This is a genomic window from Hasllibacter sp. MH4015, from assembly GCF_020177575.1.
Taxonomy (GTDB): Bacteria; Pseudomonadota; Alphaproteobacteria; order Rhodobacterales; family Rhodobacteraceae; genus Gymnodinialimonas.
Map to the genome: position 1 here is coordinate 1,947,970 of NZ_JAHTBK010000001.1, position 112,576 is coordinate 2,060,545.

107 protein-coding genes, 2 tRNA genes and 1 pseudogene (1 of these 110 cut by a window edge) are annotated in these 112,576 nt (G+C 64.3%); 48 read left to right on the top strand and 62 right to left on the bottom strand.

The window, feature by feature from the left end:
• The 5 genes from hisA to KUW62_RS10065 form a co-directional block, all read left to right on the top strand.
• Window positions 1–510, top strand: partial view of a 1-(5-phosphoribosyl)-5-[(5-phosphoribosylamino)methylideneamino]imidazole-4-carboxamide isomerase gene (hisA, locus tag KUW62_RS10045; RefSeq protein WP_224815347.1) — the 3' portion only. The gene continues 207 nt to the left of window position 1, outside the view; the window shows 510 of its 717 coding nt (coding positions 208–717); its start codon lies beyond the left edge, outside the window; it ends in the stop codon at window positions 508–510.
• Window positions 511–598: 88 nt separating this feature from the next.
• Window positions 599–1,024 carry a hypothetical protein gene (locus KUW62_RS10050; protein ID WP_224815348.1) on the top strand — a complete coding sequence of 142 codons (426 nt, stop codon included), beginning with the start codon at window positions 599–601 and terminating at the stop codon, window positions 1,022–1,024.
• Between the two features lie 9 nt (window positions 1,025–1,033).
• Window positions 1,034–1,795, top strand: a complete 762-nt coding sequence (gene hisF / locus KUW62_RS10055; protein WP_224815349.1) for an imidazole glycerol phosphate synthase subunit HisF — start codon at window positions 1,034–1,036, stop codon at window positions 1,793–1,795.
• Window positions 1,792–2,100 carry a phosphoribosyl-ATP diphosphatase gene (locus KUW62_RS10060; RefSeq protein WP_224815350.1) on the top strand — a complete coding sequence of 103 codons (309 nt, stop codon included), beginning with the start codon at window positions 1,792–1,794 and terminating at the stop codon, window positions 2,098–2,100. The genes hisF and KUW62_RS10060 overlap by 4 nt, the downstream gene beginning before the upstream one ends.
• Entirely contained in the window at window positions 2,093–2,536 is a 444-nt protein-coding gene (locus KUW62_RS10065; RefSeq protein ID WP_224815351.1) for an NADAR family protein, read from the top strand. The genes KUW62_RS10060 and KUW62_RS10065 overlap by 8 nt, the downstream gene beginning before the upstream one ends.
• 291 nt (window positions 2,537–2,827) lie before the next feature.
• Here the strand turns inward: KUW62_RS10065 and KUW62_RS10070 are convergent, their stop codons facing one another.
• From KUW62_RS10070 to rlmB, 4 genes are all read right to left on the bottom strand, one after another.
• Complete coding sequence (locus KUW62_RS10070; RefSeq protein ID WP_224815352.1) at window positions 2,828–3,301, bottom strand: CoA-binding protein; 474 nt, start codon at window positions 3,299–3,301, stop codon at window positions 2,828–2,830.
• Window positions 3,302–3,475: 174 nt separating this feature from the next.
• Window positions 3,476–3,940, bottom strand: coding sequence for a YHS domain-containing (seleno)protein (locus KUW62_RS10075; protein ID WP_224815353.1), 465 nt, complete (start codon window positions 3,938–3,940; stop codon window positions 3,476–3,478).
• A gap of 103 nt (window positions 3,941–4,043) precedes the next feature.
• The gene (locus KUW62_RS10080) at window positions 4,044–4,358 is read right to left on the bottom strand and encodes a hypothetical protein (RefSeq protein ID WP_224815354.1); all 315 of its coding nucleotides are present in this window, start codon (window positions 4,356–4,358) and stop codon (window positions 4,044–4,046) included.
• A gap of 3 nt (window positions 4,359–4,361) precedes the next feature.
• A complete protein-coding gene (gene rlmB / locus KUW62_RS10085) occupies window positions 4,362–5,144 on the bottom strand; it encodes a 23S rRNA (guanosine(2251)-2'-O)-methyltransferase RlmB (protein WP_224815355.1) in 783 nt (260 codons plus the stop codon).
• 80 nt (window positions 5,145–5,224) lie between these two features.
• Here rlmB and KUW62_RS10090 point away from each other — a divergent pair, with 80 nt between their 5' ends.
• A complete protein-coding gene (locus tag KUW62_RS10090; protein WP_224815356.1) occupies window positions 5,225–5,572 on the top strand; it encodes a VOC family protein in 348 nt (115 codons plus the stop codon).
• 75 nt (window positions 5,573–5,647) lie between these two features.
• Window positions 5,648–5,731, top strand: a tRNA-Tyr gene (locus KUW62_RS10095).
• Between the two features lie 33 nt (window positions 5,732–5,764).
• On the opposite strand, the gene KUW62_RS10100 is transcribed toward KUW62_RS10095, so the two are convergent.
• The 8 genes from KUW62_RS10100 to KUW62_RS10135 form a co-directional block, all read right to left on the bottom strand.
• Complete coding sequence (locus KUW62_RS10100) at window positions 5,765–6,430, bottom strand: FkbM family methyltransferase (protein WP_224815357.1); 666 nt, start codon at window positions 6,428–6,430, stop codon at window positions 5,765–5,767.
• 71 nt (window positions 6,431–6,501) lie between these two features.
• Complete coding sequence (locus tag KUW62_RS10105; RefSeq protein WP_224815358.1) at window positions 6,502–7,560, bottom strand: glycosyltransferase family 4 protein; 1,059 nt, start codon at window positions 7,558–7,560, stop codon at window positions 6,502–6,504.
• A complete protein-coding gene (locus KUW62_RS10110) occupies window positions 7,557–9,128 on the bottom strand; it encodes an ABC transporter permease (RefSeq protein ID WP_224815359.1) in 1,572 nt (523 codons plus the stop codon). Before KUW62_RS10110 ends, KUW62_RS10105 begins: the two co-directional genes overlap by 4 nt.
• The gene (locus tag KUW62_RS10115) at window positions 9,125–9,904 is read right to left on the bottom strand and encodes an ABC transporter ATP-binding protein (protein WP_224815360.1); all 780 of its coding nucleotides are present in this window, start codon (window positions 9,902–9,904) and stop codon (window positions 9,125–9,127) included. Before KUW62_RS10115 ends, KUW62_RS10110 begins: the two co-directional genes overlap by 4 nt.
• A 19-nt stretch (window positions 9,905–9,923) precedes the next feature.
• Window positions 9,924–10,925: an ABC transporter substrate-binding protein gene (locus tag KUW62_RS10120; protein ID WP_224815361.1), complete on the bottom strand. Its 1,002-nt coding sequence runs from the start codon at window positions 10,923–10,925 to the stop codon at window positions 9,924–9,926.
• A gap of 49 nt (window positions 10,926–10,974) precedes the next feature.
• Window positions 10,975–11,931 carry a lysylphosphatidylglycerol synthase transmembrane domain-containing protein gene (locus KUW62_RS10125; protein WP_224815362.1) on the bottom strand — a complete coding sequence of 319 codons (957 nt, stop codon included), beginning with the start codon at window positions 11,929–11,931 and terminating at the stop codon, window positions 10,975–10,977.
• Window positions 11,932–13,596 carry a sulfatase-like hydrolase/transferase gene (locus tag KUW62_RS10130; RefSeq protein WP_224815363.1) on the bottom strand — a complete coding sequence of 555 codons (1,665 nt, stop codon included), beginning with the start codon at window positions 13,594–13,596 and terminating at the stop codon, window positions 11,932–11,934. It abuts the gene before it with no gap.
• On the bottom strand, window positions 13,566–14,297 hold the full coding sequence (locus KUW62_RS10135; RefSeq protein WP_224815364.1) for a CDP-alcohol phosphatidyltransferase family protein: 732 nt from the start codon (window positions 14,295–14,297) through the stop codon (window positions 13,566–13,568). The genes KUW62_RS10130 and KUW62_RS10135 overlap by 31 nt, the downstream gene beginning before the upstream one ends.
• 277 nt (window positions 14,298–14,574) lie before the next feature.
• Here KUW62_RS10135 and KUW62_RS10140 point away from each other — a divergent pair, with 277 nt between their 5' ends.
• Together KUW62_RS10140 and KUW62_RS10145 are read left to right on the top strand one after the other, a co-directional pair.
• Complete coding sequence (locus KUW62_RS10140) at window positions 14,575–17,010, top strand: FAD-dependent oxidoreductase (protein WP_224815365.1); 2,436 nt, start codon at window positions 14,575–14,577, stop codon at window positions 17,008–17,010.
• A 72-nt stretch (window positions 17,011–17,082) separates the two neighbouring features.
• Window positions 17,083–18,084, top strand: a complete 1,002-nt coding sequence (locus tag KUW62_RS10145) for a hypothetical protein (protein ID WP_224815366.1) — start codon at window positions 17,083–17,085, stop codon at window positions 18,082–18,084.
• Here the strand turns inward: KUW62_RS10145 and KUW62_RS10150 are convergent.
• The 3 genes and pseudogenes from KUW62_RS10150 to KUW62_RS10160 all read right to left on the bottom strand — a co-directional run bounded on the left by KUW62_RS10150 (window position 18,081) and on the right by KUW62_RS10160 (window position 20,500).
• Window positions 18,081–18,458, bottom strand: a pseudogene (locus tag KUW62_RS10150) (Rid family hydrolase). The gene KUW62_RS10145 and the pseudogene KUW62_RS10150 sit on opposite strands and share 4 nt — an antisense overlap.
• Complete coding sequence (clpX, locus tag KUW62_RS10155; RefSeq protein WP_224815367.1) at window positions 18,455–19,720, bottom strand: ATP-dependent Clp protease ATP-binding subunit ClpX; 1,266 nt, start codon at window positions 19,718–19,720, stop codon at window positions 18,455–18,457. The pseudogene KUW62_RS10150 and the gene clpX overlap by 4 nt, the downstream one beginning before the upstream one ends.
• Before the next feature lie 156 nt (window positions 19,721–19,876).
• Window positions 19,877–20,500, bottom strand: a complete 624-nt coding sequence (locus tag KUW62_RS10160; RefSeq protein WP_224817088.1) for an ATP-dependent Clp protease proteolytic subunit — start codon at window positions 20,498–20,500, stop codon at window positions 19,877–19,879.
• Between the two features lie 126 nt (window positions 20,501–20,626).
• On the opposite strand from KUW62_RS10160, the gene KUW62_RS10165 reads away from it, so the two are divergent.
• Window positions 20,627–21,823, top strand: a complete 1,197-nt coding sequence (locus KUW62_RS10165) for an FAD-binding domain-containing protein (RefSeq protein WP_224815368.1) — start codon at window positions 20,627–20,629, stop codon at window positions 21,821–21,823.
• Window positions 21,824–21,922: 99 nt separating this feature from the next.
• Here the strand turns inward: KUW62_RS10165 and KUW62_RS10170 are convergent, their stop codons facing one another.
• The 4 genes from KUW62_RS10170 to KUW62_RS10185 are packed head-to-tail and all read right to left on the bottom strand — an operon-like array spanning window position 21,923 to window position 25,543.
• On the bottom strand, window positions 21,923–22,330 hold the full coding sequence (locus KUW62_RS10170; protein ID WP_224815369.1) for a PaaI family thioesterase: 408 nt from the start codon (window positions 22,328–22,330) through the stop codon (window positions 21,923–21,925).
• A complete protein-coding gene (locus tag KUW62_RS10175) occupies window positions 22,327–23,337 on the bottom strand; it encodes a phosphotransferase family protein (RefSeq protein WP_224815370.1) in 1,011 nt (336 codons plus the stop codon). The genes KUW62_RS10170 and KUW62_RS10175 overlap by 4 nt, the downstream gene beginning before the upstream one ends.
• A complete protein-coding gene (locus KUW62_RS10180; protein WP_224815371.1) occupies window positions 23,334–24,569 on the bottom strand; it encodes an acyl-CoA dehydrogenase family protein in 1,236 nt (411 codons plus the stop codon). Before KUW62_RS10180 ends, KUW62_RS10175 begins: the two co-directional genes overlap by 4 nt.
• Window positions 24,569–25,543, bottom strand: coding sequence for a nitronate monooxygenase family protein (locus KUW62_RS10185; protein ID WP_224815372.1), 975 nt, complete (start codon window positions 25,541–25,543; stop codon window positions 24,569–24,571). The genes KUW62_RS10180 and KUW62_RS10185 overlap by 1 nt, the downstream gene beginning before the upstream one ends.
• Before the next feature lie 130 nt (window positions 25,544–25,673).
• Here KUW62_RS10185 and KUW62_RS10190 point away from each other — a divergent pair, with 130 nt between their 5' ends.
• The 3 genes from KUW62_RS10190 (at window position 25,674) to xth (ending at window position 28,348) form a co-directional block, all read left to right on the top strand.
• A complete protein-coding gene (locus KUW62_RS10190) occupies window positions 25,674–26,888 on the top strand; it encodes an acyl-CoA dehydrogenase (RefSeq protein WP_224815373.1) in 1,215 nt (404 codons plus the stop codon).
• Window positions 26,889–26,968: 80 nt separating this feature from the next.
• Window positions 26,969–27,358 carry an STAS/SEC14 domain-containing protein gene (locus tag KUW62_RS10195; protein ID WP_224815374.1) on the top strand — a complete coding sequence of 130 codons (390 nt, stop codon included), beginning with the start codon at window positions 26,969–26,971 and terminating at the stop codon, window positions 27,356–27,358.
• Window positions 27,359–27,565: 207 nt separating this feature from the next.
• Window positions 27,566–28,348: an exodeoxyribonuclease III gene (gene xth / locus KUW62_RS10200; RefSeq protein ID WP_224815375.1), complete on the top strand. Its 783-nt coding sequence runs from the start codon at window positions 27,566–27,568 to the stop codon at window positions 28,346–28,348.
• 165 nt (window positions 28,349–28,513) lie between these two features.
• On the opposite strand, the gene KUW62_RS10205 is transcribed toward xth, so the two are convergent.
• The 4 genes from KUW62_RS10205 to KUW62_RS10220 form a co-directional block, all read right to left on the bottom strand.
• Window positions 28,514–28,855 (bottom strand): DUF3140 domain-containing protein, encoded by a 342-nt coding sequence (locus tag KUW62_RS10205; RefSeq protein WP_224815376.1) that lies wholly within the window; start codon window positions 28,853–28,855, stop codon window positions 28,514–28,516.
• A gap of 143 nt (window positions 28,856–28,998) precedes the next feature.
• Window positions 28,999–29,880: an MBL fold metallo-hydrolase gene (locus tag KUW62_RS10210; RefSeq protein WP_224815377.1), complete on the bottom strand. Its 882-nt coding sequence runs from the start codon at window positions 29,878–29,880 to the stop codon at window positions 28,999–29,001.
• A gap of 29 nt (window positions 29,881–29,909) precedes the next feature.
• Window positions 29,910–30,341, bottom strand: coding sequence for a DUF6691 family protein (locus KUW62_RS10215; RefSeq protein WP_224815378.1), 432 nt, complete (start codon window positions 30,339–30,341; stop codon window positions 29,910–29,912).
• A 4-nt stretch (window positions 30,342–30,345) separates the two neighbouring features.
• Window positions 30,346–30,777 (bottom strand): YeeE/YedE family protein, encoded by a 432-nt coding sequence (locus tag KUW62_RS10220; protein WP_224815379.1) that lies wholly within the window; start codon window positions 30,775–30,777, stop codon window positions 30,346–30,348.
• Between the two features lie 146 nt (window positions 30,778–30,923).
• Between KUW62_RS10220 and KUW62_RS10225 the strand changes: the two genes are divergently transcribed.
• From KUW62_RS10225 to KUW62_RS10240, 4 genes are all read left to right on the top strand, one after another.
• A complete protein-coding gene (locus KUW62_RS10225) occupies window positions 30,924–32,513 on the top strand; it encodes an ABC transporter substrate-binding protein (protein ID WP_224815380.1) in 1,590 nt (529 codons plus the stop codon).
• 311 nt (window positions 32,514–32,824) lie between these two features.
• Window positions 32,825–33,931 carry an LCCL domain-containing protein gene (locus KUW62_RS10230; protein WP_224815381.1) on the top strand — a complete coding sequence of 369 codons (1,107 nt, stop codon included), beginning with the start codon at window positions 32,825–32,827 and terminating at the stop codon, window positions 33,929–33,931.
• 147 nt (window positions 33,932–34,078) lie between these two features.
• Complete coding sequence (locus KUW62_RS10235; protein WP_224815382.1) at window positions 34,079–34,513, top strand: universal stress protein; 435 nt, start codon at window positions 34,079–34,081, stop codon at window positions 34,511–34,513.
• 251 nt (window positions 34,514–34,764) lie between these two features.
• Window positions 34,765–36,321: an ABC transporter substrate-binding protein gene (locus tag KUW62_RS10240; RefSeq protein ID WP_224815383.1), complete on the top strand. Its 1,557-nt coding sequence runs from the start codon at window positions 34,765–34,767 to the stop codon at window positions 36,319–36,321.
• Window positions 36,322–36,419: 98 nt separating this feature from the next.
• Here the strand turns inward: KUW62_RS10240 and KUW62_RS10245 are convergent, their stop codons facing one another.
• The gene (locus tag KUW62_RS10245) at window positions 36,420–37,190 is read right to left on the bottom strand and encodes a MipA/OmpV family protein (RefSeq protein ID WP_224815384.1); all 771 of its coding nucleotides are present in this window, start codon (window positions 37,188–37,190) and stop codon (window positions 36,420–36,422) included.
• 207 nt (window positions 37,191–37,397) lie between these two features.
• Between KUW62_RS10245 and KUW62_RS10250 the strand changes: the two genes are divergently transcribed.
• Genes KUW62_RS10250 through KUW62_RS10265 form a run of 4 tightly spaced genes read left to right on the top strand, consistent with a single transcriptional unit; the run spans window position 37,398 to window position 41,767 of the window.
• Window positions 37,398–38,414: an ABC transporter permease gene (locus KUW62_RS10250; RefSeq protein WP_224815385.1), complete on the top strand. Its 1,017-nt coding sequence runs from the start codon at window positions 37,398–37,400 to the stop codon at window positions 38,412–38,414.
• Window positions 38,411–39,394 (top strand): ABC transporter permease, encoded by a 984-nt coding sequence (locus tag KUW62_RS10255; RefSeq protein ID WP_224815386.1) that lies wholly within the window; start codon window positions 38,411–38,413, stop codon window positions 39,392–39,394. Before KUW62_RS10250 ends, KUW62_RS10255 begins: the two co-directional genes overlap by 4 nt.
• 1 nt (window position 39,395) lies before the next feature.
• The gene (locus KUW62_RS10260; protein ID WP_224815387.1) at window positions 39,396–40,064 is read left to right on the top strand and encodes a hypothetical protein; all 669 of its coding nucleotides are present in this window, start codon (window positions 39,396–39,398) and stop codon (window positions 40,062–40,064) included.
• A complete protein-coding gene (locus tag KUW62_RS10265) occupies window positions 40,064–41,767 on the top strand; it encodes an ABC transporter ATP-binding protein (protein ID WP_224815388.1) in 1,704 nt (567 codons plus the stop codon). Before KUW62_RS10260 ends, KUW62_RS10265 begins: the two co-directional genes overlap by 1 nt.
• 140 nt (window positions 41,768–41,907) lie before the next feature.
• On the opposite strand, the gene KUW62_RS10270 is transcribed toward KUW62_RS10265, so the two are convergent.
• The 8 genes from KUW62_RS10270 to KUW62_RS10305 form a co-directional block, all read right to left on the bottom strand.
• Window positions 41,908–45,015: a glycoside hydrolase family 38 C-terminal domain-containing protein gene (locus KUW62_RS10270; RefSeq protein WP_224815389.1), complete on the bottom strand. Its 3,108-nt coding sequence runs from the start codon at window positions 45,013–45,015 to the stop codon at window positions 41,908–41,910.
• A gap of 18 nt (window positions 45,016–45,033) precedes the next feature.
• On the bottom strand, window positions 45,034–46,758 hold the full coding sequence (locus KUW62_RS10275; RefSeq protein WP_224815390.1) for an ABC transporter ATP-binding protein: 1,725 nt from the start codon (window positions 46,756–46,758) through the stop codon (window positions 45,034–45,036).
• 193 nt (window positions 46,759–46,951) lie between these two features.
• On the bottom strand, window positions 46,952–47,983 hold the full coding sequence (locus KUW62_RS10280) for an ABC transporter permease (protein ID WP_224815391.1): 1,032 nt from the start codon (window positions 47,981–47,983) through the stop codon (window positions 46,952–46,954).
• A 4-nt stretch (window positions 47,984–47,987) separates the two neighbouring features.
• A complete protein-coding gene (locus tag KUW62_RS10285) occupies window positions 47,988–48,995 on the bottom strand; it encodes an ABC transporter permease (protein WP_224815392.1) in 1,008 nt (335 codons plus the stop codon).
• 65 nt (window positions 48,996–49,060) lie between these two features.
• Window positions 49,061–49,828, bottom strand: coding sequence for a phytanoyl-CoA dioxygenase family protein (locus KUW62_RS10290; RefSeq protein ID WP_224815393.1), 768 nt, complete (start codon window positions 49,826–49,828; stop codon window positions 49,061–49,063).
• 108 nt (window positions 49,829–49,936) lie between these two features.
• On the bottom strand, window positions 49,937–51,676 hold the full coding sequence (locus tag KUW62_RS10295) for an ABC transporter substrate-binding protein (protein ID WP_224815394.1): 1,740 nt from the start codon (window positions 51,674–51,676) through the stop codon (window positions 49,937–49,939).
• An 86-nt stretch (window positions 51,677–51,762) separates the two neighbouring features.
• Window positions 51,763–52,440 (bottom strand): MBL fold metallo-hydrolase, encoded by a 678-nt coding sequence (locus tag KUW62_RS10300; RefSeq protein WP_224815395.1) that lies wholly within the window; start codon window positions 52,438–52,440, stop codon window positions 51,763–51,765.
• Window positions 52,441–52,531: 91 nt separating this feature from the next.
• A complete protein-coding gene (locus KUW62_RS10305) occupies window positions 52,532–53,368 on the bottom strand; it encodes a phytanoyl-CoA dioxygenase family protein (RefSeq protein WP_224815396.1) in 837 nt (278 codons plus the stop codon).
• Window positions 53,369–53,518: 150 nt separating this feature from the next.
• Here KUW62_RS10305 and KUW62_RS10310 point away from each other — a divergent pair, with 150 nt between their 5' ends.
• Both KUW62_RS10310 and KUW62_RS10315 read left to right on the top strand, forming a co-directional pair.
• Window positions 53,519–54,364 carry an AraC family transcriptional regulator gene (locus KUW62_RS10310; RefSeq protein WP_224815397.1) on the top strand — a complete coding sequence of 282 codons (846 nt, stop codon included), beginning with the start codon at window positions 53,519–53,521 and terminating at the stop codon, window positions 54,362–54,364.
• A gap of 49 nt (window positions 54,365–54,413) precedes the next feature.
• The gene (locus tag KUW62_RS10315) at window positions 54,414–54,998 is read left to right on the top strand and encodes a peroxidase-related enzyme (RefSeq protein ID WP_224815398.1); all 585 of its coding nucleotides are present in this window, start codon (window positions 54,414–54,416) and stop codon (window positions 54,996–54,998) included.
• 33 nt (window positions 54,999–55,031) lie between these two features.
• On the opposite strand, the gene KUW62_RS10320 is transcribed toward KUW62_RS10315, so the two are convergent.
• The gene (locus KUW62_RS10320) at window positions 55,032–56,555 is read right to left on the bottom strand and encodes a tetratricopeptide repeat protein (RefSeq protein WP_224815399.1); all 1,524 of its coding nucleotides are present in this window, start codon (window positions 56,553–56,555) and stop codon (window positions 55,032–55,034) included.
• Window positions 56,556–56,629: 74 nt separating this feature from the next.
• On the opposite strand from KUW62_RS10320, the gene KUW62_RS10325 reads away from it, so the two are divergent.
• From KUW62_RS10325 to KUW62_RS10345, 5 genes are all read left to right on the top strand, one after another.
• Entirely contained in the window at window positions 56,630–58,171 is a 1,542-nt protein-coding gene (locus KUW62_RS10325; protein ID WP_224815400.1) for a UbiA family prenyltransferase, read from the top strand.
• A complete protein-coding gene (locus KUW62_RS10330) occupies window positions 58,168–58,578 on the top strand; it encodes a GtrA family protein (protein WP_224815401.1) in 411 nt (136 codons plus the stop codon). The genes KUW62_RS10325 and KUW62_RS10330 overlap by 4 nt, the downstream gene beginning before the upstream one ends.
• Window positions 58,575–59,873, top strand: coding sequence for an FAD-binding oxidoreductase (locus KUW62_RS10335; protein ID WP_224815402.1), 1,299 nt, complete (start codon window positions 58,575–58,577; stop codon window positions 59,871–59,873). The genes KUW62_RS10330 and KUW62_RS10335 overlap by 4 nt, the downstream gene beginning before the upstream one ends.
• Window positions 59,870–60,601, top strand: coding sequence for an SDR family oxidoreductase (locus tag KUW62_RS10340; RefSeq protein ID WP_224815403.1), 732 nt, complete (start codon window positions 59,870–59,872; stop codon window positions 60,599–60,601). Before KUW62_RS10335 ends, KUW62_RS10340 begins: the two co-directional genes overlap by 4 nt.
• A 274-nt stretch (window positions 60,602–60,875) precedes the next feature.
• Window positions 60,876–62,315 carry a hypothetical protein gene (locus KUW62_RS10345; RefSeq protein WP_224815404.1) on the top strand — a complete coding sequence of 480 codons (1,440 nt, stop codon included), beginning with the start codon at window positions 60,876–60,878 and terminating at the stop codon, window positions 62,313–62,315.
• A gap of 88 nt (window positions 62,316–62,403) precedes the next feature.
• Here KUW62_RS10345 and KUW62_RS10350 read toward each other — a convergent pair whose 3' ends face one another.
• Both KUW62_RS10350 and KUW62_RS10355 read right to left on the bottom strand, forming a co-directional pair.
• Window positions 62,404–63,432 (bottom strand): SUMF1/EgtB/PvdO family nonheme iron enzyme, encoded by a 1,029-nt coding sequence (locus KUW62_RS10350; RefSeq protein WP_224815405.1) that lies wholly within the window; start codon window positions 63,430–63,432, stop codon window positions 62,404–62,406.
• Window positions 63,432–65,153: a hypothetical protein gene (locus tag KUW62_RS10355; RefSeq protein WP_224815406.1), complete on the bottom strand. Its 1,722-nt coding sequence runs from the start codon at window positions 65,151–65,153 to the stop codon at window positions 63,432–63,434. Before KUW62_RS10355 ends, KUW62_RS10350 begins: the two co-directional genes overlap by 1 nt.
• A 428-nt stretch (window positions 65,154–65,581) precedes the next feature.
• On the opposite strand from KUW62_RS10355, the gene KUW62_RS10360 reads away from it, so the two are divergent.
• The 5 genes from KUW62_RS10360 (at window position 65,582) to KUW62_RS10380 (ending at window position 73,063) form a co-directional block, all read left to right on the top strand.
• Window positions 65,582–65,977: a hypothetical protein gene (locus KUW62_RS10360; RefSeq protein WP_224815407.1), complete on the top strand. Its 396-nt coding sequence runs from the start codon at window positions 65,582–65,584 to the stop codon at window positions 65,975–65,977.
• Between the two features lie 250 nt (window positions 65,978–66,227).
• A complete protein-coding gene (xsc, locus tag KUW62_RS10365) occupies window positions 66,228–68,009 on the top strand; it encodes a sulfoacetaldehyde acetyltransferase (RefSeq protein ID WP_224815408.1) in 1,782 nt (593 codons plus the stop codon).
• The gene (gene pta / locus KUW62_RS10370) at window positions 68,009–69,007 is read left to right on the top strand and encodes a phosphate acetyltransferase (RefSeq protein WP_224815409.1); all 999 of its coding nucleotides are present in this window, start codon (window positions 68,009–68,011) and stop codon (window positions 69,005–69,007) included. Before xsc ends, pta begins: the two co-directional genes overlap by 1 nt.
• A gap of 227 nt (window positions 69,008–69,234) precedes the next feature.
• Window positions 69,235–70,569, top strand: a complete 1,335-nt coding sequence (locus KUW62_RS10375; RefSeq protein ID WP_224815410.1) for an aminotransferase class III-fold pyridoxal phosphate-dependent enzyme — start codon at window positions 69,235–69,237, stop codon at window positions 70,567–70,569.
• Window positions 70,570–70,624: 55 nt separating this feature from the next.
• Entirely contained in the window at window positions 70,625–73,063 is a 2,439-nt protein-coding gene (locus tag KUW62_RS10380; RefSeq protein WP_224815411.1) for an FAD-dependent oxidoreductase, read from the top strand.
• A gap of 26 nt (window positions 73,064–73,089) precedes the next feature.
• On the opposite strand, the gene KUW62_RS10385 is transcribed toward KUW62_RS10380, so the two are convergent.
• Complete coding sequence (locus KUW62_RS10385) at window positions 73,090–74,568, bottom strand: PLP-dependent aminotransferase family protein (RefSeq protein WP_224815412.1); 1,479 nt, start codon at window positions 74,566–74,568, stop codon at window positions 73,090–73,092.
• A 144-nt stretch (window positions 74,569–74,712) separates the two neighbouring features.
• Here KUW62_RS10385 and ltaE point away from each other — a divergent pair, with 144 nt between their 5' ends.
• Window positions 74,713–75,762, top strand: a complete 1,050-nt coding sequence (gene ltaE, locus KUW62_RS10390; protein ID WP_224815413.1) for a low-specificity L-threonine aldolase — start codon at window positions 74,713–74,715, stop codon at window positions 75,760–75,762.
• Complete coding sequence (gene denD, locus KUW62_RS10395) at window positions 75,762–76,721, top strand: D-erythronate dehydrogenase (protein WP_224815414.1); 960 nt, start codon at window positions 75,762–75,764, stop codon at window positions 76,719–76,721. The genes ltaE and denD overlap by 1 nt, the downstream gene beginning before the upstream one ends.
• Window positions 76,722–76,765: 44 nt before the next feature.
• Here denD and KUW62_RS10400 read toward each other — a convergent pair whose 3' ends face one another.
• A complete protein-coding gene (locus KUW62_RS10400) occupies window positions 76,766–77,011 on the bottom strand; it encodes a hypothetical protein (RefSeq protein WP_224815415.1) in 246 nt (81 codons plus the stop codon).
• 198 nt (window positions 77,012–77,209) lie between these two features.
• On the opposite strand from KUW62_RS10400, the gene KUW62_RS10405 reads away from it, so the two are divergent.
• On the top strand, window positions 77,210–78,229 hold the full coding sequence (locus KUW62_RS10405) for an AbrB family transcriptional regulator (RefSeq protein ID WP_224815416.1): 1,020 nt from the start codon (window positions 77,210–77,212) through the stop codon (window positions 78,227–78,229).
• On the opposite strand, the gene KUW62_RS10410 is transcribed toward KUW62_RS10405, so the two are convergent.
• Window positions 78,226–79,329, bottom strand: a complete 1,104-nt coding sequence (locus tag KUW62_RS10410; RefSeq protein WP_224815417.1) for an isocitrate/isopropylmalate family dehydrogenase — start codon at window positions 79,327–79,329, stop codon at window positions 78,226–78,228. The genes KUW62_RS10405 and KUW62_RS10410 overlap by 4 nt on opposite strands.
• A gap of 30 nt (window positions 79,330–79,359) precedes the next feature.
• Complete coding sequence (pcaQ, locus tag KUW62_RS10415) at window positions 79,360–80,295, bottom strand: pca operon transcription factor PcaQ (RefSeq protein ID WP_224815418.1); 936 nt, start codon at window positions 80,293–80,295, stop codon at window positions 79,360–79,362.
• An 87-nt stretch (window positions 80,296–80,382) separates the two neighbouring features.
• Here pcaQ and pobA point away from each other — a divergent pair, with 87 nt between their 5' ends.
• The 5 genes from pobA to KUW62_RS10440 are packed head-to-tail and all read left to right on the top strand — an operon-like array spanning window position 80,383 to window position 84,119.
• Window positions 80,383–81,552 carry a 4-hydroxybenzoate 3-monooxygenase gene (gene pobA, locus KUW62_RS10420; protein WP_224815419.1) on the top strand — a complete coding sequence of 390 codons (1,170 nt, stop codon included), beginning with the start codon at window positions 80,383–80,385 and terminating at the stop codon, window positions 81,550–81,552.
• A gap of 12 nt (window positions 81,553–81,564) precedes the next feature.
• The gene (gene pcaC / locus KUW62_RS10425) at window positions 81,565–81,948 is read left to right on the top strand and encodes a 4-carboxymuconolactone decarboxylase (RefSeq protein WP_224815420.1); all 384 of its coding nucleotides are present in this window, start codon (window positions 81,565–81,567) and stop codon (window positions 81,946–81,948) included.
• Window positions 81,945–82,673 (top strand): protocatechuate 3,4-dioxygenase subunit beta, encoded by a 729-nt coding sequence (pcaH, locus tag KUW62_RS10430; protein ID WP_224815421.1) that lies wholly within the window; start codon window positions 81,945–81,947, stop codon window positions 82,671–82,673. Before pcaC ends, pcaH begins: the two co-directional genes overlap by 4 nt.
• Entirely contained in the window at window positions 82,673–83,281 is a 609-nt protein-coding gene (gene pcaG / locus KUW62_RS10435; RefSeq protein ID WP_255598828.1) for a protocatechuate 3,4-dioxygenase subunit alpha, read from the top strand. Before pcaH ends, pcaG begins: the two co-directional genes overlap by 1 nt.
• A 4-nt stretch (window positions 83,282–83,285) precedes the next feature.
• Window positions 83,286–84,119 carry a 3-keto-5-aminohexanoate cleavage protein gene (locus KUW62_RS10440; RefSeq protein ID WP_224815423.1) on the top strand — a complete coding sequence of 278 codons (834 nt, stop codon included), beginning with the start codon at window positions 83,286–83,288 and terminating at the stop codon, window positions 84,117–84,119.
• On the opposite strand, the gene KUW62_RS10445 is transcribed toward KUW62_RS10440, so the two are convergent.
• Window positions 84,116–84,808, bottom strand: coding sequence for a M50 family metallopeptidase (locus tag KUW62_RS10445; protein ID WP_224815424.1), 693 nt, complete (start codon window positions 84,806–84,808; stop codon window positions 84,116–84,118). The two genes, KUW62_RS10440 and KUW62_RS10445, sit on opposite strands and share 4 nt — an antisense overlap.
• A gap of 185 nt (window positions 84,809–84,993) precedes the next feature.
• On the opposite strand from KUW62_RS10445, the gene hisD reads away from it, so the two are divergent.
• From hisD to KUW62_RS10475, 6 genes are read left to right on the top strand one after another with little or no spacing between them, the layout of a single operon-like run.
• Window positions 84,994–86,301, top strand: coding sequence for a histidinol dehydrogenase (gene hisD, locus KUW62_RS10450; RefSeq protein WP_224815425.1), 1,308 nt, complete (start codon window positions 84,994–84,996; stop codon window positions 86,299–86,301).
• A complete protein-coding gene (locus tag KUW62_RS10455) occupies window positions 86,294–87,055 on the top strand; it encodes an SDR family NAD(P)-dependent oxidoreductase (RefSeq protein WP_224815426.1) in 762 nt (253 codons plus the stop codon). The genes hisD and KUW62_RS10455 overlap by 8 nt, the downstream gene beginning before the upstream one ends.
• Complete coding sequence (locus tag KUW62_RS10460) at window positions 87,052–88,032, top strand: alcohol dehydrogenase catalytic domain-containing protein (RefSeq protein ID WP_224815427.1); 981 nt, start codon at window positions 87,052–87,054, stop codon at window positions 88,030–88,032. Before KUW62_RS10455 ends, KUW62_RS10460 begins: the two co-directional genes overlap by 4 nt.
• 14 nt (window positions 88,033–88,046) lie before the next feature.
• Window positions 88,047–88,553: a sulfopyruvate decarboxylase subunit alpha gene (locus KUW62_RS10465; protein WP_224815428.1), complete on the top strand. Its 507-nt coding sequence runs from the start codon at window positions 88,047–88,049 to the stop codon at window positions 88,551–88,553.
• Window positions 88,550–89,104, top strand: coding sequence for a sulfopyruvate decarboxylase subunit beta (gene comE / locus KUW62_RS10470; protein ID WP_224815429.1), 555 nt, complete (start codon window positions 88,550–88,552; stop codon window positions 89,102–89,104). Before KUW62_RS10465 ends, comE begins: the two co-directional genes overlap by 4 nt.
• A 2-nt stretch (window positions 89,105–89,106) precedes the next feature.
• Window positions 89,107–90,216 carry an alpha-hydroxy acid oxidase gene (locus tag KUW62_RS10475; protein WP_224815430.1) on the top strand — a complete coding sequence of 370 codons (1,110 nt, stop codon included), beginning with the start codon at window positions 89,107–89,109 and terminating at the stop codon, window positions 90,214–90,216.
• A 6-nt stretch (window positions 90,217–90,222) separates the two neighbouring features.
• Here KUW62_RS10475 and KUW62_RS10480 read toward each other — a convergent pair whose 3' ends face one another.
• From KUW62_RS10480 to KUW62_RS10550, 15 genes are all read right to left on the bottom strand, one after another.
• A complete protein-coding gene (locus tag KUW62_RS10480; protein ID WP_224815431.1) occupies window positions 90,223–91,461 on the bottom strand; it encodes a DegT/DnrJ/EryC1/StrS aminotransferase family protein in 1,239 nt (412 codons plus the stop codon).
• 1 nt (window position 91,462) lies between these two features.
• Window positions 91,463–92,059 carry an acetyltransferase gene (locus tag KUW62_RS10485; RefSeq protein ID WP_224815432.1) on the bottom strand — a complete coding sequence of 199 codons (597 nt, stop codon included), beginning with the start codon at window positions 92,057–92,059 and terminating at the stop codon, window positions 91,463–91,465.
• Entirely contained in the window at window positions 92,056–92,655 is a 600-nt protein-coding gene (locus tag KUW62_RS10490; RefSeq protein ID WP_224815433.1) for a sugar transferase, read from the bottom strand. The genes KUW62_RS10485 and KUW62_RS10490 overlap by 4 nt, the downstream gene beginning before the upstream one ends.
• Before the next feature lie 156 nt (window positions 92,656–92,811).
• The gene (locus KUW62_RS10495) at window positions 92,812–95,571 is read right to left on the bottom strand and encodes a M10 family metallopeptidase (protein WP_224815434.1); all 2,760 of its coding nucleotides are present in this window, start codon (window positions 95,569–95,571) and stop codon (window positions 92,812–92,814) included.
• Between the two features lie 321 nt (window positions 95,572–95,892).
• Window positions 95,893–97,020: a glycosyltransferase family 4 protein gene (locus KUW62_RS10500; RefSeq protein ID WP_224815435.1), complete on the bottom strand. Its 1,128-nt coding sequence runs from the start codon at window positions 97,018–97,020 to the stop codon at window positions 95,893–95,895.
• Window positions 97,017–98,345: a hypothetical protein gene (locus KUW62_RS10505; protein ID WP_224815436.1), complete on the bottom strand. Its 1,329-nt coding sequence runs from the start codon at window positions 98,343–98,345 to the stop codon at window positions 97,017–97,019. Before KUW62_RS10505 ends, KUW62_RS10500 begins: the two co-directional genes overlap by 4 nt.
• Window positions 98,342–99,571 carry a glycosyltransferase gene (locus KUW62_RS10510; RefSeq protein WP_224815437.1) on the bottom strand — a complete coding sequence of 410 codons (1,230 nt, stop codon included), beginning with the start codon at window positions 99,569–99,571 and terminating at the stop codon, window positions 98,342–98,344. Before KUW62_RS10510 ends, KUW62_RS10505 begins: the two co-directional genes overlap by 4 nt.
• A 5-nt stretch (window positions 99,572–99,576) precedes the next feature.
• On the bottom strand, window positions 99,577–101,124 hold the full coding sequence (murJ, locus tag KUW62_RS10515; RefSeq protein WP_224815438.1) for a lipid II flippase MurJ: 1,548 nt from the start codon (window positions 101,122–101,124) through the stop codon (window positions 99,577–99,579).
• Window positions 101,121–102,251 carry a non-hydrolyzing UDP-N-acetylglucosamine 2-epimerase gene (gene wecB / locus KUW62_RS10520; protein WP_224815439.1) on the bottom strand — a complete coding sequence of 377 codons (1,131 nt, stop codon included), beginning with the start codon at window positions 102,249–102,251 and terminating at the stop codon, window positions 101,121–101,123. The genes murJ and wecB overlap by 4 nt, the downstream gene beginning before the upstream one ends.
• Window positions 102,244–103,254, bottom strand: a complete 1,011-nt coding sequence (locus tag KUW62_RS10525) for a polysaccharide biosynthesis protein (RefSeq protein WP_224815440.1) — start codon at window positions 103,252–103,254, stop codon at window positions 102,244–102,246. The genes wecB and KUW62_RS10525 overlap by 8 nt, the downstream gene beginning before the upstream one ends.
• Window positions 103,255–103,260: 6 nt before the next feature.
• Window positions 103,261–104,139: an SDR family oxidoreductase gene (locus tag KUW62_RS10530; RefSeq protein WP_224815441.1), complete on the bottom strand. Its 879-nt coding sequence runs from the start codon at window positions 104,137–104,139 to the stop codon at window positions 103,261–103,263.
• Between the two features lie 16 nt (window positions 104,140–104,155).
• Entirely contained in the window at window positions 104,156–105,427 is a 1,272-nt protein-coding gene (gene tviB / locus KUW62_RS10535) for a Vi polysaccharide biosynthesis UDP-N-acetylglucosamine C-6 dehydrogenase TviB (protein WP_224815442.1), read from the bottom strand.
• Window positions 105,428–105,431: 4 nt separating this feature from the next.
• Entirely contained in the window at window positions 105,432–105,596 is a 165-nt protein-coding gene (locus tag KUW62_RS10540) for a hypothetical protein (RefSeq protein WP_224815443.1), read from the bottom strand.
• A gap of 327 nt (window positions 105,597–105,923) precedes the next feature.
• A tRNA-Phe gene (locus KUW62_RS10545) sits at window positions 105,924–105,998 on the bottom strand.
• Window positions 105,999–106,102: 104 nt separating this feature from the next.
• Complete coding sequence (locus tag KUW62_RS10550) at window positions 106,103–106,285, bottom strand: DNA gyrase inhibitor YacG (protein WP_224815444.1); 183 nt, start codon at window positions 106,283–106,285, stop codon at window positions 106,103–106,105.
• Window positions 106,286–106,422: 137 nt separating this feature from the next.
• Here KUW62_RS10550 and KUW62_RS10555 point away from each other — a divergent pair, with 137 nt between their 5' ends.
• Window positions 106,423–107,685 (top strand): lytic murein transglycosylase, encoded by a 1,263-nt coding sequence (locus KUW62_RS10555; RefSeq protein ID WP_224815445.1) that lies wholly within the window; start codon window positions 106,423–106,425, stop codon window positions 107,683–107,685.
• A gap of 198 nt (window positions 107,686–107,883) precedes the next feature.
• On the opposite strand, the gene KUW62_RS10560 is transcribed toward KUW62_RS10555, so the two are convergent.
• From KUW62_RS10560 to KUW62_RS10590, 7 genes are all read right to left on the bottom strand, one after another.
• A complete protein-coding gene (locus KUW62_RS10560; RefSeq protein ID WP_224815446.1) occupies window positions 107,884–108,927 on the bottom strand; it encodes a ribonuclease E/G in 1,044 nt (347 codons plus the stop codon).
• Between the two features lie 262 nt (window positions 108,928–109,189).
• Window positions 109,190–109,762 (bottom strand): nucleoside triphosphate pyrophosphatase, encoded by a 573-nt coding sequence (locus tag KUW62_RS10565; protein WP_224815447.1) that lies wholly within the window; start codon window positions 109,760–109,762, stop codon window positions 109,190–109,192.
• 12 nt (window positions 109,763–109,774) lie between these two features.
• On the bottom strand, window positions 109,775–110,332 hold the full coding sequence (locus KUW62_RS10570; protein ID WP_224815448.1) for a hypothetical protein: 558 nt from the start codon (window positions 110,330–110,332) through the stop codon (window positions 109,775–109,777).
• Window positions 110,329–110,547, bottom strand: a complete 219-nt coding sequence (gene infA / locus KUW62_RS10575; protein WP_011455993.1) for a translation initiation factor IF-1 — start codon at window positions 110,545–110,547, stop codon at window positions 110,329–110,331. Before infA ends, KUW62_RS10570 begins: the two co-directional genes overlap by 4 nt.
• Before the next feature lie 70 nt (window positions 110,548–110,617).
• Complete coding sequence (locus KUW62_RS10580) at window positions 110,618–111,502, bottom strand: carbon-nitrogen hydrolase family protein (protein WP_224815449.1); 885 nt, start codon at window positions 111,500–111,502, stop codon at window positions 110,618–110,620.
• A complete protein-coding gene (locus tag KUW62_RS10585) occupies window positions 111,499–112,080 on the bottom strand; it encodes a GNAT family N-acetyltransferase (protein ID WP_224815450.1) in 582 nt (193 codons plus the stop codon). The genes KUW62_RS10580 and KUW62_RS10585 overlap by 4 nt, the downstream gene beginning before the upstream one ends.
• Window positions 112,077–112,481: a ketosteroid isomerase-related protein gene (locus KUW62_RS10590; RefSeq protein ID WP_224815451.1), complete on the bottom strand. Its 405-nt coding sequence runs from the start codon at window positions 112,479–112,481 to the stop codon at window positions 112,077–112,079. The genes KUW62_RS10585 and KUW62_RS10590 overlap by 4 nt, the downstream gene beginning before the upstream one ends.
• Between the last annotated feature and the right edge of the window lie 95 nt (window positions 112,482–112,576).

Sequence of the window (112,576 nt, forward strand, 5' to 3'; positions counted from 1 at the left end):
CTGTCCGCCACAAATGTGCCCACACAGCTTGGAGGCGGCATCCGCGACATCGCCACGATCGAGATGTGGCTGTCCCGCGGCATCGCCCGCGTGATCCTCGGCACGGTGGCCGTGGAAAACCCCGATCTCGTGCGACAGGCCGCGAAGGCGTTCCCCGGCCAAATCGCTGTCGGCATCGACGCCCGCAAGGGCCGCGTCGCCACGAAGGGATGGGCGGAGGAGACGGATGTTATGGTCACCGACCTCGCCCGCGCCTTCGAGGATGCCGGCGTGGCGGCCATCATCTACACCGATATCGACCGCGACGGCGCCATGGGCGGCCCTAATGTCACCGCCACCGCGGACCTTGCGCGCGCCACATCCATCCCCGTCATCGCGTCGGGCGGCGTGTCCTCCCTCGCCGATCTTCGGGCGCTCAAGGCCACTGATGTGATCGCGGGCGCGATATCGGGCCGCGCGCTTTACGACGGCGCTCTGGACCTGTCCGAGGCGTTGGCGGCGTTGCGCTGAATCAAAGACACGCCCGGCGGTAAGGAAATCCCCCAGTGGCGCACCCGTCGCGACGTCCCCAAGTGAAAAACAGGAGGTGGGCAAAGCGATGGGTTACGCATTGATGTATTTCGTCGGTCTTTTGGGTCCCGTCCTCCTCGTCGGCGCGGGCCTATTCAGCTGGTCATATCTCACCCACAGCGCAGCCCTTGCACGCATCCTGCACTGGTTTGCCCTCTGTGCGGGCGCGATCCTGACAATCGTGACCGCCGCACTGGTCTACGCATTGACGGATTGCTTCGGGAACATCCTCTACGGCATGACCCATTGCGCGCGGCTCTCGGTCGAGACGGGAAACGCAATTCTCGCCGCCAACTGGATCGCCTATCTTACCGCAATCGTGCTGACGCTGCTGATCGTGCTGACAGGGATCGTCATGGGTTTGTTGCACGACACCGCGCAAGCACGTGAGGGGCAGAAGGCGGACGAGCCCCCTCGCTCCCCCCACCTTCCCCCCGCGCGTCTGATCCCCTAAGACAAGCCCATGTTGAAGACCCGTATCATTCCCTGCCTAGACGTGGCCGAGGGGCGCACCGTGAAGGGCGTGAACTTCGTCGATCTGATCGACGCAGGCGATCCCGTCGAACAGGCCCGCGCCTATGACCTCGCAGGCGCGGATGAGCTGTGTTTCCTCGACATCAAGGCCACCCACGAAAACCGCGGCACGATGTACGACCTTGCCACCCGAACGGCGGAGCAATGTTTTATGCCGCTCACCATCGGCGGCGGCGTACGGACGGTCGAAGATGTACGCAACCTGCTGTTGGCGGGGGCCGACAAGGTCTCGTTCAATTCCGCCGCCGTGGCCGACCCCGATTGCATCGCGCGCGCCGCAGATAAATTCGGCAGCCAATGCATCGTCTGCGCCATCGACGCAAAGACCGTGGCGCCCGGGAAATGGGAAATCTTCACCCATGGTGGGCGCAAATCCACCGGCATCGACGCCGTGGAATTTGCGAAGACCGTAACCGCCAAGGGTGCCGGTGAAATCCTGCTGACCTCCATGGATCGTGACGGCACGAAGGCGGGCTTCAACCTGCCCCTGACCCGCGCCGTCAGTGATGCCGTGAATGTCCCCGTCATTGCATCGGGCGGCGTCGGCACGCTTGATCACCTCGTCGAAGGCGTGACCGAAGGCGGCGCGTCTGCTGTCCTCGCTGCGTCTATCTTTCACTTCGGCACCTATACGATCGGTCAGGCCAAGGCCCACATGGCCGCCGCCGGTATCCCCATGAGGTTGACATGAGCATCCATGACCTTGCCGCGACGCTTGAGGCCCGCAAATCCGCTGACCCCGACAGCTCCTGGACCGCCAAGCTGTTGGCCCAAGGACCCGAGAAATGCGCGGAGAAGTTCGGGGAAGAGGCCGTTGAGGCGATCATCGAGGCGGTGAAAGGCGACCGGGCGGCCCTGACGTCGGAGGCTGCGGATGCGCTCTACCACCTGCTTGTCATGTGTGCCGCTCGCGACGTGAGCCTTGCCGATATCGAAGCGGAACTGGAACGCCGCAGCGCACAGTCCGGCCTGGCAGAGAAAGCCTCCCGTGGCTGACACGATCTATTTCTACGCCCAGACCGATCCCTACGCGGAGTTTTCCAACTTCGCGCCCTTCGGGGTGGAGATGGACGGCGTCTATTGGCGGACCGTCGAGCACTACTTTCAGGCGATGAAATTCCACGATGCGGCGTACCGTGACCGCATCCGCTCCGCCTCAAAACCCAAGGACGCCAAAGCCCTTGGCATGACCCGCGCGATCCCGCTGCGATCTGATTGGGAGGAAGTGAAGGATGACATCATGTATTCCGCCGTCTCGTGCAAATTCCGCACCCATCCGGGCCCAAGGGACTTGCTGCTCGGCACCGGTGACGCCCGCATCGTCGAAAACGCGATCTCGGATTATTACTGGGGCGGCGGACAGGACGGCTCCGGCCTGAACAAACTGGGTGAAATCCTGATGCGCGTCCGTGACGAGTTGCGCGCCGCCTAGCCCCGCCGCGATTCGGGGGGCCGGGTCAAGGATCGCGCTCGCGACCGCGCCTTGGCGCGGCTTGTCCTTGACGCAGACGCCGACTCGCAGATCAGGCTCGATCTGGCCTGTTTCCGGCACACCTGTCCGGAAACGGCCTCTCAGCACTGCATCCCTGCGACGCCAAACTGTGCGCAGCCCGGCGATGGTCCCCCGCGCGCCGACGGGCCGCTTGCGGCCCCCGGCGCGCCACGCCCAAAGGGCGCCAACATCGCGCGCAAGCGCGTGGCGGCGATCGCGGGAGCGTGCGGCTCACAGCTTCGAGGAGATGATCCCGGTATTGAACCCACCCATCCGAAGCTCGCCGAACAGGCGTTGATATTCGATCTTCGGGCAGCGGTTCTGGATTACGGTCAGACCCTCCGCCTCGGCCTTCGCCGCCGCCTCTCCGTGAGATACACCGATCTGCATCCAAATAACCTTGGGACGGACCGGCAGGGCCAGGGCGGCATCCACGATGTCGGGGACGAATTCGGACCGGCGGAAAATGTCGATCACGTCCACCGGTCCCGGCATCGCCGCCAGATCCTCCACCACCTCCGCCCCGAACAGGATTTTGCCCGCATGGACCGGATTGACCGGCACCACGTCGAAGCCTTTGAGCTTCAGGTAGCGCGCGACGTAATGGGAGGGGCGGACGGGATTGGGGGAGACGCCGACACAGGCAAAGCTCTTCACCTCGCGCAGGACGCGCCGCAGCAGATCGTCTGAGGGATGCTCGCTCATGCCAAAACGCTAGCAGACAAAAAAGGCGCCCGCATCGGGTTTTACCGGCGGGCGCAGTTCTGGAACGAGGGACAGTGATGGGCGCGCGACGTTCCAAGATCGCGGCGCCTCCCAAAGATATGGGGTCGGCCCAGCCCCTCGGGTAGGGGGAACGACGAAAACGTGATGAGACAGCTATCCCAGGATGCCGGGCCAGTTCGCATCCCCGTCCCGGATCGCATCGGGCAATAGCCTGAGCCAGCGGCGGCGGATGCGCAGGGAATAGTTCAAGAACAACCGTCCATCGACCACGGACCAGGCTTCGGGCACCGTATCCGCCACGTAGCCACGGGCGGCGGCAAACGCGCAATACCCGCCATAGGCGGGCGCGTAGGCCCCGGGATTGTCTTCAAAGAGGGCGCGGTTTTCGGCGTTTGCGAAATGCCAGGTCGCGCCATTCCACTCTAGCGCAAAGTCCGCGTGACCCTGAACCGGATCGTCGCCGTCTGCCAGACCGAAATAGGCCACCGGATCGGCCCCGTTGATCGCCACGCCATCGGTCGCGAAAACCTGCGGTTCCATCGCCCGTGCGCGACCGGCCAGAAGCACGGATGGGGCTGTCGCGGCCAGGAGGCCAAGAACTGTGCGGCGTGTCGGCATAATCATAAAACCCTGTCAGAGACGCGTCTGCGCGAAATGTGCGACAGGACCGCCGCGATTGGAACCCGACCTGACCAAGCTGTTATCCCGCGTGAGGGTGCGCCTAGTCAAAAATATCCTCGATAAGGTCGAACGCATCTTCAAAGACGTCTCCGAACGCCTTCTTCCACTTGGACTTGCGCTTTTTCTTCTTCGCCTTACGCGGCCGCTCCGGCAGGCCGAGGCCGTGGGGCGCGGGCCGTTCGGGAGAGCGTTTGACAGTCTCACGCCGCTTTTCGGGCGGCTTGAGCCATTTCATCTCGTGCAGGGGCGCGCCGCAGGCCCCACAGGCCAGCTCGTGTCCGTCACGCGCGGTGAATTTCAGCGTCTGGCGTCGCCCGCAATAACAGCAGGTCGCGATCTTGGTGTTGATTGGCATGCCCTATCCTCTTGTCAGAGCATATAGGGCAACGGCGGCTGCGTTTGAGACGTTGAGCGATCCAAAATCACGTGCGAAGGGAATTTTCGCCAATTCGTCGCAGAGCGCCCGGGTCCGGTCCCGCAAACCCGGTCCCTCGGCCCCCATCACCAGCGCGACATGGCCCTCTGCATGGCGCTTGGCGATCACGTCGATCTCCTCCGCGCCCTCTTCGGCGAGGCCGACCATCCAGAACCCGTCGGATTTCAGCGCCTCCATCGCGTCGCCCAGATTGCCGACGCGCGCATAGGGCATCCGCTCCAGCGCGCCCGAGGCCGTCTTGGCAAGCGCCCCGGTTTCTGGCGCGGAATGCCGGGCGGGTGCGATGACGGCATTGGCCCCGAACACCTCGGCGGAGCGCAGGATGGCCCCGACATTATGGGGGTCGGACACGCGGTCCAGCAGCACGATCACCGACCTACCGGCACCGTCGCCCCGGGCCAATGCGCGCCAGTCGCCCCAATCCAGCGGCTTCACCTCCACCGCCGCGCCCTGGTGGACGGAGCCCGGATCGAGCGGCACGGGGAATTTACGCGGATCGACGATTTCGGGCGCGATCCCGCGCCCGGCGATGCTGTCGGACAGCTTGTCGGCGGCGTTGCGACTGACCACGAGGCGGCGGATCTCTCGCGCTGGGTTGGCCAGCGCATCACGCACCGCGTGCAGCCCAAAAAGCCATAAGGTTTCGGCCGCCGCGGCGCGCTTCCCGCGTTCCTTGTCGACCACCCATGTCGGTTTCTTGGCCATGTTCACCTCCGCAGGCATCCTTGCGGGAGCGCGCGGAGGAGCGCAAGCTGACCCAATCTGCAATCTTGGGGGAATGTGCCATGAAACTTGCAACACTCAAGATCCCGGTCGCCGACCTGGAGCGGGCGAATGCGTTCTACGCCGTGCTGTTCGAGAGGGAGCCGGTCTTCACGGCCGCCGAATTCGGCTGGACTCAATTCGACCTCGAAGGGCTGCCGCTCGCGCTTTACGACCCAAGCAAAAGCAACCATGGCGGCGAGCCGGGACACGACTTGGACTTTCACCTGGCCAGCGAGGCGATCAAGGCCGTGCGTGACCGGATCGTGCCCCATGCACCCGACGCCACAATCCACGCAAATGCCGATGGCAGTCGCTCGTTGGAGCTGTCAGACCCGGACGGAAACAAGCTTACAATCATGGCGGCGTGAGGCGCGGTTTTGAGGCTTGACCCCCCGCGCGCGCGCCGATATTCCGCCCCCACGCCGGAGCAATCCGGCCCCGGTGGGCGACAGGCCGCAAGGTGTGGCAGGGGACTGTAACTCCCTCGAGGCGACTCACGCCTGGTTCGATTCCAGGGTCGCCCACCATTCTCCAACATCACATCAGATGCGTCAGACCGGTCAAGTCAGCCGCGCGTAGATGTCGCCGGAATTTGCATCGTCGGGCAAATCCGAGATGTAGTGGCAGATCGCATCGGGCGACAGCCACGCATCGTGTTGCAGCATATGCTCCTCCCCCAGGCTGAAATTGAATTCGTAGCGGCCGAGGTCCAGCAACCGCGCCACGCAATCCAATGCGACCTCGCGCTGGATCGTGGTCAATTCGAACGAAAGGGCCGGCAACGGGCGGTCGAGGCCACGAAGGACGTCCAATTCGAAGCCCTCCACGTCGATCTTGGTGAAGTCCGGCATGCCGTGGCGCGCGATCAACGTCTCCAGCGTCGTGACCGGCACACGCAATGCGTCGTCCCAGCTTTGCTCCCGCCAGCCAATCGCACCCCGGGCTGCGTCGACCAGCGCGAGAGAGCCAGTGGAGATCGTGGGGTTGGCGGAATTGACGTAAAACGTCATCTCCCCCGCCGATGCGCCGAGCGCGCTTTGCAGCAACGAGGCCTCTTTGCATCCGCCGTAGAGGAGCTGCAGGGCGCGGAACATGTTCGGTTGCGGCTCCACCGTCACGACCCGCGCCCCGAGGCGCAGGAACGACCCGGTCCGATCCCCCAGATGCGCGCCGATATCAAAGGCAAGCCCGCCTTTCGAAACGAATTGCGCGTTCAGTCGGTCCATTCGCGCCGTCCGGGCGCTGTCGCGATAATAGACATCGAAGGACCGATGCAGGGCCCGCGCGCGACCGCGCATCATGGCGCGGCCTTGGTGACACGTGCCAGCACGCCGCTGGCGATACGCGCGGTCTCTACCCATGGGGGCCGCGCCTGCCCGGCCTTGAGCGCGGCGCTTGCCATCTTGTTGCGCATTGCATCGTCGCCCAACACCTTCCGCAGGGCACGCGACAGGTCCAAGGGCGCATCGGGGGCCACCAATAGCCCCGCGTCGCCCGGCACGGTGTCCGGCACCGCCCCCGTGGCACAGGAGATTATGGGAAGACCCCAGCCAAGCGCCTCATCAAACACCATGCCGTAGCCTTCGTACCGGGTGGCGAGGGCGAAGATGCTCGCTTTCGCAAACAGGTCGTCCAGAGCGTCTTGCGGGATGCGTCCGGCCAGATGGACACGGTCTTGCAAATTCAGCTCCCGCACCATCCGCGCCAAGTCAGCCGCGTGGTCGCGATCATGGGGGCCGCCCACGATCACCGCGCGCCAATTCATGTCCCGCAGCTCCGACAGGGCGCGCAGCAGCACGTCGTGGCCCTTTCGCGGGTGAAGGATACCGACCGACAGGATCAGCGGCGGCTGGCTCGGCGCATTTTGTAGCAAAGGTCGATCCGTGCCCGGCGGGGCGATGGTGATCTTTCGCTGTGGCACATCGTATTGCCCGGTCAGGATCGCGGCGGTGTGGGGGCTTGGGACAAGAACGTGGGCGGTGCGGGCAAGGTTCGCCCGCTCCACCCGGAACAGATGCGTGGCGCGTTCCTCGCTCAGTCCCGTCTCGAGCGCGAGGGGGTGGTGGACCATCGCCACGATGGGCGCGGTCACGCGGGCTAGCGCGTCGGTGTCGATGGAGCCGAACACCAGACCGTCGAGGATCAGGGCGCGCGATGGGTCGAGCGCGTGCAGCGCACGGGCCGCGTGTTTCATGTCCGCATCACTCGGGTCCGGGAAACTATCGCCGAACTGGATATGCGCGACGTCATGGCCCAGGTCGCGCAATCCTTCCAGCAAACGGCGTTCATAGATGTATCCGCCCGTGACCGTGTTGATATCGCCGGGAATCGCGAAGGCCGCCTTGGGTCCGCTCATGCCAATTGCTCCGGCGCGTAGCGGTGCAGAACCCGGGTCTCGATCAGACCGACAAGGCCGTACCCCAAGGCGGACAAACCCGTGACGAGCACCACCGCGCTCCACAACATGTCGTAATCCGACAGCGACGCGGAAAGCGCCATGAGGCTGCCGATGCCGTTTCCCGTCGCCAGCCATTCCACCACTGTGACGGCAAGTACGGAGGCGGGAACGCTGATCCGCGCAGCGGCGAAAAGCGCGGGGAGCATCGCCGGAATGCGCACGCGGAGCAACTGTTGCAACGGACTGGCGGCATAGCTGTCGAAGACGTCGATGACGCGCCCCGGTGCCTGCCGCAGACCGTGGAGGCAGGCGATCAGCGTCGGGAAGAATACCATGATGGCCACCAGCGTGATCGTCCCCACCGCGCCGCGCCCGAGGAGCAGGACGACAAGCGGCGCGGTCGTGATGATCGGAACAGAGCGGAGCGCGATGGCCAGGGGCATGGCGGTGCGGCCCAGATTGGGGCGCAGGACGATTGCCATGGCCAGCCCCGCCCCCGCAAGCAGGCCGGCAAGGTAGCCGGGAAGTAGGTAAATCGCCGTCTCCCCCAAGGCCACACCAAGGGCGGCCCGGTTCGCGGCGGCGTCGGCGGCAAACGTAAGGGCCGCCGCGACATCAAGGGGCGATTTTGCGAAGAACGGGCTGAGGTCCAGCAACCAAAGCCCCCCTTGCCAAAGGATCAATGTCACGCCGAGCACCGCCAGTGGCGCGGCCCAGTTCCACCGCTTTCCTGTTGCGGGCGCAGCGGCAAGGATCACCGGCGGATCGCCGTCCATCACCCGGGCTGCCGCCCATCCGATCGCCCCGTACGCGGCAACGGCGACAATCGTGGCGACACTCGCCAAGGCCCATGTCATCTCTATGTTCATGTCGCGCATGGCCCGGATGGTCAGGACCCCCATGCCGCGTTCTGCCCCCGTGAACTCTCCCACCATCGCGCCAAGGAAGGCGGCCGGTGCCGCAATCTGCAATCCCGCCACGAGGTACGGCAAAGATGCGCGGGCGCGAACGTGGAAAAGCGCGGCTCCCCTGCCCCGCCCGTAGCTGCGCACGAGGTCCAGCCAGCCTGACGGAACGGCGCGCAAGCCCACGAGAAGGGGGATCAGCGTGGTGTAGTAGACCGCAAGCGCCGCCAGTGTGATCTGTGGGCCGGGACCGGGTCCGAAGGTCACGCGCAAAATAGGGCCGGTCGCCACAAGCGGCAGGCAGAAGACGACCAGCGCAAGTCCGCGCACCAGCCCCTCCGACCGGGGCCAGAGAAGCGAAAGGGCCGCCAGCGCAATCGCGGCAAGATTGCCGAGCACGAAGCCCGCCGCCGCGTTCGACAGCGTCACGCCAAGCGCGCGCGCCATCAGGCCCGCATTGTCCGCCAGGTAGAAAAGGATCGCACTGGGCGCGGCAAGGACGAAGGCATCCGACAGAAGACGCGCCACGATTTCCGAGACCGCGATCAGGAGGAGCGGGACAAGGGCCTTGGTCCAGCCCCCGGCGGGCACGGTATGCGGGCCGGTATCGGCAGCGCTCATTGTGCGGCCTTCGGAAGCGTTTCGGCGACACCCTGCGACAGGGCGGCGAACACGTCCTCCACATGGTCCGCAAATGCCGGGTCACGCGCGGCATCGGGGTGCCTCGGGCGCGGCAGGTCGATCCTGATGTCAGCCACGACGCGGGCCGGGCGGGGCGACAGGACCAGCACACGGTCCGACAGCATCACCGCTTCGCTCACGGAATGGGTCACAAGAAGCGTCGTGGTGCCCCGCGCCTCCCATATACCGGGCAGGTCTTGCGCCAATTGCTGGCGCGTCAGCTCGTCCACCGCGCCGAAAGGTTCGTCCAGCAACAAGAGGTCCGGCTTGGTGGCGAGTGCCCGGGCGATGGCCGCCCGTTGCCGCATCCCGCCCGACAATTCCGCGGGCCGCGTGTCGGCGAAGCCCGACAGGCCGACAAGGTGAATCAATTGCTCGATCTCCGCCGATTTGCGCGGTTGGCGCGCAAGGTCGAGCGCCAGTTCGATGTTTCCGCGTACCGATCGCCACGGCAGGAGCGACGGGTCTTGAAACGCGATGGCCAGCCCCGCCTTGCGCAACATCGCTTCCGGTGGCGCGCCGCCGATGGTGACGTGGCCACCGGTTGGCGTTTCCAGCCCCGCGATCATCCGCAGCAACGTCGACTTCCCGCAGCCGGAGGGGCCGACGAATGCCGTGGTCTGCCCGGCCTCCAACTCGAGGTCGAGGGGGCGCACAGCCTCCACCCCGCCGCCGAAGGTCTTGGAAAGGTCTTTGCAGACAACCAACACGGACATGACGCTGGCCAGCCCTCCCCTAACCCGCGTGGACCTCTTCCAGGATGGAGCGGTCCCACAGATCGGCGGAGACGTCGCGGCCCAGAAGTGCAAGCGTTTCGATATTCGCCGCGACGGTGTCGTCGCTCCACCATCCAAACCCATTTGCATCGGTCAGTTCGGAGAACATCAGCGGCACCTGCCGCTCGGCCTGCAAGAGCTGCGTGTCCCGATCGAGGCCCGCATCGGGAAACATCGCAAGTGTCAGGTCGGTCGCGGCTTCCGTATCTTCGCGATACGCCTCCCACCCTGCGACTTCACCGGCCATCAGCGCCACGATCTCCGCCCGGCGGTTGGCAAGGCTGTCCTCGGTCGCGATGTAGGTCTGGGAATGGACCGCATAGCCGTGATCGGCCATCAGCATCGTCACGTTATCGACGCCCTGGATCGTCATAGCGACGGGCAGGTCAGTGGCCCAACACAGCAGGCAATCGACTTCTCCGGCTACAAGGGGCTGCGGCGAATATTGCGTCGGCACGATCTCAATCGCGTCGATATCGACCCCGTTCAGGGTACACAGCGCTTGCAGGACCGGCGTGTTGGCCAGCGCCATGCCGATGCGCTTGCCCTCCAGATCGGCGGGCGTATTCACGGGGTTGGCGGCCAACGAGGCGATGGCGAAGGGATTGTTCTGCATGGCCACGCCGATGATTTTGAACGGCGCGCCCTCGGCCACCGCGGCGGCGGTGTAATCGGCGGCGGAAATCCCGACCAGCGCTGTGCCGGACACCACAGGCGGCTCCACCGGCGCGTTCGGGCCGCCGGGCAGAAGCGCCACGTCCAGACCCGCATCGCGCCAGAATCCCCGATCCTGGGCGATATAGCTGCCCGCGAATTGCGTGGAATGGAGCCACGACAATTGCAGCGCAACGGAGGTTTGGGCGTGGCCCATGCGAGGCGTCAGGCCAAAGGCAGCGGCGCCAAGGCCCGCGGCAGAGCATTGCATCAGGTGGCGACGGGTCAATCCGGACAAAGGTTTCATGCATTTTCCTTCGGAGACGATCTTGAGGTGATTTGTGTTATGATGAGACCTAGCGCGCGGAACGCCGACCGAAAGCCGGGATGCGCGGTGCCGCCCATGACAAAATGACGCCGGGCAGGATGGTGAGCAGGAAGGCCACGCCGAATGCAACGCTTGCAGCCAGCCCGGCGCTGGCGCTGAAGCCGACCACCGGGAAAAGCAGCGCCGCCGCCCCTTCCCGCAGGCCCCACCCGCCGATGGACATCGGAAGGACCATGGCAAACAAGATCAACGGCACGATACTCGCCACGACCAAGGCGGGTAGGTCTACGCCGATGGCATAGGCGCAGAATCCGAAAGCGGCCACGTTCAGGACCGCTGTTGCAAGGCTCAGCCCGATTTGCTGCACGCGCACGCCGTGCCCGAACACCGCGTGTCCGAAGTCCGCAATGACCCGGTGCAGTCGCCCCTGGGGCGCGCAAAGGCGCTGGATCGCAATGGCCAGTACGGGCAGGGCCGCAGCGACCGCCAGGATCAGCGCGATTGGTCCCATCAACCATTCGGGCCACGTGATACCAACGGGCGCCAGAAGGGGCAGCGCGAGGCCCACCGCCAGGACGCAGATCAGCCCCAATTGCCCGGCCAGACGCTCGTAGATCACGGCCTGCGCAGAAATGGCCAGACCGGCCTGGGCGCGCGCGCGCACCGCACGCCCGGCATCGCCGGCCACGCCGCCGGGCAGCGATTGGTTCACGGCCTGGGCCAGATAGTATTCGCGCACCGCATCCGCACGGGGGATCGACAGACCAAGCTGGCCTGCTGTGACCCGCCAACGCTGCGTCGACAGCAGGGTCTGAAGCGTCAACGCGCCCACGGCAAGCGCAAGCCACGCGGGGTCGGCCTGCCGCAGAAGCGCCCATGCCTCGGCCCAATCCACCGACGCCCAAAGCAGCCACACAACAACGGCGAAACCGGCAAGCTTCAGGCAGCGCCAAAGCCAGATGGATGGGGGTCGAGCGTAAAACACTTACTCCGCAACGCCTTGTATTGGTTGAGTTGTATACACGTTCAACAGAATATCGCGCAGTCTGTCCATAGGGATCACCGGAACGTCATCGCCCGGCAGCAGACCGCCGGTCGGCGCGATTTCGGCCAGCGGGTCCACGAGCCTCGCAGGTCCGATGACATGGATCGGGACGTCGGGCCGATCGTCCAGCGCCACGAATTCCGCCGCCTGATGGTCCCCAATCACCAGCAGCAGCGGTGGGTCGTCGGCGTGAAGCAGCGCGTATTCCATGACAGATCGCAGGGAATAATCCACCGCCAGCCGATATTGCGCGCGTACCCGGTCGCGGTCGCGCCAGACGACCTCGGGCGGATCGCCCGACATCGCGACCTCGTTGTAAATCTGCCCGTCACCGATCGCATCCCAAGGCAGGACCTGAGGCACCGGGACCCACGGCGCATGGGAGGACGCGAGTGCGACCTGCACGAATAACGGGTCCTCCGCCCCGTCACGCACCAGCCGGTCAAGGGCCGCCAGCGTGAACTGATCGGGCATGGTCACCCAGTTGAAAGGCAGCCCTTCATAGCCCAGGTCCTCGGCCACCAGCACGGTCTGGAACCCCATCCGCTCCACCTCCGGCCAATCAAGCGTGATCTGGGGCATCACGACTGCGGTCTGAAAGCCGTTCTGCGCGGCGTGGTGGAACAGCCCTTCGCGGCCCGAAGACAGGGCCGCGCCATAGCGGATCTGGTCGTTGATCCAAAGCCCGTTGGCGAATGTCGCGTGTGACAGCCAGCTTTGCCCGCCGCGCGTGGGGGCAGACAAGATGCCCGAGCGCAGGGTGAGCCCCGCCTCCTCCAGCAGCGCCTGATACCGCGCCAACGTCCCGCGATGCAGGTCGGCATAGAGCGGCGTATCGAGGCTCGCGCGCCCGTAGCTTTCCACGAAGATCACGACCACATCGCGGTCGATCCGGTCCAGAAGGTCCGCCCTGCCCCGGTAGGGGTCGTCGGCCATCGCGCTGCGGAAGGCACGCAATTCGCGCAAGGTATCGCGTACCATGATGACCCGCTCGACCCCGACCCGCGCCGTGAAGGCAGCGCCCGGCGGCGTGACCGGAAGGGCCCATACTCGCATCGCCTGACCGATTTCCGCCGCTGCGATCACGGCCGCCACAACCGCCAACCCGCCCGAGACCCGTGTCACCGCGCGCGGTACCGATACCCGCGCCCAGACACCCGTGGCCCACCAGATCGCGATGGCCAGCAGAACGATGCCCACCAGCGCGGCCACACAGACCAAGACCGCAAGAAAGGGACCAATGGCCCCCACCAGAAGGCGGACGAATGCATCGACCAACGCCAGATCGGAGACAGGGTTGAAGCCCCGCGACAGCGCGGTGAAGCTGACGAAATCCGCGGCTTTCAGCACGACAATGACACTCAGCGCCACCGTGACGCCCCAACGAAAGACACGACCCGCACGCCCCGCGCCAAGCGCCAAAAGTGCAAAGATCAGAACGGGAAGCTCCAACGGAAACAGTAATAACGCGCCCCAGCTCAGCGCGTCGGGGTGGTTCGGCTGCACAAGCACCAGATGAAGGATCAATGTCGCCGCAATCAGCCGCGCGATCCCACGCCCGTTCATCTGCCCCATCATGCGCGCGCCCCGTTCTGCCGCAGCCATGCCACGTCCCGCGCGAAGGACCAGGCGAGGCCGAGCGCCGCGCCGCCCGCAAGCGTCTGGGCGAGAGCCGGTGGCGCAATGGGCAGAAGCACCGCCAGCAAGGCTGCGATCTGCACGACGCATACGACTTTGCGGCTGAACCGTTCCGGAAGGTCCGCGCCGAGCCAGGGCCAGACTGCCTGCGCCACGAAAAACACGTAACGGGGCAAGCCGAGCAAAATGACATAGGCGCCTACCGCGCCCGACTGGTAGCCATGGAGCGCGAGGCTCAGAGCCAGCGCGGAATCGACCTCCAGGTCAAACCGCGCCCCGAACCCGGACGAAAGGCCCTCCCGCCGCGCGAGCCAGCCGTCAAGGCCATCGGCCGCAAAAGCGAAGGCGGCCACGGCGAAGACAAGCCACGGGTTCGGTGGCGCGATCAGCCACCCGATCAATCCGCACACCAGCGCGAGCCGCAGCAACGTCACCGCGTTGCACCAGCCAAGGATCCCGTGGGGATAGCTGCGAAGAAGGCCCGCGCGGGCCACAACCAATGCCGCGGCATAGGCCGCAAGGCCCACCGCCAACGCTCCGCCCGACGAGATAAGGCCCATCCCCAAAACGCCCAACGCACCGACCGCACCAACACCCGCAAATGCGCGCACGGGCAGTCGCGCCCCCTGCGGCGCGTGGGCCGATAACGGCTTGTTCTCGATCACCATAGATTGCTTGGGGACACGGCCCTTGCTCGCTTTCGATTTCGGGATGGCATCGACGACTTCGCCGTTCTACCACCTAGCGGCGCGGCCCGAAAATGACAAACCCGACAGTGCAGGATTGCGCGCCGGACCCGGGCGGTGTTCGAAGGATATATTGCCGTCTACCGGTCGAGCAATCGGGCGCTCTTGGCCCAAATTCGACCCTTCCACGTCGCTCAATGACCAGAATCCGCGCCGCGTCCCCGCGACCCTGATCCCGGACCGACCGAGGAGCGCGCCGATGAAAACCCACGCCCAAGCCGTTGTCATCGGAGGTGGCGTCGTCGGCTGCTCGATCCTTTACCACCTCGCCAAAGCGGGCTGGACAGATGTGGTTCTGCTCGAACGCGATGAGCTGACCTCCGGCTCCACCTGGCACGCGGCGGCCAATATCCACGGGCTGCATGACAGCACGAACATCTCGCGCCTTCAGCACTACACGATGAATCTCTACAAGGAGTTGGAAGAGGAAACCGGCCAATCCTGTGGCGTGTTTCAGCCGGGTTCCCTCTACCTCGCACAGACCGAGGACCGCGAACACCAACTGCGCCTGCAAGAGGCCAAGGCCCGCCGTTACGGGATGAATTTCCACGAGGTCAGCCGCGACGAGGCGGAGCGTCTGCACCCACTGGTCAATTACGACGGCATCCGCTGCATCATGTTCGAGCCCGATGGCGGCAATGTCGATCCCTCGGGCGTCACCAGTGCCTACGCCCTCGGCGCGCGCCAACGGGGGGCCGAGATCATCCGCTTCTGCCCCGTGACGGGAACCGAACAGCAGCCCGACGGCACCTGGATCGTGCGCACCGAAAAGGGCGACATTCGCACGCCATGGGTGGTGAATGCAGTCGGGCTTTGGGCGCGGGAGGTGGCCGCGATGGCGGGTCTGGACCTGCCGCTTTTGCCTACGGAACACCAGTATTTCGTGACGGAAACCATCGCCGAGATTGCCGCGATGGAAAACCGCTTGCCCTCGGTCGCCGACCGGGACGGCGAATATTACCTCCGCCAGGAAGGTCAGGGCCTGCTGGTCGGCGCCTACGAAAAGGACGTGCGCTTCTGGGCCGAAGGCGGCACGCCGCAGGGCTTCGGGCATGAGCTGTTCGCCGATGATCTGGAACGGATCGAAGACAACATGATGCGCGCCATCGACCGGGTGCCCGTCGTGGGAGAGGCGGGTATCAAGCGCGTCATCAATGGCCCGATGATCTGGTCGCCCGATGCCAATGCGTTGTTCGGCCCGGTGCCGGAACTCACGGGCTATTTCACCTGTTGCGGCATCATCCCGGGCTTTTCCCAGAATGGCGGGCTCGGGCGGCTTGCCGCCGAGTGGATCATCGAGGGGGAGCCGTCACTAGACCTTTTTGCGTGGGACATGGCGCGGTTCGGCGTCTGGGCGGGCAAGGATTTCACAAAGGCTCGGGTGGGCGACCAATACGCCCACCGGTTCAAGATCCACTTTCCCGGAGAAGAGCGCGCTGCGGGTCGCCCGGTGCGCACCCGGCCCGCCTATGGGATGCAGGCGGAAATGGGTGCGAGATTCGGGTTGAACTACGGCTGGGAACATCCTGCTTTCTTTGATGAAAATGTCGATGACAGCGCGGGCTTCAAGCGACAGCCCTGGTGGGATGTCGTCGGCCGCGAAGCGCGGATGCTGCGCGAGTATGCGGGTATCATCGACATCTCCAACTTCGCAAAATACCGCGTGAAAGGGGCCGGGGCGGAGGCATGGCTGAACGCGCTGTTCCCCAACCGGATGCCGCGCGCCGTGGGCCGGTCCTGCCTCACGCCGCTAATCGGCAAGCGCGGCGGCGTGGCGGGCGATTTCACCGTGACGCGGCTGGCCGAAGATGAATTCTGGGTGCTCGGCGGTGGCGCGGCGGAGCGGTTTCACCAGCGCTTCTTCCGCGCGATCCCGCTGCCCGATGGCACGACCTTCGACAGCCTGACCGACGCGACCTGCGGCTTCAACGTCGCCGGGCCGCAATCGCGCAACCTCTTGATGCGTCTCACGAATGCCGATTTGTCCAACGAGGCCTTTCCGTTCTTCCGTTCGCAGCGCATCACCGTCGCGGGCGTCGATTGCGTGGCACTCCGTGTCTCTTTCACCGGCGATCTCGGGTGGGAATTGCATTGCGCCGAGGCCGATCAGGTCACGCTCTACACCGCCCTGCTGGACGCAGGCCGGGAGGTCGGCGCAGGCCCCGTCGGCAGCCGCGCCCTGATGTCGTTGCGGCTGGAAAAGGGCTACGGCTCCTGGGGGCGCGATTATTCCCCGGAATACTGGCCGCAGGAATGCGGACTGGACGGCCTCATCAAGCGCGACAAGGACTTCCTCAACAAGGCTGCATGGCTGAAGATCGCCGACCGTCCCAAGCGAGAGGGGCTTCACCTGCTGTCCATCGACGTGACGGACGCCGATGCGTCAGGGTCCGAGCCGATTTTCCTGCCCGACGGCACGCCGATTGGCCAGGTCTCCTCCGGCGGATACGGGTTTGGGGTGGAGGCGTCTTTGGCGCTGGCCTACCTCAAGGCCGGAACGGTCGTACCCGGTGACATTGTTTATGTCGCGATCCTCGGTCGCCCACATTCCGCGACAGTCCTGGCCGAGCCGCCGTTTGATCCCGGCGGCGTCCGCCTGCGCGGGGCGGAAATCCTGCACGAACCGGCTCAGTAACCCCGTGGCAGGATTGTTCCGTTAACGCTATACTCGGTCAAAACAACGGCCGAGCAGCGGGACATTCAGACAATGGCGAAAAAAGCCAAGGCGCGCCCTTTCAACGTGATGATCGTGGGCCAGAACGGTCGCCTGCAGTACGAAGCCGCGCTTTTCGCTGCCTCGTTTCGCGCGGCCAATCCCGATTTTCCGGGTCGCCTGTTTGTGTGTGAGCCGCAGCCCAACGGTCGCTGGTCCAAAGATCCACGCATGGGCGATCCGGGTGTCCGCGCGCTGCTCGACGACCTGGGCGCGGAGATACTCCCGTTCGAAAACAATTATTTCGGCGAATACTACCCCTACGGCAACAAGATCGAGGCTTTGGCCGCCCTGCCCAAGGGGGAGCCGTTCGTGTTCTTCGATACCGACACGTTGGTCCTGGACGATCTGACGAAGGTGCCTTTCGACTTCACCAAACCCTCGGCCAGCTTGCGGGTGGACGGCACGTGGCCAAAGCCGGAACTGTACGGACCCGGCTATACCGGCATGTGGAAATCGCTCTACGATCTATTCGGGCTGGATTTCGAAAGCTCGCTCGACACCAGCCAGCCGGACGAATACTGGCGCCGCTACCTCTATTTCAATGCGGGCTTTTTCTACTTCACCTGCCCCCACGAATTCGGCGCGCGTTTCACGGAATACGCCGTCACGATCCGCGACAATGCGCCCGAGGAAATCGTCTGTCAGGTCCTCGATCCGTGGCTCGACCAGGTCGCCCTGCCCCTCGTGATCCACTCCTTCGGCGGCGGGCGCGACGCGTTGGAACCGGGCTGGCTCGACGGCAAAACCACCTGCCATTACAGGGTGTTACCGCTGCTCTACGCCCGCGAAGATCAGCGTGTCGTCGACACGTTGGAAGAGGTCGCGGCCCCCAACAAGATCAAGAAAGTGCTGAAGAATTACGAACCGATGAAGCGGATGATCTTTCAAGCCAAGGGACAGAAGGCGCGTGCGCTCTTCGACCGCGCCGACCTGCCCCGCCGAGAACAGGCGATCCGCAACACGCTCAAGCGCAACAACCTCTGGCTGCGCTAGTCGCCGTCCGGCAAAACTGCCGTCACCTCGATCTCGATGCGGTCGGAGGGGTCGATCAGCTTCGCTTCGATCACGGTCCCCGCCGGGGGATGCGCCCCGAATGCGTCGCGCAAAAGCGGCCAACACAGCTCGAACTCAGTGATATCGACCATGTAATAGACGACGCGGACGACGTGGTTCAGATCGGTTCCCGCCTCGGACAGGGCCGTTTCGATCACGCGCAGTGCAGAGGCACATTGCCCGAAAATGTCGGTGGGCATGTCATCGGCATGGGCACACGTTCCGGCAATTTAGACGGTTCCGCCCGCAACAACCGCCCGGCAATAACCAACCTTGTCTTCGAACGCCCCGCCCGAGCGGATGCGGCGGATCACCCCGCGCTGGCCGGTTCTTCCTTGGCCTTGTCGGAATAGATCATCAGGGGCTGCGCGTCGGAGCCGACCGCCTCCTCATTCACCACGACCTCTTCCACGCCTTCCGCGCCCGGCAAATCGAACATCGTGTCGAGCAGGATATCCTCCATGATCGACCGCAGGCCGCGCGCGCCGGTCTTGCGTTCGATGGCGCGCTTGGCAATCGCGTTCATCGCGTCGTCGGTGAAGTTGAGTTTCACGTCCTCCAGCTCGAACAGGCGCTGGTACTGCTTGACCAGGGCGTTCTTCGGCTGGGTCAGAATGGTGACAAGCGCGTCCTCGTCCAGGTCTTCCAAGGTGGCGATGACGGGCAGGCGCCCCACGAATTCCGGGATCAGACCGAATTTCAGCAGGTCCTCGGGTTCCAGATCCTTGAAATATTCGCCCACCGACTTGCTGTCGGGGTCGCGCACATCGGCGCCAAAACCCATGGCGCTACCCTTGCCGCGCTGCGCGATGATCTTGTCGAGGCCCGCGAAGGCACCGCCGCAGATGAAGAGGATGTTGGTCGTATCCACCTGCAGGAATTCCTGCTGCGGATGCTTGCGCCCGCCCTGGGGCGGCACACTCGCCACCGTGCCTTCCATGATCTTCAGAAGCGCCTGCTGCACCCCCTCCCCCGAGACGTCGCGGGTGATGGAGGGGTTGTCGGATTTGCGCGTGATCTTGTCGACCTCATCAATATAGACGATGCCGCGCTGCGCCCGGTCGACGTTGTATTCACTGGCCTGCAACAGCTTCAGGATGATATTTTCCACATCTTCCCCGACATACCCCGCTTCGGTCAGGGTCGTCGCGTCAGCCATGGTGAACGGCACATCGAGGATGCGCGCCAGCGTCTGAGCCAGCAGCGTCTTGCCACAGCCGGTGGGACCGATCAGCAGGATGTTGGACTTCGCCAGTTCGATTTCGGATTTGTCGGAATGGTTGAGGCGCTTGTAGTGGTTATGCACGGCCACCGACAGGACGCGCTTGGCGTGGGCCTGTCCGATCACGTAATCGTCGAGGACGCCGCAAATCTCCTTAGGGGACGGCACGCCATCGTCGCTTTTCAGGCCGGCGGATTTCGTCTCCTCACGGATGATGTCCATGCACAATTCGACACATTCGTCACAGATGAACACCGTGGGGCCGGCGATCAGTTTGCGAACCTCGTGCTGGCTCTTGCCGCAGAACGAACAATAGAGCGTGTTTTTGGAATCGCTGCCTGAATTACTTGCCATAATCTTCCACCTTGCGCGGGTCCCCGAGGGGCGAAACAGCCCCCCGAAGCCGGTATTCATCCCGGATTTTTCACAGCCTAATTCAGGGCTGGCCGGGCCACAATCGCAAATTCCCGACCCTGCCCGAGGCCCCTCGGATCGTGGGGCCGGGATGCATCAATCGTCCGTTTCGCCGCGGCTGGTCACGATCTCGTCGAGGTGGCCCCATTCCTTCGCGGCTTCCGGGGTCATCCAGGTGTCGCGGTCAAGCGCGCGCTGGACCGTGTCGTAGTCTTGCCCAGTATGCTTAACATAGAGTTGATAGATCCGCTCCCGCGTGGCCTCGATCGACTTGGCGCTGATCAGGATGTCGGACGCCTTGCCTTGCGCCCCGCCGGACGGCTGGTGGACCATGAACTCCGCATTGGGCAACGCGAACCGCATCCCCTTTTCACCACCCACGGCGATGATGGAGCCCATCGACGCCGCCATGCCGCAGACCAGGGTGGAGACCTTGGGCCGAATATATTGCATCGTGTCATAGATCGACATGCCCGCCGTCACCTCGCCACCCGGTGAATTGACATAAAGGCTGATTTCCTTGGACGGGTTTTCCGCCTCCAAGTGCAGCAGCTGCGCCACGACAAGGTGGCTCATCCCGCTGTGGATCGGTCCGTTCACGAAGATGATCCGCTCCTTCAACAGGCGCGAAAAGATGTCATAGGCCCGTTCGCCGCGGCTGGTCTGTTCGACCACCATGGGGACGAGGTTGTTCTGGAAATATTCCACTGGATCGTGCATCGCGCCTGCCTCTTCGCGTTTATGGTCGGTCATAGACTATGTCTGCCCCTTGGGGCCTGCAAGGGCACCATATGTCGAATTGCCTCCTGTCTTGATAATTCGGACCACCAAGATAGCTCGCCCGCCATGACCCAACTCTCTCCCACCCGGCAAGCGGCCCTGTCGCGCCTGTCCGCCTTCGTGCCCCATGCGGGGCGGGATTACGCCAGCCTGCGCAATTACGACCGGCCCGATCAGGGGCATCCCCATGTCTCCCAACTCTCCCCCTATCTGCGCCATCGCCTGATTACCGAGCCGGAGGTTCTGCGCGCCGTTCTGGATCATCATTCTGCCGACGCAGCAGAGAAATTCATCCAGGAGGTCTGCTGGCGCACCTATTGGAAAGGGTGGCTTGAATTGCGGCCACAGGTCTGGGCCGAATACCGGCGCGATCTTGAGGCTCTGGGGAAGGTGGACGGCATGGACCGGGCCGAGGCCGGGAAAACCGACATCGCCGCGTTCAACGCCTGGGCGCAGGAATTGGTTGAGACGGGCTATCTGCACAACCACGCGCGCATGTGGTTCGCGTCGATCTGGATCTTCACGCTCGGCCTTCCGTGGCAATCTGGCGCGGATTTCTTCATGCGCCATCTTCTGGATGGCGATCCGGCCTCCAACACGCTCAGCTGGCGCTGGGTGGCGGGGCTTCAGACCCAAGGCAAGCACTATATCGCGCGACCCGAGAACATCGCGAAATTCACCGATGGGCGCCATAACCCAGCGGATAGCCTGAATGTCGCGGCCGCCCCCCTCTCCGGTCCGCCCCACCCCGAACGACGCGCGCCGCCGGTCGCGGAACCCTGCGATCCCGCGAAACCCACCATTTTGCTGATCCACGAAGATGACCTTTCCCCCGGCTTTGCGGCGGATAGCGCGCCCGTCATTGGCCATGCCGCCATCCTGGCCTGCGATGGTCGCTCGCCCGGCACAGCGTCGGAAAAGGTGGAGGCATTCGTGACCGGTGGCGTGGAGGATGCGGCGTCCCGGTTGGGGGAGCGGTTCGGCACGTCTGGTCCGACCACCGACGACGTGGATCACCTGGCCGACTGGATCGTCACGTCGCGGGCGGCACAAGTCATCACGCCCTATGCGCCAGTGGGTCCGGTCGCGAGCAAGTTGCGGCGGCTCACCAAAGCGCTTTCCGCCCGTGACGTACCGGTTATTCGCGTAATCCGGCCTTGGGACAGCGCCGCATGGCCTCATTCCACGCACGGGTTTTTCCGGTTCAAGAAGAAAATCCCGGAATTACTGGGTGAATTAACGGCGTCTGTGGAAGAGGGTTGAGGATGTACAATTTTCGCCGCGCTTGATCCGAGTTTCGCTTGGGACGCGTCGCGTTTTTCTGGTATCTCCTAACGTGAGGCGCGGCAAACCTGTGGACAACTACCGGTCTCTGTAGCGAAAAACGCCGGTCGACGTGGCGATCACCGTGCCAAGGTCGTCCCGCACCTCTCCTTCTGCGAAGAAGGTCGATCTGCCGCCACCGGTCCGCCGCGCCGTCGCGATCAATAGCGCGCCTTTCGGTCGGGACAGGTAGTTCACGTTGAGCGACAGGGTCAGTGCCATCCGCGGCGCGTCGCGGTCCCCGGTGAAGCACCCCGCATATCCCATGGCCGTGTCCAACAGCGTCGCGTGGATACCGCCATGGGGCAGCCCTTGGCGGTTCTGAATATGCGGCGCAATCGGCATCTCAACCGTGGCGCGATCCTTCGACCAGCGCGTCAGCCGATAGCCCAGATGCGCCTCCAGCGGATAGGGCGCCTCCGCCAGATCGGGGTCCAGATCACTCATCCCAAAGCCTCCAGCCCCGCCTCGGCGTAGAGCGGAACGAACGCGCCCAGTTTCTTGCCGCGCGCGGGGTCGGATGCGTTTCCGTCGATGGCGCGCTTCATCACGCCTTGCAGGATCGCCGCCATTCGGAAAAAGCAGAATGCCACGTAGAACCCGAAATTATCTATTTGGTTCAGTTCCATACGGTCGCTGTACATCGCTACGAAATCCTCGTCGCTCGGCAAGCCATGCGCCGCGCGGTCGACCCCGCGCAGCCCGCGCCCCTGATCGCCGGGCGGCATCTGCCATTGCATGATGACCGCGGCCAGATCGGCGAATGGATGGCCAAGCGTCGACAGCTCCCAATCCAGGACGGAGGCCACCTCCGGTTTGTCCGGGGCGAACATCAGATTGTCGATGCGGTAGTCCCCGTGGACCAGTGTGACGCGCCCGTCATCTTCGGGACACGCGCGATCCAGCGCGGTCATCAGCTGATCCATCGCCGCGATCTCTCCGGTCGCGCTGGCCTTGTATTGTGCGGACCAACGGTCGATCTGGCGGCGGAAATAATTGCCCCTGGGGCCGTAATCCGACAGGCCGACAGTATCCAGGTCAACCTGATGTATCGCTGTAAGAACCCGGCACATCTCATTGATGAATAAGGGTCTTTCCGCAGCTTCAATGTCGAGCAATCGCGGATCATCAAAGGTCCGCCCGGCCACATGTTCCATCACGTAGAACATGGAGCCGACGATGCCCTCATCTTCACACAGCGCCAACATGCCCGCGACCGGCACCACGCTGCCCGACAATGCCGCCTGAACCCGGTATTCCCGGTCCACCGCATGGGCCGATTTCAGAAGCGCACCGGGCGGTTTGCGCCGCAACACCACGGCCCTGTCCACGCCTCGCACAAGGAATGTCGGGTTGGATTGCCCGCCCTGAATTTTCTCAACCTCGACAGGGCCTTGCAGCCCGATATTCACCTCAAGCCAGGGCCGCAGCCTATCGAGATCAAGGTCTGTCATGGCGCGTCGTTGGAAAACTTGCGCAATTCCGCCCGCGCGACCTGGCGGCGATGGACCGCGTCCGGCCCATCGGCCAGCCGCAGCGTCCGCAAATCGCAATAGAGCCGCGCCAGCGGCGTGTCCTGGCTCAACCCCGTGGCACCATGCATCTGCATCGCCTCATCCACGACCTTCAGTGCCATCAATGGCGCCTGCACCTTGACCTTGGAAATCCACGGCTGTGCCGCACGAACGCCCGCATGGTCCATCATCCAGGCCGCCTTCAGGCACAAAAGCCGCGTCATCTCGATCTCGATCCGGGCATTTGCGATGATGTCGTAATTGCTGCCCAGATCGACCAGGCGCTTTCCGAACGCCTCGCGGCTGAGCCCTCTTTTCACCATCAACTCAAGGGCATATTCGGCCCGACCGATGGCGCGCATGCAATGGTGAATGCGCCCCGGGCCCAAGCGCCCCTGCGCCACTTCGAAGCCGCGCCCTTCGCCCAGAACCACCGCGTCGCCCGGCACGCGGACATCGGTAAAGCGGATATGCATGTGCCCGTGCGGCGCGTCGTCATGGCCAAAGACTTCCATCGGCCGCAGCTTTTCGATCCCCGCACTGTCCGCCGGCACCAACAACATCGTGTGACGCGCGTGTTTCGGCCCATCGGGATCGGTGCAGGCCATGACGATGTACAGCGCGCAGCGCGGATCACCCGCGCCGGTTGCCCAATATTTCTCGCCGTTTAGGACCCAATCCTCACCCTGTCTCTCACATTTTAAGGAAATTTGCGTGGCGTCGGATGACGCCACCTGCGGCTCGGTCATCAGATAGGCCGACCGTGTCCGTCCCTCCATCAGGTCGGGCAACCAGCGCGCCTTTTGATCCGTAGTCCCGTACCGTTCCAGCACTTCCATATTCCCGGTGTCGGGTGCGTTACAGTTGAAGATTTCGGGCGCGATGGACACCGCCCCCATCTCCTCGGCCAGATACGCATATTCGACCGTCGACAGGCCGTAGCCGCCGTCGGAATCCGTCAGCCAAAAATTCCACAGCCCCGCCGATTTCGCCTTCTCTTTCAGAGATTTGAGGATCTCCATCTGACGATCGGTCATTGCGAACCGATCGCCTGAGGGATGCTTGCCCACCTCCGCATGGTATTCCGCATCGAGCGGCGCAATTTCGTCGCGCACCATGCGGCGCACGGCCTCCACGAGCGGTTTGACGCGGTCCGAGACACCCAGATCCATCACAAGGCGTCCCGGGCGGCGTTATATTCCCGTTCCAAACGGTCGACGAGGTCGCTGACGGGCCCCAGGGATTTGACCGCCCCGATCCCCTGACCTGCCCCCCAGACCTGGCTCCACGCCTTGGGTTTGCTCGATCCGCTGCCGAAATTCATCGATTTCGCGTCGGCGCTCTCCAGGTTGTCCGGATCCATGCCCGCCGCCTTGATCGACGGCTTGAGGTAATTGCCCGAAACCCCCGTGAACAAAGAAGAAGTTACGATATCATCAGCACCTGAATCGACGATCATCTGCTTGTATTCCGGCATCGCGTTGGCCTCATCTGTCGCGATGAAGGGCGAGCCTATGTAGGCCAGATCGGCCCCCATCGCGCGGGCGGCCAGCACGCCACCGCCTGTCGCTATGGAGCCTGCCAGAAGCAGCGGGCCGTCAAACCATTCTCGGATTTCCTGCACCAGCGCGAAGGGCGATTGCGGTCCCGCATGGCCCCCGGCCCCGGCCGCGACCGCTATCAAGCCATCCGCGCCCTTGTCGATGGCCTTGCGCGCGAACGTGTTGTTGATGACATCGTGCAGCGCGATGCCGCCACAGGAATGCGCCGCGTCGTTCACTTCCACCCGCGCACCAAGGGACGTGATCCAGATCGGCACCTTCCAGCGGGCGCAGATTTCAAGGTCGCGTTCCAGCCGCAGGTTCGACCGATGAACGATCTGGTTGACGGCAAAAGGGGCCGCCGGGCGGTCCGGGTTGCGCTGGTTCCATGCGTCCAGCGCCTCGGTGATCCGCTTCAGCCATGCCTCCAGCATCGGCGGCTCCCCCTCCTTCTCGCGCGCGTTCAGCGCCGGGAAAGAGCCGACGATCCCGGCACAGCATTGCGCGATGACAAGGTCGGGGTTCGACACGATGAAGAGCGGGCTGCCCACGACCGGCAGGCGCAAACCACTCAAAACACTCGGTAAATCTCTAGTCTGGACCATTGCGCCCTCCGTTTTGCCCGACGCTACCTTGCCCGTTCGGGCGCGGCAAGGCACCGCCCCCCCGTCAGGTGGCCTTGTCACGCAAGGTCATCGCGCCCAATATTTCACCAAACCCGAATTGGAGAGCCCCATGCCCGACGGCCAGACCCGCCATACCGGCCCCTCGCTTGCGCCCTTTGACTGGGCCGATCCGTTCCACCTCGACACCCAACTGGCCGAGGATGAACGAATGGTCGCCGACAGCGCGCGCGCCTATGCGCAGGACAAACTGCTGCCGCGCGCCAATGAGGCCTACCTCAACGAGCACGTCACGCCCGAGATCTTTGCCGAGATGGGGGAGATGGGGCTGCTCGGCACCACGATCCCCGAGGAGTACGGCGGCCTTGGCGCGGGATACGTGACCTACGGGCTTGTGGCCCGCGAAGTGGAGCGGGTCGATAGCGGCTATCGCTCCATGATGTCGGTCCAGAGTTCCCTCGTGATGTATCCGATTCACGCCTACGGGACGGAGGAGCAGCGGCAGAAATACCTCCCCGGCCTCGCCGCAGGTACGCTCATCGGGTGTTTTGGCCTGACCGAACCGGATGCGGGCAGCGATCCGGCGGGCATGAAGACGACCGCGAAAAAGACCGACGGCGGCTATGTCCTGAACGGCGCGAAAATGTGGATTTCCAACGCTCCAATCGCCGATGTCTTCGTGATCTGGGCCAAGTCCGATGCCCATGGCGGCAAGATCCGGGGCTTTGTGCTGGACAAGGGTATGACGGGCCTGAGCGCGCCGAAAATCGGCGGAAAACTCAGCCTGCGCGCCTCCGTCACCGGCGAAATCGTGATGGATAATGTGGAAGTCGGCGAAGACGCGCTTCTGCCCGGTGTGGAGGGGCTGAAAGGCCCCTTCGGCTGCCTCAATCGCGCGCGCTACGGCATTGCATGGGGCGTCATGGGCGCGGCGGAGGATTGCTGGCACCGCGCGCGGCAATACGGGTTGGACCGGGTGCAATTCGGGCGGCCGCTGGCGCAGACACAACTGTTCCAGAAGAAGCTTGCCGACATGCAGACGGAGATCGCGCTTGGCCTGCAAGGGGCGCTGAGGGCCGGTCGGATGCTGGAGGACGGCACCTGCGGGCCGGAGGTTATCTCCCTGATAAAGCGGAACAATTGCGGCAAGGCACTGGACATTGCGCGCCATGCCCGCGACATGCATGGCGGCAACGGGATCATGGCGGAATACCACGTCATGCGCCACGCCCAGAACCTTGAGACGGTGAACACCTACGAGGGCACCCACGATGTCCACGCGCTCATCCTCGGGCGCGCACAAACCGGGCTTCAGGCGTTTTTCTGACCCCGGAATTGACCCGCATCAAGGCGGGCAACCTTGTGGCGTGGCACACTTGATACGGACCCAATTCAAGGAGTGATCCCATGTCCGATGCCCGCTTTGATATCGAACGCGAAGGCCCCAATTCCCTGCGCATCGCGCTGGCCGGAAGCCTCGATGCCCAGACGATGGAAGTGGCCCTGCAACGTCTGACGCAGGAAATGGACGGGATGGAGCATGGCGACATGCTGATGCTCGACCAGGGCGCAGAATGGCCAAGCCTCGGCGCCATCGGGGTGGAACTGCGCCACTGGCCGCAATTGCTGGCGATGCTCCACAAACTGGACCGCTGCGCCCTCGTCACGCACAACCAGATGTTCCGCAACGCCGCCGCCGTCGAAAGCGCGCTGATCCCGGGCTACGAGATCCGCTCCTTCAACGACGAAGCCAGCGCCCGCGCCTGGCTGGCGGAGGCCCGCGCAGCCCCCGCCTAGCCCCACACGCATCCCGCGCCTCAGAATTCCGCGTCGGGGCCGCGGCCATTCCGTTAATGATGTTAACCGGGCCCCGCAGCGCGCGCGATCCGGTCCGGTGCCACCACCGGGCGCGGACCTTCACCGCCGACAAGCCGCGCCCTCCGTGACCCGCCGCTTGGCAAGCCCCGCACAAACCGGCAGAAGGGACCAAATCGGGAGGGGCCCATGCGGATCGCAACGTTCAACATCAACGGCATCAAGGCACGCATCAACGCGCTTGGCGATTGGCTGGACGACCAGAAACCCGATGTCGCCCTCCTGCAAGAGGTCAAGTCGGTGGATGAGACCTTCCCGCGCGACCTGTTCGAGGATCGCGGCTACAATGTCGAAACCCACGGACAGAAGGGTTTTAATGGCGTGGCGATCCTGTCGAAACTGCCGCTGGAGGATGTCAGCCGTGGCCTGCCCGGCGACGAAGAGGACGAACAGGCCCGTTGGATCGAGGCGACGGTGATGGGCGACGATCACGCCATTCGCGTCTGCGGCCTCTATCTGCCCAACGGAAACCCCGCCCCGGGCCCGAAATATGACTACAAGCTGGCCTGGATGGACCGGTTGCACACCCATGCAAGGGGGCTCTTGAACGACGAGAAGCCCGTTGTCATGGCAGGCGATTACAACATCATTCCCCTCGATGAGGACGCCGCCCGCCCGGAAGTCTGGCACGACGATGCCCTGGCCCGGCCCGAAAGCCGCGCCGCCTTCCGCCGCATCCTAAACCTCGGCTTCACCGAAGCCTTCCGCGCCCGCAACCAGGCGCCCGGCATGTATTCATTCTGGGATTACCAGGCGGGCGCGTGGGACCGGAACGACGGTATCCGCATCGACCACCACCTGCTCAGCCCCGAGGCCGCGGACCTGCTGCGCGATTGCTGGATCGAGAAGGACGTGCGCGGGCGCGAAAAACCGTCCGACCACGTGCCGGTCTGGATCGACCTGGCCGCCTGACCGCGCCGGCACCCGCCCCGCGCCCGACCGATGCCCGAACTGAGCGCACGAAGTTTGGCCTGGATGCACAACATCGCCCCTCTTTGCTTCAAAAATACCTGAAATCCGTGCCTCGCCTCAGGTCTCGCCATGAACGGCAAGTCACCCACACGCTCCGCAATCCGGTCACGCGCATCCGCCGTCGCCGAACGGGTCATGCCCCCAGTTCTTCAGGGAATATTCCCAATCGCTGCCTTCGGCATCCTTCGGGGCCTGGGCGCAGTGGCGATTGATGTAGCCCACCACCTTCGCCATGTGGTCCCAATCGGCGTCCGTCAATTCATCCTTGTTGGTTCGCTTGATCTCCACAATCCGTCGGCCGGACCGATGCCCGGTGCTCTCGCCCCCGTCACTGTCACCGACCGACTTGCTCTCTTCCGTGTCCAGCCAATCCTCCAGCGCGGACGGCGACATGTTCACCTTCTCGCGCCACGCATTCCAGATTTCGTCACGGGATTTCTCGGACATCTTTTCCTCCTCCTGGCACCTGAAGGGGGGAACTCGGCGGATCACCGGGTGGTTCCGCCCCCGCGGGACGGCGGGAGGGGCGAGCTGCGTGTTTTCTCGGGAAAATGCGCAGCAGCGTCTCCCCCGGGCCTAGGCCGCCCCCCTCAAAGCCCGTTCAACGGCACCTTCAGGACCGGATGCCCGTCCGCGTCCTTGGGGATATCGCCCGCACGCATGTTCACCTGCAACGAGGGGATGATCAGCTTCGGCATGGCCAGCGTCGCATCGCGGCCTTCGCGCACGGCGATGAACTCCTCCCGGCTGGTACCTCCCGCCAGGTGAATATTCGCCGCCCTCTGTTCGGCCACATTCGTCTCCCACGCGATCGCGCGCCCGCCGGGGCCGTAATCGTGGCAGATGAACAGCCGCATCTCGTCCGGCAGCGCCAGCACCTTCTGGATCGAATCGTAAAGTTGCCCCGCATCACCGCCCGGAAAATCGCACCGCGCCGACCCGCCGTCGGGCATGAAGAGCGTATCGCCCACAAACGCCGCATCGCCGATGACATGGACCATGCAGGCCGGCGTGTGGCCCGGCGTGGCCATGGCGAACCCGGTCAGGTTGCCGATCTCGTAGGTGTCGCCATCGGCAAAAAGCGCGTCGAACTGCGACCCGTCGCGCTGGAACTCGGTGCCCTCGTTGAAGACCTTGCCAAAGACCTCCTGCACCTCGGTGATCTTCGCGCCAATGCCGATCTTGCCACCGCATTCCTGCTGGATGTAGGGCGCGGCGGACAGGTGGTCGGCGTGAACATGGGTCTCGATCACCCAGGCCACCTCGAGCCCGTTTTCGCGGACAAATGCGATGATCCGGTCCGCACTGTCATGGGTGATGCGCCCGGCGGCGTAGTCGATGTCGAGCACGGTGTCGATCACCGCACAGGCGGCACTTTCCGGATCCTGCACGACGTAGGAAATCGTGTTGGTCGCCTCGTCGAAAAAGCCCGTCACCAGTGGGTGCTGATCCATATTCACGGGGTATGTCATCGCGGGGTCTCCTCCTTCGGGCAAAGGGCTCAGGCCGGTGCCCCGCGCCGCAACAGCGGCGGGACCAACCGTGCGGCGATGATACCAGCGACCATCGCGCCCGTGAACAGCCACACCGACGCATCGAATGCCCCCAGAACCGGCAATGCGCCGCCCGGACAGAACCCCGCAATGCCCCAGCCGACGCCGAACGTCGCCGACCCGGCCAGAAGCCTGGTGTCGACCCGGGTCGCCTGCGGCAAGAGAAATTGCCCCTCGAAAAGCGGTTGCGGTCTCGGCAGCACGACGCGGTAGCCAAGCGCCGTCACCGCCAGCGCGCCGCCCATCACGAAGATCAGCGACGGGTCCCACGTGCCAGCGATATCGAAGAAATTCACGACCTTGGCCGGGTTCCCCATGCCAGAGACGACGATCCCCATGCCGAACAGCGCACCGATCAGGAAGATCAGGGTCAAACGCATCGTTTCATACCCCCAAGACGTGCCGCAGCACATAAACAGTAGCGACACATGCCGCCATGAACACGCAGGTCGCGACGATGGACCGGGGCGACAGCCGCGCGATCCCGCAGACCCCATGCCCGGAGGTGCACCCACCCCCGAATGTCACGCCCACACCCACCAGAAAGCCGCCCACCAGCAGCATCGGCGTGCTGACCGGCACCGTGATCTCGGGCCACGATCCGGTCAGCAGCAGGTACAAGGCCGGTGCCGTGACCATGCCCGCGATCATCACCCAGCGCCAAAGCCCATCCGCGCGCGATGCGGGCAGCAAGGCACCGGCCAGAATGCCCGTCGCCCCCATGATCCGCCCCGCCACCAGCATCAGCAGAACCGCGGCCAGCCCGATCATCGCGCCGCCCGCCAGCGACGCCCAGGGCGTGAATGCCGTCTCCATGATTTCCGTCCCCGTTCTTGTCCTGCCTCCCATTTAGGCGAAGTACCGGTCCGCTCCAACTGGACTTTCGGTGGCTTCGGCCAATACTCTTGCGCGACGGCAAAGACCGTCCCCCTGACACCAAGGGGCACCAACGGGAGAAACACATGACACATCGTATCGCCGCCTTTGGGGCGGCCCTTCTGGCCACCACGGCGCTGACCGTCACCAGCCTTAGCGCGGAAACCCTGCGTTGGGCCCGCGCGGCCGAGGCACTGACCCAGGACCCCCACGCCCAGAACGAGGGGCCGACCACGACCCTCAACCACCAGATCTACGAGCCCCTGATCCTGCGCAACATGGCCGGAGAAATGGAGCCCGCGCTGGCCACCTCGTGGGAGCCGTCGGCCGATAATCCCAATGTCTGGGTCTTCCAGATCCGCGAAGGCGTCACCTTCCACGGGGGGGAGACCTTCGACGCCTCCGACGTCGTCTTCTCGCTCAACCGCGCGATGTCGGAGAATTCCAACTTCCGCGAATTGCTCTCTGGCGTGACGGAAGTGCGCGCCACGGGTGACTACGTTGTGGAGATCGAGACCGAGGGTCCGAACCCGCTTCTGCCCAACAACCTGACCAACATCTTCATGATGGACGAAGGCTGGTCGGTGGAAAACGGCGCCGAAGAGGTGCAGGATTACGCCGGCGGTGAAGACACGTTCTCGGCGCGCAATTCCAACGGGACCGGGCCCTATGTCCTCACCAGCCGCGAAGCGGACGTGGAGACGGTCCTGACCCTGAACGAGAATTACTGGGGCATCGGCGAGTTTCCCCTCGACGTGACGGAGATCATCTTCACGCCGATCCAGAACCCCGCCACCCGTCTGGCGGCCTTCCTGACCGGTGAGGTCGATTTCATCCAGGATGTCCCGGTACAGGATCTGGCGCAGGTTGAAGCCGCCGATGGCATCGGCCTCGGCACCGGGCCGCAGAACCGCAATATCTTCTTCGGGCTGAATGTCGGTGCCGACAACCTGGAGCGCGACAATGTCGATGGCGCGAATCCCTTCGCCGATGTCCGCGTGCGCGAAGCGATGATGATCGCCATCAACCGCGAGGCGATCCAGCAGGTCGTCATGCGCGGACAATCCGACCCCACGGGCGCGATGCTGCCGCCGCCGGTGAACGGCTGGACCGAGGAGTTGGAGCAATATCCCGAATTCGACCTCGACCGCGCCCGCGCGTTGATGGAAGAAGCGGGCTACGGCGACGGCTTCTCGATCCAGCTCGATTGCCCCAATGACCGCTACGTCAATGACGAGGCGATCTGCCAGGCCGCCGTGGGCATGTTCGCCCAGATCGGCATCACCGTGAACCTCTCGGCGCTCCCGCGTGCCCAGCATTTCCCGCTGATCGCCAATGGCGAGACGGATTTCTACATGCTGGGTTGGGGCGTGCCGACCTATGACAGCGAATACGTCTTCAACTTCCTCTACCACACCCGCAACGACGGGCGCGGCAGCTGGAACGGCACGAACTTCTCCAACGCCGAGATGGACGAGATGATCGTTTCGCTGTCGTCTGAGACCGATCTGGAGGCCCGCAACGCGACCATCGCGGAGCTGTGGGAGATGGCAGAGGCTGAGATGATCTATCTGCCGATCCACCACCAGGTCCTGAACTGGGGTGTCTCGGATGCGTGGTCCACGCTGGTGGATGCCGACGACCAGGTGAAGTTCAAATATTTCGAGCTGAACTGACCGGCTGACGCGTCCGCGTCAACACCGGTATCTATCGACCTGCCCGGGGGAGCGATCCTCCGGGCAGATGCGTTCTGGACCAGGCAGATAGGGTGACAATACCCCGTCTTTCCCCCTGAGCGTCCGTGCGATCCGCCATAGGGTGAAGAGGGCGGTTGATTGAAAGACCGTTATCCCGCAACCTGACCACACAGCCCTGCGCCTGCATTCGCGCATTCATTTGCCAACTATTTTAGTCCCCAAGGCCGGGCGCTGTGATCTTCCTCCGTTTCTTCCGGGGAAGACGCATTTTGACATCGAAAGGAATGCTCGTGTCACACGACTTACTGAAAGCCATCGTTCTGTCCGTTCTGGCCATGCCCTTGGCCAATGCCGCCAATGCGCAGGATGTCGACCCCGCCAGGGTCACCGAATTCGTCACCGCGCTGGAGACCCATGGCTGCCGCCTGACCCAGGCCGACACCCAGGATTTTGTTCTTTCCAACGGGTTCGCCGATGCCCGTGAAACCCGCGCCATCATCGGAAGCCTGATCGCGTCGGGCGATGCCCGCACCGAAGGCGCGGAACTGGTGTTGAGCACGGCCGGTTGCGCCAATGCGACCGCAGGCGCGGCACCCGTCCCCGTACCGGCGCCCGCCCCGGCCCCCACGCCGGTCCCCGCCCCGCCGCAGCCGGTCCAGGCGCTGGCCGCCTGCCCCTCCAACGCGCTCGCCCTGTCCGGCACGACCCAATGCGCCTGCCCCGCCAATCCCAGCGGCACGATCTGGGGCAGTGCCGTCTATACCGCCGACAGCAATATCTGCATGGCAGCGCTCCATGCAGGTGCCATCCCGATCACCGGGGGCAACATCACGGTCACGACATCGGGTCGGTTGGAATCCTTCCCTGGCTCGGTCCAGAACGGCGTGACCTCCAACCCCTGGGGCGCCTACGATACCAGCTTCTCCGTCGCGGCCCTGCCCGATGCGGCACCGCAGCCCGCGCCGCAACCTTTGCCCCAGGCCACGGCGAATTGCCCCAGCTTCGAAACGCCGGGCGACTTCTATGCCGCGACCGGCGAGCAGCTCTACAGCCCCACGTCGTTCCAGGTGCAGGCCGGTGGTCCGCTCGATATCGGCGGATGCCAGGTCGGCGGGATTGGCTTCACCACGGAAGTGCCGCAGATCTCCGTCAACCTTTCGGGGATGGAGAGCTACGGTCGCCTGGAAATCGAGGTCGAATCCCAGTGTGACACGACGCTTCTGATCAACACGCCGATGGGACAATGGGTGTTCGACGACGATGGCCGTGGCAATCTGCAACCGCTCGTGAACCTGCCGTCTTCGGCATCCATGAACGGGCGCATCGACATCTGGGTCGGCACCTATAATGGCGATACCTGCCCGGCCACCCTCGAACTGGAAACCTGGCTCGGCTAGGTCCCCCTCCCGCGCGCCGCCCCCCTAGGCTTACCGGGGGGCGGCGTTGCCCCGGCCCGCCTGTTGATCCATCTCAAGGCGCGTATCCCCGGCATCTGCCATCCTTGAAGGCGCAATCCCGCGCGTCCCACCGAAAGGATAGCTGCCATGTTCACCTCCATTCTCGTTGCCATCGACGGATCGGAACCGTCGCGCCACGCGCTCAAGACCGCCTGCGGCCTGGCCAAGGCATTCGGGGCGGAACTGCACCTGCTCCACGCCCCCCAGATCGAGACGATGGCGATCGCCGTGGGGGCCGCTGTCGTTGACGTGCCCGTCACGCCCGAACGGATCGCGGAGGCGGGTAAAGGCGTGATGGAAGACGCCGTGAAGCGCGCAACCGAGGAGGGGATCACCGTCGCAAGCGACACGATCGGATCGGGCGATGCGGTGGACAACATCCTCGACACGGCAAAGCTGAACTCCGCCGACCTGATCGTGATGGGGCGGCGCGGCCTTGGCTCCGTCGCCAGCCTGTTCCTCGGCTCGGTCAGCCAGAAAGTGTCCCACGGCGCGAAATGTTCGGTGCTGACGGTGGGCTGATCCACGGCACACCGGGCCATCTTTGTCGGCCCCGTCCCTTCCCCGCGCCGGTCGCTTTCGCGCTCGGCGGGCCGGCGTGACACCGCCCCTGTCGTGCCGGGCGGCCCTGCGCCTGCGCACTGCCGCCCTGCGCCAGATCACGGTTTCGTGACCACGCGCCCTCTCGCCCTATCTCGAACAATACGCCACCCTTCGCGCCCATGCGGCGGACCGGGTCGCTCGACACAACACCTCTGGGGAGAGACCTGAACATGAACCGCCTTCTGACCGCCAGCGTGCTTGCGCTGGCCACCGCCATTCCGGCACATGCCGAGACCTTCCGGTGGGCCGCCACCACCGATCCGCAGACGATGGACCCCCACGCGGTCAGCTCCGCGCCGGTTCTGGGGTTCCTCAACAATGTCTATGAAGGGCTGGTGCGCCGGGGCCGCGACATGGCGATCGAACCCGCCCTCGCCACCGCGTGGGAGCCGATCGGCGACGGCGAAGGCTGGCGCTTCACCCTGCGCGAAGGCGTGACCTTCCATGACGGCGCGGCCTTCACGGCGGACGATGTGCTTTTCAGCTACGAGCGCGCAAGTTCCGAGGATTCCGACGTGTCAAGCTGGTTCGCGCCCGTCTCCGACGTCGTGGTCGTGGATGAGTTCACCGTCGATATCCTCACCTCCTCTCCGCAGCCGATCTTTCCCGACAGCATCGCCAACTGGATGATCATGGACAGCGACTGGGCCGCGGCGAACGACGCCGAACGCCCCGCCCGCGACGCAGAGAATTACGCGACCCGCAACGTCAACGGCACCGCCGCCTTCATGCTGGAAAGCCGCCAACCCGATCTGGAGACGGTGCTGGTCCCCTTTGACGGCTGGTGGGGAGAGGTGGAACACAACATCACCCGCGCGGTCTTCACCCCGATCCAGAACTCCGCCACCGCCGTGGCCGCCCTTCTGTCGGGGGATATCGACCTGATCGACCCTGTCCCTGTGCAAGATGCCGCGCGGGTCAACGATGCCGACGGCGTCTATGTCCTCGACGGGATCGAGGCGCGGGTCATCATGCTGGGATATGCCCACGATCACGAGACGCTGCAAAACGGCGGTGAAAACATTTTCGCCGATGTGCGCGTGCGCCGCGCCGTGGGCCATGCCGTGAACGTGCCTGCAATCCTGCAAGCGATCATGGGCGGCTCGGCGGAGGCCGAGAGCCAGCTGGTCAGCCCGGCCATGCGCGGCTATTCCCAGCCCAACGCGGCGCGCCCCGAATACGACCAGGACCTCGCCCGGTCGCTCATCGCGGAGGCAGGCGCAGATGGCGCGGAATTCACCCTCTCCTGCCCCAATGACCGCTACCTGAATGACGAGGCCGTGTGCCAGGCCATCGTCGGTATGCTGGCGCAGGTCGGGCTGAATGCCACACTCGATGCGATGCCGGTCTCGAATTACTGGCCGGAGCTGCGGGCCGACAATTTCGATATGTACCTGCTGGGATGGTCGCCGGGCACCTTCGATGCCGAACACCCGATCCGCTTCCTCGTGCACACCAATGGTGAACGTCTGGGTACGTGGAATTTCGGCGGCTATTCCAATCCCCGCATCGACGAGATGTTGCCGATGATCCAGTCCGAGATCGACGACACCGCGCGCCAGGCGATGCTGGATGAGGCGGCAGCGATCATTCAAGAAGATGTCGTCTATACGCCGCTTTACGTGCAGCCGCTTCTGTGGGGCGTGCGCGACGGGATCGAATTGACCCAGCGGCCCGACAATTTCTTCATCCTGCGCTGGGTGTCGGTGGGCGAAGCCAACGACTGAAACCGGGCCAGTGGGCGCGTCGTGCGCCCGGCCCCCCGGGGGGAGGGTTCCCCTTCCCCCGGCCTCACGCTCCGTCACGCCGCGACGTCAGCCGCGCCTCAGAACCCCAAAGTGAACCGCCGCACCAGCGTCACGCCCGCGCGCGCCTGGAACGTGTCGCCGTTCTGCACGATCGGGCTGTCGGCGGCAGAGCCCTGAAGCTCCCCCAGCTCCAGCCGCCCGCGCACCGACCAATCGTCGTTCAGGGCGTGGATGATGTTGAGCTGTAGGCCCGCATAGGTCACGCCACCCTCCGCATCATAAGCCCCGAAGCCGCTGACGCTCGCCGCCGCCTCTGCGGCCGTGATGCCGAAATAGGTCTGGGCATAATCGTCCGAGGCGATCTGCACCCGTGGCCCCAGCGTGATCGTCGTGCTGTCCGACGGGCGGAAGATGACGTCGCCGCCGATCTCGCCCACGAAGGTGTTGTGGCCGATGACGCCATACCGGACATCCCCGAACACGCGCCACGCTTCGGTTGCGTATCCGACGCCGCCGCCCAGCTCGACGGAGAAGGGGACGTCTTCCAATCCGACAAGCTCCGCGTTGTCTTCGGCCAGACGCGCGTGGCTGATGCGGAACGCGCCGCGAAAGCCGAATCCCTCCCGCGGGCCGGTATCGGGGCGCGCGATCGGGCCGATCTCCAATTCGTGAAGCTGCCCGAACCCAAGCGGCCGAACACGGTAGCTGTCGGCCCCGAAATAATCGGGCATCACCTGTCCGCCGAACCCGAGCGAGGCGGTGATCCCCGGCCCCTCCGCCGATGCCGCGCCGCCCGTCATGGCGGCAAAAGCCGCCGCAAACGCCATAAGGCGCACCCGTTTCGTCATCTGGTGATCCCCCAAGATCGTGGTCCGCGGCACATGCCCGGACCTGCCGTGCGATATGGGGCGCGGGGGGGTCTTCGGCAAATCGTTTCGCGCGCGATGCGCGTCTTTTCGCGGGGATGTGGCGTCCCTGACACCACGTCGCCCCCTTGACCTGCCCGCCCGATGCAGGCAGCACCAAGGGCACACACGCCGCAATCGCCAGGCCCCATGCTCAGCTTCATTCTCAGACGCGTCTTGCAATCCCTTCTCGTCCTGTTGGTCGTGGGCCTCGTCGCGTTCGCCATGTTCCGCTTCGTGGGCGACCCGGTCGACACGATGCTGGGCCAGGAACGCACGATGGACGACATCGAACGCCTCCGCGAAGTGCTTGGCCTCAACAAGCCGTTCTTCATCCAGTACTGGGATTTCCTGGTGCGCGCGGTGCAGGGCGACCTGGGCATCTCCTACCGCCAGGGCCGCCCGGTGGCGGAGATCATCGTGGAACGCCTTCCCGCCACGCTGGAACTGGCGCTGGTATCGGGCTTCATCGCGTTCGCGGCCGGCATCGTGCTTGGCATCTTCACCGCGATCCGGCGCGACGGGTTCACCGCCAACGCCATCATGTCGATCAGCCTGATCGGCGTGTCCCTGCCCACCTTCCTGATCGGGGTCCTGTTGATCTATGGCTTCGGGGTGGGGGTAAACATCCCCCTGCCCTTCTCCGATACGGTTTGGAACACCGGCGGCATGCCGACCTTCGGGCGCGGCGACACAGTTGAGCTCGGCTGGTGGACGACCGGGTTCCTGACATGGGACGGGATCAAGTCGATCATCCTGCCCGCCATCACCCTCGGCCTCTACCAGATGACCCTCATCATGCGTCTTGTCCGGGCCGAGATGCTAGAGGTTCTGCGCGCCGATTACATCCGCTTCGCCCGCGCCCGGGGCCTGTCGGACCGCGCCATCAACTTCCGCCACGCGCTCAAGAATACCCTCGTGCCGGTTATCACCGTGACCGGCCTGCAACTGGGCTCCATCATCGCCTTTGCGATTATCACGGAGACGGTGTTCCAATGGCCGGGCGTGGGACTTCTCTTCATCAACGCGATCCGCTTCGTCGATATCCCCGTCATGGCGGCCTACCTGATGATGATCTCCGTCATGTTCGTGGCCATCAACCTGATCGTGGACCTGCTCTATGTGGCCATTGATCCGCGCCTGCGTGGCGAAGGGAAGGCCCTATGACCGACACGCCGCAAAACCCCGCGCCGCCCCCCGCACCCGCGCCCGCGCCCGAGGCGTTGCGCGCCCGCTCGCGCCTCTCCCGCGCCTGGGACAGCGACGTGGCCTATGCCTTCCGCCATTCGCCCGTGGCGCTGGTGTCCAGCACCGTGACGATCCTCATGGTGCTGGCCGCGATCTTCGCGCCCCTCATCGCGCCGCACGATCCGTTCAACCCCGCCACGCTGAACCTGATGAACGGGTTGAGCGAACCCGGCGTGCCCAACCAGTTCACCGGTGAGACGTTTTTCCTCGGCACCGACGATCAGGGCCGCGATGTCTTCTCCACCATCCTCTACGGGTTGCGCATCTCGCTCTTCGTGGGCTTCGCCGCCGTGACATTCGCGCTGGTCCTGGGCGTGGCACTCGGCCTTCTGGCGGCCTATGTCGGCGGCTGGACGGAGACGATCATCATGCGCATCGCCGACATCCAGCTCACGTTTCCGTCGATCCTGGTGGCGCTCCTGATCTCCGGCATCGCCAAGGGGATCACCCCGATCGAATACCGCGACGAGATGGCGATTTTCGTGCTGATCCTCGCCATCGGCCTGTCCGACTGGGTGCAATTCGCCCGCGTGGTCCGCGGGGCCACGCTGGTCGAGAAGAACAAGGAATACGTGCAGGCCGCCCGCCTGATCGGTCGCTCGCCCTTCGTCATCATGGCCCGCCACATCCTGCCCAACGTCCTCTCGCCCGTCCTCGTCATCGCAACGATCTCTCTGGCCCTCGCCATCATCGCCGAGGCCACCCTCAGCTTCCTCGGCGTCGGCGCGCCGCCCACCGAGCCGTCCCTCGGCACGCTCATCCGCATCGGGCAGACGTTCCTGTTCTCTGGCAATTGGTGGATTTTGGTGTTCCCGGCGGCGACGCTGCTGGTACTGGCGCTGAGTGTGAACCTGCTGGGAGATTGGCTGCGGGATGCGCTCAATCCGAGGCTGCGCTAGCATGGCGCTAAGTCAGGTTCAGATCATTCAGTCTCTGGGTGAAGCGCTCAGCTGGTTTGAACGTGAACTGTCTTGGGGAACAAACCCGGCAGAACTCAATCACCTGACGGGCCGAATTGGCGAACTCTACGCGGCCATGATTACCCGTGGCCAAATGGCGTCAGACGTAAACCAACAAGGCTACGATGTTGTCAGTGCCGAGGGAGAGCGCCTTTCTGTGAAGACCATCACGTCGTCTAACCATGTGGCGTTCAACCAAAACACTCTCGATAGAGTCGATCGCATTCTCGTTTTGCGAATATTGATCGATGAGGGAGAAGTCTCGATCGAGGAATTGTTCGACGGCAACCCTGAAGGCGCCCGATCAATGATGCGCGAAAACAATGGAAAACTGCGCATAAGTGTCTCTGCAATGGAGAAACCCAACAAGCCTTTGCGCGAAATTCCGGTCCAGAATTCTGTTGCAACCCACGGATTCGAAGTCTCCATTTTGGAAAATGGCACGATCAAAGTGACCTCTGGCGAAGCGATCATCCAGCCTTCGAAACCTGTCCTGCGCGACCTTGCCGCCAAGTTTGGAGTCGACCTTTTGAACGGTGCTGGAAATCCCAAGAACACAAGACAACTTGGTGCAGACGTCGTTCGCGCCGTAAGTGAATTGAGCGCCTAATGCCCCTCCTCGAAATCGAAAACCTCACCGTCGAATTCCCGACCCGCCGCCAGGTCTTCACCGCCGTGAAGAACGCGCATCTGTCGGTGGAGCCGGGTGAAATCCACGGGCTCGTGGGCGAGTCCGGCGCTGGTAAATCCACCATCGGCGCGGCGATCATGGGCCTTCTGGAGCGCCCCGGTCGCATCGCGGGCGGGATCATCCGCTACAAGGGAGACGAGATCAGCGGCCTCGACACCGACGCGATGCGCGCCTTGCGCGGCAAGAAGATCTCCATGATCTTCCAGGACCCGCTGACTTCGCTGAACCCGCTTTTCACCGTGCGCCAGCAATTGGTGGAGACGATACAGGAACACCTCAAGGTCTCCTCCGACGAAGCCGATACCCGCGCCCGCGACCTCATCGACCGGGTCGGCATCCCCGATCCCGAAACCCGGCTCGACCAATACCCGCACCAGTTTTCCGGCGGCATGCGGCAGCGCGTGGTCATCGCCCTTGCCCTCTGCTCCGAACCCGATGTCATCATCGCCGACGAGCCCACAACCGCGCTCGACGTTTCGATCCAGGCGCAGATCCTCGACCTCATCAAGGAGCTGGCCCGCGAACGGCAGGTCGGCGTCATCCTGATCACCCACGACATGGGCGTGATCGCCGACACGACCGACAAGGTGACGGTCATGTATATGGGCGAGGTCGTGGAAAGCGGCGCCACGGGCCAGGTGCTCGGCCAGCCCTCCCATCCCTATACCAAGTCGCTGATCGCCGCCGTGCCCCGCCCCAACGTGAAGCTGCACCGCTTTCCGCTGATCTCCTACGGCGGGCGCATCACGGAATTCGCCATCGAAGATCTCAAGCGCAACTGGCCGTCGGTGCAGATCGACCGCGCGAAACCGCTGGTGGAGGCGCGCGGGCTGACCAAGCGCTTCCTGCAACGCCGCGCGATCCTGCCGCGCAACCGGCAATTCTTCACCGCCGTGGACGAGGCGCGGTTCGAGATCCGCGAAGGCGAGGTCTTCGGGCTGGTCGGCGAAAGCGGCTCCGGCAAATCGACCATCGCGCGGATGATCGCGGGGCTCTACCCGGTCGATGGGGGGGAGGTCGCGTTTGACGGCAAGCCCGTCTCCAATCAGCCCGGCGGCGTGCCCGATTGGTACCGCAAGCAGATCCAGATGATTTTCCAGGACCCCTATTCGTCCCTCAACCCGCGCATGCGCGTGGATGAGATCGTGGCCGAACCGGCCAAGCATCACGGGCTTCTGGCGGGTCAGGCGCTCAAGGATCGGGTGTCGGAATTGCTCGATCGCGTGGGTCTGGGGGCCGAGGCGGGCCTGAAATACCCCCACGAGTTTTCCGGCGGGCAGAGGCAGCGGATCTCCATCGCCCGGGCGCTCGCCACCCAGCCGCGTTTCCTGATCTGTGACGAGCCGACCTCTGCGCTGGACGTGTCGATCCAGGCGCAGATCCTCAATATCCTCAAGGACTTGCAGGAGCATCTGGGCCTGACCATGCTCTTCATCTCCCACGACCTGCCGGTGGTCCGCCAGATGTGCGACCGGGTGGGGGTGATGAAAAACGGGGAGCTTGTGGAAGTGGCGGAGACGGAGGCGCTGTTCGCCGATCCGCAGCACCCCTACACCCAGAGCCTCCTGTCCCTCATGCCGCGTCTGGACGGGCTGTCGGACGAAGGGCTGGCGGTGGCCTGAGCCGATCTTGATGTCGCCCGGCGGGGCCGGTCGATCAACCGGGGGAGGCCTTGCCTCCCCCGGACCCCCTCCAGGATATTTCCGGCACATGGAAGACTGGGCGCGCGCAGGCGGCGGACAGGCGAGGGCTCCCTACCCGGTCAGGGCAAGCGCAGGCGTAAGGTCACGATCTCGTAAGGCGAGAGGGGCACCGAGACCCGTCCGCCGTTTATTTCCAGATTCTGCCCGCCATCTTCCAACAATCCGACACACGCCACGCTTTTGACCGCGTCCGACAAAGCCAGGTCCACCGGGCCGCGCGTGTTGTGGGCCTCGAACAGGCGCACGATCACGCCGTCCCCATCGTCGGCAGGTTTCACGGTCTCGATCACCGCGCGGTTGCTCAGGCATTGGACCAGCGGCCCGATCGCCGTCCCCCCGCCGGGATCGGTAAAGACGCGCGGCGGGTAGTTCAGGGCATAGGCCTCCGCCCGGACGTCGACGCGGGTATTTCCCAGGTGGGGCAGCAGCGCATAGGTGAAATGATGCGCGCCCTGATCGGCGCCGGCATCGGGCATCGTCGCCGATTTTATCAGGCTGAGCCGCAGCACGTCGTCGCGCACGTCATAGCCGTATTTGCAATCGTTCAGGAGCGCGACGCCGTAATCCCCCTCGCTCAGATCCGCCCATTTCTGGGCCGGCACCTCGAATTGCGCGGCATCCCATGACGTGTTGCGGTGGGTGGGCCGGTCGATCTGGCCCCATTGAATGTCGAAGGTCGCGCGGCTGGCGCGGATGTCGACGGGGAAGGCCGCCTTCAGCAGCAGATGCGTCTCGTGCCAATCCACGAAGGTCTCGAAATCCACGCGCGCCGACGCGCGGGTCAGGCTGATCTTCTGGAGGATCGTGGATTTGCGGAAGGCACGTTCGACCTCCACCACGGCACGCAAAGGCCCCTTTTCCACGACCTCGATCCGGGTCAGGCCGCCCACCAACTCGCCCCGATCCTCGAAGAAGATATCGATGTCCCACGCATCCCAGCTGACCGGGCGATCCTCGAACAATTCCAGACGGTTGCCGAGCGTCCCGTGCTTCAGAACCTCCCGCCCCGCGCGCTTGTCGAAGAGGCGAGAGATCATGCCCTGCTCCCCGATCTCCACCCGCAGATAATCGTTTTCCAGAACCGCCGTATCGCCCTCGGTGAACGCATCGACGCCGTCAACCTCCGGCGCTGCTGCATCGCTGCGTTTCAGAATCCGCGCGGCCAGCGGCGGACCGTCCGGCAGTTCCACCAGAACCCCATCGGCCACGGCCTGCATCGGCAGGGCCGCGTCGCCGTCCGCCACCGGGTCGCTGCCTTCGGGCAGCAGCGCAAGGCGCGGGCCGGACAGCGGCGCGCCGTCGAGGATCAGCGCGCTGGCCCCTTCGGGCATCAGCGCCTGCGCCGCGTGGTGCAACGCGCCCTCCGCCTCCCCCATGATCCAGTCGAAATCGGCGCGCGCATCGACAAAGACTTCGCCGATGGATGTCCCGGTCAGGATGTCGTGGAATTGGTTCATGCATAACCGCTGCCACGCGCCCGTCAGGTCGCGCGGCCCCTGCCCCGCCGCCATCGCCAGCGCCATCGCAAGCTCCGCATCGTGCAGCGCCACCTCCGCCTTGCGGTTGGCCCGCTTGATCCAACCCTGGGAGGTCAGGACACCCCGGTGCCCTTCAAGGTAGAACTCCCCCTCCCAGACCGGCAGGCCGCTCGTGTTGTCCTCCAACGCCTCGAAGAACCGGCGCACATTGGACGCTTGCAGTTGCGGCGCGCCGGGCATCTCGCGCCAGACATGCGCCTTGCGGATCAACTCGTCGGTCGGCCCGCCGCCGCCGTCGCCGAACCCGTAACAGATCAGCAGATCGCGCACCCGGTCCTTGACCGTGTTCCGGCCCCAGGTCCCCACCACCTCCTCCGCCGTCAGGTCGGATTTGTAATTGGTCGGGAACGGCAGGTGCTGCACGTCGCGTGGCGTGGTCAGGAATTGCGCCAGGACGCGGCTGCCGTCGATCCCTTCCCACCACGTCGTCGAGGCGGGCATCTGGTTATACTGGTTCCAGTTCACCTTGTTGGTGACGAACCATTTCAGCCCCGCCTGCTTCATCAATTGCGGCAGGCAACCGGGAAAGCCGAACGTGTCGGGCAGCCACAGCACGGGCGCCTCCGCCCCGGCGCCGAACGCCTCCTCGCAATAGTGCCGGGCCAGCGCGATCTGGCGCACCAGCGCCTCCGGCCCCGGCATGTTGGCATCGGGTTCCACCCACATGCCGCCCAGAACCTCCCACCGCCCCTCGGCGACGCGGGCGCGGATCGCCTCGAAGATCTCCGGATAATCCTCCGCCGTCCATTGGTAGAGCTGGGGTTGCGAATGGCTGAACTGGAACTCCGGGTGCTTTTCCATCAGGCGCAGCACGTTGGAATAGGTCCGCGCGTTCTTCTGCCGGATCTGCGCGATGGGCCAGAGATAGGCGACATCCATATGGGCGTGACCCGCCGCATGGAGCCGGATGTCCAGCGCGGGGCCGGCCTGCGCCAGTCCTTCGCGCAGCCGCGTGGTCGCCGGCGCGACGGAGCGGCGGAACCCCTCATCCATCGGGTCGCGGGTGTCGAGGGTCAGGAATGCCCCGTCCAGCGCCGTCAGGATGCCGTGTTTCTCGGGGCGGTTGTCGTTCAGCTCCGAACACAGGTCCAGCGCCACATCGGCCAGCGTCAGGAACGCCTCCAACTCCCGGTCGATGTCGATGACGGCGCATTCGCGCATCAACAGGCGCGTCTTGTTGCTCGGGTCGGGCGGCCAGCCGCTCAACCCCGTCCAGCCATGGAGAAGCAGGTCATGGGGCAGACCGTCGGCGAATTTTTCCGGCACCTCGATCGTGTGGTGATAGCGGTCCGCTGACGCCACCGCCTGCCCGTCGATATAAAGAAGTGCCTCTGGATGGGTGAAAATGTCGCCCGCCACGCCAAGGGGCAGGTGCAGGGCCGGGTGTTTCCAGCCCTTGGGTACCGTGAAGCGCGAGCGCAGCGCGAAATGCAGGTCCTGCCCGCCCCAATAGGCATCCCAGTCCAGCAGCGAGCCATCGGCCTCGCAGGCGAACAGGCCCAGGTCCGGCATCACCCGCGCGCTGCCCAGATCCTCCAGCTTGAACCGGTCGATGGGGGCGCGGCGGAGCGCCACTTTCGGTGCGATCAGGCGCAGGCGTTGGGCGACCTTTTCTGCCGTCAGTCGCATCCGGTGTGACGGCATATGTCAGCCCTGCCTCAGGGTGAAACCGGGAATGTCGCCACGATAAACCGTCTCGGGCGTGCCGCCGATCCGCCCCAACTCCTCCAGCGCCGCGCGGGCGTCGTCGGCGTCGCCCCAGTCGCGGTCCAGGTCGGGCCAGGGGATCGAGTCGATCAGGAGCCTGGTATAGGCGTGTTGCGGATCGCCGATGACGTCCTTGGGCGGACCTGCTTCAACCACGTGGCCGTGGTAGAGGACCATCACGTAATCGCTCACGTGGTAGGCCGTGGCGAGGTCGTGGGTGATATAGACGATGGAAATCCCGTACTTGTCCTTGAGGTCATGGATATTGGCCAGGATCGTCGCGCGCAGGGAGGCATCGACCATGCTGACCGGCTCATCGGCGATCAGCAGCTTGGGGCTCAGCATCAGGGCGCGCGCCACGATCAGGCGCTGGCGCTGACCGCCCGACAATTGGTGCGGATAGCGCCCCAGCACCAGCGACGGGTCGAGGCCCACGGTCACGCAGGCCTCCTCCATCGCCTTGTCGACATCGCCCTTCATCCCGAAATTCTCGTAAGGGAATTTCAGCGCGTGGTTGACCCGGTAGAACGGGTTGAAACAGGCATAGGGGTCCTGGAACACCGCCTGCACCTGCTTTCGGAATTCCAGCTTGGCGTCGGCATTCATCGCGTTGATATCGGCGCCCTTGAAGCGGACCTGACCGGCACTGGGCGCGTTGAACCCCAGCATCAGGCTGCCCATGGTCGACTTGCCCGACCCCGATTGCCCGACGATGGAGATGATCTTGGGCTCCTCCCCGTCCAGCGCGAAGGACATCGGGTGCAGGGCCGTGACCGCGCCGTAGACCTTGCTGACCCCGTCGAGCTCCAACAGCGGCTGGTCCAGCTTCTCGCCCTTGGGCGGCGTGCCCTGGGAGGTCAGGAAGCTCTCGCCGCCCACCAGCGGGACGGAGGAGATCAATTCCCGCGTATAGGGATGCTCGGCCCCTTCGATAATCCGGCGCACCGGACCGAATTCGACCAGAACACCCTTCTTGAGTACGGCGATATCGTCCACCGATTGCGCCATCAGCCCCATGTCGTGCCCGATCAGGATCAGGCCCGCGCCGATCTTTTCCTGCATCTCCCGCAGGGTCTGCATGACATGGCGTTGGGTGATGACATCCAGCGCGCTGGTCGGCTCATCGGCGATAATCAGATCGGGCGTCAGGCAAGTGCCGATGGCAATACAGACCCTTTGCTTCATCCCGCCGCTCAACTCGTGGGGATAGAGCCGCCCCACCACGTCCGGGTCCAGCCCCACGCCGTCCAGGGCGGTAGCCGACCGCGCGCTCAACTCCGCCTGGCCCATCGCGCCCTCATGGGCCACGATCGCGTCCCAGATCTGGTTCTCGACGCGCATCACGGGGTTGAGCGAGTTCATCGCCCCTTGCGGGATGTAGCTGATCTTCCGCAACCGGACGCGGCGCATCTGCTCATCGTCGAGGTCAAGCACGCTGGTTTGATCGAGGGAATTGAGATGGATCTCGCCCGATGCCACGAAGCCGGGATTGGCCAGCATCCGCATGGCGGCCAGCGCCGTGGTCGTCTTGCCCGACCCCGATTCCCCGATGAAGCCGATGCGGCGGCCCTTCTCGACGCTGAGCGTCACGTCGGTGACGGCATGGACGACGCCCTTGGAGGTGGGGAAGTCGATATGGATGTTCTTGATGTCGAGGACACTCATGGGCGGGCTCCAGAAAGCCGGGCAGCGCCCGAGCCTGGGTGGGCGCTCAGAACGGTCGTGGCTAGGCGCTTTATGGTGCAGCCAACATCCGACGATTGAGCGACTAGAAACGGTGCAAAAGCGCCCTCCCGGGGGGAGGGTCGGGCGCTGCCCGGCTTGGTCAGCCGGGCGGAAGGTCCGCCTGCATCCACCATCACAGCTTCCTCAGGCGTGGGTTGGACACTTCATCCAGGCCCAGATTGATCAGCAAAAGCCCGATGAACATCACCATCAGCAGAACCGTTGGGAAGCCCCACCACCACCACATGTCCCGGGTCAGGGCCGCTGAATCGATCGCGTCATAGATCACCCGGCCCAGCGTCGGCACCCGCTGCGGACCCAGGCCCAGAACCTCCAGCCCCACCGCCGTCACGATGGAGGTGGTAACATTGGCGATGAACGACCCGAACAGGTACGGAACGAGGTTCGGCAACATCTCCCGAAACATGATATGCATGTTCGATGCGCCCGACAGGCGGGCCATCTGCACATACCCGCTTTCCCGCATCGAAAGGACCTGCGCCCGGATCAGGCGCGTGGGCGACTGCCACACGAAGGCCGCGATCAGGATCGCCATCATCGTCAGCGTGATGTCCCCGAACGACGCTTGCACAACCACAAGGATCAGCAAGGGCGGGATCGTTATCATCACGTCCGAGCCGACGCGGATCACGTCATCGACCCGCCCACCGGTATACCCGGCCGAGAAGCCGAGGAAGATCCCAAGCGACATCCCGATCAGCGACGCCAGGACGCCCACGTAAAGCGAATTGGGCGCGCCGACGATCAACAGGGCCAACAGGTCGCGCCCGGCAACATCAGTGCCCAGCGGCGAGGTGATTGCGCCGACCTGCCCGCGCATGTTCTCAAAGCCCGCGGGCGCCTGGCTTGGCATCACGGCCCCGGTGAAGACCAGGTCGGGATCCCAGAAGATGCGCCCGAAAATGCCCAGCGCGATGATGCTGAGCAGCAATCCGATGCCCCAGATCAGCTTGGGATTGTTCCACGGATTGTCGAAGCGCTTCATGCGTTTGAGCTGGCGCTTGGTGATCCCGGTCATGTCCGGGGCGGCAGTCTCGGGTGCGGCGGCGGCGATGGCCTGCTCGGCATCCGTATTGGCCGGCGGGTTGGGTCCGCCGGACGGATCGGCATCGGGGTGGACGGGGGGCGTGTCTCGGTTGCTCATCTCGTCACGCTCCATGCCGGATACGGGGGTCGATCAGCGGGTACAGCAGATCGACAAAGAACACGGCCAGGGCCGTCATCAGGATCACCACGAAACTGACCCCCTGGATCACCGGGAAATCCTGGTCGAGGATCGCGTCGTAAAGCAGCTTGCCCATACCGGGATAGGCAAAGATGCGCTCCACCAGCACCTGCCCCGCCACGAGCATCCCGATCTTCAGGGCGAAGGCGGTGATCTGCGGCAGGATCGCGTTGCGGATCATGTAGCGGTAAAGGATGTAGCGTTTGCGCAGGCCCTTGGCCTTGGCCAGCACCGTGTAATCCTCCCCCTGCACCCCGATCATCAGGCCCCGCATCCCCAACGCCCAGAACCCGAAGGTCACAAGGACGATGGACATGGCCGGCAGCACCCCGTGCTCGACCACGGAGGCGATGAATTGCCACGACATGCCGGGCTCCACCCGCAACCCGTAGGCCCCGTTGAGCGGGAACCACCCCAGCGAGCTGGAGAAGATGTACATCAGCAACAGCCCCGACAGGATCGGCGGCATCGAGGTGAAGACCATCGCCGCCGGGATCACCACTTTCCAGGGCTTGGGCGTATGCTCCCACACCATCAGCGCCCCCAGAAGGTTGCCGATGATGAAGGTCAGGATCAGCGCCACGATCATCAGGCCCAGCGTCCAGGGCAAGGCGCCCGCGATCATCTGGGACACCGGCGTCGGGAAACTGGCGGTGGAGATGCCGAAATCGAAGGTCAGCGTGTTCTTGATGTAGAGCCAGTACTGGACGTACCACGGGTCGTTGAAGCCGAAGCGTTCGTTCAGCTGTTCAAGGATCGCGCCGGAATTCTCGATCGTTCCCCCGCCCGAGGCCATCCGCCCCAGCATCGCGTCCACCGGGTTGACCGGCGACAGGCGCGGGATGATCCAGATCAGCGTCGCCGCGATGAACACCGTCAGGAACAGCGTGAACAGGCGGTTCAGCAGATAACTCGCCGGGATACGTCCCATGTCTCGTCCCTTCCTTTCGGCAAGCCGTCATTGGACGGCCCGCCAGTTTGATCTTTCGGCCCTCGTCAGGCCGCCTGTCCCGCTGCCTCGCGGGAAATCGTGTGGTTCCAGCCGCGCAGCACCATGCGCTCATCGGGATGGGCGCAGCCGGGCTCAACCGCATCATGGCCGTCGTAAAGCTGGCACAGAACCGTCTTGCGTGTCCGTTCCGCCCGGTTCGGCATGGAGCCGTGCAGCGTGAAATAGTGAAAGAACACCACGTCGCCCGCCGCACATTCCACCGGCATCGCATCGGCAATCGGGTAACGGTCGAGCACGTCGTTCTGCCGCCGCCCATCGGCCCCGCTAATCCGGCCTAACCTGTGGGAGCCGGGATAGACCCGCAGGCATCCCATCTGATCCGTGGCCTCGCTGACATGGATGATGCCCGCGATCATGGTATCCTGGAGCGTCGGGAAATACGGCCAGTCCTGGTGCATCGGGAACGGCGATCCGTTCTCCGACGGCTTCTGGAACAGCTTGGAATGGTGCAAGATGATGTCGGGGCCCAGAATGGCCTCCGCCACATCCAGGAAACGCGGGTTGAGAAACGCGTTGAGCCAGGTGCGGGAATATTTCTGGACGTTATGGGTGTGCAGGATCACGTCATCCTTGGATGCGATCTTGTCCGTCTCACCCCCGTCCCATGTAGCATCGACAACTTCGCCGCTGGCTGTCAGTTGCCCCACGATCCCGTCGAAATCCCGCTCCAGCGCGGCGACCTCATCGGGCTGGAACACGCCCTTCGCGTGGTAGTAGCCGTGTTCGTCGAAAAAGTCCTTTATGTCAGACATCTGCCTGAACCTTTGTGCTGAATGAGGCGGGGCGAAGAAGGACGCCCCGTCTGAGGGCCGGTGGCGCGGGGGCACATGCCCCCGGCCGGTGACCATGGGGAGGAAAGCTTACTCCGCGCGGGTCAGGTTATGGATGATCTGGTGACCCGACCCCCACCAGAAGAACGGGTGGTTGTAGTAGTTTTCGTTGGTCGGCCAGCCGTCCCAATAGGCGGTGCTGAACGGCAGGAGTTTCGCCGATTGCACCAGCGGGATGAACGGCATCCCCTCGGCCAGATGGCCATAGGCTTCCGCAACCATGCCCGGGATCGCGTCATCACCCAGCGGCATCGCCTCCAGCTCGTCCACGATCTCGGAATAGGCTTCGGCCGAGGCATCGTCCCACCGCGCGGTGTTGTTGAAGCCCGGGCTGCGCTCGCCCACCGGCACCACGTCGGACACCGTGTAGCGGCCCATGGAGGTCCACGGCTCGTTCACCGATCCGCAGCTCAGCCAGCTATAGGACATCTCGTAATTGCCGAACGGCAGCACTTCGCCCCAGAACACGCCGTTCTCCACCGGCACCGACCGGGCATCAATGCCGGCCCGCTGCAACTGCTCCACGATCAGGTCGATGGTCCGCGTGTATTCGGTCGAGGCCGAGTTCACGTGGATTTCGACGGCAAGCCGTTCTCCGTCACGCTCGTAGTAATCACCGTTGCGGGTCCAGCCCTCGGCTTCGATCAGGGCCTGCCCCGCTTCGACATCCGCAGTGGCCGGCAATTCGTGACCCGCCTCGATGGCCGCATCAATGAACGGCGCCATGGAGCCGTATTCCACGAACATCGTGCGGGACGGCGCGGTGGCCCCTTCCACGGCGATGTTCACGATCTGCGTCCGGTCGATGATATGGGCAACCGCCCGGCGCATCGCCGCATTGTCCCAGGGCGCGATCGTGGTGTTGATCTCCAGCTGACGCGCGCAGGGATCGGCGGCGGCAAAGGGATAATCGTCGTACCATGCGATCACGTCGGGGTTTTGCGCCTGGACCGCCTCGAACGTGCCGACGGAGACGTTTTGCGCCGCGTCCAGATCACCCGCGATCATCAGCTGTGCGCGGCTCTCCTCGCCGCCCGATTCAAGGAACACGACGCGCTGCGGCTCGGGCATGTCCATGAAGCCCGTTTCCGCGCCCCACCAGCTCTCCGCCCGGTCCCAGATCGCGCGGTTCGATGCGCTGCTCTCATAGACGTAGGGCCCGGTGCCGATCGGCGGGAAGAACGCGAAGGTCGCGGGATCGTCCGCCGCCGACCAGACATGTTCGGGCATGATCAGGAAGCTGCCGAAAATGCGCGTGCCGAAATTCTCGACCACGAAGCGCGGGTTCGGGGCGTTCAGGGTGAATTGAACGGTCAGGTCATCGACCTTCTCCACGCTGGCCACCTGGCCGCGGAGCGTCGCGACCTCGCGCGCCGTCAGCTCTTCGTTTTCCAGCGCCATGTTGACGGTGAACACGACGTCATCGGCATCGAAGGCCTCGCCATCGGACCAGGTCACGCCTTCGCGCAACGTGATGGTCCAGACATCGCCATCATCATCGGACTCGGCGCTCGTGGCCAGCCACGGGTCCAGTTCACCGGTGTTGTAGTTGAGGATGAACAGCGGCTCCCACATGGCCTGGTGCGCGCCGTGCATCCGGCGAATACCGGTGCCATCGGTCATCCAGTTGAAGTTCTCGGGGTCGCGGATCGTGCGGTCGAGATCGAAGATCACCGTGTCCTCGCGCGCCACATCTTGCGCAAACGCGCCACCGGTCAGCGCCAGCGTCATCGCCACCGATCCCAGCAACATCTGAGTTGTACGTTTCATTATTGGGTCCTCCCTAGGGTTCTTCCTCTTGTCCCCCCGGCGTCCCGGTGGGGTATTGTACCCGCAGCGCCCGCAGGCGCAGCGGGCTATCGCATGTAATCCATCACCATGACGCGGGTGCGATCCGGCAAATCCTGCGCGGAGACGTCGATGGTGTGCGCACTGGCGAAATCGACCGCGTCGTCACGGAAATTTGCCAGGAAACTCTCGATCCACATGGTATTGCGGGGCATGTAGGTCAGCGTGCGGAAATGCATCGGGATGATCAGCTTCGGGCGCACCCGGTGGATCATCTCCATCAGGTCCGGCAATTCGATGGTCAGGTATCCGCCCGCCAGCGCCAGAAGCACGTCGGTATCGGCAAAGAAATCCTGTTGTGCATCGGTCAGCGGGTTTCCGACATCGCCCATATGGGCGATCTTGATGCCGTCCATCTCGAACCGGTACATCCCGTTCTGTCCCGGCACCTCGTGCTCGGGGTGGTGGTCCCATTCCGCCGCCTCGATGGCGGTCACATGCAGGGCCTCGCCCCCCGTTCCGCCCGATTGCGCGACGTGCAGCGCGTTGATGACCTCCGGCGTGCCGCCGATCAGGTCGGCGCGGCAATGGGCGTCGTCATCGTCCGAGGAAATCACGACCACGTCCGCCATTTCCGTGATCGGCGCATAGCCCACGCCCTCGGGCGTGTAGGGATCGGTGATGACGGAAAAGCCGCTCGTGTCGGTCAACTTGAACGCGGCATGTCCGAACCAGGTCAGCTCCATCGGTCAAGCCCCGCGTCTATACCAACCCTATACCGGGAATATACCGGTCCTATATCCCGCCCGTTTTGCCGAAAATTGCACTTTCCCGACATCAGTTGTTCCCCACGACATGGGGGCTGCTGGTGGCGCGGATATCGTCGTTTTCGGGCCGGGCATGGTGCTGCCAATGGCCGCTTGGGTCCTGACCGCGCGCGATGATTGCCTCAACGCCCCTGGCCCATTCGGGATCGGTGATCCGGCTGTCGGGCGCGCAATAGCGCAAGGTCAGGCCACAGCGTCGGCGGTTCGACCTGTTGATCTCCGATCCGTGGACAAGCATGTCGGCGTGAAGCGAAATTTGCCCTGCTTTCAACGTGTTGACGAAGGGCGCGCCGAAACGCTCGGCCTCCGCGATGCCCTTGTGAAAGACGCTGTCGGCCCCCATGTCGGCGGTCTCGATCTCGCCCTTGTCGTGGGTGCCGGGGATGAACCGCATCGCCGCGTTCTCCGCATCGGCATCGTCGATGGCCAGCCAGACCGTGACTGTCCGCGCGGGCGACAGCTTCCAGAACGACGCATCCTGGTGCCACGGCACCTTGCGCGATCCCCCTGGTTTCTTTGACAGAATCGCGCTCGCCCAACAGATGATGTCGGACCCGATAATGTCCTGAACAAGGTCCAGTATCCGCGCATCCGTCGCGATATCCCAGATCCCCGCCATGCGCGCCTGGTAGCAGTTGATTCCATAGGCCCCGGCCTCGCCCATATCGTCCATCAGCCGGTCGAAATAGGTGCGGATACGCGCGATTTCGTCCGCGCCAAAGATCTGAAAGGGCTGGACGAATCCGTGGGCATTGTAATGGGCGATGTCACCGGCGCTCAGCCGCGCGGCGCGCTCGGCCGCGGCGGGCTTGAACCCCAAATCCAATGGCTCCTGCGCCAGTCTCATCCCACATGTCCCCCCATGTCACGGTCAGCATAGAGCAGCGAATTGCCGCTTTTGCAGACCCGCCCTTGACGAAAACGTGTTCTATTTTGATAATGATTGCGACTTTGCAGGTGCAGAAAAGCCCTTATTCCCATGCGTTTGCCGCAAAAATTGTTCAGAATTGATACCTATCTGCGCGCCGGTGACGCCTATCATTTCGTGCGCAAGGACTTGCCCGAAACGCCCCCCGTGATCGAGCACAGCCACGATTATTACGAGCTGTTCATGGTGGAACAAGGGCAGGTTCACCATTGGATCAACGGGCTCGAGGAACGGCTCGACCCCGGGCATCTGACGTTTATCCGGCCCGCGGATCGCCACGCGCTGCAAGCCGCCCCCGGAACCGGCGGGCGTATCCTGAACGTGATGTTCCGCAAGGCCAGCGCGGATCACCTTGTGGCGCGGTACGGGGATGAGATTGCGGGGAATTTCTTCTGGGCGAGCACGGAATTTCCGATGTCCCTGCGCCTTGGCGGGTTCCAGAAGGAACGCGCCGTCAATGCCATGCTGACCCTGCAATCAAGCCACCGCAGCCTTGCGCGGATCGAACATTTCCTCCTGTCGATGATGACCCACGTGCTCGACGCCACCGCCCGCGCCCAAGACCGCGCCCCCACCTGGTTGATTCATGCGGCGCATGCGGCGCGGGAGCCGCGGGTGTTTCGGCAGGGTGCGGAAGGGTTGATCGCCGCCGCGGGCCGGTCGCAGGCCCATGTCTGCCGGGAGGCGCGGCGCCATCTGGGCCTGTCGCCTACCCAATACGTCAATCGTATCCGCATCCAGCACGCGGCCATGATGCTGTCCGGAAGCGCCCATCCGATTGCCGCCATTGCGGAAGATTGCGGCTTCGAAAACCTGAGTTATTTCCACAAGTTATTCCGCGAGCAATACGGCACGACCCCACGCGGCTATCGCCAGCGCCACGCCAAACCGGCCCCCATCGACGCTCCGATCTGAGTGGACAAGCCCCGCCCGTCTTGGCACCGTCGCGCAAGCGGAGGATGCCATGCCACAGCCCGATCACATCTCGATCTACGACTTGCCGGATTTCGACCAACTCGACGAGGACACCAAGCGCTATTTCGAGGTGTGCCAGGAAAAGCTGGGATTGGTGCCCAATGTGTTGCGGACGTTTTCCGCCAACCAGGAAAAGCTGCGCGCCTTTGGACAATATTACAACACGCTGATGCTCGCGCCTTCGGGGCTGAGCAAGCTGGAACGCGAGATGGTGGCGGTCGTCGTGTCCTCGGCCAACCGCTGTTTCTATTGCCTCGTGGCCCATGGACAGGCCGTGCGCGCCCTGTCGGGGGATCCCCATCTGGGGGAGATGCTGGTGATGAATTACCGCGTGGCGGAACTGCCCGAGCGGCAGCGCGCGATGCTGGATTTCGCATGGAAACTGACCACCGCGCCGTGGGAGGTCGACGCGCCGGATCGGGAGAAATTGCACGAGGCCGGTCTGACGCAGGAGGAGATTTTCGATCTGTCCGACGTCGTGGGCTTCTTCAACATGTCCAACCGCTTCGCGATCGCGTCCGACATGATGCCGAACCCGGAATACCACGCCATGTCACGCGGTGAAGACGTTTAAGTCCAAGGCGTTACGGGGCGACGTTATCGCGGATCACTCCGCCAGAAGCCGCGCCGCCGCGCGTGTGCGCGGTCCGATGTCCCCGTCAATCGCCGCCGTGTAGAGCCCGCGTTCGGCGAGGATTTCCTGAAATGCGACAGCGGTATCGCGATCCCATGGCGGGGTGCGCCCGTCGATTGTGCCCCGCATGTCTGAGATGTCGACTTCGCCCGTCTCCAACGCCTCCACATAGCCTTGCGCGGCAAGCACCGGGTCCGCGCCGCGCCCGATGCCCTGTTCATAAAGGAACGCGCGCGCCGCAATGCCGTTTGGATCACCGCTATCGGCCAGGATTTCCACCCAGCCGCCGCGCAGGAAATCGCTGGCGGGCACGCCCTCCGCCCCGTCGGAATAAAGCCCGATCAGGTCCTGCACCGCTTCGAGATTGCCGGAATTCGCCGCCGCCACTAGGTACGGCACGGCAGCGCGCGCGTCGGGAATGCCCAAGGCTTCGTCCGATCCGCCCGGAACGCCATCCCCGCTCAACAGGGTGCGGCCGAGGTTGAATTGCGCGAAGGGATAGCCCGCATCGGCGGCCTGGGTCATCAGGCGCAGCATTTCGCCCGCATCGCGCGGAACGCCACGGCCAAGCCGGTACATGAAGGCAAGTGTCGCGGTCCCCGCCGGATCGCCGGCCGCCGCCGCCTGACGGTAGAGCCGCGCGGCCTCCTCCACATCCTCGCGCACGGGTCGCAGGCCGAAATTGTGGTAGTCGCCAAGCCGCGTCAGGGCGGCGGCCACGCCATTCTCGGCGGCCTGTTCATAAAGCGGGACCGCCCGGCGATGACGCCCCGACGCCTGCGCCGCCGTGGCCAGGTGGAAGAACGGCGCGCCCTCATCCGGCAACGCCTCCGCCGCGTCCCGGCAGAACGGAAGCGCGTCGCGGAGCGCCATCAGCGCGTCAGCCTGGGCTTCTTCGCTGGGATAGTTTTCCGCCGAGGGGGGGCCTGCGATCTCGATGCATTGGGCAAGGGCAGCTTCCGCTTCGGCCCGGGCGGCTTCGCGCGCCTCGGTCAGGGCCGCGAAGGCCGATTGCGCTTCTTCCACGGCGGCCTGACGCGCGGCGGCCTCTTCCGCTTCCACCCGGGCGGCTGTTTCCGCGGCCAGGGCGGCGAACGCATCCTGCGCCGCCGTCACGGCCGCTTCGCGGGCCGCTGCCTCTTCAGCCTCCACGCGCGCGGCGGTCTCTGCGGCCAGTGCGGCAAAGGCGTCCTGGGCGGCGCTTACGGCGGCCTCACGGGCGGCTTGCTGTTCCACCTCGACGCGGGCGGCCGTCTCTGCGGCCAAGGCCGCGAAGGCGGCTTGTGCGTCTTCCACGGCTTCGGCCCGCCCGGCGGCCAGATCGGCTTCGCTTGGCCCTTCATCGGCGGCCGACAAGGCCTGCAAGGCGGCGATCGCCTCCTCCACCGCCGCGGCGCGGTCCGCTGCACCCGCATCCTCCTGCGCCGCAACGCCACCGGCCCCCAGCGCAAGCGCGGAGACAAGAAAAATCGAACGGATCGCAAATGGCAGCTTCATGGGGGTAATTTCCTCAATCAAATCAGTCTCCAGGAACGATAGCCAGCGACCCCGGCCCTGTCGATACTCAAGGCATGCAAGACGGCGCAGAAAGCACTGGCCAAAGGGCATTGCACTGGGGCATTTTCCCAACGACACGCCACCGGGACGAAACGCTGACCGACCAGACCCCCACACAAGCCGCGCCGTCGCCCGCGCAGGCCGACGCCCCCGTGCTGGTCGTGGACCTTGACGGGACGTTGTTGCGTTCGGACATGCTGTACGAAAGTCTGTGGTCCGCCCTGTCGCAAGGCGGCTGGAGCGCATACCGGGCGTTGGGCGAACTGAGCAATGGCAAAGCGGCCCTGAAAGCGGCACTGGCGCGCCACGCGAAGATCGACGTGACCACCCTGCCCTATGACGCGGAGGTGCGCCAAAGGCTGGTGGATTGGCGGGCGAAGGGCGGGCGCACGGCTTTGGTGACGGCAACCGACGAGGCGCTGGCCACGGAGATCGCGGACCATCTGGAGCTGTTTGACGAGGTCCATGGCTCCGACGGGTCGCGCAACCTCAAGGGTGCGGAGAAGGCCCGTTTCCTTACCGAGAGGTTCGGGGCGAAGGGCTTCGTCTATATCGGCGACAGCGCGGCGGATCTGGAGGTCTGGCCCGACGCACAGCGCGCGATCAGCGTGGGCGCCAGCGCCCGGACCCGCGCGGCCCTTGATGCGGGCGATGTCCCGGTCGAGCATCTGGACCGTCCGACGCCCCACAGCGCGCTGCGCCGCGCGATCCGTCCGCAGCAATGGTTGAAGAACCTTCTGGTGCTGGTGCCGTTGATCGCCGACCCGAGCCATGGGTTGGGCTCTCTGCTTCCGATAATGGCGGCCTTCGTCGCGTTGAGCGCCGCCGCATCCGCCGGTTACCTGATCAACGATCTGCTGGACCTGTCGGACGACCGGTCCCACCCGCGCAAACGGACGCGGCCCTTCGCGTCGGGCGCTCTGTCCCCGGCCCTGGGCACGCTGGCCATCCCGGTCCTGCTGCTGGTGGCGCTGGGTACGGCGCTCCTCGTCTCGGCCGCGCTTCTGGCAACGGTGGCGCTCTATTTCGTGGCGACGGTGGCCTATTCGGTGCGCCTCAAACGCCATACGATGCTGGATATCTGCCTTCTGGCGTTCCTCTTCACGCTGCGCATCATTGCGGGCGGGGTGGCGATGGGATCGGGCCTGTCGGTCTGGATCCTCGCGTTTTCCATGTTCATCTTCTTCGCGCTGGCCGCCGTGAAGCGGCTGGCGGAGCTGACCGACGCGGAAACGGCGGGGCGGGAGACGTCGCGGCGCGGCTACGTGCCGGAGGATCGGCGCATCATCAGCCAGATGGCGATCACCTCCGGCTACCTCGCCGTGCTGGTGCTCGCGCTTTACGTGGACGAGCCGACCACGCAGGCGAAATTCGGCACGCCCTGGCTGCTTTGGGGTGTGTGCCCGCTCCTGATCTTTTGGGTCAGCCGGATGGTATTGGTGGCTGACCGGGGACAGATGCATGACGATCCGATGGTCTATTCCCTGACGAACCCGACCTCACGGCTCGTCGTGCTGTTCTGCGCGATCCTGGTGGCGGGGGCCGTGTTCCTATGAGCCGGACCATGCTGGTGTCACGCTACATCGCGTTCGCGGTGGTGGCGGTGGCCATCAACCTTGCCGTGCAGCGGGTCGTGCTGTTGGGCGGCGACAATTGGCTGTGGTTCGCGCTGGCGCTTGCGGCGGGCACGCTGGCGGGGCTGGTCGTGAAATACGTGCTCGACAAACGGTGGATCTTCTACGACCAGACGGCGGGCGCGGCGGCACAGGGGCGGCAATTCGGCCTCTACACCGTGATGGGATTGGTCACGACGGCGATCTTCTGGGTGACGGAAACGGCGTTCTGGCTGATCTGGGGCACCGATGCCGCCCGCGAATTAGGCGCGGTGATCGGGCTGAGCATCGGGTATATCACCAAGTATCAGCTCGACCGCCGCTTCGTGTTCCGGGACCGCGCGACATGAAGATCGGTGGCTGGGGCCGGTTCCCGATGGCCGAATGCCGGGTGGTGACAGCAAGATCGGAAGCGGACGTGCGCGCAGCTGTGCTGGAGGCCCCGCTGATCGCGCGCGGCAACGGGCGGGCCTACGGGGATGCCGCGCTGAACACCGGCCAGACCCTCGACATGACCGGCATGGACCGGATGCTGTCGTTCAAGGACGGCGTTCTGGTGGCGGAGGCCGGTGTGCTTCTGGGCGACATCATCCAGACCTTCCTGCCCCGCGGCTGGTTTCCCATGGTCACGCCCGGCACCAAATACGTGAGCCTTGGCGGGGCCATCGCGGCGGATGTCCATGGCAAGAACCACCATGTCGACGGGTCGTTCCGAGCTTGCGTGGATTGGGTCGACCTCATGGGCCCCGACGGCACAGTCTCGCGGGTCACGCCGGACGACGATCTCTTCCACTGGACGCTCGGCGGCATGGGTCTGACCGGGGTGATCCTGCGCGCCCAGATCCGCCTGCGGAAGGTGGAGACGATGTGGATCAGGCAGGAAACGTGGGCGCTGACATCCTTGTCCCAGACGCTTGCAGCCTTCGAGCAGACACAGGACGCGACCTATTCCGTAGCGTGGATTGATTGCTCCGACGGGCCGCATCACGGCCATTCCCTGCTGCTTCTGGGGGAGCATGCGGGGCCGGAAGACGTGCCACGGTTCGAAAAAGCCTTCGACGTGCGGGCTAAGGGCAAGCTTCCGATCCCCTTCGGCGCCCCGCCATTCCTGTTCCGGGGCCTGTGGCTGCGCGCGATGAACGGCATCTACTGGCGGCGCGGGGCAAGGAAGGCCGGTATCCGCGTCGTGGATTGGGACAGCTATTTCTATCCGCTTGATGCGTTGGCGAACTGGAACCGGCTTTACGGGCGGCGCGGCTTTGTGCAATTCCAATGCGCCCTGCCCGAGGATCGCGCGGCAGAGGGGCTTGCCGCGTTGATGAAAACCATCGCCGACGCGCAAAGCGGCTCAGTTTTGTCCGTATTGAAACGCTTCGGGCCGCAATCGGGCCATTTTTCCTTCCCAATGCCCGGCTACACCTTGGCCCTGGATTTCCCCGCGACAGAACGGAACCTGACATTGATGAGCAGATTGGACGACATCACCCTGGCCCATGGCGGGCGCTTCTACCTCGCCAAGGACGCCCGTATGCCCGAAGCGGTGGCCAAGGCCGATCCGCGGGCCGAGGCGTTTGCCGCCATGCGCAGGCAGGCGGGCCTGTCGGAGCAATTCGCCTCCGTCCAATCGGAAAGGCTGGGTCTATGAGCGGCCCGGTCCTGATCCTTGGTGCGGCGTCGACTATGGCGCGCGCGGTAGCACGGTCTTTCGCGGAAGCAGGCCATTCGATCCAACTGGCGGCCCGTGACGCGACGAGGCTCGAGGATGACGCCGCCGATCTGCGCACACGCTTCGGGGTGGAGGTTACCATCCACGAATTCGACGCGCTGGCCACCGACACCCATGGGGATTTCGTGACTGCCATCCCCCTGCCCGAGATTGCGATCTGCGCCGTGGGCGCGATGGGCGATCAGGATCAATCCGCCGCCGACCCGCTTGGCGCAGCGCTGGTGATCCGCTCGAATTTCGAAGGCCCGGCCTCCATCCTTGCGTATCTCGCCAACGCGATGGAAGCGCGCGGATCGGGAACGCTGGTCGGCATCTCCTCCGTCGCGGGCGACCGGGGGCGAGCGTCGAATTACGTCTACGGCTCCGCAAAGGCCGGGTTCACGGCGTTCCTGTCGGGCCTGCGCAATCGACTGGCACAAAGGGGCGTGCATGTGGTGACGGTTCTGCCCGGATTTGTACGTACGGCGATGACCGACGGCATGGACCTGCCCGGGCCGTTGACCGCGGACGCGGACGAGGTCGGCGCGGCGATTCTCAAAGCCGTCGAGAAACAGAAGAACGTCATCTACACCCGCCCGATCTGGCGTGTGGTGATGGCGGTGATCCACAACATCCCCGAGCCGATCTTCAAGAAAACATCGCTATAGGCGGAATTCGGGCGACGCGGCTGGCGAGAATCCGCGCAAGAGGCAAGGGGTTTTAGACAATCTGGTTCCGTGTTGTTGCCAAATTAACACTTCCAGAATAGGCCAAGACAAGACCGAGGGGACAGAGGCGCGGCAAGGCACCGCGCGACGACAAAAAAAGGGGCAGTGCCTCACCATGAATGGGACAATTCCCGCGCGGCTTTTCGCGCGCTCAAAATCCGTGAAGGCCCCGGGCGGGCCTCGTTTCTTCGAACGCCCCGAAGGCGTTCTTGCGATGGTTCTCACATCATCCATGATCACGTCGGCCTGCACCTATGTGGTGTTGTCCAACGCGATGGACGCGCAGCGCAGCGCGATCGTCGCGGAGCTGGCTGCCGCCGACCCGGCAGAGGCAGAGCCTGCGACGGCCCTGCCCGCGCCGGTGCCGTTTGACACGACCGTGTCGGTGATGATCGACCGGGCCCCCGAGACCCGCGAAGCACCGCAGATGCAACCGGTGGACGTCGCCGCGATGTTCCCGGAGGCGGATGTAACGCCCCGGCCCAATGACACCGATGTCGTGAATGTCGTGGAAGGCCGCCCCGCCGTGGTGCCGCCTTACCGCCCCGACAATGCGGCCGAGCCTCAGGTGATCGCCGTGGCCCGCTATATGACGCCCGACCGGCTTCTGTCGCTGCCGCGCCCCGTGGCGCGCCCGATCGTCACCACGACACCCGCCTGGCCTGACCCGGAAACCGGGCCGCAGACCAGCCCGCTTCTGGCCGCAATCAGCCCGCGTCCCGCCCTTCGCCCCGACGATCTGACGGTCCGCGTTGCCGCCGATCCGGAGATTCTGGATATCGAAGTGGCCCGCGCCGAGGCGCCGGAGGCGCTTGGTGGCGTCGGCGAAAGCCCCCGTGGCGGCCTGTTCGCCGGGGGCGGCAATGGCACATGCTCCGCCCGGCTGGCCCGCGAAATCCCGCGCCGTCCCGGCAATGCGGCAGGTGGCGCTGCCGTCATGGCAAGCGTCGGAAACGGGTCCGGCTCGGGCCGCGACAACGCGCTGGTGCAACAGGCGTTGAACGGGAACATCCCGGGCTTCCTGCGGGACCTACACCCGGTGACATTCGACGGCAATGTCAACGGCCGCTCGGTCACGGTGACGATCTGTGTGACGCCGGATTACCTCGCCATCGGATCGGATGCAGACCACGTGCGCGTCCCGCTTGGCCTGCCCGCCGCGATGCGCGTGGCCGCCGAATTCGACATGATGCTGCCGACGACCACGATGGTCGACGCGATCTACCGTCAGGCCGATGTGCGCGTGGCCCCGTCACCGATGACGCCGGGCGCATCCATGACGACGACCAGCTATTTCGTGCGCCACGATGAGACGGTGGACGCGCAATTCGCCCGCGCGGGCGCGCGTCCCGGCATGTTGGTGGCGGGTCACAAGAAGGACCTGGTGATCGCCAACCGCCTCGGCCGCAACCCGTCGAGCGTTGCGATCTATGGCTGGCACCGCACCAATGGCCGCGCGATCCAGCCCCTGTCGACGGTCCATGGCGGGTCCTACGCCGATTACAGCCACGGCATCCGCCTGGTCAGCCGCACGGCCTTCGTGAACGGCGAGGCGGTCGATCTTAGGGATCTCTTGACCGATGAACGGTATGCCGGGTTCCTGAATTCCGACGGCGCGCTGTCGGGGGCGACGATCCGGCTGGCCTCGCTTTAACGCCACGCGCCAAGCCCTTCATTCCAAATTAAAACGGCGCCTGCAGAGGCGCCGTTTTGCTTTGTGCGGGTCGATGCGGGAACGGCGTCTAGCGCACATCCCGGAAGCAGCGGAAGCCCAGGTGATAGTTCCGGTGGCTGCCCTCGCTCAACACGCGGGTGCCGTGCCAGAACGGCGCGCGCCAGCGGGCCCAGTGCTCGTGGGCGCGAATCGTGTCCCAGATGAACCAGGAACCTTTCATTTCCGTCACGCCCAAAGTCGTGGAGCCTGCAGATGCCATCTGGTCCGGGGCGAGGGGCAGGTTCATATGCTCCGCCGCATTGCCGTCGATGTCGAACACACCAAGCGGCGACTGGCACGACGGGAAGCTGCCGGCGGGATAGGTGTTGGACCCGCAGCCCTGGAAGCTGCCTCCGTTGCACGACGCGTTCTTGAACGACCCCGTCGCGCAGACGCCCGATTGCCACGCGCCAATGGAATAGGTGCCGCGCGTATTGGCGTAGTGATTGTTGTGCCAGTTCCGCATCGTGTTCACGGCGGCCGACGCACCCATGCCGCGGATCATGTCGAAGGGGTAGTCGGGCGGCAGAAGCTGACCCGCCGCCGCCCCTTCCCATTCATGGGCGTCCCCGATCCGCGCGCCCTCCGCCGCACACAAGGCCGCAGCCTCATTCGCGCGGACCCAGACCACGGGATAGACCATCGGGATATTGGGATATTCGAACATGTCCGCGCAGACCGTGGCGTCACGCGGCGTCTGCGTTTCGGGATCATAAAGCGGCACCATGTAGCGCCCGCCGCAGATCCGTTCGTATTCGCGGTTGCGGTAGCTGGCCTGCACCTGCTCCACGGAACCGCCGATGCGCGCGGCCGCCTCTTCCGGGGTTAGGGGGTGTTGCGTCGCCGCAGGGTTGCCTTGCCCCATCCAGCCATTGGGCGAATTGGCGAAAATCTGGCGGACGCGGTTGACCTCCGATTGCGAGAGGCCGCGGATCTCGCGCAATTGCTGGAACAGAAGCTCATTGCGTTCCTGAAGCGACTGGGCCGAGGCGACACCGCCGGTCATTGCCAGAACCGCCGCCGCAAGCGTGGCCTTCAAGGTCGTTGCAAGTGCCATCATTCCCTCCGCAGCAGGTAGAAGAAGTCGCGATTGTCCGGCGCCGAGATAAAGCGCGGGATGCGTCCATTGTCGGGATCCGCCTCGGCCATGCCGGAGACGAGGTGTTGCACCTCCATCTCGTCATCGCCGTCCTCATCGTGGATATAGAGCGCCATATAAGTGTGCTCCTGGCTGTTCATGTCCAGAAGCATCGCGTAGTCGCATTGATAGGCTTGGAACGTGCGCGCCATGGCGGACGGCGTGGCGGTAGAGAAGTAGGCGTAGATCAGGAATTGCCGATCTTCGACCGTGCGCATGCAGGCCCCGCCGCGCAGGGTGCGCAGGGTGGCATTCGCATCACCCGACCAATTGCCGCCCCCCCAGGAGGTCACGAGCGGGCCCGGCACACCGTCTTCGATGATCGCCACGCCGTTCTGGCGCGCGAAGGTCAGTTCGGGCAGCAGCGCCTCGTCCTCTTCACGCCATGTGCGCATGGCCACTTCGCCGTCTTGTGTCAGGTACATGGTCGCCAGGTTGGGCCAGAGGCGCGAGATCAGGACCCCGTTTTGCATAAACCCGTAATGGTGGCCGTAATTGAACGTGGCGTAATTGCCGAAGCGCCACGCGCCGTGGTCGCGCTTGAACCCGCCGGTGAAGGTCGCGGCGACACGCTCCACGAAGGCGGGGTTGAGCATGCCGGTCCGCACCACGGGGTCGGGCCGGTCGAAGCCATCCGGGCCCCGCCCCTGCCCGTGGCGATTGGACGGGCGGGACGACCAGCCGAGGCGCGGATGTTCCGTGCCAAGCTCATAACCGATGTCGAAGCGCGCCATGTCGAAGGCCACGAGGTAGACATCGGCGCGCCGCTCGATCCCGTCCAGCCCGTTCGCACCGGACACCTGGAAAACCTCGTTCGCGATCATGCCCGGCTGCATGACGGAGGCGTAGATGCCGGGGCTGTCCTCCACCTCGTACCACGCACCGGCGGTCATCGCGCCCGCATCGGTCCCGACCAACTCGAACCCCATATAGGGGCGCATGTTCGGGGTGCTGTCGAGGCGGGCATTGCCCAGGAGCTCGACGCCATCAATCTCCTCAACCTCTTCCTCGCCTTCCGACGAGATCATGAACGCATCCTCGAAGAACGCGCCCTTGATCAGGTTCACGATGGATTCGCCGAAGATCACGTTGTCGCGCAGGAATTCCGCCACCGCCTCCCGCGTTGTGCGGTTGCCGGAGACGGGGTTGCGGACGAAAAGGCTCCAGTCACAAACCGGCGCGAAGGGGAGGGAGCTTTCCTGCGCCTCCTCCAATTCTCCGTCATCCCAGGGCGCGCAGGCAAAACTGTCCCCGTCGCCCTCGATCAACAGCGCCGGGCCATCCTCCTCGATCAGGGAGATGTTCCAGACATCGGGCGCGCCGTTTTCGAAATGCACGAAGCGCGAGCGCCCGCCCTCGGGCGTGATTTCGAGGATGAACCACGAATTCACGTGCGGATTGAGGGACGTCAGCGTGTAGGCCGTGCCCTCCTCGTCGGACAGGGTCTGGTCATTTCGGAACGGCTGCATCGCGAAAATGGAGCCGGGCACGTTGGCGTTGAACTGCGCCAACTGCGCTTCCGCCGTGGCGGCGTCGGGCAATTCGATGCCCTGGGCATGGGCAGGCAGAAGGCTCAGCGCCGAAACGGAAAGGGCGGCACAGGTGGTGGCAAGCGGAAAGCGGAAGAAGGGGCGCAACAAGGCGGGCAAGCTCCATCGGTCAAAAAAGGGTCCGCGCAAAGGGCAGCATGCGGAGGTATAAGAAAAAATTCCCATCCAACGTTGCAACAAAGCCGGGGGTGACGCAACGCCAACGGCGCAAGATTTGATGAAAAACGGACCGGCGATTTGCCGGTGGCCGGGTGACGCCCGCAAAAGCGGCAATTGTACACCTGAACGAATTTTGACCACACAGGTGAGGAATTAACGAACTGTTAACGCTTGGCCGCGTTACCATGACAGTTGGGGGGTGACTGTCGATCCGCATTCTGCATGGATGACAGGCCTGCGAAACGACCAGATTTTGGGGACAAACCATGGGCACAAAAGGGGTTTTCGAGACCGACGCGAGGGCAAAGGCACCGGTCACGGATGACGGCCGGGGCGCGGAGCGTGCGCGGCGATTGGCCATGAAACAGGCCGAAAAGCGCAATAAAGCGGTTACGGGCGGCTCCCTCCTGGACCGAGTCGTGACCGTGTTGGAGGACGGCGATCTGCGCATGGCGCGGACCCTGGTGGCGGAGGCAACCGAGGCCCCCTCCGCATCCGCCGCCGAGATCGCATCGGCCAAGGCGCGAATCGCATTGCGCGCGGGCGACGAGGTGGCGGCGCGCGCGATCATCGTCGCGGCCATCGAAGCCAATCCCGAAGCCACGACGTTACGTACGTTCCTGTCCGAAATGATGCTGGCCCAGGGCCGGGCAAGCGACGTGCGCCCTGTGATGACGCATCTGGGCCGCCCACCCTCCGAGCGGGAGGCGTCGGAGGCTGACGATCTGCCCCGTCCCGCGGGCTCCGCCACCTGACCGAAGACGGGCCGGGCGCCCACCCGGCCTTCCCCCGCCGCACAAACACGTTCCGCCAGGCCGTGCGGTATCGCCGCCTTTCGCGCCGCCCCCTCTTCGCCTAGACACGCGAAACCGGCAGCCTCGCGGGCAAAAAGACGCCGTTGGCCCTATCCAACGAGAACTTTGGCCCTACCGAAAACGAGACTGTTAGGCTCATTACGACGCAATCGCGGACCCACGGGGGAGTCCGCTCTTTCGGAGATTCGCCATGAAAATGACCACCGAAGAAGCCTTCGTGAAATCCTTGCAGCGCCATGGCATCCAACATGCCTTCGGGATCATCGGGTCCGCGATGATGCCGATCTCCGACCTGTTTCCCAAGGCGGGGATCAAGTTCTGGGACTGCGCCCACGAAGGTTCCGCCGGGTTCATGTCCGATGGCTACACGCGCGCCACCGGCAAGATGTCGATGATGATCGCCCAGAACGGCCCCGGTATCACCAATTTCGTGACCGCCGTGAAAACCGCCTACTGGAACCACACGCCCCTTCTGCTGGTCACGCCGCAGGCCGCGAACAAGACGATCGGTCAGGGCGGATTCCAGGAGGTTGAACAGATGGCGCTCTTCCAGGACATGGTCGCCTACCAAGAAGAGGTGCGCGATCCGTCCCGCGTGTCGGAGGTTCTGACCCGCGTGATCGCCCAGGCCAAACGCCTTTCCGGCCCCGCGCAGATTAACATCCCGCGCGATTTCTGGACCCAGGTCGTCGACATCGAAATCCCCGATCCGATTGAATTCGAACGCTCCTCTGGCGGTGAAAACTCCGTCGCGAAAGCCGCCGAGATCCTATCGAACGCGAAAAACCCAGTGATCCTGAACGGCGCGGGCGTGGTGCTCAGCGACGGCGGGATCGAAGCGTCCAAGAAACTGGCCGAACGCCTCGATGCGCCGGTTTGCGTCGGCTACCAGCACAACGACGCGTTTCCGGGCTCGCATCCGCTTTTCGCAGGGCCGCTTGGCTATAACGGCTCGAAAGCGGGCATGGAGCTGATCAAGGAGGCCGACGTGGTCCTCTGCCTCGGCACCCGCCTGAACCCGTTCTCCACCCTGCCCGGCTACGGGATCGAATACTGGCCCGCCGATGCAAAGATCATCCAGGTCGACATCAACCCCGACCGGATCGGACTTACCAAGAAGGTCACGGTCGGCATCGTGGGCGATGCGGCCAAGGTCGCAACCGGCATCCTCAACGGCCTGAGCGACACCGCTGGTGATGCTGGCCGGGCCGAGCGCAAGGCGAAGATCGCTGAAACCAAGTCGCGGTGGGCGCAGCAACTCACCGAGATGACCCATGAGGAAGACGACCCCGGCACCGACTGGAATGTCCGCGCGCGCAAGGCAAAGCCCGATTGGATGAGCCCCCGTATGGCATGGCGCGCGATCCAGTCCGCCCTGCCCCGCGAGGCGATCATTTCCAGCGACATCGGCAACAATTGCGCCATCGGCAACGCCTATCCCGATTTCGACTCCGGCCGGAAATACCTCGCACCCGGTCTCTTCGGGCCCTGTGGCTACGGCCTGCCCGCCATCGTCGGCGCCAAGATCGGCCAGCCGGACGTGCCGGTTGTGGGCTTTGCCGGTGACGGCGCGTTCGGCATCGCGGTCAATGAGCTGACGGCGATCGGTCGCGGTGACTGGCCGCCGATCACGCAGATCGTCTTCCGCAATTACCAGTGGGGCGCGGAAAAGCGGAACTCGACGCTGTGGTTCGAGGATAATTTCGTCGGGACCGAGCTGGACGAGGACGTCTCCTACGCCGGCATCGCCAAGGCGTGCGGCCTGGAAGGTGTCGTGGCCCGCACGATGGATGAGCTGACCGCGGCGCTGAACAAGGCGATCGACGACCAGATGAACCACGGCAAGACCACGCTGATCGAGGCAATGATCAATCAGGAACTGGGCGACCCGTTCCGCCGAGACGCGATGAAGAAGCCCGTGGAAGTGGCGGGTATTTCGGCGGACGACATGGTGCCGCAGGACGCCGCCTGATGGCTCAGGCGGCGGGCGCGCCTGACACAGGGCCGCTGGCCGCCATCGCCGCCCGTGCGGCGGCGGATCAAAAGCACATCGTGCTGAGCGAAGGCAGGGACCCGCGTGTGCAGGAGGCCGCGCGGGTCGCCGCATCCACCGGCCTCGCGCGGATCACCGTGGTCGGACCTGCCAGTCTTGCGAATACGCTCGGCGGGGCTGTCGCAGTCGAAGATCCCGAAACCTCGGCGCACCTGCCCGCCTTCGCCCGAGCCTTCCACGCCCTGCGCGCCCACAAGGGCGTGACCGAGGATCAGGCCGCGAAATTCGTGCGCCAACCCCTTGTCTTCGCGGCGATGATGGTGCGCGAAGGCATGGCGGACGGAACCGTAGGCGGGGCGGTCCACACGACCTCGGACACGGTGCGCGCGGCCTTGCAGGTCATTGGAAAGGCCGAAGGTGCGGCGCTTGTGTCGTCGTTCTTCCTGATGGCCTTGCCGAAAATGCACCCGATGGGAGAGAGGGGGCTCATCTTTTCCGATTGCGGGCTGGTGATCGACCCGTCGGCGGAGGATTTGGCGGCCATCGCGCAGCAGGCCGCAAATTCCGCCAGGGTGTTGCTGGCGGAGGCGCCGAGAGTGGCGATGCTGTCGTTTTCCACCAAGGGCAGCGCGCGGCATCCGGCGGTCGACAAGGTGGCGGAGGCGACGAGGTTGGCACGGGCCGCCGCGCCGGATCTGGTGATTGACGGCGAGTTGCAGTTCGACGCCGCCATGGTGCCATCCGTCGCTGCATCCAAGGCCGAAGGGTCGCCCGTGGCGGGCGATGCGAATGTGTTGGTCTTCCCGAACTTGGATGCGGGCAATATCGGCTACAAGATCGCGCAGCGGATCGGCGGGGCCACGGCGATTGGGCCGGTGTTGCAGGGCCTTGCGAAACCCGCAAACGATCTGTCGCGGGGCTGCACCGCCGAGGACATCGTGCAGATGATCGCGGTGACTGCGGTTCAGGCTCAATAGACGCGGTTGCAAGGTTGCAACCAGCATTCATCCCACTGAACCAAAACAGTTTTCCCAATTTCATTAACCTCTTGGAAACATAATACAATGCCCCGGCTCGGCCATCGCGGCCCGCCGCCGTGGCCTTAACCTCTGGCGGCTCTGGCCCTACTCCGACTCTGCGATCAGGGCGAATTTCGTGCATCTTGTTTCGGGTCCCGCGGGGGCCCTTTGGGGAGAGTCCAGACATGGCCTATGACGCATCGACCAACTCGCTTGAAGCGCATTGGATGCCGTTTTCCGACAATCGCGGGTTCAAGGAAGATCCCCGTCTGGTTGTCCGCGCAGAGGGCGTTCACCTTTACGACCATCGGGGCGGGCAGTTGCTGGATGGCTCCAGCGGTCTGTTCTGTTCCCCGGCGGGCCATTGCCACCCCAAGATCGCCGAGGCCGTCGCCAAGCAGATGACGGAATACACCTACGTCATGCCGTTCCAGGCGGGCCATCCGGGGTCCTTCGCGCTGGCCGAGAAGATTTCCCGCATGCTGCCCGAGCGGATGAACCACGTCTTTTTCACCAATTCCGGCTCCGAATCCGTGGACACGGCCATGAAGATCGTCATGGCCTACTGGAATGCGCGGGGCGAGAGCCGCCCCCGGTTCGTGAGCCGCGAGCGGGCCTATCACGGCGTGAATATCGGCGGCATCTCCCTGTCGGGGATGGTGAAGAACCGCGATATTTTCCACGCGACGGTGCCCGGCGTGATGATGCTGCGCCACACCTATGACCCGTCCGAAACTTTCATCCCCGGCGGCCATTCGGAGCATCGCGGCGAGGAGCTCGCCGATGATCTGGAGCGGATGGCCCAGACCTATGGCGGCGGCAACATCGCGGCTGTGTTCGTGGAGCCCGTGGCCGGGTCGACCGGCGCGCTGCCGCCGCCCAAGGGGTACCTGGAACGCCTGCGCACGATTTGCGACAAATACGGCATCTTGCTGGTCTTCGATGAGGTCATCACCGGGTTCGGTCGCCTTGGCACCGCCTTCGCCGCGCAGCGCTACGGCGTGGAGCCCGATATCATCACCATGGCCAAGGCGCTCACCAATGGGTCCATCCCCATGGGTGCCGTGGCCTGCCGCGATGACATCTACGAGACGGTCGTAGGCTCTTCCAAGCGGGGCCTGACGGAGTTCTTCCACGGCTACACCTATTCCGGCCACCCCGCCGCCTGCGCGGCCGGCAACGCGATGATGGAGATCATCGTCGAAGAGGATCTGATCCAGCGATCCGCCGACCTGATCCCCTATTTCGAGAGCGCCCTGATGGACGGCCTAAAGGATCACCCGATGATCAAGGACATCCGCGTCGCGGGCCTGATGGCGGGCGTGGAGGTTCACGCCGAGGGCGGGCCGGGTATGCGCGGGACGGAGTTGCAGAAACGCATGTTCTGGGATGGCCTGTCGGTCAAGTTCACCGGCGACAACGCGATCGTGGCGCCGCAATTCATTGCCGAGCGGCACCACGTTGACGAGATCGTGGGTCGGTTCCGCAAGACGCTGGATCACATGCACGCACACGGCTAGCGTTTCGGGGCGGGGGGCACCCTCCGCCCGTTTTCCTCCAGACCGGGGTTCGCCGATGTCCAAGGTTCCTTCCCACGCCCGCGTTGTCATCGTCGGTGGCGGCGTTGCCGGATGCTCCGTCGCCTATCACCTGACGAAACTGGGCTGGACCGATGTGGTCTTGCTGGAGCGCAAGCGGCTGACATCCGGGACGACGTGGCATGCGGCGGGCCTGATCGCGCAATTGCGCGCGACCAAGAACATGACGCGGCTGGCGAAATACAGCCAGGAACTTTACGGAAATCTGGAGGCCGAAACCGGCGTGGCCACGGGCTTCCGCCGCTGCGGCTCCATCACCATGGCATTGACGGAGCATCGGGCGGAGGAGATCCGGCGGCAGGCGTCGATGGCGCGCGCGTTTGGCGTGGACGTGGAGGAGATCGGCGCGGACGACGTGCTGGCGCGCTATCCCCACGTGAACACGGATGGCATGAGTGCGGCGGTCTGGCTGCCGCGCGACGGCCAGGGCGATCCCGCCAATATCGCGCTGAGCATGGCCAAAGGCGCGCGGATGGGGGGCGCGACGGTACTGGAGGGGGTGAAGGTCACGGGCGTGGACGTCGACGGCGGGAAGGTTAACGGCGTTAACTGGGAGGCCGAGGGCGAAGAGGGCACGATCAAGGCCGAGATCGTCGTGAATTGTGCGGGAATGTGGGCGCGCGATTTCGGTGCCATGGCGGGCGTGAACGTGCCCCTGCAAGCCTGCGAGCATTTCTATATCGTGACCGAGCAGATCCCGGAATTGAAGCAGTTGCCGGTTCTGCGCGTCCCCGACGAATGCGCCTATTACAAGGAAGACGCGGGCAAGATGCTTCTGGGCGCGTTCGAGCCGGTCTCCAAGCCCTGGGGGCCGATCCCGGAGAGTTTCGAATTCGACCAGCTGCCCGAGGATTTCGACCATTTCGAGCCGATCCTTGAGAATGCCTGCAACCGGATGCCGATGCTGGCGGAGGCGGGGATCCATACGTTCTTCAATGGGCCTGAATCCTTCACGCCCGACGATGCCTATCACCTTGGCCCCGCGCCGGAGGTGGAGGGCTACTGGGTCTGCGCGGGCTTCAACTCGATCGGCATTCAGTCCGCGGGCGGGGCCGGTTGGGCGCTGGCGGAGTGGATGGAGACGGGGCTGCCGCCCTTCGATGTGGGCGACGTGGACATTCGCCGGATGCAGCCGTTCCAGCGCAATAAGCGGTATTTGAGGGAGCGGGCGTCCGAGACGCTGGGATTGCTCTATGCGGACCATTACCCCTACCGCCAGAAGGCCACGGCGCGAAATGTGCGGCGGTCGCCGTTGCACGAGCATCTGAAAGCGCGGGGCGCGGTGTTCGGGGAACTGGCGGGCTGGGAGCGGGCGAATTGGTTCGCCGACGAGGGGCAGGAACGCGCCTATAAATACGATTGGAAGGGCCAGAATTGGTTCGCAAACCAGGCCCGGGAACATCGCGCGGTGCGCGAGGCGGTGGGCCTTTACGACATGTCGTCCTTCGGCAAGATCCGCGTGGACGGCCCCGACGCGGAGGCGTTCCTGAACCGCATCGCGGCGGGGAACATGAGCGTGCCCGTGGGCAAGATCGTCTACACGCAATTCCTGAACGTGCGCGGCGGGATCGAGGCGGATGTGACGATCACGCGGCTGGCCGATGACAGTTATTTCATCGTCACCCCCGCCGCCACGCTGATCCGCGACATGGCATGGTTGAAGATGAACCGGCGCGACGAGGTCGTGGTGTTGTCCGACGTCACGGCGGCGGAGGCGGTGATCTGCGTCATGGGGCCGAATGCGCGCGCGTTGATGCAGGCGGTCAGCCCGCATGATTGGTCGAACGCGGCGTTCCCCTTCGGCATGGCGCAGGAGGTGGAGATCGGCTTGGGCGTGGCCCGCGCGCACCGGGTGACGTATGTGGGCGAATTGGGGTGGGAGCTTTACGTCTCCGCCGACCAAGCCGCCCATGTGTTCGAGACGTTGAGCGAAGCGGGGGCGGATCACGGCCTGCGCCTGTGCGGGTTGCACATGATGGACAGCGCCCGGATCGAGAAAGCGTTCCGCCATTTCGGCCACGATATTTCGGGCGAGGATCACGTGCTGGAGGCCGGACTGGGCTTCGCCGTGTCCAAGGAGAAGAACGACTTCATCGGGGCCGATGCGGTGGCGCGCAAACGTGACGAAGGCCTGCAAATGCGGATGGTGCAGTTCAAGCTGACCGACCCGGACGCGATGCTGTTCCACGCCGAACCGATCGTGCGCAACGGGGAGGTGGTGAGCTACGTGACCTCCGGCAATTACGGGCACACGCTTGGTGGGGCGATCGGCATGGGCTACGTCCCCTGCCCGGGTGAGACCCCGGACGAGGTGCTGGCATCGACTTATGAGATCGAGGTGGCGGGGACGCGGGTGACGGCCGAGGCCAGTCTGAATCCGATGTATGATCCGAAATCAGAACGGGCGCGGGCCTAGGCGCTCGCCAGTCCGACGTACCGTGCCTAGCCCACCTGTTCCCGGATCGTCTCGGCGATCAGGGCGACGCCATCGGCGATCTGCGTGGTTTCGATTGTCGCGAACCCAAGCCGCACGCGGTTTTTCGGCGCGTCGTCGCGGCTGTAGAAGGCCGATCCCGGCTCGATCAGCACGCTCTTGTCGCGCAGCGCAATGGCCAGTGCATCGCAATCCAGCCCGTCCGGCCCGCGCAACCACAGGGTCGTTCCACCGGTCGCCCGCTTCAAGGCCGGTGACAAGCCATGGCGGGCCAACTCCTCCCTCAGGACATCGTTGCGATGGGACATCCGCAGCCGCATCCGCCGGGAATGGCTGTTGTAATGCCCCTCCGACAGGAAATAGGCGACCGTGCGTTGGGTCAGGCCGGGGGGGTGACGCTCCGACAGGGTCCGGATCGCGCGGGCATGGTCCACAACACGGGCATCCCCGGTCAGGTAGCCGAGGCGCAGGCCCGGGAAAATGGATTTGGAGAAGCTGCCGATATAGATGACGCGCCCCCGTTGATCGAGCGACTTGAGCGCCGGCAGCGCCGGGGAGGTGTAGCTCATCTCGTAATCGTAATCGTCCTCGATCACCGCGAAATCCAGCGCCTCTGCCCGGTCCAGAAGCGCCTTGCGCCGTGCCATCGACATGGTGGCCCCGGTGGGCGCCTGGTGGGAGGGCGTAACGAAAACCGCGTCCACCCCGTCGGGGATATGGTCGACGCGCATCCCTTCGCGGTCCACGGGGATCGGGTGGATCGTCAAGCCCTGCTGGCGCAAGAGGTTGCGCAATTCGGGATAGCCGGGGTCTTCCATCGCGACGCTTCCCCCGCGCCCGCCGAAGAGAACCTGTACCATGATCCAGAGCGCGTTCTGCGCGCCCGCCGTCACCAGCACCTCCTCCACCGAGGCCGCGACGCCGCGCCCGGACACCGAGCGGCGCACGATCTGCTCCACCAGAAACGGATCATCGCGGTCGCTGGCATCGTCCGCGATCTGCTCGAAATGCCGCTTGCCGAGCGCGCGGCGCACGCAATCGCGCCAATCGTCGACGGGAAAGCGCGCCACGTCCGGTTCTCCGAAGATGAAGGGGTACTTGAAACGCCGCCAATCGGCAGGCGTGGCCTGCGCGCCCAGGGCCGGCGGGACGGGGCCAAGGCGCGCGTCCCAATCCAGTCGCTCGTCCGCTGGTATCTTGCTTGGCCCCACAACCTCCAGCCGTGTCGGGGCATCGGGCGCCACGAAATAGCCCGAGCGCGCCACCGAAACGATATAGCCGGTGGCCAGCAGGCTGTCATAGGCGAGGCTGACCGTGATCCGGCTGATGCCCAGATGCTTGGCCAAGGCGCGCGTGGCCGGAAGCCTGTCGCCGGGGGAAAAGCGCCCGTCCCAGATCGCCCGCGTGATCGCGTCCTTCAGACGGGTTTGGAGGCCGACATTGGCGTCTTCCGACAAGAAGATGTGGTGCTCGGAAATGATGGCCATATAAACCCCGCCTTCGGATAAGGCCAAAATGCCGGGATGCCCCGGGATGGGCAAGGCCGGATAGATCTGCCCGTGGCGCGTCGGGGGTTGCACCGCGTGTCCCGCCATGGTGCGGTGTCGCCGATTTCTGAAGGAGGCCCGTCCATGTCCCAATATGCCCAGATGCAAGTCCCGACCGGGGCAGTCATCGCCGATCTGCGTTCGGACACCGTCACACGGCCCTGCCCCGACATGCGCCGCGCCATGGCCGAGGCGGAGGTGGGCGACGACGTTTACGGCGACGATCCGAGCGTCAACCGGCTGGAGGCGGCCTTGGCGGAGCGTCTGGGCAAGGAGGCGGGCCTGTTCGTGCCGTCGGGCACCCAGTCGAACCTGCTGGCGATGCTGGCCCATTGCGGGCGCGGGGAAGAAGTGATCGCGGGCGAAAGCTACCATGTGATCCGGTACGAGGCGGCGGGTGCCTCCGTTCTTGGGGGGATCGCGTTGCACGCCTTGCCCGTGGGCGAGGATGGCGGGCTGGACCCCGATCAGATCCGCGCGTCGGTGAAGGACGACGATTCCCACCATCCGGTCAGCCGCCTGCTGTCGCTGGAAAACACCAATTACGGGCGCGCTGTGTCACTGGCGCGGATCGGGGCGGCGCAGGATGCGGGCCGGGCGGAGGGATTGAGCCTGCACCTCGATGGTGCACGGTTCTTCAACGCGATCACCGCCCTTGGATGCCGCGACATCGACCTGGCGGGCGGCTTCGACACGGTGTCGGTCTGCCTGTCCAAAGGGCTTGGCGCGCCCATCGGATCGGTGCTTGTCGGGCCGGAGGATTTGTTGGCCAGGGCAAGGCGGATGCGCAAGATGCTGGGGGGCGGGATGCGGCAGGCGGGTGTTCTGGCCGCCGCAGGGCTTCACGCGCTGGAGCATAACGTGGCGCGCCTGCAGGAGGATCACGAGCGGGCGGAGACGCTCGCCAAGCATCTGGACACGCTCGGTTTGGGGGACGTCACGCAGGCCACGAACATGGTGTTTCTGACCCCCCGAGCGGATCTGGACCTGTCGATCCTGCCCGCCCACGGATTACACGTCGCGGCACCGGACCCGGCCATGCGCCTTGTCTTGCATCGCGATATCACCGAGGCGGGATTTGCCGCCGTGCTTGCCGCCTTCACGATGCTGGCCGAGGCGAAGGGCGCGGCCTGATGCGGGTGCTGATCACAGGCGCGGGCGGCATGATCGGCGCCCGGCTTGCCAGGCGCGTCGCGCGGGATGGCCGGATCGGGGACAGCCCCGTTACGCATATGATCCTGACCGATCTCCACGCGCCCAATGCGCCAGATGCACCGTTCGAGACCACGTCACGCGCGGCCGATTTGGCGACGGAGGCAGGGCGCGCCGCCATCCTGCGGGAGCGGCCCGACGTGATCTTCAACCTTGCCGCAATCGTCTCGGGCGCGGCGGAGGCGGATTTCGAGCTTGGATACCGCTTCAACCTCGACGCGACGGCGGCGTTCCTCGATGACATTCGGCGGATGGGCGGCGCGCCCAAGGTGATCTCAACCTCCTCCGTCGCCGCGTTCGGTGGGGATTTGCCCGATATCGTGCCCGACGATCATTGCCTGACGCCGCAGAACTCCTACGGCACCCAGAAGGCGATGGGGGAGCTTTTGCAGGCCGATCACACGCGGCGCGGCCATCTGGACGGACGTTGCGTGCGGCTGCCCACAATCTGCGTGCGACCCGGCGCGCCCAACGCCGCCGCGTCCGGCTTCATCTCGGGCATCATCCGGGAGCCGCTGGCGGGTGTTGAGGCCGCCCTGCCCGTGTCGGATGATCTGAGGGTCTGGATCGCGTCACCCGATTGCGCGGTGGAGACGCTGTTGCATGCCGCCACGCTTCCGCCGGGCGCACTTGGCCCCGGCGCGGTCGTGTCGGGGCGGGGCATCAGCGTCACGATCGCGGAGATGCTGGAGGCGCTGGAGCGGGTGGCGGGCGCAAATGTGCGCGCCCGCGTGACGCCGCACCCCGACCCCGTGGTGGCCGGTATCGTGGGTGGCTGGCCCAAGGCCTTCGCCTGCACGCTCGCGAAACACCTGGATTTCCCGGTCGATGATGGCATCGACAGCATCATCCGCGCCCATATGGACGGATCGTCGAGCTGACGCGGCATCCCGTCCCCGCCGTCAGGCACGCAGCCGGATCGCCCCTATTGCGGCGGCGCCCCGCCCATCATCAGGCTGGCCAGGTAGGGCAGGCTGAGGCCCAGGGCGACGATCACCCCGATCAGGATCGCCCATCTCAGCCCGTTCAGCACCCGTTGCAGAATCTGCTCCACCGCGAACCAGGTGAACAGGCCGAGGCCGAACGCGACCGTGCCGGGCAGATCGTTGACCGTGTGGCCGATGCCCACGACCCAATCGGTCAGGGTCTGAACCAATGCGCCGAATTCCATGTGCCTGCCACTCCGCTGCCCGATGCGTCGCCCCCCGACCTGACGCAGATCGGGGCGGAGTTCCAGCCTCGATCACAGAACACCCCCTCCCTGTCCGCGCTTTGACACCGCCGCCCCCGGCTGGCATCAGGTGGTGCACAGCAAGGTGTTGCCCATGCCGCCTCCACCCCCTTTTCCCACCGGTTCGGACGCCCGCCGATGATGGCGCTTGCGCGCACCTATGCGGTCGCCGGGATCGGCGTGGCGATCTTCTGGGTACTCGGCCTGCCGCTTCCCTGGTTGCTGGGGCCGATCTTTGCCTGCCTGATCGCGGCGTTGTCGGGCCTCGACATGCGCGGGAACGACCTGGTCAACACGCTGATGCGCACGGTTCTGGGCGTCGCGGTCGGGGCGACGCTGACGTGGGCGGTGGTGGTGTCGATGGCGGGTATGTGGCCGACGCTTGCGCTGATGCCGGTCATGATCGCGCTGAGCGCGGCGATCGGCGTGCCGTATTTCCGGCGGCTTTGGGGGTTCGACTTCGCCACCTCCTATTACTCCGCGATGCCGGGCGGGTTGCAGGATATGCTGGTCTTCGGGGAAGAGGCGGGCGGGGACGTGCGCGCCCTGTCGCTGATCCATGCCACGCGGGTCCTTGTCATCGTGGCCAGCCTGCCCTTCATCCTCAGCTATTTCTGGGGAGTGGACCTGACCAGCGCGCCCGGCGCGCCGGCATCCAGCATCGCGCCCGCGCAGCTTTTGCTGATGGCCGCCTGTGGCATCGTGGGCTGGCAGGTGGCGAAGCGGGTGGGATTGTTCGGGGCCTCGATCCTGGGTCCGATGATCCTTGCCGCAATCCTTGCAATGACGGGGATCTTGCAACATCGCCCCCCGGCGGAGGCGATTGCGGCCGCGCAATTCTTCATCGGAATGACGGTGGGAACGAAATATGCGGGCGTGACGATGGGCGAAGTACGCCGCGACGTGCTGGCGGCGCTCGGCTTTTGCGTGATCCTGCTGATCCTGGCCGCGATCTTCACTGAGGCGGTCGTGCTGCTGGACCTCGCTCCGCCGTTGGAGGCGCTTCTGGCCTTCGCGCCGGGCGGACAGGCGGAGATGACGATCCTCGCCCTGATCGCCGGGGCGGACGTGGCCTTCGTTGTCGCGCATCACCTGCTGCGGATCGTGGTCGTGATCCTTGGCGCACCGCTTGCAGCAAGATTTTTCGACGGCTCCTAGAGCGCGTCGGCGCCGATCCCAAGGGCCGTCGCGACGGCGCGCGCCGCATCGCGCGTGCCGGTCCGTCCGCCCAGGTCGACGGTCAGCGCTTGGCCTGCACCCACCACCTCCGCCACGGCGGCCTCAAGGCGCGCGGCATCCGTGGACATCGCGGGGATGCCGTGCCGGTCCCCAAGCCAGTCCAGCATCATCGCACCCGACAGGATCATCGCGAAGGGGTTCGCGACCCCCTGCCCCGCGATATCCGGGGCCGAGCCGTGGCAGGGCTGAAAAACCGCGTGGTCATCGCCGATGTCAGCCGAGGGCGCCATTCCAAGTCCGCCCATCAGGCCCGCCCCCAGATCGCTGAGGATGTCGCCGAACATATTCTCCGTCACCATCACGTCGAAAGCCCAGGGCTTCTGCACCATCCACAGCGCCATGGCGTCGACATAGGCATGGTCCGCCACGATATCGGGGGCCTTCGCCATTTCCCCGTCGAACACGGAGCGGAAGAACGCGAAGGCGCGGAAGACGTTGGCCTTGTCCACGCATGTCACGCGCCCCTCCCCCTGCCCCCGCGCTTTTCTGCGGCGGGCAAGATCGACGGCGAAACGCGTGAGCTTCTCGGTCTTGGCGCGCGTGATGCGTAGGGTTTCGCGCGCCTCGTCCGGCTCCACGACGCCCGCGTCCTTGGAGTAGAAAAGCCCTTCCGTGCTTTCGCGGATCAGCACGAAATCCACGAGACGGCCTTGGGGTAATTTGAAGGCCGTGGGCGTTCCCGGACCAATCCGCACGGGCCGGACCCCGGCATAGAGATCCAGCGCCATGCGAAGGTCGATTTGCGGCGTGATCTCCGTCCCGTCGGGATAGCGGATGTCGGGCAGGCCCATGGCGGATAACAGGATCGCATCGGCTTCCCGCGCCGCGCGAATGGAGGCGTCGGGAAGCGCCGCGCCGGTTTCGGCATAATGGCGCGCACCCGCCGGGTGGGAAGTGAAGGATAGTCTATAAACCTCTGATTTATTTGATAATTCTCGCAAGATCGCTCGGGTGGGCCCAATGATCTCCGGCCCGATTCCATCGCCTTCGAATGTCGCGATCTCGAATGTCTTGCCCACGGCTTGTGCCCCCGGTTGATCCGGCGAAGCCTAGCCGCCCACCGGGCCCGGCTTCAATCCATCGCGAGTCTTGGCCGCGTTGGTCAGGCATCGCACGAAACTGCGCGCGGCGGCGGACGGCACCTCTTCCGCCCGGGACATGATGCCGACCGCACCGATCGTGGAGGATGTATCGAGGGGCAGTTGAACGAGGTGCCCATCGGCCAGGTCCTGCTGCACCACGCCGCGGGAGATGATCCAGACCGCGCGCGGATCGGCGCGCACAAGGGCGTGGCCCACATTGGCGGAGGCCGTGTCGATCCGGTCCGAGAAGAGCGGCACGCTTCGGGAAATCAGCAGACGCGCGATGAGGGACCGGATGGCGGTGTCCTTGGGCGGATAGATGATGCGAAACGCCTCCAGATCCTCGAACCGCGTCACGCCGAGTGCGGGGCTGTCGGGGCTGGCTACCACCACGACCTCTTCACTGTAGAGCTGGCGGAAGATCAGGCCATCCATCGTGTCGGGTCGCCCCAGCCGACCCACAACAAGGTCCACACCACCGCTGCGCAGGCGGCGGGTCATGTCACTGTGGGCGCCGTCGAGCACCTCAAGCTCCGTCCCGGGGGATTGGCGCGTGAATTCCAGGACTGCCCGCGGAACCAATGTGGCCGCCACCGACGGCAGGGCCCCGACGACGACCCGGCCCGCGCCCGATAGATCGCCGCGGACGGAGCGTAAGCCCTGGCGCAGCGCGGCGGTGCTTTGTTCGGCGAATTGCAGGAACACCTCCCCTTCCGGGGTGAGGCGCACGCCCGCGCGGCTCCGCTCCATCAATTTCGCGCCGAGGATATCCTCCAATTCCTTCAGGGTCTTCGAAATGGCCGGTTGCGTCAGGTGCAGCCCTTCGGCGGCGCGTTTGAGGCTTTGGGCCCGGGCGATGGCGCTGAACGCATCGAGGTGGCGAAACTTGATCCGGCGATCCATTGCATTCCCATTCCGGTAACTATCATGCAAATTTCTCACTTTTAGGTGCCAAAAACAATATGCGATAAGGGTGTGAGGGAGGAGCCTATGCGAACGCAGGTGGCGATCATCGGTGGTGGACCGTCCGGGCTTTTGCTGTCGCAATTGCTCCATATCCGGGGCATCGACAGCGTGGTTCTGGAGCGCAAGACGAAGGATTACGTCCTGTCGCGCATCCGCGCGGGCGTGTTGGAACAGGGCCTCGTGCGCCTGATGGAAGAGGCCGGTTGCGCAGACCGGATGAAGCAAGAAGGGTTCGAGCATGACGGCACGCTTCTGTCCTTCGGGGAGGAGATGTTCCGCATCGACTTTCGGGCACTGACTGGCACCCCGGTCATGGTCTACGGCCAGACGGAGGTGACGCGCGACCTCTACGCCGCGCGCGAAGCCGCGGGCGGCGAGATCGTCTACGAGGTCGATGATGTCGTGATCCACGACGCGACCACGGATGCGCCCCATGTGACCTTCACGCAAGCGGGCAAGGCCAAGCGGCTCGATTGCGATTTCATCGCCGGATGCGACGGGTTCCACGGCGTCAGCCGCAAGAGCATCCCCCAGGACAAGCGTCGGGAATTCGAGAAGGTGTATCCCTTCGGCTGGCTCGGCATCCTGTCGGAAACTCCGCCTCTGCATCACGAATTGATCTACGCCAATTCGGACCGCGGTTTTGCCCTGTGCTCCATGCGCAATGCGCAGTTGAGCCGCTACTACATCCAATGCCCGTTGAGCGATCAACCGGACGACTGGAGCGATCAGGCCTTCTGGGACGAGTTGAAGCGCCGCCTGCCCAGGGCGGAGGCGGAGAAACTGGTGACAGGTCCGTCGATCGAGAAATCCATCGCCCCCCTGCGGTCCTTCGTGACGGAGCCGATGCGGTGGGGCCGCCTGTTTCTGTGCGGGGATGCGGCCCATATCGTGCCGCCCACGGGTGCCAAGGGCCTGAACACCGCCGCGTCGGACGTACACTACCTGTGGACCGCCTTGGTGGAGCATTACGCCGAGGGCTCCGGTACCGGGATCGACACCTATTCCGAGAAGGCGCTTGCGAGAGTGTGGAAGGCGGAGCGGTTTTCGTGGTGGTTCTCCTCGCTGATGCATCACTTCCCCGACCAGACGGCGTTCGACAGGAAGATGCAGATGGCGGAGCTGGATTTCCTGCGCACCAACCGGGCCGCGCAAGTCGCCATGGCCGAGAACTACGTCGGCCTGCCCTATTGAACGGAGGACGCGATGAGCGACCGATTTGATGCCGGAATGGCCACGCGGCGCGCGGTTCTGGGCGATGCCCATGTCGCGCGGGCCGAGGCCGCGAAAACCGCCTTCGACCAGCCGTTCCAAGACATGATAACGGAAGGGGCCTGGGGCACCTTGTGGTCGGATGACACGATCAGCCGCCGCGATCGCTCGATGCTAACCCTCGCGCTGCTGGCGGCCACCGGCAATTTCGAGGAGATCCCGATGCATGTCCGCGCCACCGCGCGCACCGGCGCAAGCCCAGATGACATCATGCAGGCCTTCTTGCATGTTGCGGTCTATGCGGGCGTGCCCAAGGCGAACCACGCAATCAAGCTGGCCAAGCGGACCCTGGCCGAGATGGAGGCAGAGGCGACATGAGCAAAACGGCCGAATTCCACCAACGCGACACAGGGCGGCATCCGCCTGCCCTGACGCCGACCTACAAGACCTCCGTCGCGCGCAGCCCGCGCTTCGCGCTCATCTCGCTCGACCAGAGTGTGGCGGAGATGACGGGGCCCACCTTCGGCCATTCGGATCTGGACGCGGGCGACAATGATCTGCTGAACAATTACGCCAAGCCGGGCGAGAACCCGATCGGGGAGCGGATCATCCTTCACGGGCGTGTGCTGGACGAAAATGCGCGGCCCGTGCCGAATACGCTGGTGGAAATCTGGCAGGCGAATGCCGGTGGCCGATACCGGCACCGCAACGATCGCTACCTGGCCCCCATCGACCCGAATTTCGGCGGGTGTGGCCGGGCGCTGACCGACGATCAGGGCTATTACCATTTCCGCACCGTGAAACCGGGTGCCTATCCGTGGCGCAACCGGGTGAACGATTGGCGGCCCGCCCATGTCCATTTCTCCGTCTTCGGGACGGCCTTTTGCCAGCGCCTGATCACGCAATGCTATTTCGAGGGAGATCCGCTGATCCCGCTCTGCCCGATCATCCAGACGATCCCCGATGACGATGCCGTCGACGGGCTGGTGGCGAAGCTGGATATGAACGCCACCATTCCGCTCGACACGATTGCCTATCGCTTCGATATCGTACTCAGGGGGCGGCGGGCGACGTTGTTCGAGAACCGGATGGAGGGGACGTGATGGACGATCTTGGATATCTTAAGGTCACCGCCTCCCAAACCGCGGGGCCTTACGTGCATATCGGCCTCGCGCCCGGGGCGGCAGGGTTCGACATCTACGAGCGGGAGCTTGGCTGGGACATCGCGGGCCCCAATGCGCAAGGCAAAAGGATCAACGTCACGGGGCGAGTCATCGACGGCACGGGAAGCCCCGTCAAGGACGTGCTTTTGGAGGTCTGGCAGGCCAATGCCGCCGGACACTTCGCACATCCCGATGGCGGTGGAGAGGTGGAGGACGGATTTCGCGGATGGGGCCGCGTGATCTCGGACTTCGAAAGCGGGGAATGGCGGCTGGAGACGGTCAAGCCCGGCCCCTGCCCCGGTCGCGGCGGCACCATTCAGGCGCCGCATCTGAGCCTCTGGATCGTGGCGCGCGGGATCAATGTGGGCCTCCAGACGCGGATGTATTTCGAGGATGAGGCGGAGGCGAACGCCAACGACCCGGTGCTGAACATGATCGAATGGGAAAACCGGCGCGCGACCCTATTGGCCACACGTGTGGCGGAAGGGGAATACCGCTTCGACATCCGCCTGCAAGGGGACGGTGAGACCGTCTTTTTCGATGTCTGAGGCCATGACCGCCCCCTGCATCATCTGCGTGGCGATCACCGGCTCGCTGCCGCGCAAGGCGGACAATCCGGCGGTGCCGATCAGCGTGTCCGAGCAGATCGAGAGCACCCAGGAGGCCTTCGAGGCGGGCGCGAGCATCGTGCATGCCCATGTGCGCAACCCCGACGAGACGCCCAGTTCCGATCCCGAGAAATTCGCGGCCCTGAAGCAGGGCGTGGAAAAACACTGCCCCGGCATGATCATCCAGCTGTCGACCGGCGGGCGGTCCGGTGCGGGCCGGGAACGCGGCGGGATGCTGCCGCTCGAACCCGACATGGCGTCGCTGTCGGTGGGCTCCAACAATTTCCCGACCCGCGTCTACGAGAACCCGCCCGACCTGGTGGATTGGCTGGCCACGGAGATGCTGGAGCACGGCGTGAAGCCGGAGGTGGAGGCCTTCGACCTGAGCCATATCCTGCACGCCAAGGGGATGGCCGACCAGGGCAAGCTGGCCGGAACGCCCTACGTGCAGTTCGTGATGGGGGTGAAGAACGCGATGCCCGCCGACCGCGATGTCTTCGATTTCTACGTGAAGACCCACGCGCGCCTCTTCGGGGCCGACGCGCCGTGGTGTGCGGCGGGGATCGGGGCGAGCCAGATCGTGCTGAACGAATGGGCGATCGCGGCGGGTGGCCATGCGCGGACGGGGCTGGAGGATAACGTGCGGCTCGACAAGACCACGCTTGCGCCGTCCAACGCGGCCCTGGTCGCCCGCACGGCAGAGATCTGCGCCCGCAATGAGCGCCCCGTCGCCACCTGGCAACAGGCGCGCGCGATCCTGGGCCTGCGCGCGCCCTAGCGCCGCAACACGCGTGAGCGGAAGCTGATATTGCTGTCCGGCGCGCGGGCGAGCGCGCGGATGCAGAGGCCGATAACGATCAGGCTGATGATCAGCCACAGCCCGCCCCACAGCATCGTCGTGCCGCCGAATTCCTCCGCCAGCATCCGCGCGTCCGATTGCAGAAAGGACCGGGAAATCGTGTCGCTGAAGATGTCGTAGGGGACGTAGATAATGCTGGTCAGGCCGATCACGCGCAGGGCGAGGTCATTGATCTCCTCGCTCAGATAGCGCGCGCTGGCGAGCATGGCGGCCCCGGTCGCGATGCAGAAGGCCAGCGGAAAGAGCTCCCGGATATAGAGCACCGTCACCAGCAGCATCACGATCCCGCAGCCCGCCATGATCAGCGTGTCGGCGCGCGTCCGCAAAGCCGCCCAGAGCAGGCCCACACCCAGCAGAAGCGAGCCGAGGTAGCCCGCCGTCAGGATCAAGAACCGCGACCCGCCGCGCGTATAGGCCACCCCGCCCTGGCGCGGGGAGAGGGAGATCGACTCGATGGACCCGTCCGTCAGGATCGCGGCCAGGCCGTGGGCCAGTTCGTGCAAGAATACGACGAGGATCTTCAGCGGCACCACGATGGGCGTGTTCCAAAGCGCGAAGACCAGCGCGGTCAACGCGATCAACTGCCAATGTCCCTTGAAAAACGTCATCTTGCGATCTCCAGCCCATCCCTGTGGGCTTGTCAATTCGCCGGTGCGGGAGATGGCAATGTAAGGGCTTGCACAACGCCTATGTAAGGGCTTACATCGCCGCAATGGAATCAGCGCAAGCGGCGTTGGTGCGGGGGGATGCACCGGGGCCACGGCTTTCGCACAAGCCAAGGGACCCATCCGCCATGACCAGAGAATACCTCAAGAAAGCGACGCTCACGTCCAAGTCCGATGCGTCCGATGTGCATGAGACTGTGCAGGCGATCCTGGATGACATCCGCGCGGGCGGTGACGACAAGGTCCGCGAATACGCGGCCAAGTTCGACAAGTACGAGGGCAATATCGTCCTCACCGCGCGGGAGATCGAGGCGGCAGCGGCCCTGGTTCCCGACAAGCTGAAGGCCGACATCCAGTTTGCCCACGATAATGTCCGCCGCTTTGCGGAGGCGCAGAAGGCTACCCTTTCCAACGTGGAGTTAGAGATCGTGCCGGGCTTCATGGCCGGGCAGAAGGCGATCCCGGTCGATGCGGCGGGCTGTTACATCCCCGGCGGGCGCTACAGCCACATCGCCAGCGCGATCATGACGGTCACGACCGCAAAGGTGGCCGGGTGCAATCACATCATGGCGACCTCCCCCCCGCGTCCGGGCGTGGGAGTGGCGCCTGCCATCGTCTATGCCGCCCATATCTGCGGCGCGGACACGATCATGGCGTTGGGTGGCGTGCAGGGTGTGGCGGCGATGACCTTCGGCATGTTCGGCCTGCCCAAGGCCAACATCCTCGTCGGACCCGGCAATCAATTCGTGGCAGAGGCCAAGCGCATCCTTTTCGGCCATGTGGGGATCGACATGATTGCGGGCCCCACTGACAGCCTTGTCCTCGCCGACGGCTCCGCCGATCCGCATATCGTCGCCACGGATTTGGTCAGCCAAGCCGAGCATGGTTACAATTCCCCGGTCTGGCTTGTGACCGACGACAGGGCGCTGGCGCAGGACGTCATGGCGCGTATCCCCGCGCTGATCGACGATCTGCCCGAGGTGAACCGCGAAAACGCCGCCGCCGCGTGGCGCGATTATGCCGAGGTGATTGTCTGCGCCGACCGCGAAGACATGGCGGCGTGTTCCGACGCATACGCGCCCGAGCACCTGACCGTGCAGGCAGAGGATCTGGATTGGTGGAAAGACCGGCTCAGCTGCTACGGCTCGCTCTTCTTGGGGGAGGAGACGACCGTATCTTACGGGGACAAGGCCTCGGGCACGAACCACGTTTTGCCGACCTCCGGCGCGGCCAGCTATACCGGCGGGCTGTCGGTGCACAAATACATGAAGATCGTCACGTGGCAGCAATCCACGCGCGATGGCTCCAAGCAGGTGGCGCAGGCCACGGCCCGCATCTCCAGACTGGAGGGGATGGAAGGCCACGCACGCGCGGCGGATGTCCGGTTGGCGAAGTATTTCCCGGGTGAGAATTTCGACCTCAGCGCCAATGGCTGACACCGCCCACATGTTCGACCTGACGGGCCGCGTGGCCTGCGTGACGGGTGCATCAGCGGGGTTGGGGCAGCAAGCGGCCAGTGCCCTTGCGCGCGCCGGGGCGAAGGTTGTGGGCCTGGCGCGGCGCGCGGATGCGTTGTCCGATTGGGCGGAGCGGATCGGGCCGAACGCTGCCGCGATGGCGGCCGACCTGTCGGACAGGGATGCCATTCCCGACATTGCCGCGCGCGTGGCGGAGCCGTTTGGTGGGCCGGATATCGTCGTCCATGCAGCCGGTCTCAACACGCGCCAGGCCGCCGATGACGTGACACCCGAGGGGTGGGACGAGACGCTGAGCCTGAACCTCGCCGCGCCGTTTTTCCTGTCTCAGGCTCTCGTGCCCGCGATGAAGGCGAAGGGCTGGGGCCGGATCGTGACGTTCGCCTCTCTGCAAACCACCCGCGCCTTTCCCGGCGGCGTCGCCTATGGTGCCTCCAAGGCGGGGATCGGTCAGGTAACGCGCGCGATGGCGGAGGCGTGGTCACGCTTCGGCATCACCGCCAACGCGATCGGCCCCGGTTTCTTCCCGACCGAACTGACCGGGCCGGTCTTCGCCGATCCCGAGCGGGCCGCGCGCAATGCCGCGCAGACGTGCACCGGGCGCAACGGTAGGTTGGAGGATATCGACGGCCCCGTGATCTTCCTTGCCTCCGACGCAAGCGCCTATGTGACGGGTCAGATCCTAATGGTGGACGGGGGGTTCACGGCGAAATGAAAGCTCTGATCTACGACGGTGTCGAAACGCTCGGCTTCCGCGATACCGACATGGCTGTGCCGCGCAACGGGGAGCATCTTGTCCGGGTGGAGGCCGTGGGCATCTGTGGATCGGATATGCATGCCTATCTGGGCCATGATGCGCGCCGCCCCGCCCCCCTGATCCTTGGCCACGAGGCGGCGGGCGTGATCGAAGGCGGACCGCGCGACGGGGAGCGGGTGACGATCAACCCGCTAGTCCATTGCGGCATCTGCGCCGCGTGCATGGCGGGGCGCGAAAACCTGTGCCCGGATCGCCAGATCATTTCGATGCCGCCGCGGGAGGGCGCGTTCGCGCAATTCGTCGCGATGCCCGCCGCCAACCTCGTGACGGTGCCCGCTTCCGTCCCCCTCACCAAGGCGGCGCTGGCGGAACCCCTGGCGGTCAGCTGGCACGCCGTGCGTCTGGGGCTGGCAGTCCTTGATGGCGCGATGGACAGACGCGCCCTTGTCATTGGCGGCGGCGCGATTGGATTGGCGGCGGCGCTTGCGTTGAAGGCGATGGGGGTCGAGGACGTCACGATCACAGAACCCAACGACGCGCGGCGCGCCTATCTGTCAGATGCCTGCGGTCAGGATGCGGTCGTGGTGGCGGACGGCATGTTTCCCCTTGTCGTGGATGCGGTCGGCTTCGCCGCCACCCGTAAAATCGCGTCGGCCCATGCCGCGCCCGGCGGTGTGATCGTCCATGTCGGCCTGGGCGAGGATACCGGCGGGCTCGACATCCGGCGCATGACCCTGCAGGAGATCACGTTCATCGGCACCTACACTTACACCGCGCAGGATTTCCGCGACACCGCCGCGGCGATCTTCGACGGCCGCCTCGGCCCGCTGGACTGGACCGAGACGCGCCCCCTGTCCGAGGGCGCACGCGCGTTCGCCGACATTCGCGCGGGCCGCGTGCCCGCCCCGAAAATCATCCTGAACCCACATGCCTGAGGAGGTTTGACCCCGTGAGCATTTCCAAGAAGATCGTTGACGATTTCGTCGCCAACGACGTGTCCTTCATCACCACCGTGCCGTGCAAGCAGCTGGCCGGGGTGATCGACGAGGTCGAGGCGCGACCCGAAATCTTCCACATCCCCTCCAACAAGGAAGACGAGGGCATGGGCCTGTGCGCGGGCGCGTGGATGGGCGGCAAGCGGCCCGCCATCATCATGCAGAACACGGCCATTGGCGTGACGATCAACACGCTGGCGACCCTCACGCAATTCTACCGGATGCCCCTGCCGATCCTGATCTCCTATCGTGGGGAATTGCGGGAGCCGGTGGCCTGCCAGGTGGAGATGGCGGTGCATACAAAGGCGCTTCTGAACCAGATGCTGATCCCGACCTATCATTTCCACAAGGAAGAGGACGCGGATGAGTTGGACGCGATCCTGAAATACACCTTCATGTGCAACAAGCCCGTCGCGATCCTGACCGACGCGTCCTTCTGGGGAGGCTATGGCGACCAATGATCCGTTCCGAAATCCTGAAAGAAATCGCCCCGATCCTGCGGGACCAGCTTGTCGTCTGCAACATCGGCATCCCGTCCCAGGAATTGCATGCCATCGACGACCAGCCGACCAATTTCTACATGCTCGGCACGATGGGGCTCGCGTCTTCCATCGGGCTTGGCCTTGCCATCGCGCAGCCCAAGCCGGTCATCGTGATCGACGGGGACGGGTCCGTTTTGACCAATCTCGGCACGCTGCCCACCATCGGCAACAATTGCCCCGACAATTACATCCTGATGATTATCGACAATGGCTCTTACGGGTCCACCGGGGATCAGCCGACCTATACCGGCAAGAAAACCGACCTTGCAGGCATGGCGCGCGCGGCGGGCTGTGACAACGTGGTCGAAGTGCAGGACGTCGATACCGGCGAGGCGCTGCAAGCCGCACTCGACAGCGGGAAAGGCACCGTGATGGTCGTGAAATGCGACAGCGGCAACGCCAAGAACCCCGTCATCACCATGGATCCGGTCGTTATCCGCGACCGCTTCATGAAGGCCGTGGCGGGCTGAAGATGGGCATCCATTCCAGCGCGGACGCGCGGCGCATCGCGAAGCGGCGTCTGCCCTGGATGGTGTTTGACTATATCGACGGCGCCGCGGGGATGGAGGCGGGCGCGGACCGCACCCGCGCGGCGTTCGACGCGCTGACCCTTCGCCCCCGCATATTGCGCGATGTGAGCGCGCGCGACCTGTCGGTGGACCTGTCCGGCACCCGCGCCAAGGCCCCCTTTGGCATCAGCCCGATGGGCATGTGCAACCTGTCGGGCCCCGGCGCGGATATGATGCTGGCGCGGTTGGCGGCGCGCGAAGAGGTGCCGTTGGGCGTCTCCACCGTCGCCTCCACCGCGATGGAGCCATTGATCGAGGCGGCAAATGGCCATGCGTGGTTCCAGCTCTATTTCACGGGCGATGGCACCGGAACCTTCAAGCTGGTGGAGCGGGCCAAGGCGGCGGGCTACCATACGCTGATCCTGACCGTCGATGTGCCGGAGGTCGGCCGCCGCCCCCGCGAATTGCGCCACGGCTTCACGATGCCCTTCAAGATCGGGCCGCGCCAGTTCCTCGATTTCGCCTTGCACCCGCGCTGGTCGATCTCGTCGCTTCTGGCGGGCAAACCGGATATGGCGAATTTCCGAATGGAGGGGTTCGAGTTCGACCGAACCGCCAGTCGCGCCAGGGCCGATTGGGACACGCTTGCGCGCCTGCGGGACATGTGGCCGGGCAAGTTGGTGGTCAAAGGCGTCCTCGACCCCGAGGATGCAATGGCGCTGCAAAGGGTGGGCGTCGATGCGATCCAGGTGTCCAGCCACGGCAATCGCCAGTTGGAAAGTGCCCCTGCCCCGATCACCATGCTGCCCGCCATCCGTGCGGCCGTCGGTCCCGACATGCCGCTTTTCTACGATACCGGCCTGCGCAGCGGGGAGGACGTGGTCAAAGCCTATGCCAGTGGCGCGCACTTCACCTTCCTCGGTCGCGTTCTGCAATTCGCCATTGCCGCCGGTGGAGAAGAGGGGCTGGAGCAGCTGTGGGACGTGCTGAAGGCGGAGACGAGCATCACGTTGGCCCAGATCGGAAAGACCGGTTTGAGGGCCGGGCATCTAGACGACGTGCTGAACGGGTGACGCGTGTCAGACGGCGCTTGCCACGGTCAGAACCTCGGCAATCACGCGGGCAGTTTTGGTGATCTCCGCCTCCGTCAATGTGGGATGGACGAGGAACATCAGGCTCGTCTCCCCAAGCTCCGCCGCGACCGGTAGCGCTGTCTGGGGCCGCAAGCCCGCAGCGTCGAACGCCTTCTCCCTGTAGACCTCAGAACAACTGCCCTGGAAGCACGGTACGCCACGCTCCACGATCTCTGCCACGATCCGGTCGCGGGACCAGCCCTGCGCCAGATTCTCCGGGGTCACATAGGCATAGAATTTGTATTGCGCGTGGACACAGCCCGTTGTCGGATCGCATCCATTGCACCCGGCGCAGCGGAATTCGGGTAATCGGATCGCCCCGCCCGGCCCGGCGAAATCCCGCAATGCCGCGTCGATGGCAGCGGCGTTCCTGCTCCGCATCGCCGTCCAATCGGCCATCCGGCCAAGCTGGATACGCCCGATCACACCTTGCAATTCCGTCATCCGGAAATTGGTGCCGATGCTTTCGTGGAGCCAGCGGAATCCCGGCGGATGCTGCCGTTCATAGACCGCATCCCATGACTTCCCGTGATCCTTGAAGGCCCACATGCGCGCCCAGATGTCGCGGTCGTTGACCGTCACCATGCCGCCTTCGCCGCCCGTCGTCATGATCTTGTCCTGGCAGAAGGACCACGCCCCCACATGGCCCAAGCCGCCGACGGGCCGCCCCTTGTAGCGCGCGCCATGGGCCTGGGCGCAATCTTCGATGACCTTGAGGTCGTGGCGCGCGGCAAGCTCCATGATCCCGTCCATGTCGCAGGGCCAACCGGCCAGATGCACGGCGATGATCGCGCGGGTGTGTGCCGTGATTGCCGGGGCAATCGTATCGGCGGTGATGTTGCCACTGTCGCGATCCACATCGACGAAGACAGGCCGCGCGCCCGCATTGACCACGCAGGAGGCGGAGGCGACGAAGGTGCGCGGGGTGACGATGACTTCATCCTGCGCGCTGCCGCCGTTCCGCTCCCCCACGCTCAAACCGTGCAGGGCCAGATCCAGCGCGAGAGTTCCGTTGGCCAGGCCGATTGCATGGTCGGTCCCGCACCACGCGGCAAATTCCGCCTCGAATTCCCGCGTCTCGGTGCCGGTCCAGTAATTCACGCGGTTCGACAGAAGCACGCGGGATATCGCGTCCGCTTCTTCCTGCGTGAAGGACGGCCAAGGCGAGAATGGTCCGTTCAACATGTCACTTCAAATCCCTTGCCGGCACACCGCCAACCGTGGCGCCATCGGGTACGTCAGATACAACCGCTGCCCCTGCCCCGACAATCGCGCCCGCGCCGATGCGCACGCCATCCCGCACGACCGCGCCGATCCCGATCCACGCGCCCGCGCCCACGTTGACGCCGCCCGCCAGCCGTACGCCGGGGGAGATGTGGGCGAAATCCCCGACCACGCAATCATGGTCGACCGATGCGGCAGTGTTCACGATCACACCATGGCCCAGGCGCGCGTCGGCGTTCAAAATCGCGCCTGCAACCACGAGCACACCTGCCCCGATTTCGGCAGAGGGTGAGATAATGGCATTCGGGTCCAGCAGGGCGGGTGCGGACCAGAGGTCGAGCGCCTCGAACATCGCTCGGCGCGTGGCATTCGCGCCGATGGCGCAGAAACACGGCCCCGCGCTCTTTTCGACCTTTCCGATGATCGGAAGCCCGCCATGGGCGTCCCGCTCAGGCCAGCTATCGTCGACGAAACAAAGATCATCGTATCCGCAGCGACGCGCCGTGTCGGCCACCACTTTGCCGTGCCCCCCTGCCCCGATCAGGACCAGCCGCGTCATTCGCCGGACCCGGTGAAGCGCGGCATGGTGACATTGCCATCCGACGCGATCCCGTCCCGGCGCAGGATCTTTAAAACCGTCATCCACATGATCCTGAAATCCAGCGCCATGGTACGGTTTTCGACGTACCAGACATCGAGTTCAAATTTCTCTTCCCAGCTGAGCGCATTGCGCCCGTTGACCTGCGCCCACCCCGTGATGCCGGGCCGCACTGCGTGGCGCTTGGCCTGACGCGGCGAATAGAGCGGAACATATTCCATCAATAGCGGGCGCGGTCCGACAAGGCTCATATCCCCTTTCAGAACGTTCCAGAATTCTGGCAGTTCATCGAGGGACGTGTTGCGCAGGAATGTTCCAAACGGCGTCATGCGGTGTTCGTCGCCAAGCGGTGCGCCATCTTCGTCAAACGCCTCCCGCATGGTGCGGAACTTGACCATCCCGAAGGGCCGCGCGTGGAGGCCGGGGCGCGTCTGGCGAAACAGGACCGGCGCGCCGAGCTTGCGGCGCACCTGCACCGCGACCAGAGCGAGGACGGGCGCAAGCACCACCAAGGCAAGGGCAGCCAGGACAATATCGAGGATACGCTTGAGGACCATCGCAGTGCCGAACCCACATCGTTTGCAGTGCGGGACCTAGCGCGCCAACCTCGCACGACCAAGAGCCCCGCCCCGGATCAGACCGTCAGTGCGGCGACAGGGGTACCGGTGTCAAGCGGCAGGCTTTTACGTGCCCGCCGCCAGTCCCCGATGTCATCAGATAAAGTACTCGTTGATCAGCACATCATTGCTGTCGAATTCCCGGAACCAGGTGTCCCAGGTTTCGGTGTTGTTGTTGTCGAAGTCCCGCACGAGGTAGCTGCCATCGTCGTAATCGTCGCGGCGATAATCCTGCGCACCGGAGGCATCGTAGACGATCAGGATCTCGTCCCAGACCTGGCTGTTGCCCGCATCGAAGACCTTGCTGCGGTTGGTGCCATCGTCGTTGTATTCGATGAAGGACGTCGCGACACCCGACGTGTTGTAGAAGATCTCCTTCAAGCTCCAGGTCTCAGTCCCGGCCTGATCGAAGTCGGTGGTCTTCCGCGTGCCATCATCATTGTATTCGTTAAGGAAATCACGATCCACGCCATTGGTGTAGACGTCGATCTTCGTCGTCCAGACCTTGGAGCCGTCGTAATCCTGATACGTCACCTCGAACCGCCCGTCGTCATAATTCACGCGGCGCGACGTCTGCTGGCCGCCTGCATTGTAGAAGGTGAGCGCGGTCGTCCAGATGATCGCGTTGTCCTGATCGTAATCGGTGAAAATGCGCGTGTTGTCGTCGTAAAGGATGTCCTGATAATCCGTCGCGTTCGACACGGACTTGCCTGTGGTGGAGGTGGCCCAGGATTCGACATTGGTCGTATCATAGAACGTGGAGAAGAGCGCACCTGTGTCGAGCGTCGTGACCCGGTTCGTCAACGCCCCGCCGGCCTCAAACGAAAACGCGATCTGGGTCCAACCATTCGTATTCGTCTCATCGTAGTCGATAGTGAGCGACGTCTGGTCATCGTAGATGATGGTCCGCGACGTCAGAAGCGCGGTTGACGTGTAGAAATAGGCATCCGTCCAGAACCCTTCGTCCCCGTTCGCATCGAACGTGGTCACGGTATAGGCGCCGTAGGCGGCCAATTGCGTCAGGTCGCCTCCCAATAGCGCCTGAACGGCTGCGGGCGGTACCGTGTCGGGATTGATATCCGCGGCCATCGAAATCGTCCGTACATTGCCCGTCGCGCCACCGGTCATGGTGATCCCGTTCACGACGGCATCGCCGCCGGATGTCGAGAAGGAGAGCGCGTTGGTTTGGCGATCGAGGAAAATGAAATCATCCGCGCCGAAATCCGTGATGCGATTGCCGGAATTGTTTTCGGCCCCGTCGAACACGAAGATGTCGGCATCGCCACCGCCGGTCAGGGTGTTGTCGCCCTCATCGGCGACGATCAAATCGTTGCCTGTACCACCGTCCAGTGAATCATCGCCTTCATCACCCGAAATCACATCATTGCCGGCCGCACCGAAGATCGTGTCGTTACCGGCCCCGCCAAGAATGACGTTCGTGACTGCGTTGCCGGTCACGGTATCGTTGCCAGAGCCGCCGCTGAAGTTCTCGATGGTCGATGTCTGGAAGATCGCCAGGTTGTTGGTGCCCGTCCCTATCGAGGAGAATGTACCCGCCACAAGGCTTATCGTGCTTCCTTCCGTCGCCGTGCTCAGGTCGATCGTGTCAATCCCGCCATCGTCGATGATGGTGACGGCGGCGTCTGCCGTTTGGGACGTGAACAGGTCGTAGTAGCCGCCGGCGGTCGAGTTCACGCCATAGACGGTGTCCGTATCGCGAAGGAAACCTGCAGTCCCGTAAAGCGCTTGCATCGCAAGGATGTCGGCCATCATCGGCGTCAGGACCGAGTAGTCCACGAAGCTGCCACCGGTAAGCTCGTAGGGAAAGAAATAGGACATCAGCGACAATTGCGTGCTGTCGTTGATGAAGAGGTTGTCCGCACCACCGGTCGGAGAATAGGTCGCGGTGCCATTGTAGGGACCCGCGTGGATCAACCCCATCGCGTGACCGATCTCGTGCATGTAGGTCTGGAATCCATAATCCGACAGTGTATTGCCGTAGGTGTCGACCCAGGACGACGAAATCGTGACCGTGGACGATCCGATGACGTTGTTCACGATATTGTTGGGGCCAGCGAATGCATTAAGTGTCGTGGCATCGCCGTTATTGTCGTTGACGAAGGTGATACCCGGCGTCCCACCGCCGGTATGGGCGGCGAAGTTGATGCCCGTCACCATCGTCCAGGCCTCCATCGCGGTGATGGCGAGGTACTGCTCGTCCGGGTCGAGATCGGAAATATCGTAAGTGATCGTACCTCCCGGGGCTACGTCGAAGGCGACCTGCGTCCCGAACCATGAGGTCGACAGGAATTCAGCGATCTCCTCGTTGGTGCCGACGCCGAAATTCTGGATTTGTGCCGTGACCGTGTAGCTTCCGGTTGCACCGCTGAAGCTTGTCGCGGCGACATAGACGATTTGCGTGGACGAGCTTGTGTTCTGATAAACGATCGTGGATTCGTCAATGTCGTAATAGGTTTCGGACTCGCCGTTGAACGGGTTGGTATAGATCTGCGTTCCGCCGGCATCGTAGAGCGTCAGAAGCGTGTTGGTCGCGCCGAGGGAAACGTTGTCCTGCACAAGCGTCAGGTGCGCCCCGGCCTCCAACGTGATCGCGATCCAGTCCACATCGCCTGTGCTTCCGACCGTTCCAGAGAAGACGTCGTTGTCGCCCAACGAATATGCTGTCGACGCATCATCTGCCGCGTCAGCGATCTCGGTGATGGTGGCCGAGGCGGAGTTGCCGCCGCCACCCGTGTTCGCACCGGTTCCCGTCGACGCCGCACCGTCATCATCGTCATCGCGCTGTTCTGGCAAAAGCCATTCATCATGCCCGCTAAGCTCAGTGAACGGGTGCATGGCCTGGCAAATTGAACACATGACGATCTTCCTCCAAATAAGGCCAATTCCGGAAATGCACAGGGTGTTGGGGGTGTGGAACTGGCGCCGACATTAACAGTTGTAAACGCGCTCAGAACGTATGACCAGTCCTGTCTCGGCCGAAAGCAGACGACGCGCTGATAGCGTCAAACCATGACGACTTTGTGGCAACAGTCTGGTTTCTTCGACGGATAAACACCTGAAATTCAACTGCATTACCGAACTTGGGTCTTAGGCCGTCCTGCCGGCTTTTCAGCACGCTTTGACCGATGACCCCGTATTTTCGGGGGGGGAAGGCGCTTACGCGTCAATTGCCCGCAGGATGGCTTGGTTAACCTTGTGAACGTCATATTTCTCTTCCGCCACGCGCCGCCCCGCCGACCCCATGGAACCGGCAATCGCAGGCTCATCCAGAAAGCGCCGCATCGCGTGCGCCAGGGCGTCCGCATCGCGGACCGGCACGAGAAATCCGTTCACGCCGTCCACCACCGTTTCCCGGCATCCGGGCGCATCGGTAGTAATCACAGCGCGCCCGGTCGCCATCGCCTCCAGCACTGTGCGAGGCGTCCCCTCCCGGTAGCTTGGCAAAACGTATACCGTGCAGGCCTGCAAAGCGGGGCGGACATCGGACATCGGGCCGGTCCAGGCAACATGGCCGTCCTCGACCCAGGCATTCATTTCCGCCTGCGAGATGCCATCCGGGTTAGGATCGAAATCGCCGACAAGGTGAAATTCCGTTTGCGGCGCGCTGGCACTCATCTGGCGCGCGGCAGCCACGTATTCGCGCACACCCTTGTCTCCCAGAAGACGTGCGATCATCAGAAAGCGGATCGTCGGTCCGTCCGGCAACGGTGTATGGGCAAAGGCCTGCAGGTCGACGCCAGAGCCATTCACGATTTCAACCTTCGCGCCGTCGGGGATCAGGCCGAGCCGGGTCATCTCATCCCGGTCGTCGGTATTCTGGAATAGGATCACCTGAGCCTCGCGCAGGGCGCGCCGGTACAATCGACGCACGATCGCCTTGATCACGGCCCGCCGCCCGGTCGCGTTGCCAGTGAACGTGTAGCCCAGACCCGTCACCATCGCATTGCGTTTGGAAACGCCCGCCAGCCGCGCCGCGATAAGGCCCCAGATGATCGGTTTGATCGTGTAGCCGAGGAAGAGGCTTGGTTTGACCCGCCGCATCAGCCGAACGAGTTGCATCACCGCGCCCGCGTCCCGAAGCGGGTTCATCCCGGTCCGTGTGAACGCTGCATCATGGCAGACGACGCCCCGCTCCTCCAGCCAGCGCGAGGTCGCCGGGTCACCGCTCAGGCCCGGTGCGCAGGCATGGACCTCGTATCCCTTGTCCAGAAATGCTTCGATAAGAGCGCCGCGAAAATTCACCAGGGACGGGCTGAACGAGGCGAGGATGAACGCCCGCTTCATAGCCTGATACGAACCCCTCGGGTCCGAAGCTCCGCCGGGGCGGCATTGAAGCGCGCGCGGAAGCGGAAATAGAGAAACAGCACCACGAAGAGCGTGAATAACGGACCCGGGGAATGCATCAATTGGTTGTTGGCCGGCGCGTAGGCCAAGCCAATATTGAGCATCGCGAACACCGCCAAGGAAAGCGGATTGCGATAGAGCAGGATCTCGCGCCACGTCTTGCCATAGAGGAACCCAACGAACCCCATGAAGACAAGCACGCCGGGGAAGGTCAGATCCGACGCGAGCCAGGCAAAAACGGTATGCCACTTCGTTTCGGCCCACCCGGTCGACGCCCCGACGATATAGGGATAGCTCTCCTCCACCATGAACGGCGCACCGAAGAACTGGTTCAGGATGACCGAGACGGAGTAGGACGACCCCGCAAAGGCAGTCCATGTGAAATCCTGCTCAAAGGCGAGCGACAGGCCGTAATATCCTTGCGCGAGGTAGCTGCTGAACATCACAAGCGGGAAGGATAATTCCGGGCCCAGATACTGCTCAAGAGCGCTGTCATATCTATACGTGATGAGGGGATGCAGGTTCACGTTAAGCGTCGCCAAATCCACACCGATCGCGCCATATCGGTTCGCAAGAAGAACCAGCAGCACGTAAATCCCCGCAAAGATCAACGCCGCCGCCTTCAGCAGGACCGACATGCGCAGACGGCCGGTCGAGGCCTGGTTTGCGACAATGATGGTCACGATGTAGATGATGATGTCGGCAAATTGCTTCTGCTTTCCCGCACCAAGCGTGAAGACGAGAATTTGTACGATCAGCAGGTAAATGACCGCGATCTTTGCCGGCAGGCCGATCTTCCGAAAATAGAATATTCCTAGGATTTGCGACACGAAAAGCGCCGGGGCCACGAGGGACGTGATAATGAAGTTGAGGGAATAGCGTCCGGTATTGCGAGTATAGCCATCATAGGCCGAGAAGTAGGACAGGGCCGCATCCGCGAAGCTGAGCGTCAGCCCCCCTGTTGCAATTGTCCTCAGGAGTTCGAACGTCATGACCACGGACGTCAGAACGATGCAGATATTGAAGATCCGGCGAAGCAATCTGGCGTTTCCGGCCGCGGTTGCGCCCTGACGCCTCTGCACCGGCGCACGGACCCCCAGATAGTATCCCACCGCGAAGAACACGGCGACGCACAGAATGAAGCCGAACACGCGCGTTGGAAGGAAACCCGAATATTCCAGCGGTCCGACGGTTGCGATGGTTACGCCGAGGATCAGATATCCGACCGCGGCATACATCGGCCCGTTTGCGATTGCTTTGGTCACGGGCCCTCACTCCGATCACGCTTCGGAAAAAGTGCAGACGCCTCGTCCCGGAACGACAGTGGGTGAAACAAGGCGGATTGGCGACAGGCGTGTTTGCGGCGCAAAACTTCATCCTGCGGTGCGGTCAGGGCTTCGATCACGCGGGCGACCGCCGTTTCAAAATCGTCATACTCGATGCTCTCGCAATAGGGGCCCAATGTCATGAAGGGTGCGATATTCTCCAGCGGATTGGTCAGGACCGGGGTGCCTACGCTGATGGATTCGGCAAATTTCGTCGGGAAGCCCGCGCGCGTCGCGATCATCGGTTTGCGGAGGAAAATCGAATAATCGGATGTCTTCAGGGCCTCCAACAGTTCCGCGCGGGGCCGTCGCCCGTGGAAGGTCACGCAGCTTGCGAGGTCCTCCAGCATATCGGCATGCTCCGGCTTCACCGCAAGATAGTCATCCCGCGTCACGCCGTACAGGTCGAAGCGGAAATCGTGGCCAGCACGCCTTACCGCCGCGAGTATGTCGAGAACCCAGTCGATCCGGTCCTTCATGCCCCCCGTTTCAGCGGCGATCGTGCGGCGATCCCCGATTGAGCCGCCATAGAACAGACGCTTCGGCGCGCCGTCCGGAGTGGCGGAGAGGCCCGAGATGTCGGAAGGATCATGTTCGATCAACGTGGGCAGTTCGACCAAGGTGTCGAACCACTTGGAATAGTACCGCGTCAGGAAGGCGCTTGTCGTGATCAGGGCGTCCATGCGCGGATTGACGACACGCATCCGGAACGCCGTATCGAGGTTCTTGATCACCGATGTGACGGAGCGCAGCCTTTGTGGCTGGTACCATTCGGTCACATCCGCCATGGCACGGGCACCGATCTTTCGCGCCAGTTTGCGCACGCGCATCTGAGCCATCGCGGGGAAGTTGTAGCAGATGATCGAATGCACACGCCCCGGATACTGGTCTTCGATCAGCGCGGCCAGCCCATCGACGCGCGTGATATATCGCATCCATTCCGACCGGCTGAACGCCGCGCCGATCTGCCAGCAATCGTGGTCAATTCCGTCGAAATCAGCCGGCCGATACGCACCTTGCCCGAATGGCGCATCCGGGTCACGCCCGGCCAACACGACCTTGTACCCCAGGGAAGCCAGCAACGTCGCATTGGCACGGACCCGCTGCGCGGCGGCATTCCGCTCGGGCAGCTCGAAAGCGCCGACATAGATCACAACATCACGCAAAACCGTCAGCCGTCCTTGCCAATCGACCGCCTCAACCCCGCGGACGCCACCCAAGCAAGGCCCAGACTTGCCGCAATCCCGAGTGTGACGATACCGGCATCGAGAAGGAAATCCAATCGGGCCGAGCGCGGGGTGAGGACCGGATCCAGCAGCTCCAGCAGGCCGCCGGCGACGGCGATGGCCGTGGCTATGATCCCGGACCAGATCAGGACGAAACGGTCGAGATAATTTCGCCCGCCCATCAGCAGCGCAATCGTCTGTGCCGACACGTAGGCTCCGACACCAAGGCTTGCGCCAAGGGCAATCCCCTCGATCCCCATGGAACGGCTGAGCAAGACGCTTGCGCCCACATTCACCGCCATGCCGATCAGACCGAATAGAAGCAGCGCGCGGGTCCGTTGCTGCGCCAGGAAAAGCCGGTTGAGCACTTCGCGGATCCCGAAAAGCAAAACGATGGGCGAAAGATAGGTGATGACGCCACCCGCCGCCGCCGCATCCGCTGCATCGAACGCACCGCGGCGGAACACGAAGCTGACGAAATCCTCACCCCGCAGCAGGCACAGCACGAACAGCGGTGCAGACAGGCCAAGGGCCACGACGAGTGCCTGGAGCACATAGCGCCGTGCCTGCACATCCCGACGCGCAACCACGCTTTCGGTCAGATACGGAAACAACACGTAGGCCACGATCAGGGAAAAGACCGACGACAACAGGATTGCCAAGCGCATGGCATAGTTGAGGTGCGATACGGCACCGTCCGAGAACGCCGACGCCAATGCCGTGCCGATCAGAATACTGGCCTGATCGAAGGACGTGCTCAGGAACACGGGCAAGGAAAGCGCCGCGATCGACATCGCGATGCGGGGATCGAACGACGCAGACGGTGCACGCGGCCAGAGCGGGCGCGCCTTGATGGCAGAGAGCGGAGCCATGATCACCCATCCAAGAACAGCCGCCACCACCATGATGATGATCGAGCCACCCACAAGGGCCGCCACGGCCAGCCCCAAAATGACGAAAAGGTGGTTCAGGAGCGGGACAAGCTGCGGCCAGACCAGGCTCTTGTGGGTTTGCAAAAGAGAATTCTGAAGACCGACCCAGCCCGTGAATACGAACCCGAACGCCATGATCCGCGTCATGGTCACCGCAAGCTGGCGCGTCGTCTCCGGCCTGTCTTCTGCGATCAGATCGACGATACGGTCGGCGGCGAAAAACGTGACACAGGCAAGCGCGAAACTGAGCCCGACATAGCTGACGACCGCCGTCCGATAACTGAGCGCGGCGCTGCCCTCCCCCTCCGCCAGGGCCTTGCGATAGATCGGCAGGAACACAAGTCCGATCGTCGCCAAAACACCGCCGAACACGAAACCCGGGATCGCGTTTGCGATGAAATAGGCGTCCGTTTGTTGCCCCGCGCCGAATTGGAGCGACAGCAGCACATCCTTTGCGAAGGCGGCAAGCTTGGCAAGCGCCGCGACGATTGCGACGGTCCCGACCTGCCGGACCAGCGCAAGGCGCCCGCGCGGCGCATCTCCATCGGCGGATCCGGTCACGGTGCCGGCGTTTCGTGCCACACCGTTCGCTTCACGTAATCGACATAGCTTTGCACGATCCGGGCGACCTGCAACGACACGGGGCCCCCTTCGTAATCCCCAACCGGCGGGATCGCACGCGGCGCGCGCGCATGTTGCGACACGACGAGCTTGATCGACCCCAGAACACGTTCGGGCCGCAAGCCGCTCATAACGACGGTGCCCTCATCCATGCCCTCTGGCCGTTCGTGTGCGTTGCGGATGGTGACGGCGGGCAAATTCAAGAGGGACGCTTCCTCGGCAATCGTGCCGCTGTCGGAGATCACGCATGTCGACGCCATCTGGAGCCGGACGTAATCGAAAAACCCGAAGGGCGGCAGGAACCGGACATGGGCAATGTCGTCGACCAGATCATCCAGCCGTTTGCGGGTGCGGGGATGGGTCGACACGACGATTGGATATCCGTATTCCGCCCCGAGCTGGCGCAGGCTTTCGATGAGGTTCTCCAGGTTGACGGGATCGTCGATATTCTCCTCCCGGTGGGCGGACACGATGAAGAACTCCCCCTCCTTCAGGTCCAGACGGTCCAGGATATCGGACGCCTCTATCTTGTCGCGATAGTGCGTCAGGACCTCATCCATGTGGGAGCCGGTCTTCATGATCGTCTCGGGCCGGATGCCTTCATCGAGCAAGTATCGGCGGGCATGTTCGGTGAGAACGAGGTTGATGTCGCTGAGATGGTCGAGGACCTTGCGGTTCAACTCCTCCGGCACGCGCTGGTCGAAACAGCGGTTGCCGGCCTCCATATGAAAGACAGGGATTCGGTGACGCTTGGCCGCGATCACAGCCATGCAAGTATTCGTATCACCGTAGAGCAGAACAGCATCGGGTTTCTCGGCGGCAAGCACGTCATCGGCGGCCGAAATCACGTTGGCGATGGTCTTGGAGGGCGTGTCGCCCGCGACACTCAGGAAATGGTCGGGCTTGCGGACCCCCAGATCGTCGAAAAACACCTGGTTCAATTCATAATCGTAATTCTGCCCCGAATGGACCAGGACGTGGTCGAATTGCCGGTCGAATTCCGCGATCACCCGGCACATCTTGATGAGCTCGGGTCGCGTGCCGACGATTGTCATCACTTTAAGCACGCAGCTTCTCCTGAATGTATTCGAGGTCTCTGAGAACGTTCATCGTTCCCGCCACGTCCAGCCGACGGGTATTGTGGGAGGTGTAATCCTCGTGGCTTGCCACATTCTCGGCTCCGTCGACGAAATACTTGTCGTAGTTCAGATCACGATTGTCGGCCGGGATGCGGAAATAGTCACCCAGATCATCGGCGCGGGCCATCTCCTCACGGGAAATCAACGTCTCGTAGAGCTTCTCCCCGTGGCGCGTGCCGATGATGCGCGTCTCGCTTTCGCTTTCGAACAGACGTTTCAATGCCTCCGCGAGATCACCGACGGTCGAGGCCGGTGCCTTTTGCACGAATATATCGCCTTGGCGCGCATGTTCGAACGCGTAAAGCACCAGATCCACGGATTCTTCCAACGACATCAGGAAGCGGGTCATGGTGGGATCCGTGATCGTCAGCGGCGCACCGGCCCTGATCTGCTTGACGAACAACGGAATGACCGAACCGCGAGAGGCCATGACATTGCCGTAGCGCGTGGCGCACAACACCGTGTCGCTTTGGCTGAGCGTGCGGGATTTGCCGACCAGCACCTTCTCGGCCATCGCCTTGGAAATCCCCATCGCGTTGATCGGGTAGACCGCCTTGTCGGTGCTCAGAAGGACCACGCGTTCCACGCCGCATCGCACTGACGCGTGGATAACATTGTCCGTCCCGTGAACGTTGGTGCGCAACGCTTCCATCGGATAGAATTCGCACGATGGCACCTGTTTGAGCGCCGCCGCATGGTAGACGAAGTTCACGCCGCGCATGGCATTCTCGATGCTGCTGGGATCGCGCACATCGCCGATGTAGAATTTCAGCTTCTCGTTCGACCACGCAAGGCGCATTTCCTCCTGCTTCTTCTCGTCCCGGCTGAAGATGCGGATTTCATCGAGATCGCTGTCGATAAAGCGACGCAGAATGGCGTTGCCGAACGACCCGGTGCCGCCCGTGATCAGAAGCGTCTTGCCTTTATACATCTTGGCTCAACTCACTTGTTCTGGGAAATCGGGACGGGTCGCGTGCATGTGCGTGATGAGCGTTGGCCAATCGGGCGGCGTGTACCCGATCTTGCCCCGCAAGACGCTGGAATCGAGCGACCGGTCGATTGCGACTGCATCATCGGGCAGAATCTCGATGGATGTGCCATAGACATCCCGGATCAACAGCAACAGGTCGTATTTGGAAATCGGCGCCGACGAGAGGTTGTAGACACCGTGCAAGTCAGACCTTGGCAAGATGTATTCCGCCAGGATGCGCGCGATCTCAATTGTCGGGAACCCTGAATAGATCGCCCGGCGATACCCCTTGACCTGGCCGGTTTGCGACAGGAACCAATCCACCAGCGAATGGTGGTTCGTCGCCTCATGCCCGATGATAGACGTGCGCAGAGTCAGGACATGGGGCAGCCCGCCCACCTCACCGAACCGCTTCGATACGCCATAGACGTCGTCCACATCGGAAGGCGCATCGTCGGAATAGTTTCCGTCTTTGCCGGAAAATACGCAATCGGTGCTGACATGGATCATCCGCGCCCCGATCGCCGCACACATCTGGGCCAGCCGGTGTGGGAAAAGCGTGTTCATCGGGAAAGTCCGCAGCACTTCGGATGCGTCCGACCGCTGCTTGATGACGCCTGCGCAATTGATCACGCAATCGGGACGTTGACGTACCAGAAGCTCAAGCAGATCGTCGCCATCGAGCAGGTTTGTCCGGTGGGTCGGCACGTCCGGCATACCCGCGTGGCGGGTGGAGCCCGGACGCAGCGTTTGCTCAACCGAGTATTCACCGTGGCCCGCCAGATGCGTCGCGACCATGCTGCCCAACATGCCATTGGCCCCAAGGACCAATATGTTCATCGCCATGTCCGCCCCCTGCCCCTCATAGTCGACCGTCCGAGGCATCGACGGGCAACGCGCTCTTCAGATCGAAGAAGATATGGCCGGGTTTGCCGAAGGCCCGCAAGGCCTCGGCGCCCTGTTCCACATAGGCGCGATGCGGGACGGCCAGCACCACGCAATCGTAGGAGTCGACCTGTGGCACCACGATCGGCAGGCCGTACTCGGCCTCTGCGTCCTCGGTGGCGACCCACGGGTCGTGGACATCCACCTGCATCCCGAACCCCTCCAGATGGTGAACGACATCCACCACACGGGTATTTCGCAGGTCCGGGCAATCCTCCTTGAACGTCAGGCCAAGGATCAGCGCGCGGGCATTCTTGATCGGGCGTTCGCTCTGGATCATCAGCTTCACGCACCGCGTCGCCACATGCTCGCCCATCCCGTCATTGATCCGCCGTCCGGCGAGCACGATTTCCGGGTGATAGCCCGCCGCTTGCGCCTTGTAGGTCAGGTAGTAGGGATCCACGCCGATGCAGTGCCCCCCGACAAGCCCCGGACGGAACGGCAGGAAATTCCACTTCGTTCCGGCGGCCCGCAAGACCGCCTCCGTCTCGATCCCCAGCTTGTCGAAGATGATCGCCAGCTCGTTGATCAACGCGATGTTGAGGTCACGCTGCGTGTTCTCGATCACCTTGGAGGCTTCCGCCACACGGATGCTTTCCGCCTTGTAGGTTCCCGCAGTGATGATGGAGGCATAGAGCGCGTCGATCTCCTCCGCGATTTCGGGCGTGGAGCCTGACGTGACCTTGCGGATCGTGGTCAGCCTATGGGCCTTGTCGCCGGGATTGATCCGCTCCGGCGAATACCCGCAAAAGAAATCTCGGTTGTAGGTCAGGCCCGACGCCCGTTCGAGGATCGGCACGCAATCATCTTCCGTCGCACCGGGATAGACCGTGCTTTCGTAGATCACGATGTCGCCTTGCCCCATGACCCCGCCGACGGTCTCGGATGCCTTTATGAGCGGGGTCAGATCCGGGCGTTTGTGGGCGTCGATCGGCGTGGGTACGGTCACGATATAGATGTCGGCGGCGCGCAAATCCTCCGGGTCAGCGGTGAATTCCAGATGGCGCGCGGCGGCGAAGTCTTGGGCCTCCACCTCCAGCGTACGATCCGTCCCGCCGCGCAATTCCGCAATGCGCCGCGCGCTGATATCGAACCCGATGACGCGCCTGTGCTTGCCGAATTCCATGGCCAGCGGCAGGCCGACATATCCAAGGCCGATGATTGCGAGGGTTTTGTCTGCTTGGTCCATTGGACTAGTTCCCGTCGTGATCCCGGACCGTACGCGCAAAGGCCAAGCTGCCCTCGCACAGGCCCGTCCGCCGATAGCGTCCGGACAGGTCTCGCAGCATTGCCGCACTTGCCCAAGGGCCGGGTCCGACCTCGGTCTGCATCGGCATGTTCTTGCGGATCGTCTTCATACCGAGGCAATCTTCGATGGCTTGCACGGAGTCAAGCGGACTGACTGCGTTGGAACGGTTATGTTGGCGAACGATACGGGTTACGAATGTACGTGGCGTCGCCTTCTGGAGGGGACCGGAGGCGCAGACCGGTCGAATTGGATCGACAGGACGTCAAAACAAAGCCCTCCACGCGCGTCCACGATGACGAACGCGTCGGCGGTTCCGAAGCCGCGCGATCGTTGCTTGTGGTGTTGGAGACGGGCCCTTCACCAGATCGACCGCCATCCTTAGATAAGAACAAACGTTTCAGAAACGATGGGCCCTAGTGCCGACAGCGGGAATTCATGGTGCCCGGGGGCGGAATCGAACCACCGACACGAGGATTTTCAATCCACTGCTCTACCCCTGAGCTACCCGGGCACGGGAACGGGGCGGCGTGCGCGTGCCCCTTGGGTGAGCGGCGTTCTAGGGCGTTCGCGGGGCGCTGTCCATAGGGGGTGGGGCTATTTTTGCCGCGCGCGGGGTCAGTGCAGTTTCGGGGTCGAATTCGACAATTCCTCGGCCGCGCGGTCGATGTCTTCGGGGTCCTCGGACGGCACGGCATAGGAACCGTTTAACCAGCGCCCAAGATCCACATCCGCGCAGCGGCGCGAGCAGAAGGGGCGGTATTGCTGCGTGGTTTCCTTGTGGCAGATCGGACAGGGCATGGCGGCTCCTTTCGCGGCGGGCATTGGGTAATCTGGGGCAGCCTGATCCTGCCTGCAAGGGGGCCATCGGGGCGATGGGGATTGCGCAGGGGCGTTTTGGGCCGTTAGCTGGGGCAAAACACGGGTGGAGCGGTGACATGGGCATTTCACGACGGACGGTTTTGGCGGGTTCGGGGGCGTTGACGCTTGCGGGATGCGTGGGCGGTGGCGGGTTCGGCCTGCCGGAAATCGGAGCGGCGGGTGCCGGTGGGCCGTCGACGGATCCGGATTTCATGCCGCAACCCAACGCCGATTTCGACCAATGGATTCAAGCCTTTCGCCCGCGTGCGCGCAGTGCGGGGATCAGTGAGGATGCGCTGAGCCGAGGCCTGCGGGGTGTCGGCTTCCTGCCAGGTGTCGTGGAACGGGACCGCAACCAGACGGAATTCCGCCGCTCCACCGAGGATTACCTGGCGCTGGTGGCGGGCGAGGATGACCTGTCCATCGGGCGGGGACGCTTCTCCAACAATCGCAGCGTTCTCAGTGAGATAGAGGCCGCCTACGGCGTGCCGCCGGAGGTGACGGCGGCCGTGTGGGGGGTGGAGAGCCGGTTCGGGACGCGGTTGGGGGATATTCCGGTGATCTCTGCCGTGGCGACTTTGGCGTGGGAAGGGCGGCGCGGGCGGTTCTTCGAGGCGCAGCTGATTTCGGCCCTGAAAATCATCCAGAACGGTGATACGACGCCCGAACGGATGCTGGGGTCCTGGGCCGGGGCGATGGGACATACGCAATTCATTCCAACGACTTACGAGGAATATGCGGTCGATTTCCGGGGCGACGGGCGGCGCGATATCTGGTCGAGTGATCCGACGGATTCGTTGGCCTCCACTGCCAGCTACTTCAATCGCTTCGGATGGCGGCGCGGGGAGCCGTGGGGGATGGAGGTGCAATTGCCCGCCGGGTTCAATGCCTCCACCGGGCGGGACAACAGGCGCTCCGTGTCGTCCTGGCGCGAGCTCGGCGTGCGGCGCGCGGGGGGCGGGCAGATCCCTGACCACGGGTCGGCGGCGATCCACGCGCCGGGTGGCACGGGCGCCCCGGCGTGGATTTTGTACCACAATTTCAACGTGATACTGCGCTACAACAACTCCACCAATTACGGAATTGGCGTCGGCTACATGTCCGACAGGCTGGCGGGTGGCGGGCCGCTCAGGCAATCGTTCGGGGCGGATTCCAGCGGCCTGACGCAGGCGCAAAGGCGCGAGTTGCAGGAGCGTTTGAATGCCGCCGGGTTCGACGCGGGAACGCCGGACGGGGTGATCGGATCGGGGACGGAAGCGGCGATCTCGGCCTATCAGGCGGCGAATGGGCTGCCGGTGACGGGGGAGCCTTCGCTGGAGCTGCTCCGGCGGCTGAGATGACGCGAAATCGCGAAAACACCGCCGTATAGGACCGGTATAGGGTCGGTACATCTTCGGTATATACGCGATTGACGCACCAATCTTGCGCCAGGCCCAGAGAACCGCGCGCTGATGCGAAGCGCGGCAAAGGAAGGACAGTCCAGGCGTCCTGCCCCCAATACGGGCCAAGGTCCGATCCGCGCGGCAGGGTGGTCTTGCCTAGGACCTGGGCCAGACCTGCGCGAGGGGCAGACGGTCGCGCTTGCGGGTGAGTTCGAGATGGCCGAGCGGCGTCCACCCGGCGACAACCACGTCCGATCCATCCTGTCGGAAGCTCTTCTTCACCGCATCTTCCACCTGCTTGCGGTCGCGCTTGGGCATCGGCGCGAGGTCGAGGGTGATCTGTCCGCCGAGCCCTTTCAGGCGAAGCTGCCGCGGCAGGTCGCGAACCAGGGCGAGGTTGGCCTTGAGACCGGCGGCAAGCGAATGGTCGGCGCCGGTATTCACATCCACGGCGATGAGCGCGCGGGTCGCCTCGATATAGGCGTGGCCACCGCCTGAGAGCGGCTGGCGCGGGGAGAGGGCGGCGTCGATGGCCTCCAACACGCCGTGGGCAACGAACGAGCCGTCCTCGGTGACGATCTCATCGGGGTCGGTCCAGTCGCGCCAGGCCAGGACATGGGCGCTGTCTTCACCCAGCAGCCATTCCGGCGGGCCGTCGCGCTGTTCCAGCACGGCGGTGGCGATCTTGCATTGCTCAAAGATGTCGCGGTGGATGTCGTCTTCGTCGGCCCCGTCGGCGGAGGAGCGGATGATGAGGCCGTATTCCTCCGTCGCGGCGCGGCTGTCATGGGCGATGGCGAGCAGGCGGTCGCGTTCGCCCTCCTCCCGGATCGAACGGGAGACGTTGAGGCCGGGCTTGTGCGGCGTGATGATCGCGTAGCGGGATTTGAAGATCAGGTCGGGCGTGACGGGGATGGCTTTGCCGGGTTCCGCGACGCCCGAGACCTGCACCCAGAACGCATCGCCGGGCGCGATGTCCTTGGCACGGCGGAGGTAGCCGGTGAGGCCGTTGCCCAGTTGCAGGGTCAGACCGCCCTGCCCTTTCAGCGGACGGTCCGCAACGGCCCATGCGATGGCCCCGACACCGGGGGCGGCGTCTTCGGGCGGGTCGATCAGGAGGTCGTGGAGCTTGCCGTCGACCATGAGGGCGGCGGCTTCGCGCCCGTTGATATGGTCGAGGAGGATCGTGGTGCCTTTCATGGGCGCGGCCCCGCAGGAGCTTCGGCAGCGCGATTGCGCAAAGCTGTGCCATCGGCGGGCCGCGGTACGGCGATCCAGCGGTCGTTGGGAACCGCTTTATGGCGGCCAGGTTCGAATGACGCCCCTTCGATGCGCCAAGTTGGGCCAAATCGCCGTGCCGTCCGGGCGGGTCGCGCCACGGGCGCGCACTTCCAGTGCGACCGATGGCACGGCGGCCTGCGGCCTTGGTTCCGTGCCGATGCGTCGTGTCGAGGCGTCGCGTTCATGTCTTCCAAACCTTGACCCCCGCGCCCTGCAACAGGTTCGCCGTCTCTGCCAGGGGCAGGCCCACGATGGCGGAGTGGGAGCCGCTGATCCACGGGATGAACGCGCCGGCGGGGCCTTGTATCGAATAGCCGCCTGCCTTGCCCTGCCAATCACCGGTGGCGATGTAGCCGTCCAGCTCCACCGCGCCCAGGCGTTTCATCTTCACGCGGCTTTCGACCACGCGGGTGCGGAGCGCGTCGGCGGTTTTCACTGCGATGGCGGTGTAGACGCGGTGGCGGCGGCCACCCAGAAGCCGCAGGAAGGCGCGGGCTTCATCGGCATCGGCGGGTTTGCCGAGGATGCGGCGGCCAAGGGCCACGGTGGTGTCGGCGGCGAGAACCACTTCGCCTTGGGCACAGGGGATCGCTTGCGCCTTCTCACGGGCCATGCGTTCGACGTAGGGGCGCGGGAGTTCGCCGTCGCGCGGGCCTTCGTCGATGTCAGGGGGGCGGATGTCGGCGGGGGTGAGGCCCAATACTGCCAGCAGTTCAAGGCGGCGCGGGCTGCCGGAGCCGAGGATGAGGTTCATCTGGCCCCCACCCTACTTTGACAAAGCCACGCGCGCGGCGGCGTTGTAGTCGCGTTGCAGGCGTTCCATCCGCCGCTGGTCCTTGCCTTCGGGGATCACCAGCTCGGACCGCTCACCCTTGAACTTGGTGTGGCGGAATTTGAAGGCGTCGACATCATCGGCGAGTTTCGCCCATTTCACCACATCCGCGTCATCGGTCAGTAGGTGGCGCGCGGGGCGGCGCAGGGGCTTGGGATTGAGGTAGTCGAATTGCCAATCGCTGTCGGGAACGAAGAGGATCTGCGTCTCCTGATCAATCGGGGGGGTGATGTCGACCAGGCCATCACGGTCGAGAACCGCGTGGCGCTGCGCCTCGAGCCAATAGCCCGTCAGCTCCCAGATCAGCCAGCCGAAGACGGGTTGCGCGCCGTCGCCCGCGACGATGACGTTGTAGAAGGGCTGGTCTTCCAGAGCGCCTTCAGCGGGCCTCACGGGCACGTAATCCGCCACCCCGTCGCCCAAGGTGGCCGCAAAGGTCCGCACCCCGTCCGAGATCTCGGCGGGGGTGGTTATCGTGCGGTCTTCGCTCACTTGAAGCGGTAGTTGATACGACCCTTCGTGAGGTCGTAGGGGGTCATTTCCACCTGGACTTTGTCGCCTGCCAGAACCCGGATGCGGTTTTTCCGCATCTTGCCTGCCGTATGCGCGATGATCTCATGGCCATTTTCGAGCTCGACCCGGAATGTCGCGTTGGGCAGGAGTTCCTTCACGACACCAGGAAATTCGAGCATCTCTTCCTTGGCCATGGTCACTCCATTCGTTGCGCCCCGACGATCGGGGCAGACGGGGGGTAAATGCGCCTAATGCCCGAAGGTTTCAAGGCAAATCGCGTTGTTCCCCGGATTGTGACGCCCGGTCGTGACTTTCGGGCCAATGGGCGTGGTTGAAGACGGCCCCCTCCGCGCGGACCCGGTGGATGGCGTCGATGTCGATATCGGCGAGCACCCAGCCGGGCTCGTTCAATGCGCCCTCGGCGAGGATGCCGGTGGGCGGGAAACCCAGGTCGGGCGGGCCGTAGATGGCGGCGGCACCCACGTTTTCGTCGAGTGCGGGCGACCAGGGCGCGGGGCCGACGGTGGGCGAATGGACGGTGACGCATTGCCCTTCGAGCGCGCGGGCCATGGACCCGATGCGGACGCGGGAATAGCCCGCAAGCGCATCGGTGCAGGACGGGGTCAGGATGATCTCCGCCCCCTGTTCGATGAGTGCGCGGCCCAGGAGCGGGAATTCGGCGTCGTAGCAGATCAGGACGCCGATCTTGCCGAGGGGCGTTTCGGTGACCTGAAGCGGGTCGCCGGGGACGACGTCCCACTGCTCCCTCTCGAACCGGGTCATGACCTGCTTGTCGGTGTAGTCGAGGAAGCCGTCGGGGCCGACGAGCCAGGCGCGGTTGACGGGGCGGGCGCGATCCTCGTCGAAGACGGGGCCGGAGGGGCAAAGGATGTGGACGCCGTAGCCCTGGGCCAGGTCTGCCATCAGGTGATCGGCGTCCTGCGCCAGATCGGAGGCGGCGTGGAGCGAGGCCTCCAGATCGCCCGCGGCGGCCTGCAAGGTGGCGAGTTCGATCCGGCCATATTCGGGAAAGACCAGAAGGTCCGCGCCCGCCTGCGCGGCCTCCCGCACCCAGTGGATCTGCTTGGCGGCGTAATCGGCCCACTCGGTGAACTGGTCGAGGGGATAGGCGGCGGTCGCGATTTTCATAAGGCTCTGGTCCAGACGTTCAGGATCTTGGTGGTGGGCGCGGTATCGCCCACATCGGTCCAGTCAAAGTGCGCCTGCGCGCCGGGCACGGGCGCGTAGCCGCGTTTGCGCCAGAAGGGATCGAGCGGGCGGTAATCGGCGGGGCGCTGGGGATGGTCGGGCGCGCGTGCCACCGCACAAAACGCGGAAAGCGGAAAGCCGAGCGCGCGGGCATGGGCCTCCCGCAGATCGAAGAAGCGGTGGCCGAGGCCCCTGCCCCGATAGTCCGGCAAGAGCACGCTTTCGGCGCAATAGAACACATCGGCGGGTGCGAAGGGCGCGCCTTCGATCTGGGCGGCATCGGCGTGATCGCTGAGCGGCATGCCCGTGGCGGCCCCCACGATCCGGTCGCCGTCGCGCGCGGCGATCAGGACGGCGCGGGGAGTGTCGCGGTAGGATGCGAGGTAGCGCGCCTCATTCTCCGCATCGCCATCGTAGAGATAGGGAAACGCCCGGAACACCGTGATGCGCAGCCGCGCAAGGTCGGGCAGCGCGGCATCGAGCGCGGGGCCGGTCAGTGCCTCCACCCCAAGGCTCATCGGGCGGAGACCTGTGCGATCCAGTCGGCGAGGTTGTAATAGGTGACGATCCGGGTGATCCGCCCGCCCTCGATACTGAAGAAACCGCCGGCGGGCAGGCGATAGGTCTGGCCCCGCGCCTCCGGCAGGCCCTCATCCGTCTGGAGGTAGGTTCCGTTCACAGTGAATTCCGCCGCTGCGCGGGTGCCATCGGGCGTGGCCATGACGACGATGTCAGTCAGCTGCTCCGTATAGCACCGCTCCATATAGGTGCAGAAGGCGCGGAAGGCGTCGGTGCCGGTGCGGATTTGCCCCTCGTTGACGTGGTGGGCGATGTCGGGGGCGAGGCAGGCGATCATGCCGTCGATGTCCCCGGCATTGAAGGCGGCGTAGTAGCGGGTGATGAGGTCGGTGCTGTCCATGGGCGCACGATAGTAGCGCCGCGTGCGGGACGGAAGTGGCCTTGATCCTTCCCAAACGGCCACACACGAACGCCTGAAGCCGCCGACCTTTTCGG

Coding starts and splice junctions, on each gene's coding strand:
- KUW62_RS10050 (WP_224815348.1), top strand. CDS start 599: ATGGGTTACGCATTGATGTATTTCGTCGGTCTTTTGGGTCCCGTCCTC.
- hisF (WP_224815349.1), top strand. CDS start 1,034: ATGTTGAAGACCCGTATCATTCCCTGCCTAGACGTGGCCGAGGGGCGC.
- KUW62_RS10060 (WP_224815350.1), top strand. CDS start 1,792: ATGAGCATCCATGACCTTGCCGCGACGCTTGAGGCCCGCAAATCCGCT.
- KUW62_RS10070 (WP_224815352.1), bottom strand. CDS start 3,301: ATGAGCGAGCATCCCTCAGACGATCTGCTGCGGCGCGTCCTGCGCGAG.
- KUW62_RS10075 (WP_224815353.1), bottom strand. CDS start 3,940: ATGCCGACACGCCGCACAGTTCTTGGCCTCCTGGCCGCGACAGCCCCA.
- KUW62_RS10080 (WP_224815354.1), bottom strand. CDS start 4,358: ATGCCAATCAACACCAAGATCGCGACCTGCTGTTATTGCGGGCGACGC.
- rlmB (WP_224815355.1), bottom strand. CDS start 5,144: ATGGCCAAGAAACCGACATGGGTGGTCGACAAGGAACGCGGGAAGCGC.
- KUW62_RS10090 (WP_224815356.1), top strand. CDS start 5,225: ATGAAACTTGCAACACTCAAGATCCCGGTCGCCGACCTGGAGCGGGCG.
- KUW62_RS10100 (WP_224815357.1), bottom strand. CDS start 6,430: ATGGACCGACTGAACGCGCAATTCGTTTCGAAAGGCGGGCTTGCCTTT.
- KUW62_RS10105 (WP_224815358.1), bottom strand. CDS start 7,560: ATGAGCGGACCCAAGGCGGCCTTCGCGATTCCCGGCGATATCAACACG.
- KUW62_RS10110 (WP_224815359.1), bottom strand. CDS start 9,128: ATGAGCGCTGCCGATACCGGCCCGCATACCGTGCCCGCCGGGGGCTGG.
- KUW62_RS10115 (WP_224815360.1), bottom strand. CDS start 9,904: ATGTCCGTGTTGGTTGTCTGCAAAGACCTTTCCAAGACCTTCGGCGGC.
- KUW62_RS10120 (WP_224815361.1), bottom strand. CDS start 10,925: ATGAAACCTTTGTCCGGATTGACCCGTCGCCACCTGATGCAATGCTCT.
- KUW62_RS10130 (WP_224815363.1), bottom strand. CDS start 13,596: ATGGCTGCGGCAGAACGGGGCGCGCGCATGATGGGGCAGATGAACGGG.
- KUW62_RS10135 (WP_224815364.1), bottom strand. CDS start 14,297: ATGGTGATCGAGAACAAGCCGTTATCGGCCCACGCGCCGCAGGGGGCG.
- KUW62_RS10140 (WP_224815365.1), top strand. CDS start 14,575: ATGAAAACCCACGCCCAAGCCGTTGTCATCGGAGGTGGCGTCGTCGGC.
- KUW62_RS10145 (WP_224815366.1), top strand. CDS start 17,083: ATGGCGAAAAAAGCCAAGGCGCGCCCTTTCAACGTGATGATCGTGGGC.
- clpX (WP_224815367.1), bottom strand. CDS start 19,720: ATGGCAAGTAATTCAGGCAGCGATTCCAAAAACACGCTCTATTGTTCG.
- KUW62_RS10160 (WP_224817088.1), bottom strand. CDS start 20,500: ATGCACGATCCAGTGGAATATTTCCAGAACAACCTCGTCCCCATGGTG.
- KUW62_RS10165 (WP_224815368.1), top strand. CDS start 20,627: ATGACCCAACTCTCTCCCACCCGGCAAGCGGCCCTGTCGCGCCTGTCC.
- KUW62_RS10170 (WP_224815369.1), bottom strand. CDS start 22,330: ATGAGTGATCTGGACCCCGATCTGGCGGAGGCGCCCTATCCGCTGGAG.
- KUW62_RS10175 (WP_224815370.1), bottom strand. CDS start 23,337: ATGACAGACCTTGATCTCGATAGGCTGCGGCCCTGGCTTGAGGTGAAT.
- KUW62_RS10180 (WP_224815371.1), bottom strand. CDS start 24,569: ATGGATCTGGGTGTCTCGGACCGCGTCAAACCGCTCGTGGAGGCCGTG.
- KUW62_RS10185 (WP_224815372.1), bottom strand. CDS start 25,543: ATGGTCCAGACTAGAGATTTACCGAGTGTTTTGAGTGGTTTGCGCCTG.
- KUW62_RS10190 (WP_224815373.1), top strand. CDS start 25,674: ATGCCCGACGGCCAGACCCGCCATACCGGCCCCTCGCTTGCGCCCTTT.
- KUW62_RS10195 (WP_224815374.1), top strand. CDS start 26,969: ATGTCCGATGCCCGCTTTGATATCGAACGCGAAGGCCCCAATTCCCTG.
- xth (WP_224815375.1), top strand. CDS start 27,566: ATGCGGATCGCAACGTTCAACATCAACGGCATCAAGGCACGCATCAAC.
- KUW62_RS10205 (WP_224815376.1), bottom strand. CDS start 28,855: ATGTCCGAGAAATCCCGTGACGAAATCTGGAATGCGTGGCGCGAGAAG.
- KUW62_RS10210 (WP_224815377.1), bottom strand. CDS start 29,880: ATGACATACCCCGTGAATATGGATCAGCACCCACTGGTGACGGGCTTT.
- KUW62_RS10215 (WP_224815378.1), bottom strand. CDS start 30,341: ATGCGTTTGACCCTGATCTTCCTGATCGGTGCGCTGTTCGGCATGGGG.
- KUW62_RS10220 (WP_224815379.1), bottom strand. CDS start 30,777: ATGGAGACGGCATTCACGCCCTGGGCGTCGCTGGCGGGCGGCGCGATG.
- KUW62_RS10225 (WP_224815380.1), top strand. CDS start 30,924: ATGACACATCGTATCGCCGCCTTTGGGGCGGCCCTTCTGGCCACCACG.
- KUW62_RS10235 (WP_224815382.1), top strand. CDS start 34,079: ATGTTCACCTCCATTCTCGTTGCCATCGACGGATCGGAACCGTCGCGC.
- KUW62_RS10240 (WP_224815383.1), top strand. CDS start 34,765: ATGAACCGCCTTCTGACCGCCAGCGTGCTTGCGCTGGCCACCGCCATT.
- KUW62_RS10245 (WP_224815384.1), bottom strand. CDS start 37,190: ATGACGAAACGGGTGCGCCTTATGGCGTTTGCGGCGGCTTTTGCCGCC.
- KUW62_RS10250 (WP_224815385.1), top strand. CDS start 37,398: ATGCTCAGCTTCATTCTCAGACGCGTCTTGCAATCCCTTCTCGTCCTG.
- KUW62_RS10255 (WP_224815386.1), top strand. CDS start 38,411: ATGACCGACACGCCGCAAAACCCCGCGCCGCCCCCCGCACCCGCGCCC.
- KUW62_RS10260 (WP_224815387.1), top strand. CDS start 39,396: ATGGCGCTAAGTCAGGTTCAGATCATTCAGTCTCTGGGTGAAGCGCTC.
- KUW62_RS10265 (WP_224815388.1), top strand. CDS start 40,064: ATGCCCCTCCTCGAAATCGAAAACCTCACCGTCGAATTCCCGACCCGC.
- KUW62_RS10270 (WP_224815389.1), bottom strand. CDS start 45,015: ATGCGACTGACGGCAGAAAAGGTCGCCCAACGCCTGCGCCTGATCGCA.
- KUW62_RS10275 (WP_224815390.1), bottom strand. CDS start 46,758: ATGAGTGTCCTCGACATCAAGAACATCCATATCGACTTCCCCACCTCC.
- KUW62_RS10280 (WP_224815391.1), bottom strand. CDS start 47,983: ATGAGCAACCGAGACACGCCCCCCGTCCACCCCGATGCCGATCCGTCC.
- KUW62_RS10285 (WP_224815392.1), bottom strand. CDS start 48,995: ATGGGACGTATCCCGGCGAGTTATCTGCTGAACCGCCTGTTCACGCTG.
- KUW62_RS10290 (WP_224815393.1), bottom strand. CDS start 49,828: ATGTCTGACATAAAGGACTTTTTCGACGAACACGGCTACTACCACGCG.
- KUW62_RS10295 (WP_224815394.1), bottom strand. CDS start 51,676: ATGAAACGTACAACTCAGATGTTGCTGGGATCGGTGGCGATGACGCTG.
- KUW62_RS10300 (WP_224815395.1), bottom strand. CDS start 52,440: ATGGAGCTGACCTGGTTCGGACATGCCGCGTTCAAGTTGACCGACACG.
- KUW62_RS10305 (WP_224815396.1), bottom strand. CDS start 53,368: ATGAGACTGGCGCAGGAGCCATTGGATTTGGGGTTCAAGCCCGCCGCG.
- KUW62_RS10315 (WP_224815398.1), top strand. CDS start 54,414: ATGCCACAGCCCGATCACATCTCGATCTACGACTTGCCGGATTTCGAC.
- KUW62_RS10320 (WP_224815399.1), bottom strand. CDS start 56,555: ATGAAGCTGCCATTTGCGATCCGTTCGATTTTTCTTGTCTCCGCGCTT.
- KUW62_RS10325 (WP_224815400.1), top strand. CDS start 56,630: ATGCAAGACGGCGCAGAAAGCACTGGCCAAAGGGCATTGCACTGGGGC.
- KUW62_RS10330 (WP_224815401.1), top strand. CDS start 58,168: ATGAGCCGGACCATGCTGGTGTCACGCTACATCGCGTTCGCGGTGGTG.
- KUW62_RS10335 (WP_224815402.1), top strand. CDS start 58,575: ATGAAGATCGGTGGCTGGGGCCGGTTCCCGATGGCCGAATGCCGGGTG.
- KUW62_RS10340 (WP_224815403.1), top strand. CDS start 59,870: ATGAGCGGCCCGGTCCTGATCCTTGGTGCGGCGTCGACTATGGCGCGC.
- KUW62_RS10345 (WP_224815404.1), top strand. CDS start 60,876: ATGGTTCTCACATCATCCATGATCACGTCGGCCTGCACCTATGTGGTG.
- KUW62_RS10350 (WP_224815405.1), bottom strand. CDS start 63,432: ATGGCACTTGCAACGACCTTGAAGGCCACGCTTGCGGCGGCGGTTCTG.
- KUW62_RS10360 (WP_224815407.1), top strand. CDS start 65,582: ATGAAACAGGCCGAAAAGCGCAATAAAGCGGTTACGGGCGGCTCCCTC.
- xsc (WP_224815408.1), top strand. CDS start 66,228: ATGAAAATGACCACCGAAGAAGCCTTCGTGAAATCCTTGCAGCGCCAT.
- pta (WP_224815409.1), top strand. CDS start 68,009: ATGGCTCAGGCGGCGGGCGCGCCTGACACAGGGCCGCTGGCCGCCATC.
- KUW62_RS10375 (WP_224815410.1), top strand. CDS start 69,235: ATGGCCTATGACGCATCGACCAACTCGCTTGAAGCGCATTGGATGCCG.
- KUW62_RS10380 (WP_224815411.1), top strand. CDS start 70,625: ATGTCCAAGGTTCCTTCCCACGCCCGCGTTGTCATCGTCGGTGGCGGC.
- KUW62_RS10385 (WP_224815412.1), bottom strand. CDS start 74,568: ATGGCCATCATTTCCGAGCACCACATCTTCTTGTCGGAAGACGCCAAT.
- ltaE (WP_224815413.1), top strand. CDS start 74,713: ATGTCCCAATATGCCCAGATGCAAGTCCCGACCGGGGCAGTCATCGCC.
- denD (WP_224815414.1), top strand. CDS start 75,762: ATGCGGGTGCTGATCACAGGCGCGGGCGGCATGATCGGCGCCCGGCTT.
- KUW62_RS10400 (WP_224815415.1), bottom strand. CDS start 77,011: ATGGAATTCGGCGCATTGGTTCAGACCCTGACCGATTGGGTCGTGGGC.
- KUW62_RS10405 (WP_224815416.1), top strand. CDS start 77,210: ATGATGGCGCTTGCGCGCACCTATGCGGTCGCCGGGATCGGCGTGGCG.
- pcaQ (WP_224815418.1), bottom strand. CDS start 80,295: ATGGATCGCCGGATCAAGTTTCGCCACCTCGATGCGTTCAGCGCCATC.
- pobA (WP_224815419.1), top strand. CDS start 80,383: ATGCGAACGCAGGTGGCGATCATCGGTGGTGGACCGTCCGGGCTTTTG.
- pcaC (WP_224815420.1), top strand. CDS start 81,565: ATGAGCGACCGATTTGATGCCGGAATGGCCACGCGGCGCGCGGTTCTG.
- pcaH (WP_224815421.1), top strand. CDS start 81,945: ATGAGCAAAACGGCCGAATTCCACCAACGCGACACAGGGCGGCATCCG.
- pcaG (WP_255598828.1), top strand. CDS start 82,673: ATGGACGATCTTGGATATCTTAAGGTCACCGCCTCCCAAACCGCGGGG.
- KUW62_RS10440 (WP_224815423.1), top strand. CDS start 83,286: ATGACCGCCCCCTGCATCATCTGCGTGGCGATCACCGGCTCGCTGCCG.
- KUW62_RS10445 (WP_224815424.1), bottom strand. CDS start 84,808: ATGACGTTTTTCAAGGGACATTGGCAGTTGATCGCGTTGACCGCGCTG.
- hisD (WP_224815425.1), top strand. CDS start 84,994: ATGACCAGAGAATACCTCAAGAAAGCGACGCTCACGTCCAAGTCCGAT.
- KUW62_RS10455 (WP_224815426.1), top strand. CDS start 86,294: ATGGCTGACACCGCCCACATGTTCGACCTGACGGGCCGCGTGGCCTGC.
- KUW62_RS10460 (WP_224815427.1), top strand. CDS start 87,052: ATGAAAGCTCTGATCTACGACGGTGTCGAAACGCTCGGCTTCCGCGAT.
- comE (WP_224815429.1), top strand. CDS start 88,550: ATGATCCGTTCCGAAATCCTGAAAGAAATCGCCCCGATCCTGCGGGAC.
- KUW62_RS10475 (WP_224815430.1), top strand. CDS start 89,107: ATGGGCATCCATTCCAGCGCGGACGCGCGGCGCATCGCGAAGCGGCGT.
- KUW62_RS10480 (WP_224815431.1), bottom strand. CDS start 91,461: ATGTTGAACGGACCATTCTCGCCTTGGCCGTCCTTCACGCAGGAAGAA.
- KUW62_RS10485 (WP_224815432.1), bottom strand. CDS start 92,059: ATGACGCGGCTGGTCCTGATCGGGGCAGGGGGGCACGGCAAAGTGGTG.
- KUW62_RS10490 (WP_224815433.1), bottom strand. CDS start 92,655: ATGGTCCTCAAGCGTATCCTCGATATTGTCCTGGCTGCCCTTGCCTTG.
- KUW62_RS10495 (WP_224815434.1), bottom strand. CDS start 95,571: ATGCACCCGTTCACTGAGCTTAGCGGGCATGATGAATGGCTTTTGCCA.
- KUW62_RS10500 (WP_224815435.1), bottom strand. CDS start 97,020: ATGAAGCGGGCGTTCATCCTCGCCTCGTTCAGCCCGTCCCTGGTGAAT.
- KUW62_RS10525 (WP_224815440.1), bottom strand. CDS start 103,254: ATGTATAAAGGCAAGACGCTTCTGATCACGGGCGGCACCGGGTCGTTC.
- KUW62_RS10530 (WP_224815441.1), bottom strand. CDS start 104,139: ATGGCGATGAACATATTGGTCCTTGGGGCCAATGGCATGTTGGGCAGC.
- tviB (WP_224815442.1), bottom strand. CDS start 105,427: ATGGACCAAGCAGACAAAACCCTCGCAATCATCGGCCTTGGATATGTC.
- KUW62_RS10540 (WP_224815443.1), bottom strand. CDS start 105,596: ATGAAGACGATCCGCAAGAACATGCCGATGCAGACCGAGGTCGGACCC.
- KUW62_RS10550 (WP_224815444.1), bottom strand. CDS start 106,285: ATGCCCTGTCCGATCTGCCACAAGGAAACCACGCAGCAATACCGCCCC.
- KUW62_RS10555 (WP_224815445.1), top strand. CDS start 106,423: ATGGGCATTTCACGACGGACGGTTTTGGCGGGTTCGGGGGCGTTGACG.
- KUW62_RS10560 (WP_224815446.1), bottom strand. CDS start 108,927: ATGAAAGGCACCACGATCCTCCTCGACCATATCAACGGGCGCGAAGCC.
- KUW62_RS10565 (WP_224815447.1), bottom strand. CDS start 109,762: ATGAACCTCATCCTCGGCTCCGGCAGCCCGCGCCGCCTTGAACTGCTG.
- infA (WP_011455993.1), bottom strand. CDS start 110,547: ATGGCCAAGGAAGAGATGCTCGAATTTCCTGGTGTCGTGAAGGAACTC.
- KUW62_RS10580 (WP_224815449.1), bottom strand. CDS start 111,502: ATGAAAATCGCGACCGCCGCCTATCCCCTCGACCAGTTCACCGAGTGG.
- KUW62_RS10585 (WP_224815450.1), bottom strand. CDS start 112,080: ATGAGCCTTGGGGTGGAGGCACTGACCGGCCCCGCGCTCGATGCCGCG.
- KUW62_RS10590 (WP_224815451.1), bottom strand. CDS start 112,481: ATGGACAGCACCGACCTCATCACCCGCTACTACGCCGCCTTCAATGCC.